Source organism: Phytoactinopolyspora limicola (assembly GCF_011320225.1).
In the GTDB taxonomy this organism is placed as follows: Bacteria; Actinomycetota; Actinomycetes; order Jiangellales; family Jiangellaceae; genus Phytoactinopolyspora; species Phytoactinopolyspora limicola.
The window spans coordinates 57,480-172,822 of sequence record NZ_JAAOEN010000010.1; the positions used below are offsets into that span (position 1 = coordinate 57,480).

Sequence of the window (115,343 nt, forward strand, 5' to 3'; positions counted from 1 at the left end):
CCCGCCGCCAGCCTCGAGGAGCTGGTCGCCGCCCTGGAGCGGCCTCGCAAGGTGATCGTCATGGTGCAGGCGGGTGGCCCAACCGACGCGGTGATCGATCAGCTGCGGCCACTACTCGACGACGGTGACGTTGTTGTCGACGCCGGGAACGCCCACTACCAAGACACCCGGCGGCGCGAGGACCAGCTGCGCGCGGACGGCATCCACTTTCTCGGCACCGGCGTGTCCGGCGGTGAAGAAGGTGCCCTGCTCGGACCGAGCATCATGCCGGGTGGCAGCGGTCATGCGTACGAGGCGTTGCGGCCGATGTTCGACAGGATTGCCGCCGAGGTGGACGGCACCCCGTGTTGTGCACACGTCGGGCCGGATGGCGCCGGGCATTTCGTCAAGATGCTGCACAACGGCATCGAGTACGCCGACATGCAGCTCATCGCGGAGTCCTACGACCTCCTGCGGCTAGGGCTTGGCATGGAGCCGGCCGCCGTCGCCGAGGTGTTCGGCCGGTGGAACAGCGGCGACCTGGAATCGTTCCTCGTGGAGATCACTGCCGAGGTGCTGGCGCACGTCGACGACACCACCGGGCGCCCATTCGTCGACATCGTCCTCGATCAGGCCGGGCAGAAAGGCACCGGGCGCTGGACCGTCATCTCCGCGCTGGAGCTCGGGGTGCCGGTCAGCGGCATGGCCGAGGCGGTCTTCGCCCGGGGGCTCTCCGGCGACGCGCGACGACGCGAGGCGGCCCGTGCGTCGTTGAGCGGGCCGTCGGCAGTACCCGACGTCGGCGACCAGGACCGGTTCGTCGACGACATCCGCGACGCCCTCTACGCCTCCAAGCTGGTCGCCTACGCTCAGGGATTCGACACCATCCGGGCCGCCAGTGAGGAGTACGGGTGGGACGTCGACCTCGGCGCTATGGCCACCATCTGGCGGGGCGGTTGTATCATCCGGGCGCGTTTCCTGGACCGGATCAGGGACGCCTACGATCGCCGCCCCGAGTTGCCGACGCTGCTGGTGGACGAGTACTTCCGCGCCGCGGTGGCCGACGCCCAGGCCGGTTGGCGGCGGGTGGTCGCCGCCGCGGCTCAGCTAGGTGTGCCGGCGCCCGGCTTCAGCAGTGCCCTGGCCTACTACGACGGATTGCGGGCCGAACGCCTACCGGCAGCGCTGATCCAAGGACAGCGTGACCTGTTCGGGGCGCACACCTACCGCCGGGTCGACCGCGAGGGCACCTTCCACGTCGACTGGTCGGGAACCCGCACCGAACAGCAACGTTAGCCCGTGATCGTTGCCGGATCACGGGGAGAAGACGTGGCGGAGCCGGGGCCAACTCGCGCTGCGGCAGTAGACGGGGACCTCGTCGATCGGAACCTCCCGCGTGACCACGCTGCCACCGGACAACTCCTGCCCGGTCCAGGCGTCGACCCACTCTCCACCCGGTAGATAGGTGTCCCAGCTGGTCACGCCCGGATCGACCACCGGAGCCACGAGGAGATCGTCACCCAACAGGTACTGACGCGGATATACCCAGGCATCGTCGTCACCCGGATAGTCGAAGAACAACCCGCGCATCAGCGGTGCACCCCCGGCCACGGTGTGGGCGGCCTGCTCGGCCAAGTACGGCACCAGCCGATCCCGCAGGTGGGCATAACGACGGAACACGGGGATGACCCGTTCGTCGCCGGTCTGCTCGGCCACGTTCCACGGTGTGCGGTCCCGCCAGGGACGCCGATGGTGGTTGAACTCCGAGTGGTACTGCATGATCGGCATGAAGCAGGACGCCGCCGTGGCGCGGAGGTACAGTTCGGCGTCCGGCACATCACCGGAGAAACCGGCCAGGTCCCAGCCCCAGTAGACGATGCCGCAGGCGCTGGCGGTGATACCGGCGGTCACCGCGGACCGGAGCCCGTCCCACGTGGAGTCCTCGTCCCCGGCCCAGAACGCACCGTGTGCCTGGGAGCCGGTGAACCCGGCCCGGCTGAACGTCACCGGTGCCTTGCCGCATGAACGCAACAGGTCGCCATAAGCGCGGGCGTAGTGCACCGGGAAGAGGTTGTTGGCGGCGGCTCCGTCCTGCGGGCCGTCGGCCGACGAGACACCATGCTGGAGATCGTGCCCCCAGGCGTGCTCGCCGCCGTCGGTCTTGAATCCGTCGATGCCTAATTCCTCGACCAGGTAACGACGTTTCTCCGTCCACCAGGTCCGGGCCTGTTGCGAGGCTAGATCTGGCATCAAAGCCAGCGGGAACCACCAGCCCCGGTTCCGGTAAGGACGGCCGTCGGCCTCGGTGACGACGAGTCCCTGCTCGACGGCGGCCCGGGCATCCGCCGCCAGCTGCCCGGTCGGGTGTGGGCGCATCTTCAGCAGCGGGATCTGCCACAACAACACCTTGATGTCGCGGTCGTGGAGCTCGTCGACCATCCCCTTCGGGTCGGGCCAGGCGCCGGCCGGCGGAAAGCGGAAGTCGCTGAGCCGATGCGGGGAGCCGTCCTCGTTGACGTCGTACTCCGCATCACGGAACGCGGTGAAGGTGGACTCGTCGCTCCAGGCCTCGATGACGAGGGCGCCGACCGGGATGTCGTGGGTGCGGTGGTGTTCCATCTCCGCCATGACGCGGGCTTGAGTGTTCCATTCGTTGCCGCTGGCCCACAGCCGGAACACCCAGTCCGGCAGCAGCTCGGGGCGGCCGGCGTCGTCGAGGAAGGTGTTGAGGATCTCGGTCGGGCTGCCGTCGTAGATCCGCACGACGAGTTCGTCGTCGCCACCCGTCTCGGCTTCGACGGTCAACGTGTCCGGGCGGCTGGCGCCGACGTCGTACCAGGTGCGACGCGACGTTCGTACATGGAAACCCCAGGTGCGTTCACCAACCACCATCGCAAACGGCATCGGCAAGTAGGTGCGGCCATGGGCGCCCTGCTGCTTGTACTGCTCGAAGACGACGGCGTCGAGCAGGCGTCCGCGCTGATCGACGTGGTCGTAGCGTTCACCGAAGCCGACGACGCGGTCGCCGGGCGCCAGCGGCAGGTCGAACCGGACCCGGCGCGGCCCATCAGACCCAACCAGCCACCGCGCCGTGCCGTCCACATCCGTCGAAGACGCGGCCGCCGTCCGGTCCACGATCAGCGTGCCACCGTCGTCGCGCCATTCGGCGGCGGTGACGTCGTACCAGCGGGTCGAGCGGGTGCGCTGGTCGTCGTAGTCGGCGATGAACCGATACCGGTAGGTGGTCCCAGCGGTCAGCGGCGGCGTGGTGACGTGCCAGTACTGCTGATCGGCCAGTGAACGTGCCTGCGCGGCAGCCAGGTGGCCACCGTCCGCGGCGGCATCCCCGACCGCGTCGCCACCTGGCGGACGCATCGGCCACTCGTGGATCGGCTGGTCTCCGGCGGCCCATTCGCAACGCATCGACCGCACGCTGGCCGACGCACGTGCTCTCAGCTCACACCTCTCGCCCGCCTCGGGTTCGGCCGGCACTCGCTGATCACCGGTGGTGGCGTACGGATGGCCGGAGCCGTGTGGCCGGTGCCGAATCACCGCACACCTCCCGTCACACCCAGCTCGTCGGCCAAGATCAGGTACATCCCGTGCGACCACAGGAGTGGGGTGGCCACCGGACCCCAGCGGTCGACCCACTCCTGCTGCCGACCCGGCGCGAGCAGGTGATGGTCCACCTGCTCGGGTAGCTCACCGTCGGGTGTGGCCTGCGCCGCGATCCAACGCAGGCCCTCCAGCGCGGCCGTACGGTCGCCGGCCACGGCTCGATTCCACGCGAGAAAAGCGGTCAGCAACGGCCACTGACCGCCGCCGTAGAAGGTGTCCGCGACGAATCGGTGCACACCACCGTCCACGCAGAGCTGCCGCTCGACCTCGTCCACGGTGGCCCGGCCCACCTCACTATCCGGGCTCACCAGGCCGAATGGCGCCACGCAGGCCAGCAAGCTGGCGTCGACGGCGGACGTGCCCAGCCACTTCGCCAGGTGACCGTCGACAACGCCGCCCTCTCGGGTCAGCACCGCGGAAATCTCCTCGACCACAGCGTTGGCGGCTGCCCGGTCCGCGAGAGTCAGGCCGGCCCCCAACCACGGGTTGGCCGTCACCGCGCGTAACCCCGCGTGGATCGCGCCCAGCGTGGAGACGTGCCGCTGGTCGTCGTGTTCTTCCCACCAGTCGAAGCAGGGCCGGTTCCAGAACGTACTGAGATACCGGACGGCGGTCACCACCGCCTTCTGCAGGTCGTCGGGGTCGACGCCGGGGTCGGCCGGGTGGCGACGCAGGTGTTCGTCGACGGTCCACAGCCAGGTGCCGTACCCGTCGAGCTGGAAGTCCCACCAGGGATCACGGCCGAGTTCGCCGTCCAGCGTGTACCGAGTGGGCAGCAGATCGGCCGACGGTATCACCACACCCCGGGCAGCCCGGGTGATCAGCTCGTCCACTTGGCCGGAGCGCTCCACCAGTACCCGGGCACACCAGGTGTGGAACGCCCCGGCGCTGGACCAGTCGCCGTACCGGCTCACCCCCTCGGCGATAAACGCGCCGTCGCGGAACCAGCAATACCCGCGGTACGCACTGAACGACGGGCTCGCCGGGTAGGCACCCGAGGGTGCCTGGTGGGTGGTGATGACGCGGTGGCTGTGCCGGGCCAGCGCTTCGAGGTCGATCAACGACGTTCTCCTTCTGGGCAAGCTCTTACGTAGAGGAGGCTGAGAACGCGCGGCCCCTTAGTTAAGCAGCGCGTTGACGCGGTCAGCGGCGTCGGCCAGTGCGTCCTCCACGTCCTTTCGTCCGGCCGCCGCCTCACCGAGCTCCTCGGTGACGGCATCCTGCATCTCCTGCTGGCTGGAGATCACCGGCGGCAGCACCGTCTCCTCCAGTGCCTCGAACACGGCATCCCGGTTGGCCGGTGGGGTCTGATCCAGGTAGGGGGCGAGCTTGTCGGTGTCGGCAATGGGTGGAAGCTCCCATCCTGCTTCCAGCCGGGTGTCCACCATCGCGTCGGACGACGTCAGGTACTCCAGCCACCGCTGCGCCTCTTCGGGGTGGTCGCTGCCGGCGCTCACCACCACGCCGTTGGTGAACATGGCGCTGGCCTGGGTGGCGTTGCCGGGTTCGACGACGATGTCCCACTCGAAGGGTGTGTCGGCCAGCGGACCGAACATCCAGATGCCGGTGTGCCACATGGCGAGGTTGCCGGACCGGAACAGCTCGGTGTCGAAATCCGGTGTCCCCGCGCCGTCGGCCTCGGTAGGCATGACGGTGCCGGGTTTCTCCACCAGCCAGCGTGCCGCCTCCAGGCCGGCCGGGCTGTCGAAGGCCACCGCCGAGCCGTCCGCGGTGAAGAACTCACCGCCGGCCTGGGCCAGGACCTTGTAGAACTCGTGGAACGTCGCCGGTTGATAGAGGCCGAAGACTCCCTCGTCGGTGTCGGTTAGTGCCTCGGCGGCGGCGAGTTGGTCTTCCCAGGTCCAGTCGGCGGAAGGTTCGTCCAGGCCGGCTTCGGCGAACAACTCCTTGTTGTAGAACAGCACGACGTCGGAGAACGACTCCGGCAGGCCCACCTGTGCGCCGTCGTACTGGAACGCCTCCAGCAGCGACGGTGTGTAGGCGCCTTCGTCGACCCCGCTCAGCTCGGCCAACGCACCGGACTCGGCGTAGGTGACGAAGTTCTCGTAGTTCAGCTCGAAGGCGTCGGCCTCCGTGTTGCCGGCGACGGCGGTTTGCAGCCGGGTGAAGTAGTCGTCGTACGGTGTGGTCTCGACGATCACCTCGATGTCCGGGTTGTCCGCCTCGAACGCCTCGACGATGCTGGCGAGGTTGTCCTCGTTGCCGTTGTTCGAGGAGAACTCCATGTAGCGGACGGTGACCCGGTCGGATTCGTCGTCGCCGGACGACGAGCGGGTGGCTGACCCTTGCGAGCAGGCGGCGAGCATCAGCGTGCTGGCCGCAACCGCGACGCCGATGGTGAGTTGACGCCTCATTGTCTCCTCCGTGTGTTGGTGGCCGACCGCTCCGGGGTTCATTTGAGCCCGGAGCGGGCGACGCCTTGGATGACGTATTTCTGCGCCGCGAGATACAGCACGGCGATCGGGATGATGCTGACGACCGAGCCGGCCATCACCACGTCCCACGCGGTGGTGAACTGGCCGTGCAAGGTGCTCAGACCCAGGGGCAGGGTCATGAACTCTGGTGATCGGATGATGACCAGTGGCCACAGGAAGCTGTTCCAGCTGGACATGAAGGCGAGTACGGCGAAGGTGGCCAGGGCCGGCCGGATTAGCGGCAGGATCACCATCGTGAACACCCGGATGTGGCCGGCACCGTCGATGATGGCGGCCTCGTCGAGCTCGCGGGGCACCTGGGCCACGGCTTGGCGCAGCAAGAACACCCCGAACGCTGAGGCGATGCTCGGTGCGATCAGCGCGGCGTAGGTGTCCACCAGGTTGAACGTGCGCATCTGGATGAACAGCGGCACGACCAGAACCTGCATGGGAACCATGAGGGTCGCGAGGTAGACGACGAACAGTGCGTTGCGCCCAGGGAACTCCAGTCGGGCGAACGCATAAGCGGCCATGGCGCTGGTGAGCAGCTGGAGCAGAGTGGCAGCGACCGCTATCACCAGGCTGTTGGCCATGATGCGCCAGAACGGGAGGGTGTCGAGCAACGTTCGGTACGCGTCGAACCCCGGTTCCTCCGGGATGAGCGTCGGGGAGCTGAGTCCCGCACCCGGTGTGATGGAGGTGATCACCGTCCAGGCGAACGGGAACAGCATGACGAACGCGCCGAGACCCAGCATCGCGAACAGCGAGATCTTGCGTATCCGCAGCGCCAGGAGGTGCCGGTCGCGGCCGGGGCGACGGCGTGGTGTGGTTTCGGTGTCAGGCATAGGTCACCCACCGGCGCTGGATTCGGACCTGGACGGCGGTGACGATGAGGACGACGGCGAACAGCAGCCAGGACAACGCCGATGCGTCCCCGGCTCGGCCGTATCGGAAGGTGAGGTCGTAGATCTGCTGGACCACCACTTCGGTCGAACCGGCCGGACCGCCGCCGGTCATCACGAAGACCTGGTCGAACACCTGGAAGCCGTTGATGAGCGAAATGACGACGACGAAGAAGCTCGACGGCGACAGCAGCGGCAGCGTGACATGGCGAAACCGCTTCCATGTGCTGGCCCCGTCGACCCGGGCGGCGTCGTAGTACTCAGCGGGGATCGACTGGAGCCCGGCCAGCAGGATGACCATGACGAACCCGACGTCCTTCCAGGCCGAGGCCAGGATCACCGAGGGCATCGCCCACACCGGATCGGTCCACCAGCCGGGTCCGTCGATGCCGATAGCTCCGAGCACCTCGTTGACCACGCCGCTGCTCGGGTTGAGCAGCCACTTCCACACCAGGGCGACGACAACCCAGCTGGTCACCACCGGCAGGAAGTACGCGGCCCGGAAGACGGACCGCCCGCGCAGGGCGGTGTTGAGGGCGAGTGCCGCCGCGAGGCCCCCGGCGAAAACAAGGGGCAGGTAGCCGGCGATGTAGTAGAGCGTGTTGCCGAACGCTCGCCAGGTGTTCGAGTCACCAATCAGGTCGCCGAAGTTGTCGAGACCCACCCATTGCATGGGACTGATGAGGTTCCAGTCATGCAGGGCCACCCACAGCGAGCCGACCATGGGCGCCAGAGTGAACATGGCCAGCGGCACGAAACTGGGGGCGAGAAAAAGCACGACGGTGCCGGCTTTGCGCAGCCGCCGCCGTGGGCGGGCCGGCGGGCCGGGCGCGATGCGGGCCGGGGCCGCCTGGGTGAGCGGCGCGGTCACGCGGTGTCCTGGGTCAGCGCCTCGCCGAGGCGGGCCCGCACGAGCTCGCCCTGGCTGCCCGTGAGGCCGGTGGCGTCGAACGGGGTGGCCAGCACCAGCGCTGCGCCGCCGAGAGCCCACGACGAGTCGTCCCAGGTTTCTACGGCCACGGAAACGGCGCGACGAGCGGGTAGCAGATGGGCCCGGAGGTGCGGCTCGAAGCCTGACCGCCAGTGAGACCAGCCCCGGGTGCCTTCACCAAGGACCACGACGACCTCTGGGTCCATGACGTTGACGAGGCCGCTGACCGCGCGCCCGAGCACTGCTCCGGCGTCGGCGAGTAAGCTCCGCGCGGTATTGTCGCCGCCGTCGGCGGCCCCTAGCAGGTGGGCGGCGGTGGCATCGGGGCCCAGCACACCCTCCTCGCGGGCTCGCCGCAGAAGTGCGTCCTGGCCGATGATCGCTTCGAGGCAACCGCGGTTGCCACACGAGCACCGTGGGCCCTCGGGGCTGACCGGAAGGTGGCCGAACTCACCCGCGCCGCCGGTGCTGCCTCGGTAGACACTGCCGTCGACGACGAGTCCGGCGCCGATGCCCCGCCCGATGGTGACGACGAGGAAGTCGCGGTGTTCCCGGCCCCGGCCGTAGAGGCGTTCGGTGACCGCCAGGGTGTTGACGTCGTTCTCCACCAGTACCGGCACCGGCAGAGCGGCCTGCAGCCGGGAGCCGAGGGGCAGGTTCTGCCAGCCGAGGGTGGGAGCGTTGACGATGCCGGTGGCTTGGTCGTCCACCGCGCCTGGCACACCGATGCCGATGCCGAGGAGTGGTGCGTGTCCTTCACCCGGTTCGGTGAGCGGGAGCAAGATGTCGATGAGCTGGTCGATGGCGTCGACCGCGGTGGCGTCGAAAGGCCACTCCCACGACCGCATGACCTGGCCATCAAGCCTGGCCTCGACCGCTGCCACGTGGTCGGCCGCGACTTTGGCGCCGAGCGCTCGGCCGGCCGAGCCGACCAACCCCAGCAGGACGGCCGGCCGGCCGCCCCGGGACGGTGCCTGGGTGACTTCGGTGATCATGCCGCGGGCGATCAGGTCTTTGGTGACCTGGGTGACCGTGGCAGGGCTGAGATCGAGAACCTGAGCGATCCGACTACGGCTCAGTGGGCCGGACGCGCCGAGCACGGCCAGCACGGCCGAGCGAGTAAGGTCGCCACGGGATAGGGGCATCCGGCTCTCCTGGACTTCATTTACGACTAAAGTTAGTCCAAAAGAAACATGCCGGACACCAAGCTGTCAAGAGCTGGAACGTGTAGACCTGACCTTCTCCGCGTCTGCGGCCCACCGGACCAATCCGGCGTTGGGAAAGTGCCTCGGCGCCTCGTCGGCCAAGGTCAAGCGGTCAGTCGTTACTCCTGAATGATGGACAACGTGTTGCCGGCCGGATCCTTGAACCATGCGATGAGTGGTCCGCCGCCGCGGAAGATGCCACGTTGGTCGGTGTGCTCCGCAGCGTCCGGGTACCGCTCGAAACGGACGCCGCGCTCGGCGAGTTCGTCGGCGGCCTGTTCGATGTCATCGACCGGGAAATTCAGGATGGTGTACGTCGCCGGGACGTGGGTGTCGCCCTTCGGGTAGACCAGCGTCGGGCGGTCGCCGGCGATGTGGAGAGTCAACAGGCCGTACTCCTCGGTGACCCGCAGGCCGAGAGTCTCGCTGTAGAACTTCTTGGCCGCTGGAATGTCGTCGACCGAGAAGCCGCTGAACGCTCGGGTGTTGGTGAACATGATCGCCTCGTTTCTCGTGGGTGTTACATCTGAGCCATCTGCGCCAGATGCTCCGGGCTGAGCTGGATGAGCTGGACGTAGTTGCCGTCGGGATCGATGGCGGTGCCGAACAGGCTGCCGTCGCGGTCCTCCATCGGCACCAACCACCCGGCCCCCAGTTCGTCGATGCGGGCCGCGGTGGTCCTGGCGTCGGTCACGTCGAAATTGAGGATCATCCTTCCGGGTTCCGGGTTCTTCTCACCGACGTCATCGCGGGTGTCGATCATCAAATAGAACTCGCCGAACTGCAGCATGTGGTAGCCGTCGATGTCGGCTTCCCGCCGTGGCCGTAGCGCATGGGTGTACCAGCTGTACAGACGTGTGGGATCGGTGCTCGACAGCAACATGCTGCCCAGGCTGGCCTCGGTCACGGTTCCTCCCTCAGGTGCGGGCGTTCTGTCTCGCCCTCTGAAGGGTTGACCGCCGGACCGGCGGGAAGTCATCGGTCAGTCGGGTGGCGGCCCTGTCCTACCGTTCGGCGACGCCGTGCAGGAAGGTGCGCACGGCCTGGTCGGCCGCGACGTGCCGGGGGACCGTGCCATCGACGACGCTCTGCGCGCCGACGTAGACCAAGGCATAACACGCGGCCTCCACCCAGTCCGGGGTGAGGTCGGCGGCGATGTCGCCGTCGGCCTGCGCCTGCCGGATCAGGTCGGTGACCGATGTGTCCTCGGCGTCCTCGTCGAGCTCGGCGTAGTAGCGCTGGGCGTCGCTGAAGAGGAACACCAGTCGGTCTCCGGCATCGAGGAGGCCCCGAAGGAGGTCCTCCAGCGCTTGGACGGCTGGTTTGGTGCCGACGCCGACCTGTTGGACGACCCGGTCCATGGACACTTGTGAGTCTTTCAACAGGGCCCGGATGAGGTCTTGGCGCTCCGGGAAATAGCGATGCAGGGTGCTGCGGCTGACCTCGGCGCGGTCGGCGATCTCGCCAAGGGCGGCGGTGGGTTCACGCGACCAGACCTGGGCGGCGGCGTCGAGGATAGCGCGTCGGGTGCGTTCGCGGACCCCGGACGCGGGCCGGACCTCGGGCACGCTCGTCATGCGACCACTGTACCAGCGATGCGTCAATATAAGACATCGAAGATTGAAAATCGGACATCGATGTGTCATTCTGGGCCGCATGAATCCCGAATCTGCCGGCTTGGTCCGGGACACGCCAGATCTTCCCGCCCGGGAGAAGCTGCGGCTGCTGTGGCGTTATGCCCGCCCGCACCGCTGGGTCTTGGTTATAGGAATGCTTCTCGGCGTCGTCGGTACCGCCGCCGAGCTGGTCACTCCGATGGTCACCAAGGTGGTCCTCGATGGCCTGGGTACGTCGGACTCTCTCCGTGGCCCCATCACCATCCTGGCGGTGCTGCTCGTGGCCGGAGCCGTCATCGGCTTGATCCAGGCCATCATGCTCGGCCAGCTCGCCGAGCGGGTGATCCTCGCTGCTCGCACCGGGCTGGTCCGGCACTTGCTGCGCGCCAAGGTGACCGAGATGGCCGGCCGTTCTAGTGGTGAGATGGTCGCGCGAGTCACCTCCGACACCACGCTGATTCGCGAAGCCGCCACCTCGAGTGCGGTGAACCTGGTCAACGGGGCGATCGGGCTGGTTGGTGCGCTGATCCTCATGGCCTATCTCGACGGCGTGCTCCTGGTGTGGACACTGGTGGTTCTGGTGGTCGTCTCCGCCATCGCCATGCTGCTGATGCCCGCTCTGTCCCGGGCCCAGCAAGACGCGCAGGAGGAGGTCGGCAAGCTGGGCGGCCGCCTCGAAGGTGTGCTGCGGGCGCTGCGCACGGTGAAGGTCAGCCGAGCCGAAGACCACGAGACCGCCATGATCTCCCGCCATGCCGAGCGTTCGGCCGCCAAAGGCATCCGAGCGGTCAAGATCGAAGCCGTTGCCTGGACGATCACCGGGGCCGGGGTGAATCTCGCTGTCATGCTCATTCTAGGCCTCGGTGCGTACCGCGTGTCGGCCGGACAGCTGTCGGTATCGGCGCTCGTCGCCTTCCTGCTGTATCTGTTCCAGCTCATGACTCCGGTCATGTTGCTCACGCAGAGCATCACCTCATTGCAGTCGGGTCTGGCCGCGGCGGCCCGGATGTCGGAGGTCGAGAAGCTCGAGCTCGAGTCCGACGGCGTCGATGGCGAGCCGGAGACGCGGCGAACTCCGATCCCGGACGCCGCCGGCGAGTCCGGGCTGTTGCTGCATGACGTCACCGCCCGTTACGCCCCCGGAACGGCCCCGGCTGTGCGCGGCCTCACCATCGCCATCCCATCGCGGGGCCATACCGCCATCATCGGACCATCCGGGGCCGGCAAAACCACCGTGTTCTCACTGCTGCTGAAATTCCTCGAGCCCGAGCGCGGCCAGCTGTGGCTGGACGGGCGCCCGTACTCGCAGTGGAGCCGATCAGACCTGCGGCGCAGAATCGCCTACGTCGAGCAGGACACCCCGCTCGTGCCGGGCACGCTGCGCGACAACCTCAGATACGGAGCCCTAGGTGCGTCCGACGCGCAGTTGTGGGATGCGTTGTCCACGGTACGTCTGGACGAGCGGGTACGAGAGTTGCCCGACGGGCTCGACACCGAACTGGCAGCCACCACCATGTCGGGTGGTGAGCGGCAACGTGTCGCCGTCGCCAGAGCGCTCGTGGCGGAGCCCGACATACTGCTGCTCGACGAGGCCACGGCACAGTTGGACGGCCTGACCGAAGCCGCTCTCAGCGCCGGGCTCGAACGGCTGGCCCGCCACGGCGCCGTAGTCACCATTGCCCATCGGCTGTCCACCGTCATCGACGCCGACCGGATCGTGGTGCTGGAAGCCGGCCAGGTGCGCAACACCGGCACCCACCGTGACCTCCTCGCCGCCGACGAGCTATACCGCGAACTGGTGGCCGCGCTGCGGATCGCCACCAACGGAGGACCCGAGGGAGAAAGCGACATTCAGGTCCCCGCAGGCGTGTCGTAACACCACAGAGGCCGCCTGCGCGGTGTGCAATACGATCATGTCCCCTTCGCGTGCCCTCAACGACGCGGCCTGCCTCTTGCTGCGCCTGGCGCTCGCGTTCGTCTTCGTCGCGCATGGCTGGCAGAAGTTCTACGACTGGAGCATCGACGGCACGATCGAACGCTTCGCCGAGATGAACATCCCCTTCCCGGACGTCAGCGCCCCCAGCGTGGCGGTGCTGGAGCTGGTGGGTGGGGGGTTGCTGGGCCTGGGGATACTCACCCGAGTGCTTGCCGCGGTGTTGGCCGGCACCATGATCGGTGCGCTGGTCCTGGTGCACGCGGAGAACGGCCCATTCGTCGTCGCCAACGGGTTCGAGCTCGTCTTGGTCCTGGCCGCCGGGTGTATCGCCGTCGTGCTGTTGGGGCCTGGGCGGGTGCGGGCCGACAAACTGCTGATCAGGTGGTTCCGGACCGAAGACGACGAGATGGTGCAGGTGACGCCCCGGGGACGCAGGTAGTAGTCGGGCACCAGGGCCGGCCCACAGCTGTCACCTGACCAGGGTGGGCCGGGAACTCAGCGCGTCCGCCTCACGTTATGGACGTGAGCCTGGCCACTAGATCCGCTTTTCGGGCAGGTGTTCGTCACAATTCCGCATACCATCGAACGAGCAATGAGCGAAGAACCCGAGCCGCCACGGGGGCCGGCCACGTCGGGCCCGAAGTATCGCGCTGCCAAGCCACGGAAGAAGGGCTGGCGGCGCCTGTTCACGTGGAAAGCGCTGCTGTTCACCTTCACCGGGTTCGTGGTGCTGGTGGCCGGCGCCGTCGCGTTCGCCTTCATCACCATCGACGTTCCCGAGGCCAACGACTTCTCGACGTCGCAGACGACGATCATCTACCACGACGACGGCCAGCGAGAGTTGGGCCGGTTCAGCGTCGAGAACCGGGAGATCGTCGACTCGGAGGACATCCCCGACACGTTGAAGGCGGCGGTCGTCGCTGCTGAAGACCGTTCGTTCTACGAGAACCCCGGCTTCTCCATCACCGGTATCGGCCGGGCCGCGTGGGACCAACTACGGGGCACCCCGTCGGCCGGTGGTGGCTCCACCATCACCCAGCAATACGTGAAGAACTACTACCTGACGCAGGATCAGACCTGGAGCCGCAAAATCCAGGAGATCGTCATCGCGGTCAAGATCGACCAAGACATCGACAAAGACCAGATTCTGACCAGCTATCTGAACACGATCTGGTTCGGCCGGGCCTCCTACGGGGTACAGACCGCGGCGCAGGCATATTTCGGTGTCAACGTTGACGAACTCGACCTGGCCCAGAGCGCCGCCCTGGCCGCCATCCTGCGCTCACCCTCGTTGTACGACCCCGCGGCTAGCGAGTCGAATGCCGCCCGGTTCGAGCAACGCTTCCAGTACGTACTCAACGGCATGGTCACGACGGGAGCCATCGACCAACAGACCGCCGCCGAGACGGAGCCGCCGGACATCGAGCCCGAACGGCGGCAGAACCGCCTGGGCGGACCCAACGGCTACCTGCTGATGATGGTCCGCGACGAACTACGCGAGCTGGGTTTCGACGACACCGAGATCGACACCGGCGGGCTCCGGGTGACCACCACGTTCAACGCGCAGGCGCAACGCGCCGCGGTACGGGCGGTCGACGAGGAACGGCCCACCGAGGACGCCGAACGTGTCCACATCGGGCTGGCTGCGGTGCGGCCCGGCGACGGCGCGGTGGTCGCCATCTACGGTGGTCCGGACGCGGTGGAGCAGAACTTCAACGACGCTGTGGATGCCCGCATCCAGCCGGGTTCGACGGTGAAGCCGTTCACCTTGATCGCCGGCCTCGAAGAGGGTTACTCACTGACCAGCCGGTTCGCTGGAAACTCGCCGTTCGAGGCGGAGGGGCTGGGGCCGCCGGTACGTAACCAGGGTGACCAATCGTGGGGATGGTCGGTCGACCTCCTACAGTCGATGGAACGCTCGATCAACACGGCGTTCGTGGATCTCGCCCGAAACATCAACTCGCAGACCGTGGTCGACGCCCTGGTGCGGGCCGGTATCCCGGAGGACACCCCAGGGCTCGAGGCCAACCCCCGGGTGACGTTGGGGATCGCATCGGTGTCCGCCCTGGAGATGGCCGAGGCGTACGCCACGCTGGCGGCCGGTGGGGTGCACGCCGACACCTACACGGTGGCGCAGGTGACCGACCCCTCCGGCGACGTCCTCTACGAACGTGAGGTCGAGCCGGAGCAGGTCTTCGACCCTGACATCACCGCCGACGTCACCTATTCGCTGACCCAGGTGATCGAGAGCTGGCGTGGTACCGGCGGGACGGTCCGCGACCTCAACCTGGGCCGCCCATTGGCCGGCAAGACCGGAACACATGAGGACCTGACGTCGTGGTTCGCGGGTTATACGCCGCAACTGGCCACGACGGTCGCGTACTTCCGCGGTGAGGGAGCCGAGGCTGGCACCGAGTCATTGCGCGGGGTGGCCGGCATGGACGTCTTCTTCGCCGGTCAGTACCCGGCCCGTACCTGGGCGGCGTTTATGCGCGCCGCCTTGGACGGCGTGCCGCCCGAAGAGTTCCCTGAGCGAGGCAACATCAACGGCTACGTGCCGGCCGCTCCGCCGTCTGGTGGAGGCGGTGGTGGCGGCGGCGGCGGTGGCGGCGGTGGTGGTGAATCCGGCCGCGGTGACGAGGGCGGCGCTGACGAGTCCGGTGATGACGGCGGCGCTGACGAGTCCGGTGATGATGGCGGAGCCGACGAGGGCGGCGGCGACGAGTCCGGCGATGACGGTGGTGCCGATGAGGGCGGCGACGACGGTGGTGCCGATGAGGGCGGCGACGACGGTGGTGCCGATGAGGGCGGCGACGAATGGGGCGGCGACGACAACGGCGCCGACGAAGGTGGCAACGACAACGGCGGCGGTGACAACGGTGGCGGGAACGACGACGGCGGCACCGACGAGGGTGGCGGTAATGACAACGGCGGCGGCGAAGGTGATGACGGAGTCGACACCACCAGAGCTACCAGCGTGGTCGCTGCCCGGGAGTGGGAGCTGGTGAACGGAGTGAAGTTGGTGCACTGACGGAGCGGTGGAGGTGTTGCTCTGGCGACACCGATGTCACTCCGATTGCGCACTAACTCCGCTCCGTTCACCAACTCCACTCCGTGGGTCGGCGTCGTTGTGTAGTGGGCACCTCGCGTAGTGCGTGAGGTCCACCTGGGGCGACAACAAGCCTCCTTATGGCGCATCCCGGTCTGCCACAAGCCTCCTTGTGGTGGCCTGGGCGACAACATGCCTCCTTGTGCCAACCCAGGACACACCATTCCAGTTGTGCCCAAAGGAGCGTGGCCAGGCGGCAAGCCGACGATTAACGATGAGGCCGACGATCTTGGACGCGAAGGCAAGGTGTGCGGTGATCGATAGAAGGACCGTGAGCGCAACCGGACATGTTGCCTCAGCGGAATCTGGTTAGCTGGGCCATGAGGCGACTTAGTCCTGAGGTGGGCGGCCGATGACGCGCAGGACGGTTTCGAGGTCGTCGACGACGATCGGGTCGCCGCCGTGCTGCTGACCCTGCTCGGTTTCGTACGCCTCGAGCCGGTGCCAGTCGTCCCAGCTCAGATGGTTGGTTTCCCGTGTGGTGAGCAGTGCTTCGACGTCTTCGGGGCTGCCGGAGGTAGGGGCGGCCGTGGGCAGGTCGGCCAGGATCGAGGCGGCCACCTCGGCCGCGTCGGGGCGGTTGGTGCCGATGACACCGCTGGGGCCACGGCGCAACCATCCAGTGACGTAGACGCCGGCCAGCACGGCTTCGCGGGTGACCACGCGTCCGTCGGCCGACGGGACGGTGCCGCTGTCGGCGTCGAACGGCAGCCCCGCGATGGCGGTGCCGTGGTAGCCGATGGCTCGGACCAGGAGCTGGGCCGGAAGGTGGGCCGGGCCGGCGGTATCGGGCCGGGTGGGGGCCAGTTCGACACCGGTGACCGAGGTGTCGCCGGTGACCCGGACCGGCCGTCGCCAGAAGTGGAAGTGGATCCGGCGGGGAGCACCGGTGCGAGCCCGCTCGGACCATTCGCCCAGCACTTTCACGGTGGTGCGGGCCTGCCGGCGTGTCTCGACCTCGGTTTCGTCCTCCGCTTCGAGGTGAAGTTCGGCCGGATCGACCACCACGTCGACGTCGTCGAGTTTGCCGATTTCGCGTAGTTCGGGTGAGGTGAACTTGGCCTGTGCGGGTCCGCGTCGGGCCACCAGGTGGACGTCGTGGAGGGGGCTGGCTTGCAGCGCCTCTACAACAGCGCGCGGCATACTCGTCGGGATCAGCGTGTCGGGCTCGCGGGCCAGGATCCGGGCGACGTCAAGGGCGACGTTCCCGGCGCCGACGACCACGGCGGTATCCAGATTCTCCGGCAGGGTGATCTTGGGGGCGTCGGGGTGACCGGTGTACCAGGCCACCAGCTCCGAGGCGCCGATAGAACCTGGCAGGTCTTCGCCTGGTACACCGAGGTCGCGATCGCCGCGCATTCCGGTGGATACCGCCACCGCGTCGTAACTCCGGCGTAGCTCCTCGAGGGAGATGTCGCGGCCGACGTAGACGTTGCCGAAGTACCGCGCCTCGGTGGACTCGAAACCGGCCGCGAGTACCCGCGCGATGCCACGTGTTTTCGGGTGGTCGGGGGCGACCCCGTAGCGGACCAGACCGAACGGCGCGGGTGTCGCCTCGTACACGTCGATGCGGCGGAACGCGCCGGTCTCCAGCAGCTCAGCGAGCAAGTACAGACCGGCCGGGCCCGCTCCGATGATGGCGGCGGTCCGTCCGTTCCCGTGCTCCATCTCATCATCCAATCAGAGACGGCGATCAGATGACAGAGCCTCGCTGGCCTACCGGGGTGTGCGCACCTGATCCACGTCCGGTGTCTCGTCGTACCACCTGCGACGGGCCCAGAGCGCGGCGTAAACCAACCCCACCAGCACGGGAACCTCGATGAGTGGTCCGACGGTGCCGGCCAGAGCCTGGCCGCTGGTGACGCCGAACACGGCGATGGACACCGCGATCGCCAGCTCGAAGTTGTTCCCGGCGGCGGTGAAGGCGAGTGTGGTGGTGCGTTCGTAGCCCAGCTTCAGGCGGTGCCCGGCGTAGAACGATCCGGCGAACATCACGACGAAGTACACCAGCAGTGGGAGGGCGATCCGGACGACGTCGCCGGGGTTGCCGGTGATGGTGTCGCCTTGCAGGGCGAACAGCACAACGATGGTGAACAGCAGCCCGTACAGCGCCCACGGTCCTACCCGCGGCAGGAACCGCGTCTCGTACCAGTGCCGCCCCTTCGCCCGCTCACCCAGCTGCCGGCTAAGGTAGCCGGCCAGCAGCGGCACCCCCAGGAACACCAGCACACTCAGCGCGATGGTCCAGACCGAGAAGCTGGCGCTGGTGGTCTCCAGCCCGAGCCAGCCCGGCAGCACCTGGAGGTAGAACCAGGCCAACGCGGAGAAGGCGACGATCTGGAACAGCGAGTTGACCGCGACGAGTACGGCGGCGGCCTCGCGGTCACCGCAGGCGAGGTCGTTCCAGATCAGAACCATGGCGATGCACCTGGCCAGGCCGATGATGATCAGCCCGGTGCGGTACTCGGGTAGATCGGCCAGGAAGATCCAGGCCAAGGCGAACATCAGGGCGGGCCCGGCTACCCAGTTGAGCACGATCGACGTGACCAGCAATCGGCGGTCTCGAGTGACCCGGCCGGTCTCGTCGTAACGGACCTTGGCCAGCACCGGATACATCATGACGAGCAGCCCGACTGCGATCGGCAGGCTGACCGAGCCGATCTTGACCGCGTCGAGCGTCTCGTCCAACCCGGGCACGACGTTGCCGAGCAGAAGGCCACCGGCCATCGCCGCGCCGATCCACAACGGCAGGAAACGATCCAGGGTGGAGAGCCGATTCAGTACGGCCTTCTCGCCGGGGTTGGTGCCCGGCTCCAGTTGGGCTCCGGTCATGGGCAGGTCCGTGGGATGTCGTGATCGCCGGACTGATCGGCGGCGTCGGCGAGGCCGGTGAGCTCGGCACCTAGGGCCCGGACGGCGTCGGTGTCGAGCCGGTAGTACGTGAACCGGCCGCGGGGTTCCGCGTGGACCAGGCCCGCGTCGCGCAGCTGCCGCAGGTGATTGGAGACGTTGGTCTGGCGGGCACCGGTGGCCTCAACGATGTGGCAGGTGCACAACGACTCGCGGGCGAGCAGATGAACGATCCGCAGGCGTAGCGGGTCGGCGAGTGCGCGGAGAGGAGGGAGAAGATGGTCGAGGTTGGCATCATTCGCCGCTGATATCAGCATCGGCTGATACGTTAACGCATCCACCAGAGACGGGCAAGGTGACCATTTCGAGACGTCATGAGCTTGCCATTGTGATCAACCCGCGACCCGTCACGCACGCCGTTCACCTGGATGTCGGCCGATAGACATCGGTGATTACGGCAAACAACGTCTCACCTTCACGCCTCGTTCATTCTCCGCGGGGAACGACGTCACTTGGGCTCCTTACCGTCAGAGCCGTCACGTACAGACTGACCACATCCGGAAGGACATCCGACGTGAAGATCAGCAATGCTCGTCGGCGGCTGGCGCCACTCGCGGTTGCCGGCGCCGCAGCGCTCGTTCTCGCTGCCTGTGGGGGCGACGACGGAAACAGCGATGACGCCAACGCCGCTAGCGACGACACGGCGAACAGCGACAACTCGTCGGACGACGACGACCAGCAGGACGACCAGGACGACGACACCCAGGACAGCGCCGGCGACCTGTCCGGATCCGTCGTGGTTGATGGCTCGAGCACGGTAGCCCCACTCGGCGAGGCCGCGGCCGAGTTGTTCATGATGGAGAACCCGGGCGTCCGGGTAACAGTGGGTACGTCGGGCACCGGCGGCGGCTTCGAGAAGTTCTGCAACGGTGAGACCGACATCTCCGAAGCGTCGCGGCACATCAAGGACGAGGAGTCCGAGATCTGCCAGACCAGCGGCATCGCCTACGAGGGGCTGACGGTCGCCAACGACGCGCTGACCGTGCTGGTCCACCCGGACAACCCGGTGCAGTGCCTCAGCGTCGAGCAGCTCAACCAGATCTGGGCCCCTGACTCGAACCTCAGCAGCTGGGACGAGATCGACGGCATCGACTACGACGCCGCCCTCGACCTCTACGGTCCCGGCACCGACTCGGGCACCTTCGACTACTTCACCGAGGCCATCAACGGCGAAGGTGGCGCTCAGCGTACCGACTACAACAACATCGGCGAGGACGACAACACCGGCATCATCGGTGTCGAGGGCTCCGCGGGTGGCATGTTCTACGTCGGCTTCTCGTACTACGTGGAGAACCAGGATCGGGTGAAGGCCCTGGAGATCGACGGTGGCGACGGGTGTGTGGCGCCGTCGTTGGAGACGGTGCAGGACGGCTCCTACTCGCCGCTCGCCCGCGGGTTGTACATCTACCCGTCGGACTCCGCGCTGGAGAAGCCCGAGGTGCTGGCCTTCGTCGAGTACTTCATCAACAACGCCGACCCGATCGCCGAAGCGGCCGGGTTCATCGGCATGACGGACGAGCAGGCCAACGAGGCTCGCGCCCAGGTCCAGACCCTGGTCGGCGGCTGACCTCCGCTCATGACCATGCGAGGCGTCGTAGCTTCCAGTGCCGGCGCGGGGGAGACCCCGCGCCGGTCGCTGGAGGCTCCCAGTCCGCGGTACGGCGAGAAGGCGATCAAGGTCTTCCTCGCCGCCTGCGGCGGTCTTTCAGTCCTGGTCACGACGGGTATCGTCCTCTCGCTGGCGTTCGGTGCCATCGACTTCTTCCGCGAAGTCCCCGTTCATGAGTTCCTGTTCGGCACCAACTGGGCGCCTTCGTTCACGCCGTCCCATTTCGGGGTATTGCCCATCGTCACCGGCACGCTGAACATCGTGTTCTGGGCGTTGGTTGTCTCGGTGCCCGTGGGATTGGCCTCAGCGATCTATCTCAGCGAATACGCGCCGAACCGGGTCCGCAAAACCATCAAACCCATGCTCGAGATCCTCGAAGGGATCCCGACCGTGGCGATCGGACTGTTCGCGCTGATGTTCCTCCGGCCGTTGGCGGCGGACGTCCTGCCGTTCCTGGACTGGGGTGGGGTCCATTCGATCGGTGTCGCCGGGGTGGCCGTGGGGCTGCTGATCATTCCGCTGGTGGCGTCGATTTCGGACGACGCGATGCGAGCCGTACCTCGCGGCCTACGCGAAGGCGCCTACGCTTTGGGCGCCAGCAAGCTGCGGGTCTCCGCCCGAGTGGTGTTCCCGGCCGCGATCTCCGGCATCGTTGCGGCCGTCGTGCTGGCCGTGTCCCGGGCGGTCGGTGAGACGATGGTGGTGCTGCTGGCCGCCGGTGCGCGAGCTCAGATCACCGCCAACCCCACCGACTCCGCGCAGACGATGACCGCTTACATCGGTCAGACCGCCACCGGTGAGATCGCCTTCGGCACCGTGGCGTATTACACGATCTTCGCCGTCGGCGCGCTGCTGTTCGTGATGACGCTGATCATGAACCTCTTCGCGATCCGCCTGGTTCGCCGCTTCCGTGAGGTGTACGAATAGATGTCCACCGACGAGAAAGACGCCCCGCCGCGTACGGCCCGCACCCGTCTCGCGGTGGCTGGTGCCCGAGCCACCACGGAGAGTGTGTTCGGAGCCCGACCCCGAGGCGACCGAGTCAGCAACCGGCTCTTCTTGGCACTGCTGCTCCTGGGCCTTGCCGTAGCGATGGCCGGACTGGCCACGATGATCATCTGGGCGATCGTCGAAGGTTCACCCCGGCTCAACATGGACCTGATCACCAACGGACCGTCGACCCTCAACATCGACCAGGCGGGTTACCGCCCCGCGATCCTGGGCTCGATCTACGTCATCGGTGGGGTCATCGCGTTGATCCTGCCGCTGGGGGTGGGCGCCGCGGTTTACCTCGAGGAGTACGCGGACAAGAGCCGTTGGTGGAACCGTCTGTTCGAGCTGAACATCCAGAACCTGGCCGGAGTGCCGTCCATCGTCTTCGGCATCCTCGGGCTGGCGTTCATCGTCCGTCAGCCCCTGGGGCTGGGTTTCGTTCCGGCCGCCGGGGCGATTACGATCGCCCTGCTCGTGCTGCCGACGGTGATTCTCGCCTCGCGAGAGGCGATCCGAGCGGTGCCGCCGTCGATCCGCGAAGGCTCGCTCGCGTTGGGCGCGACCCAGTGGCAGACCACGTGGCGGCAGGTGTTGCCCGCGGCCACGTCGGGGATCCTCACCGGGGTGATCCTCGCGGTCGCCCGGGCGATCGGGGAGGCCGCGCCGCTGCTTCTCGTCGGCGCCGTTACCTTCGTGACCTTCGACCCAAGTTTCTTCAGCCCGGGCTTCACCACGCTGCCCACCCAGATTTTCGACTGGGCCGGGCGCCCACAAGAGCAGTTCCAGGTACTCGCCGCCGCAGGCGTGTTGATCATGCTGGCGTTGGTGCTGGTGATGAACTCGTTCGCGGTTTGGCTACGTAATCGTTTCGAGCAGAAGTGGTAGGTGACCTCCGTGACTAACCACCTGACCCAGGAGATCGCCCGTCCCAGGCCGGCCACCGCCGGTGATGTCGAGGAGGCACCCGCCGTGCAGCACACCGAGATCTCGGTTCGGCCGGACGAGTTCCGGCAGCGCGGACCCGTCGAGCACAAAGAGAAGACGTTCGAGCTCAACAACGTCTCGGTGTCCTACGGCAAAGCGCGCGCCGTCAACGACGTCACCATGGATATCTTTCACCAGAACATCACCGCGCTGATCGGCCCGTCGGGCTGCGGCAAGAGCACCCTCCTGCGCTCGCTGAACCGGATGAACGACCTCATCCCCAGCGCCCGCGTCGACGGGCAGTTGCTCTATCACGGTGCCGACATCTACGGCCCCAAGGTTGACCCGGTCCAGGTACGCAAGGTGATCGGGATGGTTTTCCAGAAACCCAACCCGTTCCCCAAGTCGATCTACGACAACGTCGCCTTCGGCCCCCGTACCACCGGCATCAAGGGTGATATGGACGAGATCGTCGAGAAGGCGCTGACCCGGGCCGGGTTGTGGGACGAGGTGAAGGACCGCCTGGATGACAACGCGTACGGCATGTCCGGTGGGCAACAGCAGCGGCTGTGCATCGCCCGGTGCATCGCCGTCGAACCGGACGTGATCCTGATGGACGAGCCGTGCTCCGCGCTCGACCCGATCTCGACCGGCCGGATCGAAGACCTGATGCTCGAGCTGAAAGAGCGCTATTCGATCGTCATCGTCACCCACAACATGCAGCAGGCCGCCCGCGTATCGGACATGACCGCGTTCCTCATGGTGGAGCTGACCGCCGACGAGAAGAGTCGGTGGGGTGAGCTGATCGAATACGACGACACCACGAAGATCTTCACCAACCCCGGCGACAGCCGCACCGAGGACTACATCAGCGGCAAGGTCGGCTGATCGCGACATTGCCTCACCCGAGGTGGGCGCAGCGGTCAGGTGCGGCTGCCTTTGGCGCGTTCGCGGACCCGTCGCTGCCAGCGGTCCATACGAATGCGCAAGGGGCTGGCCAGAAACTCCCCGAGTGTCACCCCGGCGGCGAGGGCGAGGCCTACCCCGAGGGCGCCGAACAGCAGGCTGGCACCGGCGAGTAGATCGTCGGCGTCGACCATGGTGAACATCGACTGGTAGATCAGCAACCCGGGCAGCAGCGGCGTGATGCCACAGACCGCGATCGGCAGGGCCGGCGCCCCCAACCGTTCGGCGACTCCGGCGGCGAGCACACCGACCACGAGCGCCGCCACGAACGACGAACCCGCCGGACCCAGCCCTGCGTCTCCGACGAGCAGGAACACACCGGCCGACACCACACCTACCCCGCCGGCGACCGCTACCGTGCGCAGCCTGCTATACGAGGCCAGCCCCCACGCGGCGGCGATCACCCCACCCGCGAGCAGCTGCACCGCGAACGGCGTACTCAGCGTCGAGTGATCGGTGATGTGCAGCGGTACACCTATACGCTGGCCGATGTCGAGCACGAAGCCGACACCGACGACGATCCCGATGGTGTAGATGACCACCTCGAAAGAGCGAGCTGCCGCGGTGAGCGGGAAACCGGAAATAGCGTCTTCGGCGGCTCCGACGAGAGAGAGCCCGGCCAGCAGCACGACGATTCCGGCCGCCACCACCAACGACGGGGTGATGAGCTGGGGTGACCAGTCGAACGTGGTGCGGCCCCAGTTCAGAAACAGCGCTACCAGAGTGGCGAATCCGGCGCCGATGGCCTGCTGGAACATATAGGGCAGGCCGTTGTGCCGCAACACCCGCAACATGCGGTCGATGGTCATGGTGGTGGCCGCGGCGATCAGGGCAGCTAGCCACGAGCCGTTCAGCAGGATCGCGACACCAGCGGCCATGAAGCCGAGCGCCAGCGTGACCACCCACCGGCGATACGGATGTGGAGACTTGCGGATCTCGTCGAGCCGGTCATGGGCCTCATCCAGGCTGAGATCGCCCCGGTTCACCGCGTCGACCATGTCCAGCAGGTCGGCGAGCCGGCTGTAGTCGGCGGTACGCCGCTCGATGACCCGCACTTTGGTGATGGGATCGTCATCCCGGTCGATGGACGCGGTGATGGAGACGAACGTGATGTCGACCTGGCATGCGGTGACGCCGAACCCGGCGGCGAGCCGGAGGAGGGCGGCGGTGGTGTCCGCCACCGGGGCGCCGGTGATGATCAAGGCTTCCCCGGTGCGCAGCACGAGGTCGAGTACGGAACGTTCGACCTCCGCGGCCAGCCCGCTTTTCGGGCGCGGAAGCGCGATCGGCAGCGTGGGCGGCTGGGAATCGGTGAATGCTCGTTTGGCGCGGTCGCGAAGCGGCCTGTCGAGGCGATCGACAGGCCGGCGTTTCGGAGCCCGGCCCGGCGGCGGCCCGGCCGGTGGATCGGTCTTGCTCACATCCACACAGTATGTGTTTTGGGTGGCCGCCGCCCAGCACCGCCGGTAGACAAGATCGTCGATGACCTGGGGGTATGTCGACCCTCACCAACCGGATGCCGGGTCTGTGAGCAGACGTTGACACCTGCGCGTCACATTGGCGACTGCGATGTAACGCCGTGTTTCTAGTGTCGCCGAGGTAATGACGTCGAGATCGCGGAGGCGACGATGACGCAGACCCTCGTCCGTGAACACCTTCCCCCCACGCGGCACCGAGGCGCCTGGATCGATCACTGGGAGCCCGAGGATCCAGAGTTCTGGGAGCACACCGGCAAGAAGGTCGCCCGCCGCAATCTCATCTTCTCCGTCTTCGCCGAGAACATCGCGTTCTCGGTCTGGCTGCTATGGAGTATCTCGGCGGCGCTTCTCGTCGCACACTACAACTTTGGGTTCAGCGCGTCGCAGCTGTTCTTCCTCGTCGCCGTTCCTAACTTCGTCGGTTCCGTGCTTCGTGTGCCGTACACGTTCGCGGTCCCGAAATTCGGTGGGCGGAACTGGACGGTGATCAGCGGCCTACTCCTGCTGGTCCCGACGCTGCTGCTCGTCGTCGCCGTCAACAACCCGTCCACGCCGTACTGGGCGTTCCTGCTGATCGCCGCGACCGCGGGCGTCGGTGGCGGCAACTTCGCGTCGAGCATGACCAACATCAGCTTCTTCTACCCAGACCGCAAGAAGGGGTTGGTGCTCGGCCTGAACGCCGCTGGCGGAAACATCGGGGTCAGCATCATCCAGCTCGGCCTGCCCGTCATCGTTGGTGCTGGTGGTCTGTTTGGGCTGGTGGCCGCCAGTTCCGGTGGTGTGGATCTGGGCCGGGCCGGATACGTGTGGGCCGCCCTCGCTCTGGTGTCGGCCGGGTGCGCGTGGTTGTTCATGAACAACCTGACGGTCTCCCTGGCCAGGTTCAGCGACCAGATCACCGTGGTACGGCACAAGCACACGTGGGTGATGTCCTGGCTCTACATCGGGACCTTCGGTTCGTTCATCGGATACTCGGCGGCGTTTCCGTTGCTGATCGGCTTGCAGTTTCCGGAGGTGAGTATCGCCAATTTCGCCTTTCTCGGGGCATTGATCGGTTCGGTGGCCCGACCGTTCGGTGGCTGGCTCGCGGACCGCCTCGGTGGGGCCCGGGTAACGTTCTGGAACTTCCTTGGGATGGCGGCCGGAACCGTGGCAGTGATCATCGCGGTGAACCGGGAGTCCTGGCCGTTGTTCCTGGGTGCATTTCTGGGTGTCTTCGTGACCACCGGGATCGGCAACGGCTCGACCTACCGGATGATCCCGATGATCTTCCAGAAACACGCCCTGCTAGAAACACCCGGCGCAACCGGGGCCACCCGTGCCGCGGCACTGGCCCGCGGCCGCACCCGCGCGGCCGCGGTGATTGGGCTCTCCTCAGCGGTCGGCGCGTTTGGTGGATTCCTGATCGTCTCGACGTTCGGCGTTCTGGGGTTGCTGAACGACGGCGCGGTGCCGGCCAGCGCGATCGCCACGGCGTTTGTGATCTTCCTGGGTTTCTACGCGACGTGTGTCCTGCTGACCTGGTGGCACTACACCCGTCGCACCTTCATGATCGAGCGCTCGCCGAACCTCTCCACCGTCGACATTTAATTCCGCGGCCCGCGCCCCCGCCCATGATCATTGGCTTTAGTCCACCGAATCCGGTGGGAAAAAGCCAATGATCATGGGGGAATGGGGGGCTCACCAGGCAGAGGTGATCACCGTGCATGGCATTTATCGCCCCCGAAACACGACCGACGTGGTGGAGAAACCCGCAGCTCACACCATCGCAACCATGGCACCGGTTCGGACACACTGCGCATACTGCGCGCTCCAGTGTGCGATGACGCTGACGCGGGCCGCCGCCACCCCCAACGGAAGCACGTCACTCCAGGTCAGCCCACTGGACTTCCCCACCAACCGGGGCGGGTTGTGTCAGAAGGGCTGGACCGCGGCCGACCTGCTCGACTCGCCACACCGGCTCACCACGCCGCTGGTCCGGAACAGCCGGGCGGAACCGTTCGAGCCGGTCTCGTGGGATACGGCGCTCGACGTCGTCGTTCGAGGCATCCGGTCCATCCAGAGCCAGCACGGCGACGACGCTGTCGCCGTCTTCGGCGGCGGCGGCCTGACCAACGAGAAGGCCTATCAGCTCGGTAAGTTCGCCCGCACCGTGCTGCGGACCAAGAACATCGACTACAACGGCCGTTACTGCATGTCCTCGGCCGCAGCGGCCAGCAACCGGGCCTTCGGCATCGACCGCGGTCTGCCGTTCCCACTGCCCGACCTAGCGCAGACCGGCGCGGTTCTGGTTATGGGCGGGAACATGGCCGAAACGATGCCGCCGTTCATGCAACACCTGGCCGCGGTCCGGGCGCGCGGCGGTGACGTCGTCGTCGTGGACCCGCGCCGGACCAGCACCGCGGAGCAGGCAACACTTCACCTGCAACCAAGACCAGGCACTGACCTGGCGCTCGCGCTCGGCCTGTTGCACGTGGCGTTCAGCGACGGGCACCTCGACCGCCCCTACCTCGCCGAGCGGACCAGGGGTTTCGATGAGGTCTGGCGGATCGCCGCTCAGTGGTGGCCCGGCCGGGTGGAGCGGGAAACCGGGGTCCCCGTGGCCGACCTGCAGGCGGCAATACGGGCGATAGCCCGCGGCCGGTCCGGCCGGGGCGCGGTGATCCTCACTGCCCGCGGCGTGGAGCAACACAGCAAGGGCACCGACACGGTGACCGCACTAATCAACCTGAGCCTGGCCCTCGGCTTGCCCGGCCGGCGGCACAGTGGATTCGGCTGCGTCACCGGCCAAGGTAATGGGCAAGGCGGGCGCGAACACGGCCAGAAAGCCGACCAGCTCCCGGGATACCGGCGCATCGACGATCCGGCGGCACGCGAGCACGTCGCCGCCGTCTGGGGGGTCGACCCGGCGGACCTGCCCGGACCCGGCCCGTCGGCCTACGAACTGCTGGACAGTCTCGGCACGGCTGGTGGTCCACGCGCCCTGCTGGTCCACGGCTCCAATCTGGTGGTGTCTTCGCCGCGTGGCGGGCGGGTCAGCGAGCGGTTGGCGAACCTGGACTTGCTGGTGGTGTGCGACCCGTTCCTCTCCGAAACCGCCGCCCAGGCCGACGTCGTTCTCCCGGTCACCCAATGGGCGGAGGAAGACGGCACCATGACCAACCTGGAAGGCCGGGTGATCCGCCGCCGGCGGGCCACCGACCCGCCGGAGGGCGTACGCAGCGAATTGGACGTGCTCACCGACGTCGCGGAACGGCTCGGCCACCACGGCCGGTTCTCCGCCGAACCGCAGATGGTCTTCGATGAGCTGCGCCGGGCCAGTGCGGGTGGCGTCGCCGACTACGCGGGCATCACGTGGGAGCGCATCGACCGTGAAGGCGGCGTGTTCTGGCCCTGCCCGTCCGAAGACGTGCCGGGAACGGCGCGGTTGTTCGCCGACGGATTCCCGACGCCGGACGGCCGGGCCGCCATGGTAGCCGTGGACCACCGGCCCGTCGTCGAAGACGTGGACCCTGAGTACCCCGTGTATCTCACCACCGGCCGGAACCTGCAGCACTACCAGAGCGGCACCCAGACCGGCCGGGTACCAGCGTTGGCGGCCGCACTGGGTGAACCGTACGTGGAGATCCACCCGGATCTGGCCGCCCGCCACGACCTGGACGACGGCGTGCGGGTGCGGGTAGTGAGCCGGCGCGGTGCGGCGGTGGGTCGCGTCCGGCTGGTGACGTCGATCCGGTGGGACACGGTGTTCATGCCGTTCCACTGGGGCGGCGAGCAGGCGGTGAACCAGGTGACGAACCCGGCGCTTGATCCGGTGTCGCGGATGCCGGAGTTCAAAGTCTGCGCGGTACGGCTGGAGCCGGTCAGATGACGATCAAGGAGGCACCTGTGACGCGAGTGGTGATCGTGGGCAACGGCATGGCCGGTAGCCGGCTGGTGCAGGAGCTGCGGGCACGTGACCCGCAGCGGCATCTGCACATCACCGTCATTGGCGCTGAACCCGACCCGGCCTACAACCGGATTCTGTTGTCGTCGGTCCTGGCCGGGTCGCTCACCGCCGCGGACGTGGAGATGGTGTCGCCGTCCTGGTATGCCTCCGAAGGGGTCGACCTTCGCCTCGGGGTAGCCGTAGAACACGTCGACCGGGTTCGGCAGCGGGTGTTGACCACCGCAGGTGAACACATCGGCTACGACCGGCTGGTCCTGGCCACGGGAAGCCGGGCCTGGGTACCACCCATCGAGGGGCTGGTGGACGAACTCGGCGGCGGGGGACTAGGACCGGACGTCGCGGTATTCCGGACGTTGCGAGACTGCCGCGACATCCTGGGCCGGCTGTCCGGAGTGCGCCGGGCGGTGGTGTTGGGCGGCGGGCTGCTTGGTGTTGAGGCGGCGCGCGGTCTGGCCGGCCGTGGCATCGAGGTCGAGATCGTGCACCCGCTGGACCGGTTGATGGAGCGGCAACTCGACAAGGAAGCCAGCCAGGTGCTGATGAGCACCCTGCGTCCGTTGGGGGTGCGGGTCCGCCTGGGCGCTCACGCACGAGCGTACGACGAGGTCGCCGGGCAACGCGTGCTGGTGCTGGACGACGGGGTGCGGGTGGCCGCTGACGTGCTGGTGGTGGCCTGTGGTGTGCGTCCCGACGTGGGCCTGGCCCGGGAGGCGAAGCTGGCGGTGGAGCAGGCGATCGTCGTCGACGATCAGCTCGCGTCCGTCTCCGACCCGCGGATCCACGCGATCGGTGAGTGCGCCCAGCATGCCGGGAAGGTGTATGGCCTGGTCGCTCCCGCGTGGGAGCAGGCGGTGGTGCTGGCCGAGGTGATCACCGGCGGGAAGACGGCCTACCGCGGTTCACCCGTGGTGACCCGGCTGAAGGCCGCCGATGTGGACCTGGCGGCCATGGGTGAGGTGAACGCCGACGCTGATGGCGCACGCGGCGTCGAGGTGCTGCGGTTCGCGGACCCAGCACGTGGGCGGTACCAGAAGATCGTGATCCGGAACAACCGCGTAGCGGGAGCGATCATGCTGGGCGGTGCCGAGACGGTGGGGACGGTCACCGAGTTGTTCGACCGCTCGGGACCAGTGCCCGCCGACCCGCGGTCGCTGATCTTCCCGGTGGCCGGTACACCCGCGACGGCCGATCCAGCCCGGATGAGCGACGACGAATTGGTCTGCCGATGCAACACGGTCAGTGCTGGGAACATCCGGCAGGTGTGCGCCGACGGCGCTGGGACGGTGGCCGACGTGGCACTGTGCACCCGCGCGACAACTGGCTGCGGCGGTTGCCGGGACGTGGTGTCGGCTCTGGTTGACGCTGCGTCCTGCACCCCGAGCCCCCCACGCCACGGCGCGCAGGACGCAAGACGACGGGCGGCGGCGCGAGTGGAGGTTCCAGCATGAGCGTGGACATGTTCGCGGAGCCCGTTCCGGGATTGCGCGCCGAAACGGTTGCTGGGGTAGCCGCGCGGCGGCTCGTCGTCGTCGGCAACGGCATGGTGGGGCAGCGACTGGTTGACGCGGTGCGGGAGCGCGACACCGAACAGCGATGGCAGATCACGGTGGTCGGCGAAGAGCCACGTCCGGCGTACGACCGGGTGGCGCTCACGTCCTACCTGACCGGCACCAGCGCCGAGGAGCTGAGCCTGGTGTCGGAGGACTGTTACGACGGCGAACGTTGTGTCCTGCACCTTGGTGAGCCCGCCGTGGCTATCGACCGCGACACCAGGACGGTCACGACCGCCACCGGGCGGGTTGTCGAGTACGACGCGTTGGTCCTCGCCACCGGTTCCCGGCCGTTTGTCCCGCCCGTGCCGGGGGCCGACCTGGACGGCTGCTTCGTGTACCGCACCATCGACGACCTGGACGCCATCCGGGAGCGCGCCGCCAGTGCCCGGGTCGGTGCGGTTGTCGGGGGCGGGTTGCTCGGCCTGGAGGCGGCCAACGCGCTGCGATCGTTAGGGGTGGAGACCCACGTCGTTGAGTTCGCGCCCCGGCTCATGCCAGCCCAAGTGGATCAGGGTGGCGGCGAGATGCTCCGGCGGGCCGTGGAATCGCTGGGCCTCGACGTGCACGTAGACACCGCGACGGAACAGCTCACCGCGCTGGACGACGGGCGGCTGCGGATGAACTTCGCGGGCGGCGTCGTATTGGATGTTGACCTGGTGGTGTTCTCCGCCGGTATCCGGCCCAGGGATGAACTGGCCCGTACGTGTGGCCTGGACCTTGGCGAACGAGGGGGCGTCCAGGTCGACGACGCGTGCCGCACCGCGGACCCCGCCATTTGGGCTATCGGGGAATGTGCCCTGGCCGGTGGCACGATTTATGGCCTGGTGGCCCCCGGCTACGAGATGGCCGAGGTGGTCGCCGACCGGCTGGTGGGCGGTACGGCGGCGTTCACCGATTGCGACACCTCGACCAAACTGAAACTGCTCGGCGTGGACGTGGCCAGTTTCGGGGACGCCCATGGCGCCACCCCGGGGGCGTTGGACGTGGTCTACGCCGACCCGGTGGCCGGCGTCTACAAGAAGCTCGTCCTCACCGACGACGCGTCTACCGTCCTTGGCGGGGTCCTGGTCGGCGACGCGTCGTCATACGCCGCGCTGCGCACCCTCGTCGGCCAGCCACTGCCGGACACTCCAGAGCAACTGCTCATGGCCGGGCCGTCGACGTCGTCACTGGACGATGCCGCCCAGGTCTGCACCTGCCAGAACGTCAGCGCCGGTGCCATCCGTACCGCCATCGCCGACGACGGGTGCTGTGACGTCGCTTCAGTCAAGACGTGCACCAAGGCCGGCACGGTGTGCGGGAGTTGTGTGCCGCTGATCAAGACACTGCTGGCCCAGTCGGGTGTTGAGGCAAGCACCGCATTGTGTGAACACTTCGACCTGAGCCGAGCCGAACTGTTCGACGCGATCCGGGTGACCGGGCTGCGCAGCTTCAGTGACATCGTCGCCGGACACGGCCGCGGCCGTGGCTGCGACATCTGCAAACCGGTTGTGGCGTCGATCTTGGCCAGCTTGGGATCTGGGCACATCTTGGACGGTGAACAGGCCGCGCTGCAGGACACGAATGACCACTTCCTGGCCAACCTGCAGCGCAACGGCACGTATTCGGTGGTGCCGCGGATTCCAGGTGGCGAGCTGACCCCGGAGAAGCTGATCGTCATCGGTGAGGTGGCCCGCGACTTCGGCCTCTACACCAAGATCACTGGTGGGCAACGGATCGACCTGTTCGGCGCCCGGGTTGAACAGTTGCCCATCATCTGGCGGCGACTCGTGGACGCCGGATTCGAATCCGGCCACGCGTACGGCAAGGCGCTGCGCACGGTGAAATCCTGTGTGGGGTCGACGTGGTGTCGCTACGGCGTGCAGGACTCGACGTCGCTGGCGATCATGCTGGAGCTGCGTTACCGCGGATTGCGCTCACCGCACAAGATCAAGGCGGGGGTGTCGGGATGTGCGCGAGAATGCGCCGAGGCACGTGGCAAGGACTTCGGCATCATCGCCAGCGACTGCGGCTGGAATCTCTACCTGGGCGGCAACGGCGGGTTCAACCCGCGCCATGCCCAGCTGTTCGCGTCCGACCTGGACACTGATGAGCTGGTCCGGCTCATCGACCGGTTCTTGATGTTTTACGTACGCACCGCCGACCGGCTGCAGCGCACGTCGGCGTGGCTGGAAGCACTCAACGACGAACACGGCGACGGGTTGGCGTACCTGCGCCGGGTCATCGTCGACGACGAGCTCGGTATCTGCGCCGACCTCGACGCGGCCATGGACACCCATGTGGACACCTACGCCGATGAGTGGGCGGCGGTCTTGGACGACGACGAGAAACTCCGCCGGTTCGTCTCTTTCGTCAACGCTCCAGATGTCCCGGACCCGAGTATCCGATTCGTCACCGAACGCGAACAGATCCGCCCGGCGGACCCGGACCCGGACCCGGACCCGGACCCGGACCCGGCTACCGGGCCGGTGCCGATCGCGGGTGCCCAATTGGAGGTGGTGCGCCGATGATGCCGGACTCGCTAGCCCCGGTGTCGGACGTCCTGCAACGCGTGGCCCCCGACACTCGCGGCGCAGGACGCAACGGGTGGGTGGACGTCTGCGGTTACGACGCGTTGTCCCTGGAGCGCGGTGCGGCAGCCCTCGTAGGCGGAGTGCAGATAGCGTTGTTTCGCACGTACGACGGCGGCATCTACGCCATCTCCAACCGGGACCCGTTCTCCGGCGCCTACGTGTTGGCCAGGGGTATTGTCGGCAACCGGGGTGAGGCGCCGACGGTGTCGTCGCCGATGCACAAACAGGTCTTCGACCTGCGGACCGGGCGCTGCCTGGATGATCCGGACGTTGCGGTCATGGTTTACCGCGTCCGGGTGACACACGGCCGGGTCGAGGTCTACACCGGCTCGGAGGCAGCAGCGTGACCGCCGCGCCACTGGCCGGTTTCACCGTCGCGCTGACCGCGGCCCGGCGCCGCGAGGAGCTGGGCAACCTGCTGGAACGCCGCGGGGCACGAGTGATCCAGGCACCGGCGATCCGGATTGTTCCCCTGGACGACGACGCCGATCTGCTGGCCGCGACCCAGGCCTGTATCGAGACTCCCCCGGACATCGCAGTCGCGACCACCGGGATCGGGTTCCGCGGATGGATGGAAGCCGCCGACGGCTGGGGCCTGGGTGAGGTGTTGCTGGCCCGGCTCACCTCGGCGACGCTGTTGGCTCGTGGGCCCAAGGCGCGCGGCGCGATCCGGGCGGCCGGCCTGGTGGACGATTGGTCGCCAGCATCGGAGTCCTCCGCCGAAGTGCTCGAATACCTCCTAGAGCGGGACCTGACCGGCGTCCGGGTGGCCGTGCAACTACACGGAGAACCGCTGCCGGACTTCACCGATGCGCTAGTAGCGGCAGGAGCGACGGTGGTGGCGGTGCCGGTATACCAGTGGACACCACCGGACGACACCGCGCCGCTGGCCCGGGTTGTTGACGCCGTAGTGCACCGAACGGTGGACTGTGTCGTCTTCACCAGCGCCCCGGCCGTGGCGAGCTTCCTGGCTCTGGCGGGTCAGAAGGGTGTTGTGGACGACGTTCTCGCGGCTTTCCGCGATGGGGTGGTGCCAGCATGTGTTGGCCCGGTTACTGCCGGCCACCTCGAACGCCTCGGGGTGATCACCGTACAGCCACGGCGGGCCCGCCTCGGCGCCCTCGTCCGCGAGATCGTCGGGGAGCTACCGGCGAGTTGCCGCATCATTCGGGCCGCCGGTCACGAAATCCAGCTACGCGGACACGCGGTGCTGGTGGACGGAGCGGTGCGGGAGTTGCCGCCGGCCTCGATGGCGGTGTTACGGGCATTGGTGCGACGGCCGGGGGTGGTGGTTCGCCGATCGGATCTGCTCAGTGTGCTGCCCGGCGGTGGCAGTGATGAACACGCCGTGGAGATGGCGATCACCCGCCTGCGTGGTGTGCTGGGAAGCAAGATAATCCAGACCGTCGTTAAACGTGGGTATCGCCTTGCCCACGAACCCGAGTCGACCGGTGAGAAGTACGGCATAGAGGTTCCCCGGCCGGGTGCCGTGTCGGACGAGGGCAACGTCGGACGTCCTGCGACGCGTGGTCCCTGACGCTCGCGGTGCAGGACGCTACGGACGAGGGCAACGTCGGACGTCCTGCGACGCGTGGTCCCTGACGCTCGCGGTGCAGGACGCTACGGCTGGGTGGACTATGGTGGCCGGTGGCTTGGTGACGACTAGACGGGGACGGTGAGTTGCGACGTGGTGGCACAACACGCGCTCGTCGCGACGGCTCACGGGACGCGTGATCCCGACGGTCCCGTTGTGCTCGAGCACCTACTCGACGAGGTAAGACGACACCTCCCAGACGTACCTGTGCGGATCGCCTACGTCGACGTGATCGAGCCGATGCTGGACGAGGTACTCGCCGAGTTGCCCGGGACACCGGTAGTGGTACCGATGTTCTTGGCCTCGGGTTATCACGTGCGAGTGGACGTTCCTGAAGCGGTGGCCGCTACCGGACATGTGGCGGTCGTCACTCCGGCGCTCGGGCCGGACGATGCAGTGGTCGCCGCGGTGGCCGACCGGTTACGTGAGGCGGCGCGGGGCGAGCTACCCGACGCGGTTGTCCTCGCCGCCGCGGGGTCATCGGACAACGACGCGCTCGCTGAGGTGGAGGTAGCCGCCACCAAGCTGGCTGCCGTGCTGCGGCGAGACGTCGTAGCTGGTTACATCACAACCGCGGCGCCCACGGTGGCCGAGGCGGTTGCGTCCTTGCGGTCGGCGGGATTCCAGCGGGTTGGTGTGGCGTCATATCTGCTGGCACCGGGGTTGTTCCTTCGCCGTTTGGACGACGTCGGCGCCGACGTCGTCGCACCCCCGATCGGGGTCCATCCGGCCGTCGTCGACCTCATCGTCACCCGCTACCGGGAAGCCGCCGCCGGACGCTGAGAGCGGGGCGCTGAGAGCGGGGCGCTGAGAGCGGGGCGCTGAGAGCGGGGCGCTGAGAGCGGGGCGCTGACCCCGTCCGCCGGCGGGGCCGAAAACGCCTTGCGGCGACCCACTCGCCGGCCAGATGATGCCTGCAGACTGGGCGCGCCGCCCAGGCCTACACATCGGCGCGTACCTCCGAACGTGGGAAGCAGGGAGACGAATGAACCAGGTACCGACCCAGTCGACTGTGCCGCCGGCCTTACGTATCCAGTGTCTGTGTGTCGACACTCGGGACCCGAGCCGGATCGCCGACTTCTGGCAGGCAGCGCTCGGCTGGCGGCGGACGTATGACGAGCCGGACGAGGTGGTCCTCGAACCCGCTGCCGGCAGCCCCGAAGACGGCATCTCCCCAGACCTGCTGTTCTTGCGGGTTCCGGAGGAGAAGAGCACCAAGAACCGGCTCCACCTCGACCTACGCCCCACCGACCAGGATCGTGAGGTCAACCGGCTGATCGACCTCGGGGCCACCCGGGTGTCGGTCGGGCAGGCCGACGACGTGTCGTGGGTCGTGCTGGCCGACCCGGACGGGAACGAGTTCTGTGTGCTCAAGCCCCTGCCGACGGGCTGACCGCCGAGGCACGCCAGACACTGCCGGACGAGCCGTCCACGATCACGATCACCAGGGGCCGACGGTGAGGTGTAGCTGTCAGGCCGGTGTGGCGGCGCCGACCAGGTACGTTGCAGCCTCGTCGCCGGGGCCGCGATCACCGGACACCACATCGGCGAGCACGATGGTGATGTTGTCGGGACCACCGCCGGCTAATGCCAGCTGGACGAGCCGGTCGGCGACCTCATCGAGCGCACCGCCGCCCCCGAGGACATCCCTGATGTCGTCGTCGGTTGCCACGTCGGTCAGGCCATCGCTGCACACGAGGATCCGATCACCAGGCTCGACGTGGACGAACTCGAGGTCTGGTTCGGTGGGATTCTCGCCCTGCAGCACCTTGGTGACCACTGACCGGGCCGGATGTACCCGCGCTTCGGCCGGCGTGATCTGTTCGTCGTCGACAAGTGTCTGCACGAACGTATGGTCCCGAGTGAGCTGAGTGAGGGTGTCGCCGCGCAGAAGATACGCACGTGAGTCGCCGATGTGTCCGAGAGCGACCTGGCCGTTGCCGGTGACCGGCCCGAGGATCACCGTGGCGGTGGTACCCATCCCCTCCCGTTCGGGAGACTCGGCGACCAGCCGTCTGATGCGGTTGTTGGCGTGTGTGAACAGGTCCGCCAACTGCTCCAGCGCCGGTGCGGGCACTCCGGCGCCGACCGCTCTGGAGAACTCCGCCACCGCCGCTTGGCTGGCGATCTCGCCAGCTGCGTGCCCACCCATCCCATCAGCCACCGCCAGGACATCTGGCCCGGCCACCGCGGAGTCTTCGTTGCCCTCCCGACCGAGCCCCACGTCCGAGCGCGCCACATAGCGCAAGTGCATGGGAACACACTAATGCCACATGTCCCAGACGGGACACGGCACATAGTGCCCCTGCGGGGGAAGTTTCCGGCAAGAGATTTCCCACGCAGGGGCACTGGTGCGACACGCTGGTGCGACACACCAGCTCAGATCTTGCGTAGCCGGATCCTCTGGACGGCATGGCTGGAGTCTTTCGTGAGCACCAGCTTGGCTCGGCTGCGGGTGGGCTGGATGTTCCGGTCCAGGTTCGGTCCGTTGATGCTGTCCCATAGGTGCGCCGCGCGGGCGACGGCGGCGTCGTGGTCGAGATCGGCGTACCGGTGGAAATACGACTCCGGCCGGCGGAACGCGGTTTCTCGCAGCCGGAGGAACCGGTCGATGTACCAGTCGCGGATGTGCTCCTGGGCCGCATCGAGATAGATGGAGAAGTCGAAGAAATCGCTCACCGCGAGCCCGGCCACGCCGTTGCCCCGAGGGCGGGCCGGCTGCAAAACGTTGAGCCCCTCGATGAGCACGATGTCTGGCCGGCGCACGACGACTTCTTCATCGGGTACGACGTCGTAGGTCAGGTGTGAGTACGACGGTGCACGGACCTCAGCGGCCCCCGATTTTACCGACGCGACGAAGCGCAGGAGTGCTCGGCGGTCGTACGACTCCGGGAAACCTTTGCGTTGCAGCAACTGGCGGCGTTCCAGCTCGGCGTTGGGCAGCAGGAAACCGTCCGTGGTGATCAATTCCACCTGGGGGTGCTCGGGCCAGCGGGCCAGCAGCAGCCGTAGCAGCCGGGCCGTCGTGGATTTGCCGACTGCCACGGAACCGGCGATGCCGATCACGTAGGGCGTGCGCTCGGGGAACGAACCCAGGAACGTCGTCGTCGCCTCGTGCAGCCCAGCGGTGCCCCGTACGTGCAGGTTGAGCAGCCGAGAAAGGGGCAGGTAGATGTCGCTGACCTCGTCGAGGTCGACCTCGTCGCCCAGGCCGCGCAGCTCTTCCAGCTCGTCACCCGTGAGCGGCAGCGGCGTCTGGTTGCGCAGCTGAGACCATTCGGTCCTACTCAGGTCGACGAACGGCGAGGGGGCAGCCCCGGCGGCTGGTCCGGAGTTGACGTCGTGTTCGGCCATAACCCGCCTATTGTGCGCATGGTCCTGGCGCGGCGGTAGCAGAGGTCCGGGTCTGGCTGGGTTGCCGGGCCCGCGGCGGCTACGCTGGCTCGGGTGTGCGGAATCGTGGGATACACAGGCGGTCAGCAGGCCATCAGCGTTGTGCTCGAAGGGCTGCGTAGGCTCGAATACCGGGGTTATGACTCCGCTGGGGTCGCGGTCGTCGCCGACGGTGCGCTCGCATCGTTGAAGCGTGCGGGCAAGCTGGCCAACCTGGAGAAGGCGCTCGACGAGACACCGCTAGCGTCGGCCACCACCGGCCTCGGCCATACCCGGTGGGCCACCCACGGCCCGCCCACCAACCGCAACGCCCACCCTCACCTTGACCAGGCCGGCCGGGTCGCGGTGATCCACAACGGCATCATCGAGAACTTCGCTCGGCTGCGCGCGGAGTTGGAGGCCGACGGCGTCGCTTTCGTCTCCGACACCGACACCGAAGTCGTGGCACACATGCTGGCCTCCGAGGTGGCGGCCGGGTCTGGGCTGGCCGACGCGATGCGTGCCGTCTGCCGCCGGTTGGCCGGAGCCTTCACCCTGGTGGCCGTCCACGCTGACGCTCCCGACCGGGTCGTCGCCGCTCGGCGCAACTCGCCCCTCGTCGTCGGCGTTGGCGACGGTGAGAACTTTCTCGCCTCCGACGTCTCGGCCTTCATCGCACACACCCGGGAAGCGCTGGAGATCGACGACGACCACGTGGTCGAGATCACCCCGGACACCGTCGTTGTCACCGACACCGACGGAGCGCAGGTGCCCGTACGTGGGTATCACGTCGACTGGGACGCCTCGGCGGCGGAGAAAGACGGCTACGACTACTTCATGCTCAAGGAGATCGCCGAGCAGCCCAAGGCGGTCGCCAACACCCTGCTGGGCCGGATCGGGACCGGAGGAAAGCTGTCTCTCGACCAGATGCGCCTGTCCGACGAGGAGCTGCGCGAGGTCGAGAAGGTCGTCGTCATCGCCTGCGGCACCGCGTACCATGCCGGGCTGGTAGCCAAATACGCCATCGAACACTGGACCCGCATCCCCTGTGAGGTCGAGCTGGCCAGTGAGTTCCGGTACCGCGACCCCGTCGTCGGCCGGCGCACCCTCGTCATCGCGATCAGCCAGTCCGGCGAGACCATGGACACCCTGATGGCGCTGCGTTACGCCCGCCAGCAGGGGGCGCGGGTACTGGCCATCTGCAACACCAACGGCTCCACCATCCCACGCGAGTCCGACGCCGTCCTCTACACCTATGCCGGCCCCGAAGTCGCGGTGGCCTCTACCAAGGCGTTCCTCACCCAGCTCATCGCCTGCTACCTGGTGGGTTTGTACCTGGGGCAGGTCCGAGGCACCAAGTGGGGCGACGAGATCCAGGCCGTGGTCCGCGACCTGTCCGACCTCCCGTCCAAGGTCGACCAGGTGCTGGAGACGATGGAGCCGGTACGTGCCCTGGCCCGGGAGCTGTCGACCGCGACGTCGGTGTTGTTCGTCGGCCGGCATGTCGGTTTCCCGGTGGCTTTGGAAGGTGCGCTTAAGCTCAAAGAGCTCGCCTACATGCACGCCGAGGGTTTTGCCGCCGCCGAGCTCAAACACGGTCCGATCGCGTTGATCGAGGACGGGGTGCCCGTCGTTGTTGTGGTGCCATCGCCCCGCGGCCGGTCCGTCCTGCACGACAAGATCGTCAGCAACATTCAGGAGATCCGGGCTCGAGGGGCGCGGACCATCGTCATCGCCGAAGAGGGTGACGACGCCGTCGAACCGTATGCCGACCACATCGTGCGGGTGCCGGCCTGTCCGACGCTGCTCCAGCCGGTGGTGGCTACCGTGCCGCTCCAGGTGTTCGCCTGCGAGATGGCCAGCGCACGCGGATTCGACGTCGACCAGCCACGCAACTTGGCCAAGAGCGTCACCGTCGAGTGAGCCGCTGAGTGCGGTACCGCACGCGACGGTGCCCCGTGCGGTTCAGGCGGGGTTGGTAACAGCCACCACGGCGAGCACAAACGCGGTGCCGACGAGCGCCACCATGAGGAGGGCATGCCGGCGTAGCTGGGTTCGGTGCGCCGGGCGTTCGCTCGGTAGGGCGAAGACCCGGCGGGGCCAGAGCCGCCATGAGACCCGGGTGAAGACGGCCGCGGCAGCCACGACCAGCACCCCCTCGACACCCAGCAGCCAGCCCGCCGCCGTAGACAACTCGCCGGTGGCCGCCAGCGGGATGCCGGTGCCGACGACGGCGACGAGGATCGCCAGCACCGGGGTGCGGTTGCCCGCGCCGAGTACGGTGAGGAACTCCTCGTGGGTGTCGTCGTCGGTGAAGAACCGCGCCGCTCTCGGCTGCACGATCACCAGGCTGTACAGCATGGCCCCCAGCCAGACGGCGAGAAGCCCCAGGTGGATGACGGCCAGCGCGGATGTGACCACGCGCCGATGATAGCCCCGCCCGCTCCCTCACCTATCCGGCGTGACAACCGGAGTCGGCGCGGGGTGAGCCGGCGCACCATTAGTCTGGGGTGGTGATCGTTGGCGTGGGGATCGACGTCGTGGACATCGCGCGGTTCGCTGAGACGCTGGAGCGGACTCCCGCGCTGGCCGACCGGGTGTTCACCCCGGACGAGCGTCAGCGCACCGTGGCATCCCAGGCGGCCCGGTTCGCCGCCAAGGAAGCGTTGGCCAAAGCGCTCGGAGCCCCGGCCGGGCTGCACTGGCACGACGCCGAGGTGGTCCGGGACGACGCCGGCCGGCCGTGGTTCAGCGTCCGCGGCACCGTGCAGCGGCGCTGCGTCCAACTCGGGGTACAGCGAGTACACCTGTCGTTGTCCCACGACGCCGGTGTGGCATCGGCGATGGTGGTGCTGGAGGGCGACGGCTCCGGAACTCCCGCCGGCCCAGCTACCGTCGTACCGGCCACAGTCTCACCAGCCACGGTCGAGCCGTCCAGCGTCGAGCCGTCCAGCGTCGGTGACCACCTGGAAGGAGAAGCCACGACGTGATTGGAGCCCATAGCGTCGCCGACGTCCGCGCTGCCGAGGCCGCCCTCATGGCGACCCTTCCCGATGGTGCGCTGATGCAGCGGGCCGCGGCCGGCCTGGCAGCTGTGTGTGCCGGTGTCCTGGGCGGCCCGTACGGGGCCAGGGTCGCCCTGCTGGTCGGCGGTGGTGACAACGGCGGCGACGCCTTGTGGGCGGGAGCGCGGCTGGCGCGACGCGGCGCGCGGGTCGACGCGGTGCTGCTCCGGCACGACCGCGTACACACCGCGGGGATGGCTGCCTTCATACAGGCCGGCGGCCGGGTGGTCTCGGAACCGGGCCGCCCGTCGACGCCGGACGCGGACCAAGCCATCCAGCGAGCCGACCTCGTCATCGACGGCATAGTGGGTATCGGTGGTAGCGGCGGGTTGCGGCCCGAGGCCGCCCGGCTGGCCGAGATGGCCAGCGCCCAGGCCGGGCTCGTCGTCGCCGTGGACCTGCCCAGCGGCGTCGAACCCGACAGCGGAGAGGTGTCCGGCCCAGCGGTGCGTGCCGACGTCACGGTGACGTTCGGCACCCACAAGATCGCCTTGGTGGTTGATCCCGCGGCGGAGCTGGCCGGCCATGTTGAATTCGTCGACATCGGGCTGGCGCCGTACCTGCCGGAGCCGGCTGTCGAGGTTTTGGAACCCGCGGATGTGTCGGTCCTATTGCCGCGGTCCGGGCGAAACTCGGACAAGTACCGGCGTGGTGTGCTGGGGTTGCTGGCCGGCTCGACGCGCTATCGCGGTGCAGCTGTACTGGCGGCCGGGGCGGCGGTGCAGGGTGGCGCCGGGATGGTCCGACTCGCTGGGCCGAGCGACGTGACCAGTATGGTGCTGGCTCGCTGGCCGGAGATCGTGGCCAGCGCCGACGTCGAGAACACCGGTCGGGTGCAGGCATGGGCCGTGGGCTCGGGGCTCGGTGACGACCGTGGCGAAGAGATCGCGGCGACTCTGGAGTCAGGGCTGCCGGTGCTGGTCGACGCGGACGCGTTGCGTCATCTGCCGTCGCCCTTGACCTCGCCGGCGTTGCTCACCCCACACGCCGGCGAGTTGGCCCGGATGGTGGGTGCACAGCGCTCCGACGTCGAAGCGCGTCGGTTCCATCATGCGCGTGAGGCCGCCCGTCGGTGGGCCGCCACGGTGTTGCTCAAAGGGTCCACCACCCTCATCGTCGGGCCAGATGGGAGAGCCCGCGCGAACCCGACCGGTACACCGGCGCTGGCTACCGCCGGATCGGGTGACGTACTCGCTGGTCTGGCCGGCGCGTTGCTCGCCGCCGGGCTGGATCCGCTGGACGCCGGGAGTGTCGCGGCGTATATCCATGGCCAGGCGGGTCGGGCCGCGGCGGCTGCGGTCGGTGCGCCCGGTGCGAGTTCTGTGCTCGACGCGTTGCCTGGTGTGCTCGCCACGTTCGTCCCACCTCCCTCCCCATGATCATGAACACTTTGCCGTGCGATAGCACGGCAAAGTGTTCATGATCATGGGGAGGGAGGTGGGAGAATCGACATCGTGGACGAACACGCTGGGGGACCCGTGCCGCACGCGCAGGTCCGCGTCGATCTCTCTGCCATCCGGGACAACGTGCGCGAGCTGAACATCCGGACCGGCGCCGCCGAGGTGATGGCGGTGGTGAAAGCCGACGCCTACGGGCACGGCCTGGTCCCCGCGGCGCGGGCCGCACAGGCCGGCGGTGCCACCTGGCTCGGCACGGCGGTGCTGGGCGAGGCGCTGGCCCTGCGTGCCGCCGGTGTCACCGGGCGGCTGATGGCGTGGCTCTGTGCCCCTGGGGAGCGTTGGGCCGACGCGTTGGCCGCCGACGTCGACGTCTCGGCGTCGGCCCCGTGGGCAGTGGCGGAGATCGCTGCCGCCGCCCGGGAGACCGGCCGGACCGCCCGCCTGCACCTGAAGGTCGACACCGGGTTGGGTCGCGGTGGTGCGCCGCGGGCCGAGTGGACGACCCTCGTCGACACCGCCCTCAAGGCTCAGGCCGACGGTTTGGTGAACGTCGTCGGGTTGTGGTCGCACTTCGCCATCGCCGATGCCCCGGAGCATCCGGTCAACACGGCGCAGGTAGCGGCTTTCCGGGCCGCGCTGGCCGCCGCCGAGGCGAGGGGAGCCCGCCCGGAGGTACGCCACCTCGCTAACTCGGCCGCCACCCTGATGGCGCCGCAATCACATTTCGACCTGGTCCGCACCGGCCTGGCCACGTATGGGTTGTCGCCGGTGCCCGACGCCGTCCGTCCCGACGAGGTCGGCCTGCGCCCAGCCATGTCGGTCCGGGCCCGGCTGGCGCTGGTCAAGCGGGTACCAGCCGGACACGGCGTGTCCTACGGCCACTTCTACGTCACCGACCGTGAGACGACGCTGGCACTCGTACCGCTGGGGTATGCCGACGGGGTGCCGCGGCACGGTTCCGGTGGCGACGGCGGCCCCGGAGCACCGGTGCTGGTAGGCGGCCGGATTCGGCAGGTCGCCGGGCGGGTGTGTATGGACCAGTTCGTCGTCGACGTCGGGGACGACGACGTCCGCGCCGGCGACGAGGTCGTCCTGTTCGGCGACGCGGCCGGCGAACCCACCGCACAGGACTGGGCGCGGGCGTGCCGCACCATCTCGTACGAGATCGTCACCCGGTTCGCGCCCCGACTGCCGCGCACCTACGTGGGTGAGGAGCCCCAACGGTGAGCCGACTGGTGGCGGTGGGCAAGACGCTGGGGTCGGTCGGCGCCGTCGTGGGTGTAGCGGCTGCTGGCGCGGCCGTGGGCTTCGCCGCCGAGCGCTATGTCATGGGCCGGTCCTTACGTAAGGACGACCCCTACGCCGACGAGCCGTTCGGATCGTTGCGAGGCACCTCGCGGATCGTCGTCGCCGACGACGGTGCGCCGTTGTACGTCGAGGTGGACGAACCCGCCGAACCCACCGACCTCACCGTGGTGTTCAGCCACGGCTACGCCCTGACCCAGGACTCGTGGCACTTTCAACGCCGTGACCTGCGGGGGCGGGCCCGGCTCGTGTTCTGGGACCAGCGTCGTCATGGCCGGTCGGGGGGAACGGCCGGGCCCGACGGCAACGAGACCACCGTCGACGTCAACACCCGTCGGGAGCAGCCGCGCCAGCAGGTAGTCCGGGAACGGCTCGCCGCCGACCTCGCGGCGGTCATCGACGCCACCGCACCGTCCGGTCCGGTGATCCTGGTCGGGCACTCGATGGGCGGGATGACCATGCTGGCTCTGGCGTTGGAGCGGCCGGACCTGTTCGGTGAGTCGGTTCGCGGTTTCGCGCTGATCGCCACCAGCGCCGAGGGTATGAACGGCTCAACTTTCGGGTTGCCGGCTCCACTCGGGCGGCTGGCGACCCGCTCCGCACCTGGACTGGTGGCCGCCCTGGCCCGCCGCCCGGAGCTGGTGGAACGCGGCCGCCGGGCCGGCAGTGATCTCGGGTACGTCGTCACCCGCCGGTACTCGTTCAGCAAACGTGGTTCCCCGGCGTTGGTCGAGTTCACCGCGGCCATGAACGCGGCCACGCCGGTGCCGGTGCTGGCTGAGTTCTTACCCGTGGTGTGGGGTATCGACGCCCATGACGCGTTGCCGGTTTTGGCTGGTCTACCGGGTCTCGTCGTCGCGGCGGACCACGATCACCTAACTCCGCTCAAACACGGCCGCGCCATTGCCGACGCGTTGCCGCAAGCTGAGTATGTCGAGGTGGCCGATGCCGGGCACATGGTGTTGCTGGAACGGCACGACGTCGTCACCGATCACCTGGAGGTGCTGATCGAACGGGTCCGGCGGGGTGCCGGATCCACCACGAAACGGACGACGGCTACCCGTATCACCTCCATCGATCCGGCCCGGGGGAGTCGTTCATGATCGAACTCGACGTGGCCACCGCGGCCGAGATGTCTGCCCTGGGCCGACGGTTAGGGCCACTGCTACGCGCCGGTGACCTCGTCCTGCTCGGTGGTGGGCTTGGGGCCGGCAAGACGACGTTCACCCAGGGACTCGGCGAGGGCCTCGGTGTGCGCGGGCCGATCACCTCGCCGACGTTCATGATCGCCCGGGTGCACCCATCCCTACACGGCGGTGTGCCGCTGGTGCATGTCGATGCCTACCGGCTCGGCGGGTGGGACGAGTTGGAAGACCTCGATCTGGAGGCCACTCTCGACGAGGCGGTCACCGTGGTCGAATGGGGCGAAGGTCTCGCCGAAGGCCTGGCCGGGGAGCGTTTGGAGATTCACATCGAGCGGTCGATCGACGGGAGCGACCCCGGCCGCACACCGGACGTCGTCGAGCCAGGTGCCGTCGAGCCGGGTGAGGTCGTCGACCCACGTCGGGTACGTGTCGTGGCGGTAGGCGAGCGCTGGGCATCGGTGCGGCTCGACCCGATGCTGTCGCCCTGACCTGCTATCAAGGGGTGATGACTTCCCTCGACGAGCAGCTCGTCAGCGGCGCCGAGATCCTCGACGCCGACCTGAGCGGGCGTGACCTCCGAGCCCAGCTGGCAGCTGTGCTCGATCAGCCACGGACGTTCCGCCGGTGCAACTTCGCGGAGGCGGACCTGTCCAAGGCCTGGCTGGTTGGTGCCACCTTCGACAACTGCCGCGCCGACGGTGCCACGTTCACCGCCGCTCAGCTCGACGAGGCCATGTGGAGCGGGGGATCCGCGGCGAAAGCGTCGTTTACCCGAGCCGACCTCGCCGACGCGCAGTTCGTCGGGGTCGATCTCGCCAACACCCGGTGGACCGGGTCCATGGTGGCTGGGGTGCAGTTCACTGGCTGCCGCATGGTGGGGGCCCGCCTTGACGAGGTGCGGGGAATCGGCTGCCGGTTCGCCCGGTGCAACCTGATGTTGGCGTCGTTGGCTGGGCTGAGCCTGCGCGGGCAGACGTTGGATGGGCTGCGGCTCGACGACGCCGTGCTCGCCGGCGCCGACCTTCGGGACACGGTATGGGTCGACTCCCGGCTACGTGGTGCGGAGTTACGGGCGGCGGAGTTCGCCGGGGCAGACCTACGCGGCGCCGACCTCGGCGAGTTTCCGCTGCCAGATGCGTATCGGCTGGCTGGAGCCGTCATCTCGGCAGATCAGGCGGCCGCCATGCTCGCCCAGGTTGGTCTCGTCGTCGACGAATAACCGCGAGGCACGCTCCCAGTCCGCTTCGTCAGCCCGCATCATGGGCTGTGGTCATCCTTTCAGGCCGGTCAGCTTGATGCCTTCGATGAGACGTCGTTGGAGTACGAAGAAGAGGATCAAGGTGGGGAGTATCGCCACGGTCGAGGCAGCCATGATCAGCTCGAACCGCGTACCGCGTTCCCCGCTGAACTGCTGCATGCCGAGCTGGACGACGTAGAGGTCTCGGTCATGGGTGACGATCAACGGCCACAGGAATCTGTTCCAGTTGGCGAGAAAGAAGAAGATACCCAGGGCCGCGAGAATCGGCCGCGACAACGGCAGCACGATCCGCGTGTAGACCCGGATCAAGCTAGCGCCGTCGACGATGGCCGCCTCCTCCAGCTCCCTGGGCAGACCCAAGTAGAACTGACGGAGCAGGAAGATACCGAACGCGTGCGGGATCATCGGGATGATCAACGCCCAGTACGTGTCCACCCAGCCCAGCTGGTCGACCACGATGAACAGCGGGATCAGGATGACGGTGAACGGGATCATCAACGTCGCCAGAATGCTGACGAAGATGACGTTGCGGCCGGGAAAGTCGAGCCGGGCCAGCGAATAGGCGGCCATCGAGTGGAACACCAAGGACAACACGGTCACCGTCGTGGCGACGAACGCCGAGTTCACCATGTAGCGCCCGAACGGGATCTGCCGGAACACCTCGGCGAAGTTCGACCAATGCAACGTCTCCGGAATCAGCGTTGGCGGGCTGGCCAGGACCTCAGCCTGGCTCTTCAACGCACTCGACAACATCCACAGCAATGGGCCGGCGAAGAACACGAAGGCCATCAGGGCCAGGACGTAGAGCACGACGCGCTGGCCGAGCTGCCCGGCGCTGCGCCGACGGCGGCGTCGGGCCGGCGGGACGCCGCGGGCTGGCACGACGCCGGGTTGGGTGGCCGGAGCCGAGGCACGGTTAGTCATGTGACTCCTCCCGGAAGATCCGCAGCTGGATCAGAGAGAAGATGAGGATCACCACGAACAGGGCAATGGCCAGGGCCGACGCGTATCCGAGGTCGAGGAACCGGAACGCGGTCTCGTAGATGTAGTACACCGCGGTGGTGGTAGCACCCGCCGGTCCGCCCTGCGTCAGGACGAACACTTCGTCGAACATCTGCAGAGCACTGATAAACGAGATGATCAATACGAACACGCTGGTCCGCTTCAGCAGCGGCAGCGTCACGCTGAGGAACTGGCGCCACCCGCCGGCACCGTCGACCCTGGCCGCCTCGTAGTACACCCGCGGGATGTCCTGGAGCCCGGCCAGGAAGAGGATCATGCTGTAGCCGATGCCTTGCCACAACCCGACCATGATCACCGAGACCAGGGCTAGCCGGGTCGAACCGAGCCAGGGCTGCGGGTCCACCCCGAACATGCCGATGACGGCGTTGACCGCGCCGGCCGGGTTCTGCAGCATGAACCCCCAGATCACCGACGCGACGACCAACGACACCATGAACGGGGCGAAGAACGCGGTACGCCATACCCCGGTGAGCCGGATCCCCGAGTTGACCAATATCGCCAAGCCGAGTGAGAGACAGAACAGCAGCGGCACGAACGTGAACGTGTAGATCGCGGTGATCCGCAACGAGTCGAGGAACCGGGTGTCGTCGAGCAGCCGCTCGTAGTTCTGGGTGCCGATCCACTCCCGATCGCCGATCCCCGACCAGTCGTGGAACGAGATGTAGAACGCGCCGAGGATCGGCAGCACCACGAACACCGCCATGAGCAACCCGTCGGGCAGCAGGAAGCCGTACCCGACCAGGCGGTGTTGCCCTCGTCGCGTCCGCCACCACGCCGGCGGGCGCGGTTCGGTGCGGGCGGCCATCAGGTCTCGGCGTTCAGCGGGGCGCCGTCGTAGGTGTCGAGGAATGCGTCGATCTGGTCTGCTGCCAGAGCCGCGGCGTCGTCGCCGCTGGCGCCGCGGAACATCGCCGCCTCGAGGCCGTCGCCGACCGCCCGCACCACCCGGTCCGGGTAACGGGGTTCGGCCCGCGCCGTCGGCAGGATCTGCTCGGTGAACGCGCGGTGCGGGTCGGCGTCGAACACGTCGGCGCACGCCTCGTTGACCGCGTGCCGGGGTGAGTACTTGGAGCCGAGCCGGCAGGCCCAGTCCTCGCTGAAGTCGTCATTGGCCACCCAGAGCCACTCGGTGAAGGCTTTGGCCGCCTCGATGTGGGAACTGCCGGCATTGATCATCTGTGTCCAGCCGCCGTAGACCGTCACCGGCTCGCCGCCCTGCGGGGCCGGGATAGGGACGATGCCGAACGGGACGTCGTCATACAGGTTCTGCAGGATGGAGATGGCCCAGAAACCACAGACCTGCATGGCGGTTTCGCCCCGCCCCAGCGGGCCAGGGTTGTTGGTGCCCTCCTCGGTGCGCTCCGGTGCGAAGCCGCGGGTCACCAACTGGCCCCACAGATCGAACGCCGAGGCGGCCTCCGGGGTACGCAGCGCGGAGGCGGTGGATTCGGCGTTGACTACCTCCCCGCCCGCGCTCCATAGGAACGGATACCAGGTGAAGTTCTGATACGGACCGGTGCCCGTCTCGATGACGACACCGTGTCGTCCACCCCCGGTCAGCTCCTCCGCGGCGGCAACGAGGTCGTCCCATGTTCGCGGCGGATCGATGCCGGCGTCCGCCAAGTGGTCGAGCCGGTAGAACAGGCCGACCGGCTCCATCTCGAACGGCAGCGACATCATCTGGCCGTCCACCGTGACCGCCGCGATCGACGGCTCGTTGTACTCCGTGGGGTCGACGATGTCGCCGATCGGCGCCGCAACACCCTGGTTGACATAGTCGATGAACGCACCGGGGCTGATCCAGAAGATGTCCGGTCCGCGGTTCGCCGCGAACGCCGTGGTCAGCGTCGTCGTCGTGTAGTCCTCGAAAGGAAAGGTCTCGAACTGCACCTGGACGTCCGGGTTCTCGTCGTTCCAGACGTCGATGGCTTCCTCGATGCGCGGGTCGGCACCGTCGTCGGCGGCGTTGAACTTCCAGAACCGCAGCGTGACCGGTCCGCCGTCGCCGCCGTCGTCCCCGCCACAGCCGGCGAGCAGTGCCCCCAGTGCGCCCAGCGAGGCGCTACCGGCCAGGGTGTTCCGTGTGAAGTCACGGCGGGTCAGCGGTCGGCCGCCGGCGCGGCTTCGGTGAGCGCTCATGCGGAGATGCTCCCTTCGGGAAGATCGGAATGTGATGATCGAGTCCGGCCCAGGACGCATACGTGTTGCGGGGGTTGCCTATGGAGCGACACACCTGGCGCCGGCGGTACCGCGGGTCTCGTCGGGCAACTCGGTTCGCCACCAGTAGACGTCGTAGTGGTCGAAGCGCGAGAGCGTGAAGTAGACGTCCGGACCGTTGTTCCAGCGCGGGGCGATATATGGCCCATACAGCGACGGCACGTCGTGCGATGTGAGTACGGCCTGCTCGGGGCTCCACGGCCCGGTCAGGCACTCCGCGGTGCGGATCACGACGGCGCCGGTGCCCCAATCGTCGTTGCCCTCGTCGTTCAGGTACATCATGATCCACTTCTTGTAGTGGGAGTTCCAGCGCACCGAAAGTTCGCCCACCGGAGCGGGTACTACCTCAACAGCCTCGCCGGCGTCGGCCACCCAGTGTGCGCCGTCCCAGTACTGATAACGGTCGAGGTCGAGGAGGTGGGTGCGATGCACCCGGGCGAGTTGGACGCCGCCGAAGCGACCGCCGGGAATGCCAAAGGCGTAAACGTGTGGGCCACGCTCGACGTACGCCACCTGGCCGAAGTTGCTATCGCCGGGCCAGACGGCATCCGGGTCTTTGGTCCAGGTCTGACCGTCGTCGTCGGAGTAGGCGAGCCCGGAGTGGTTCAGGTCCCAATGCCCCGGTTCACCCCAGTGGGAGACCGACATGTAGTGCAGGTACATCCGGGCGCCGGTGGAGACGCCGTAGGTGGGGATGACGGTGATCTCGTCGCCGTCCTTGCGCGCCTCGAGGATCTCCGCCGCGTGGCCGTTGGCGTCCTCGACCATGCCGTCGAACGTCAAACCGTCGGTGGGGTCGCGGTCGGTTGTCCACGCCAGCACGTTGCTGCGCCAATAGCCCCCGTCCCAGGGGGTTTCGCCGGAGAAGGTGTCGCCGAACACGACGTAGGTCTTGCCGCGATGCTCGAACATGTGGCCCAGGTCGGTGCCGCCGACATCCCAGCGTTGGTCGGTCTGGTTGATCGATCCGGGTCCGGTCAGCCGGGCCAGTACCTCCGCCCCAATGGGATCGGTGGTGGCTGGATCGGTGGTGGCTGGATCGGTGGTGACGTCCGTCGTCGGCAGGTCGGCTAGGGATGGATGTGCGGCCGCCGCCAGCATGACGACGAGTGGGAGGGCGATAGCGGAGCCGACCAGGGTCGTGGAACGTCTCATGGCGCACCTTCCAGGGAGGGCAAATGAGAAATCGATTGCTCATTTGTCTACTAGTGCCCTGAAAGGCTGTCAACCCCCTCTCACCCGCTCCTCTCCCCATGATCATTGGCTTTTGACTACCGAATTCGGTAGTCAAAAGCCAATGATCATGGGGAGAGGGGGGTGGGGCGGGTGGAGCTGGCCCGGACCCGCAAAGTGGTCTTGAGGGTCTGTTGGGTCAGGGCGCGATCCGGGTTGGCGATCCGGTGCGCGAGCAACTCGGCGGCAGCGCGGCCTTCCTCGTACGTCGGCTGCTCTACCGTCGTGATGGACGGCCGGACGAGATCGGCCCACGGAATCTCGTCGAAACCGACGAGGGCGATGTCGTCCGGAATCACCCGACCGCGTTCGGCCAGGCACTCCATGGCGCCGACGGTCATGAGGTTGTTGGCGACGAACACCGCGTCCGGTGCTGGTCCGGCCGCGTCGAGTAGCGCGGCCATCGCGTCGTGGCCACCGTGTTCGCGGAAATCGGCGGCGCGGATCAGAGACTCGTCCACCGGCCGGCCGGCGGCCTTGAAGGCATTCCGGTATCCGCGTAGGCGTTGGGCGGCCGTGCTCAGCCGGCGCGGGCCGGTAATGCAGGCGATGCGCTCGTAGCCCTGCTCGATCAGGTGGGTGGTCGCCTCTTCGGCTCCGTGTTCGTTGTCGACGAGGACCGAGTCGCAGCGCACCCCTTTGACCTGACGGTCGACCATTACCACTGGGCAGCCGGAGTCGGGCAGCAGGTTGAAATCCTCTGTCCGATCCGATGACGGGGAGATGATCACACCGGCCATCTGCTCGCTGAGGGCGACGCCGATGTACTTCGATTCCTTCTCCGGGTTCTCGTCGCTGTTGCAGAGCACCACCGAGCAGCCGGCGGCGGAGGCGACGTCCTCGATGCCGCGAACCATCGAGGTGAAGAACGGGTTCTGGACGTCGGAGATGATCACCGCCCACAGGCTTGTCTGCTGTTTGCGCAGGTTGCGCGCCACGGCGTTGCGTCGGTATCCGAGTTCGGCTACCGCGGCCAGTACCCGTTCGGTCAGCGTGGGGTCGACCGAGCCGCGGCCGTTGAGCACGCGGGACACGGTGGCGGCGGAGACGTCGGCGTGTCGCGCCACGTCGTAGATGGTCGCCATGGGCCTTCCCCTCGGTGCTCGCGCCGGCGCCGGCCGGTGCGGTGGTGGCGTTGACAGGACTGCTGGTCTATCGTAGCGTGCGGGCAATCGATTTCTGACGAAGAAGGTCATCGTGGTGCGAATCGGACGTTGGGCAATCTCCGACGGGGGAGATCTCGCTCATGGCGACGCGTTGACCCAAGCACACCCGGCCGAGTGCGCCGCGGCCGATATCCTGGTGGCGGGCAACCGAGAGAGGGTGCGTGGGGTGCGGTCAACACGGCTCCTGGTTCACCCGCGGCAGGCCCGACCCGGCCACGGCGCAGCTCACCTGACTCAGATGCGACATCGATTTCCAGCTCCCGACGTCCGCGGCCTCTAGGGTGTGTTGATGCGCGATCTCTTTCTTGGTGTCGACGTCGGCACGGCCAGCACCAAAGGGGTGCTGGTGGATACCGACGGAACGGTTGTGGCCAGCGCCGTCCGAGAGCACGAGCTGTCGTTGCCGCAACCGGGGTGGGCCGAGCACGACGCGGAAGCGACCTGGTGGGAAGACTTCGTCGCGGTGTCGCGTGAGCTGACGGCCGGGGAACACGGACGGGTCACCAGTGTCGGGGTCAGCGGCATCGGGCCGTGCCTACTCGCCGCCACCGCCGCCGGCACACCGCTGCGACCAGCCATTCTCTACGGCATCGACACCCGCGCCACCGCCGAGATCGACGACCAGCAGCGACGGTACGGCGCCGACGCCATCCTGGCCCGGTGTGGCTCGCCGCTGACGTCGCAGGCGATCGGCCCGAAGATCGAATGGCTGCGCCGACACGAGCCGGAGGTGTGGACGCGCACCGACCGGATCTTCATGGCCAGCTCGTTCTTGGTGCACCGCCTGACCGGCGCCTACATCCTCGACCACCACTCGGCCAGCCAATCGGTGCCGATGTACGACCTCGACGCCGCCGACTGGGCATCTGACTGGTGTGCCGACATCGCCCCTGGTCTGCGCCTGCCGGAGCTGGCCTGGCCGGGCGACGTGGTGGGGACGGTGAGCGCCGACGCCGCCCGGCTCAGCGGAATAACCGCCGGAACACCGGTCGTCGCCGGCACCGTCGACGCGTGGGCGGAGGCGCTCAGCGTCGGAGTGCGCCGACCCGGCGACCTCATGCTCATGTACGGCAGCACCATGTTCCTCGTGCAGGTGGTGGAGCGGCCGTTGCGCAGTCCGGCCCTCTGGGGGACCGCCGGGGTATTGCCCGGCACCTATTGCCTGGCCGGAGGTATGGCTACGTCCGGGGCGTTGACCGAATGGCTACGCCGGCTCACCGGGGCCGACGGGTACGCCACCTTAACCGACGAGGCAGCAGGGGTCCCGGCGGGCTCGGACGGCCTGCTTATGCTGCCGTACTTCGCCGGTGAACGGACGCCGCTGTTCGACGTCGACGCCCGTGGTGTCGTGGCCGGCCTCACCCTCCGGCACGGGCGGGAACATCTGTACCGGGCTGCGCTGGAGGCTACCGCGTTCGGCATCCGGCACAACCTCGAGGCGATGTCCGCCGTCGGTGCCGATCCGGGGCGGCTGGTGGCCGTCGGCGGCGGCACCCGGGGCGGGCTGTGGACCCGTATCGTCTCCGACATTCTCGACCGTCAACAGCAGGTGCCCGCGCAGACCGTCGGCGCGAGCCTCGGTGACGCCATGCTGGCGGCGCGGGCCGTCGCCCCCGATCTCACCGTCGACGACTGGAACCCCGTGGTGCACGTCGTCGAGCCCACGGCCGCACATCGAGCTGTGTACGACGAGTTGTACGGCGCCTACCGGTCTCTGTATCCGGCCACCCGTGAGCAGGCCCACCTGCTGGCCAGGATCCAGCGCTCCGGCTCCGCCCACCTCACATAACCCGGAGAGCCCGCTCGCGCGCACCCGCGGCGACGGTCACGACCGCAGGAGGGCGTGGACCCGGGCGACGTATCGGCTGTGTTCGTCGTCATCGCCGGGATACTCCGCGTGCCCGGCGCTGAACACGTAGAACTCCGTCTCGGACGGCACCGCGTTGCACACCGCGAACTGTCCAGGGGGTGGCACCGCCGGGTCCCACAGCGCTGGCGCCAGCAGGGTGGGAATCCGTAGTCGGCGGGCGGCGACGGCGGCGTCGAAGAACCGCAACACGTCGACGACCTCCGGATGTGCCCGGGCGTGCCGGCGCACCGCCTCTCCGCTTCCGGTACACGGCATCGTCAGGCGTAGTGGATGGTGGCCGAAGCTTGGTACATGTAGGGCGGCGGCGGTGAACCGCTCGTCCCACGGCACCGCCAACGCGCCGATGCCGCCGCCGAAGCTACCGCCGACGTAGGCGAGCCGTGCGGGTGGCTCGGCCACGATGTCGAGCAGAGCTGTCGCGGCGCACCAGACGTCGGCCGCGCATCCACCATGGATGTAGGTATCTCTGGCCTCGATACCGTGCAGCACGTGCGACGGGGCATCCGCGGGTACTCCCGGCAGGAGACCCCGCGACGGCAGCCCCCGCGCCACGGGGAAGATGGCCGCCGTGTGATCCGGTAGCAACGTGAGGTCGGGTGCGTCGCGCCCGCCATATCCGTGACCGATGACCGCCGCCTGGTCGATCACTCCGTCGCTGGGTAATACGACCCAGCCGCCAAGCCGCACGCCGTGGAGCGAGGTGAACGACACGTCGAACAGGTCGATATCCGCACAGCCCGCCGGGGCGTGCGCGGTGAGCTGCACCGCGGGATCCACCCGCCTGGCCTGCTCGTGTAGCCCTTGCCAGAACTCGGCGAACCCGGGCGGTTCCTCGGGTGCGCCCACGGCGCGCAACATGGCCTCGTCGTACCCGAACGTGGCGTCGACGGCGTCGGGACCGAACCACCGGTCATAAGGCGCGGGCACGTCTCGGCACCCTAGTACACCGCCGCGGTGTCGCCGAACCACGGCCCGGCGCGGCCCCGACCACGTATGGTTATCACTCGTGCTGCTCTTAGCCCTGGACACAGCTACGCCGGCGGTCACTGTCGCGCTGCATGACGGCGCTCGTGTCGTCGCGGAATCCACCACGGTCGACGCACGTCGGCACACTGAGCTCCTGATCCCTGCCGTGCTAGACGCACTCGCCGAGGCGGGCGCCGATCGGCGCGACGTCACCGAGATCGCCGTGGGGGTAGGGCCCGGCCCGTTCACCGGCCTACGGGTCGGCCTGGCCGCCGCGACGACGTGGGGTGCAGCACTCGACCTGCCTGTGCGGGGTGTGTGCAGCCTGGACGTCATCGCGTACGAGGTCGTGCGGTCCGGATCCGCGGGCGCGCAGCCGTTCGCGGTCGCCACCGATGCCCGTCGACGAGAGGTCTACTGGGCGACGTACGACGCAGCCGGCCAGCGCACCGACGGTCCACACGTCGGGCCGCCGCTCACCCCCGACGAGCACGTCGGGACGATGCTGGCCGCACTGCCCGCCGCCGGCGCTGGGGCGCGGCTCTACCCGGCAGCGTTCGCGCAGGTCGTCGAGCCTGAGTATCCATCGGCAGCGGTCCTGGCCACCGCGGTGGCGGCGAGTGCGGTCGAGATCGTTGAACCGCAACCCCTTTACCTGCGTCGCCCTGACGTCACGGTCACGACGGGCCGCAAGAGCGTGCTCGGATCAGCGTCGACCGGATCAGCGTCGACCGGATCAGCGCAGTCGGGTCGGCGCCAACGGTGACCGTCACCATCCGGCCGATGCGACCGGAGGACATCGAGGCGGTGCTCCCACTGGAACGGGAGCTCTTCGCCGGAGATCCACCGTGGACGGCGGAGATCTTCCGGTCCGAACTGGCGCGGATGCCGGCCAGCCGTTGGTACGTCGTCGCCGAACGAAGCCGCGGCGAGGCGGGTCGCGCCGGAGCCGGCGAGGTCGATGCGATGATCACCGACGCGACGCACCCGGTACCGATGATCGTCGGCTACGCCGGCGTCCGGCTGCCCGCGGCCGGTGGTGACCTGGCCGATGTCCACACCATCGCGGTGGCCCCGGACCAGCAGCGTCAAGGGATCGGCAGTCGGCTGCTGACCGCCCTCGCCGACCGGGCGCAGGCTTGTGCGGCAGGTGCGCTGACCCTGGACGTGCGTGAAGACAACGCGGCCGCCCTCTCCTTCTACGGCCAGCACGGCTTCACCCGGATCGCCGTGCGCCCCGCGTACTTCCGCGGCCGGCGGGATGCGATCGTCATGCACCGCCCCCTCCCCCCTCCCTCCCCATGATCATTGGCTTTTGACTACCGGATCCGGTAGCCAAAAGCCAATGATCATGGGAAGGGAGGGATAATCGGTGTCCGTGGCGGATGACCCCCTGATTCTTGGTATCGAAACCTCCTGCGACGAGACCGGCGTTGGCCTGGTCCGCGGCACGACGCTGCTGGCCAACGCGGTCGCCAGCAGCGTCGACGAACACGCCCGGTTCGGCGGCGTCGTCCCGGAGGTGGCCAGCCGGGCACATCTGCAGGCGATCACCCCGACGTTGCGACGTGCGCTGGACGAGGCCGGAGTGCGGCTCACCGACGTCGACGCGGTAGCGGTCACCGCTGGTCCCGGACTAGCCGGTGCGCTGATGGTGGGTGTCTCGGCCGCCAAGGCCCTCGCGGTCGCCATCGACAAGCCGTTGTACGGCGTCAACCACCTGGTGGGGCACGTCGCCGCGGAGCAGTTGGAGAACGGCCGGCTGACCGAACCAGTCGTGGCGTTGCTCGTCTCCGGCGGGCACACCGAGATCCTGGAGGTGACCGACATCGCAACGGCGGCCGAACTGCTGGGGCAGACGCTGGACGACGCCGCCGGAGAGGCCTTCGACAAAGTGGCCCGACTGCTCGACCTTCCCTACCCGGGTGGTCCACATATCCAGCGGGCCGCGGCCACGGGTGACCCCACAGCCATCCGGTTCCCCCGCGGACTGACCAGTCAGCGCGACATGGAGCGGCACCGGTACAACTTCTCGTTCTCCGGACTCAAGACCGCCGTCGCTCGCTGGGTGGAATCGGCCCAGCGCGACGGCGCGCCGGTACCCGTCGACGACGTAGCCGCGGCGTTCCAGGAGTCGGTGGCCGACGTGCTCACCCGCAAAGCCGTTCTGGCCTGCCAGGAACGTGGTATCACCACCATGGTGCTGGCCGGCGGCGTCGCGGCGAACGCGCGGATCCGCGATCTCACCCGCGAGCGATGCGCGGCCGCTGGGATCGCGCTGCGCCAGCCCCGGCTGTCGCTGTGTACGGACAACGGCGCGATGATCGCCGCACTCGGTGCCGCGGTCGTTGAACGCGGCTTGCCGCCCAGTTCGATCGACTTCGGCGCCGACTCGTCGTTGCCGGTCACCGAGGTGCTCGTGCGGTGAGCCCGGCGCAGGTACCGACGGGTGGGCTGCCGATGCACGCGGCCGGACCGGCACGTGGCAGACTGCCTCGGATGAGGCGATTGTTGACCATCGCCGCCGCCATCACCCTGCTGGCGGGGTGCACGTCTGAAGACTCATCCTCGAAGGAGCGTACGTCCGTGCCCACACCCACGTCGACGTCGAACCAGCCGAGCCCTACCTCGACCCCCACACCGGAGGAGCCCGAGCCGCTTCCCTGGGGCCCCACGGCGGAAGAGTTCGCGGAAGCGGAGTCGATCGTCGCCGATATGTCGTTGGCGCAGCAGGCCGGTCAGGTCATCGTGGCCAATTACAGCGGGCTGGAGGCGCCCACCGAGCTGATCGCCGAGCTGAGTTTGGGCGGCGTGATCGTCATGGGTGACAACGTCGAGTCACCGGAGCAGCTGCGGCGGGTCGCCGCGGCGGTGCAGAGCGCCGACGAGCGGCCGTACCCGCTGATCGTCAGCATCGACCAGGAAGGTGGCCGGGTGGCCCGGGTCCGGGAACCAGCCACCGAGTTCCCCAGTTACATGAGCCTTGGCGCCACCCGCGACGCCGAGCTGGCCACCGAGGTGGCACAGGCTAGTGGACGTGAGCTGCGGGCCATGGGATTCACCATGGTCTTCGCACCCGACGCCGACGTCACGACGGGTGCCGACGACCCCACCATCGGCAGCCGGTCAGCGTCGTCGAACCCGGAGCTGGTGGCCGAGCTCACCACCGGCTCTCTTCAGGGATACGCCGACGCCGGCATCGTCGCGGTCGCCAAACACTTCCCCGGGCACGGGTCGGTGCCTGCCGACAGCCACGAGGAGCTGCCGGTGCAGGCCGCAACCGTCGAGCAGCTTCAGCAACGAGACTTCGTGCCGTTCGAGGTCACCATCGCCGCCGGTGTTCCTGCCGTCATGGTGGCCCACATCAACCTCGCCGAGGTGGACGAAGGTGTGCCGTCGTCCTTGTCCGGCCCGGTCGTCGACCTTTTGCGCACCGAACTCGGGTTCAGCGGGCTCGTCGTGACCGACGCGCAAGACATGGCCGGTACCACCGACGAGTACGGGCCGGGGGAAGCGGCCGTGCTGGCCCTGGAAGCCGGCATCGACGTCGTCCTCATGCCTGCTGACGCGCGCGCCGCACACGCGGGCATCGTCGAGGCTGTGGAAGACGGGCGGCTGTCGGCCGATCGTCTCGCCGAGGCGGCGACCCGTGGCGTAGCGCTCATGCTGCATCAGCAGAACGCCGATGCCGCGCCGGACCTCGACGTGGTCGGCTCCCATGGCGAGCTGTCGTACCAGGTGTCCCTGGCCGCGCTCACGATTGCTACCGGCCGCTGCGAAGGCCCGTACGTCGGTGATTCCATCGAGGTGGTCGGTGGCACCGAGCAGGATCGAGCCCGGCTCACCGCGGCGGCCGAGGCTGCCGGCTTGGCGGTTGGTTCAGGTGATGTGGTCCGGCTGCTGGGCGGGTCCGATCCTGGCAGCGGTGACGTGGTCGTGGCGTTGGACACACCGTACGCGCTCGGCGCTAGCCAGGCGACGACGGCCAAGATCGCGCTGTACGGTCGGACCCCGCAAGCGTTCGCCGCGTTGGTGGATGTGCTGCGCGGCGAGGAGACCGGGCACGGCCGGTTGCCGGTCGATGTCGACGGCGTCGAGCAACTCGGCTGCCCCAGATCACCCTCGTGATCACGGGCCGTCCGCGGATCCGGACGGCCTCGTCGGGTGTCATGGCCGGGTGAGCGGCGCACGTCCGCTCGGCCCACCCGCATAGGGACGACGCTAGTGTCCTCCGGCGGAGGACACTAGAGCCCCGGAGCCACTCGCGTGCCGCGCCGGATCTCCGGAGCGGCACACCAGTTGCGTTAGCTCAGTGTTTGACCGGGCGACGCGGCAGGCCGTTCGCCGTGGTCACCGGCTCGGTGCTCGGCACGGCACCCGTCCGGAGCACACTGACGTGTTCCACCAGCTTGATGAGGACGTTCTTGCCGGATTCGCGGTCACGTGCATCGCACATGACCACCGGGGTCTTCTCGTCGAGGTCGAGGGCGCGGCTGACCTTCGTCGGCTCGTATTCGCGGGAACCGTCGAAATGATTGACCCCGACCACGAACGGCAACCCTCGGTGCTCGAAGTAGTCGACCGCCGGGAAGCAGTCCTCGAGGCGGCGAGTATCGGCGAGCACCACGGCCCCGAGTGCACCTTGGGCGAGTTCGTCCCACATGAACCAGAACCGATCCTGGCCGGGTGTTCCGAACAGATAGAGGCAGAGTCCGTCCCGGATCGTGATCCGGCCGAAGTCCATAGCCACGGTGGTGGTGGTTTTGCGTTCCACGCCGTTGGTGTTGTCGACTACCTGGCCCGCTCCGGTCAGCGCTTCCTCAGTGTGCAAGGCGCGGATCTCGCTGACGGCGCCAACCAGCGTGGTCTTGCCCACGCCGAAACCTCCGGCTATGAGGATCTTCAGCGCCACGAGGGGCTGGTTGCCGTCGGGAATGGTTTTAGAGTGCACGGAGGCCATCGATGACTTCCTTGAGGATGCTGGTGTCAGGGATTTGGTGCGGAACAGGCGGGCTGATGTGAATGTGTCCGCCGCTCAGCAGATCGCCGAGGAGGACCCGCACCACACCTAGCGGCAGGTTTGATTCGGAGGCGATATCGGTGACGGTCTGCGCCCGCCGATGACACAGGCGCAGGATGGTCCGCTGTTCAGGGGACAGCGCTGGATCGTGCGGCGTTGAACCACCCACGACCTGGACGGTCGACATCAGGTCGTACGACTCGGTAGCGCTGCGTGCACGCCCGGCCGTAACGGCATATAGCCGAACGATCGGGCCGGCGTCATCGTCATACCAGTGCGGACTCGTGTCACTCATCGGCGCGCATCATTTCGGTGCGGTAGCGGGATCCAGTTGGTCAGGCCGGGACGGCACATAGAGATGTTCATGAACCTGCTTCACCAACCGGGCCATCTCGTAGGCGATGAGCCCGATATCGGCATCGGCCTCGGCGAACACTGCCAGGCAGGACCGATCGCCAGCCGCCACCACGAAGAGAAACCCGCCTTCCAGCTCCACCATGGTCTGAACGACACCACCTGCCTCGAAGTGCATGCCGGTGCCCTTCGCCAAGCTGTGGAAGCCGGAGGCGATGGCGGCGAAGCGTTCTCGGTCCTCGCGGCTGAGCTGACTCGACGCCCCGACCGGTAAGCCGTCGCCGGACAGCACCACGGCATGCCGGATCTGGGCCACCCGCCCCACTAGCTCATCGAGCAGCCAGTTGAGCTCGCCCGACGTTTGGGTCGCCTCGGTCATCAGTTTTCTCCCTTGTGCGACATGTCTTCAGGATTCTCAGACTGTCCCCGGAGCCACCCGCTCCGCAGCGCCGAGAGCGTAGCGCGCGCTTGATCGGGAGTGCGCGCCAGGTTGTCCTGTTGGGGCGCCTTGGGTGGTGGCGGCGGATCGGTGCGCAGTTCCGGACGTAGACTCGCCCTCCTGACCCGGCGCGGGAGGTCGTCCACCTCGCTGTCGCCGGGCGGCTGGCTGGCCAGCGCCTTTGCTGCCTCGCTGAGGGTTGGTCGCGGCTGTTCGGCAGCACCGACCTGCCGCGGGGTGGGCGGCTCGGGGACGGCGGACAACGATCCGACGGCGGTCAGTTGGGCCCTCTCGACGTCGGGCACCTGCTCTGGTGGGGCGATCTCCTCGGTCACGTTGCGGTCGAGGAGAGCATCCGGAATCAGCACGATGGCGGTGACCCCACCGTAGGCGGAACGTTGGAGCGTCACCTCCACACTGTGCCGACGCGAGAGCCGGTTGACCACGAACAACCCCAGTTGATCCGCCTCGAGCAGGTCCACCTGATCAGTATCGCGGATGCGGCGGTTGGCATCGGCCATCACCTGCTGGCTCATGCCGAGACCTCGGTCTTCGATCTCTAGTGCCAGACCGGTACCCACGATCTCTCCGCGGACCGTCGCCTTGGTGTGCGGCGGGGAGAAGACCACGGCGTTCTCGACCAATTCGGCGATGAGGTGCGTGAGGTCGGCGACCGCGCCCCCGGAGACCCGGATCTCCGGGATGGTGCTGACGTCTACCCGGGTGAAGTCTTCGACCTCCGCGACCGCACCCCGGACGACGTCCAGCATCGGCACCGGGTTGCGCCAGCGCCGGGCCGGCGGCACACCCGAGAGGATGATCAGGCTCTCGGCTTGCCGGCGCATGCGGGTGGTGAGGTGGTCGAGGCGGAACAGGTCTTCCAGCTGGTCCGGGTCCTCGATGCGGCGTTCCATGTTGTCGAGCAGCGCCAGCTGCCGGTGTAGCAGGACCTGGCTGCGCCGGGCGAGGTACACGTAGACGCCGGAGATGCCCTTGAGAACGTCGGAACGTTCGATGGCGGCTTCGACGGCGGACCGGTGTACCGCGTTGAGCGCTTCGGCGACCTGGCTGACCTCGTCGTCGCCGAGGGCGACCCGTGGGGCCTCCGTCTCGATGTCGACCTTGTCGCCCGAGTTGAGCTTGCGCAAGGTGGCCGGCAGCTTGCGCCGGGCGAGGTCCATCGCCGTGTTGTGCAAGCCGGCGAGTTCGACGACGAGGCCGCGGCCGATCAACACGGAGATCAGCAGCGAGAGGATGACGCCGATGAGGCCCAGGACGACGGCCACACCTGAGGTCCCGAGGACGTCGAAGCTGAAGAGGTTGGCTTCCTGCGCGGCGATGGTGGTGACGCGGGCCTCACCGGCGGCGAGTTCCTGTTGGACGGAGCTGGCCGCGTCGTTCCACTGGTCGGCTGGGACAGCAGCGACGATGCTGTAACCGGCTTGGCCCTGGGCGAGCTCACCTTCGAGGTCGCGGAGGAACTGGTATGAGCGCCCGGTCAGGATGTCGCGATACGCGGCTTCGGCGGACGGCCGGGGGTCGTTGATGTCGGTCCAGAGCATGGACTGTCCGGCGCGGCTGGCGTCCACGAACGCGTCGAACTGGGCGCCGGACATCACTTCGGCCGCGTAGGCGGCCGTCATGACCGCGTCTTCACGGGCGATCATCTCTCGCGCCATCGACAACTCGAGCACGACGCGTGGGTCGAACTCCACACCGGGAGCTTCCATCTGGGTCAACACACCGGTGACGCCGAACGCTTCGGTCACGGCCGCGGTGTAGGCGTTGAAGACGGCCAGCCAGCTAGCGCTTTGGGTGGCGACGCGGTCTCTGATGCCGGGGACGGCGTCCGCGGCTGCGACGAGCGCGTCGATGCGCCCGGGCAGCCGTGGGTCGAGCCCGGCGGCGTCGGTGCTGCTCTCGGCGATTCCGGTGCGGAGAGCCGCCACCGCGGCGTCGGTGACGGCACCTGCGGCCAGAAGCGCCTCCGGCTCCTCGGGCTCCTCACCCTGTGTAGCAAGGAACTCCGAGGCGGCGACCCGCTCGGCCTGGACCGCGGTGACGAATTCGTTGATCGGTGCGAGGAGGGTGTCGTTGACCTCTTTGAGCTGCTGCAGCTCGGACACGTTCTGGGCGGTGGTGACAGTGGCGAAACCCCAGAGGGCCATGAGCGACATGACCGGCACCATGAGCACCGTGACGATTTTGGCGCGGACCGATCGGGGTCGGCGGCCACTACTCGACCGGTTCCGGCCGGCGGCGGCCCGCCGGGACGCGTGCCGCGGGCCAGAGCGGGGGTTGCCGTCGTCCTCCCCGACCTGACTCATCGACGGCTGGGTGTCCGTAGCTGGGTCGGTGTCGGACACCTGGCCGTTGCTCATCTGCCGCTCGGACGCCTCGTCCTGGCCTTCACGCATGTCATTTGCCTCGATCAGCTAGCTAAGGGTGACTTGATGGACTTCTACGCCGCGGGTCGGCGCCCAGACGCCGGCCGGCGGCGTCCTCGTCGTCGGTTGGTGACGTCGCATAGAACTCCTCATCGGCCCGGACAGGCCGGTGCCGTAGCGCCGCCCATATCCACCGAGATCCATCAGAGACCCCCTGGTTCGGGCTCGTGGTTCGCCCCGGCGCCGACGGTGGCCATCCGGGTGGTCTTGATGGGTGAGAGCGCGACGAAGGCCGAGCTGAGGAACAAGAACGAGCCGAATACGACGATGAACGGGAAGACGAACTCCACCGCACTCGCTCCCGGAAGGACCGATGTGCCGGGGATGATCTCGATCTGCAGGGCGGCGATCCCGGTGTATTCGGTGATGCTGGCGGCCGCACCCATGAGGAGGGCCGCGACGATGGTGCCGCGGAAGCCGTCGGTAAGGAACGCGACCGCGAGGGCCACGGTGGCGGCGCCGATGGCGACGACGACGGACAGACCCACCGTGGCGATGTCGTAGCTGAGCGTGCCGTGGATCTGCATGGCCGACATACCGACGTAGTGCATGCCGACGATGGCTACACCCGTGGAAATGCCGCCGATGATGGCTCCGTGCACCCTGGATCGGGTGTAACCCACGGCGAACACGCCGATGAGGACGACGACGATGGCGACGAGCAGGCTCAGCAAGGTGAATCCGACGTCGAACCGTACGGGTGATCCATCGACGGCGAAGCCGAGGATGGCGACCAGGTGCATGGTCCAGATGCCGGAGCCGATGGCGAGCGCTCCAGTGATCAGCCAGCTTCGTTTGGTGCTGCCGGTGGTCGCGAACGCGCGCACGACACAGCGCAGGCCGAGTCCGGCGCCGACACACGCCATGATGTACGCGACGACCGCGGTTATCGGTCCGTATTGGAAGAAGTGGTGCAAGTGCTCCACATGCAGGTCCCTACTGGTAGCCCTGAAATCACGTGAGTACCTGTCAGCGGGCGCCGACAGGCCGGGCCGACCGGCCTACGTCGCCTGGCTGTGAAGACATCCTTCGCTCGACGCCGTCAGCGTCGAGCCCCCCGCCAGCTCAGCCTGGTTCGTCCACCGGCCCGTTCCCGCCCAGCGTGCTGACGGGACCTCGTTAGCCGGACACACTATGACAAATGAGCTTGGACAGGGCAAGGGTCTTGCCGGTAAAAACACTAGCGCTGGCCATCTGCCGGTATCGATCACCGGCGTTCCCACGCTTGCAGGGTACCCCAGTGATCGGCAGTCAGGATGATGTGTTGAACTGTGGGCAAAGCGGACGGGGGCGCTTGGGATTCGCGAGCCCGGAGGCGTAGTTGAAGGCTTCCGGGTGATCCCACACGAGCCCGAATACGGGTGCGTCGTCGGCCGATGTGGAGGGGGTCACGAGCTGGTCACCTGGTTGACAGCTAGGCATACCAATCCTAATGTCACCCAGTCTGGGCAAAATCTGGACATTTAGTCCTATGTCTCGACTTCTTGCTTAACATGTGCGAACAAGGGAGGCTACGTGTTCCGTTCCTCACGGCTACGGATGATTGTCGCAGGTGGTGCCGCACTCGCGTTGCTGGCTGCCTGCGGTTCTGATGATGATGACGGCGACGACGCGGCAGCGCAGGCGCCAACGGCCGAAGAGGCCGACGATGACGATGATGACGAGCCGGACCTCTCCGACCTCCCCGAGCTGGAGCAGGTGAACATCGGCTACGTCTCGGCGGTGGACCAGATGGGGGTCGCGATGGCCCTCGACATCGGCTTCTACGACGAACTCGACCTCGACGTTACCCTCGCCGACCCGTTCCCCACCGGTGTCGACGCGCTCAACGCCCTCGACTCTGGTGACGTCGACTTCGTGCAGGTCGGCGTGCCCAGCTTCGGCGCGATCCTCGGAGGGATGGACCTCGTCTACCTGGGCAACTACTCCGGTAGCGCCAGCCAGCTGACGCAGGACGAGCCGATGGCGCTGGTGGCGCGGGCCGACTCCGGGATCGACTCCGACGACCTCACCACCCTCGCCGGCAAGCGGCTGGGTGTGTCCGAAGGCACCATCAACCACCTCTACGTGCTGCGTATTCTCGAAGAGGCCGGTTTGACCTCGGACGATGTCGAGATCATCAACACGCCGCCGCCGGAGATGGGGGTGGCGCTGGAGACCGAAGGCGTCGACGCGATCGCTTCCTGGGACCCCTGGCCGATCACCATCGAAGACACGGTCAGCGGTTCCTACGAAGTGGTGCGCGGCGGAGGTTACATGGCCTTCCTCGGCTACATCGTCTCCACCCGCAGCTACGTCGAGGAGAACCCCGACATCGTCGAGCGGGTTCTCACCGCTCGTGCGGCGGCCGACCAGTGGATGCGGGACAACACCGAGGAAGCTGCCGCGGTGACGGTGCGCTGGGTGCCGGGCACCGAAGTGGACGTCGCCGAAGAAGCCATGCAGTACCAGGTCGCCTGGCTGGATGGCCGCTTCTCCGCCTGCAACTATCTCGCGCTCGACCTGATGTTGCAGGCGTACAACGACCTCGGCTTCCTGGACGGCACCTACGACCCCAACGATCACTTCTACCCGGGGCCGATCCTCAACGTCATGGAGCAGCATCCCGAGTACTTCGACGACCTCCCCGAGATCCCGGAGGCCGCCGCGATCGACGCGGGTTACACGTACGACCGCCAGGAGGCCACAGCTGCCTGCCCGCAGGGCTGAGTGGCCGGTGCGGATACCGAGAGTGGGCCGAGTGCGGGTGGCCGACGCTGGCCGCCCGCACTCGGAACGCCCTTCTCAAGCTGCAGGTGACAAGTCGTCGACGGCCGATCCGGGCGTCGTGAAAGGACGGTGATGGCGCCTCCGCCATCCGTCAGCCGGCCGGGAACTCGGCTCTCGCGCCGGCTGAAGGCTACGTTCTGGTTCTTCATTCCCTTCGTCGCGCTCGCCGTGGTCTGGATCATCACGGTCGAGATGACCGGGGTGGCGATGCGCACGTTCCCACAACTGAACGACGTGCGGGACGCCATCGGTGACCTCTGGAGCACCGGAGACCTGTTTACCCACGTCGGTTCGAGTCTGCGCCGAGTGATGATCGGCGCGATTCTCGCGGTGATCACCGCCGTGCCGTTCGGCATTCTCCTCGGATCCAACCGATGGGCGGCGGCATTCTTCTCTCCACTGCTCCGGTTCTCCGTCGCACTGGCCGGCATCGCCTGGATTCCGCTGGCGACGCTGTGGCTGGGATACGGGGAGCGGGCGGTGATCTTCATCGTGTGGAATGCGATGTTCTTCGCCATCACCTACAACGCCATGCTGGGTGTGCAGCGGATTCCCACCGAGCTGTGGCGGGCTGCTCGCAGCCTGGGCACTCCGCGGTGGCGGATGTTCGGGGAGGTGTTCCTACCGGGTGCCCTGCCCAACGTCGTCACCGGCCTTCGGGTGGGGTTGGGCTACGGCTGGCGCGGTCTAGTCGCCGCCGAGGTGGTGGCCACCAGCAGCGGCCTCGGATATTCGATCTTTCAAGCCCAACAGTTCTACCGAACCGACGTCATCGTCGCGATGATGGTGATCATCGGCGTGTTGTGGCTGATCACCGACCGGGCTCTACTGGCACCGCTCGAACGGCGCACCGTCGAGCGCTGGGGCATGAAGGCGGTGACCGCATGATGCTCGACGCCAAGGTCCGCCGCGCCCAGCGCCGTCAAGTGTGGGCCCACCGCCTCGGCCGAAACCGGCTGTTCCGCACCCTCGGCCCGTTCGTGCCGGTGGTGCTGCTGTGGTGGATCGTCGCCGAAGCCGAGGTATTCCCCAGCGCCTTCTTCGTCGGGCCCGACGTCGTACTGTCCGAGTTCGGCGAGCTGATCCGCAAGGGGATCCTGCCGTCGTACCTGTCCGACTCGCTGATCCGGCTGCGCAACGGCGTGCTATTCGGGCTGCTCATCGGCATCCCGGCGGGGTTCGTCGTCGCGATGTCGTACTGGGCGCGCAAGCTGACCTGGCCGCTGCTGATGTTCTTCCAGGCGATCGCGGATATCGCGTGGCTGCCGATCGTGATCGTGTGGTTCGGTCACAGCCTCACCGCGGTGACCTTCGTCATCGTCTACACGATCGTCTTCCCATTGATGATCAGCATCGTCTCCGGTGTCGAGCAGGTGCCGCGTGACCTCGTCCGGGCCGCCCGGAGTCTGGGCGCCAGCCGGTTCCGAGTGTTCACCGACGTGATCGCCCCTGGTGCGCTGCCAGCGGTGGCCACCGGCATCCGCACCGGGCTCGGCTACGGCTGGCGGGCGCTGATCGCGGCCGAGATCATCATCGGGGCTAGTGGGATAGGGTTCATGATGTTCGACGCCCGCCGGGCTGGTGACGTGACCCATGTGTTCGTGGGCATGATCGTGCTGGGGGTGTTGTGGTACGCGCTCGACGCCCTCATCCTCGCGCCGTTCGAGCGGAGCACCATCCAGCGATGGGGAATGGTACGTACCGCGGAGGTAGCGCGATGAGCACGCTCGAAATCACCAACCTGCACAAGGAGTTCGTCGACGTCTACACCGGCGAGACGGTCACCGCCGTCGGCGACGTCTCGTTCGGCATCGAGCAGGGTGAGTTCGTGTCCATCCTCGGGCCGAGCGGCTGCGGGAAAACCACCGTGCTGAACATCGTCGCCGGGTTCGACACCCAGACCAGCGGAACCGTCCATGTGGACGGCCGGGCAGTCGACGGTCCGTCGCCCGAGCGCGGCGTGGTCTTCCAGAGCTTCGCGTTGTTCCCGTGGAAGACCGTTCTCGGCAACGTCATCTTCGGGCTGCGGATGCGTGGTGTTCCACGGCGTGAACGCGACGTGATCGCCCAGCAGTACCTGCAGCTGGTCGGCCTCGAGGGGTTCGAGCGGAAGTTCCCGCACGAGCTGTCCGGAGGTATGCAGCAACGCCTGGGTGTGGCACGAGTGCTGGCGAACGAACCCGCGGTGATGCTCATGGACGAACCCTTCGCCAGCGTCGACGCCCAGACCCGTCGCAAGCTGCAGGAAGAACTCACCGGGATCTTCGAGACGAAACGGCCGACAGTCTTCTTCGTCACCCACGACGTCGACGAAGCCGTGTTCCTCGCCGACCGAGTAGTGGTGCTCAGTGCCCGGCCGAGCCGGGTGAGCGAGATCGTCACGGTGCCGCTGGAGCGTCCACGGCAGTGGCGAGCCGCCCTCGACAGCGCCGAATTCCGGCACACTGTCACGTATCTGACCGACCTGCTGGCGGGAGATGAGCCCGGTGTCCCGGCTGACGTGGATCGTGCGTAAGGTACTCGGCACCGTCGGCGGACGGACGCTGGCGGCGCTGATCGTGTTCGTGCTCGCGTATCAGGCGTGGATTGGTATCACCGCCATGAGCAAGGTGGCCGACGGGGTGGGGGAAGGCGCTGACCAGCGCGGCCGGTACGACGTTGACATCGTCCTAGGGTTCGAGCCCGAAGGTTTTCACATGCGTCAGCTGCAGGACTACGGCCGGGTGCGCGGAGCCACCGACACCGTGGTGCACATGCGCAACGTCACCGACGACGACGTCGACGCGATGGCCCGCAAATACTGGATCAAAGAGATCCGCCCCGGCACCGCCCTCCGCTAACCCGTTGTGCACCTGATCTCCGTTTTGTCACCTGATCTTTTTCGTGGGAGCGATCAGGTGTGCTGAACGGCGGGGATCGGCGCGGTCTGGGCATCTGATCGCGTCTCAGAGTGCGGACGCGTGGCGATCAGATGCATCGATCATGGTTTTTGGCTGGGTTGGTGCATCTGATCGTCGCCGGGAGGGTGGGCCACAGGCGGGGTGTGCCGACGGTGCCGTGGCTCGGCGGCGCGTGGCTCGTTGAGGTGTTGTGCGTGGCACGGTGAAACGTTGCTCACGTGGGCGGTATGTCCGGGTTTGTGGAGCACCTCAGCGTGCCATGCCGGATGCTCGGTCGGGCCGCAGCGTCGACCGCCTGCCTATGGGTCGCTTCGGTGTGCGACGACGATGCCCGCCTGGTCTGCCACTCGACACCCCGGAGGCGACAATGATCAGATGCGCTAATCGCGTTCATGTGTCAAGTAACGCATCTGATCGCCGCGCGTCCGCACTCTGAGACGCGATCAGATGCCCAGACCGCGCCGATCCCCGCCGTTCAGCACACCTGATCGCTCCCACGAAAAAGATCAGGTGACAAAACGGAGATCAGGTGCGCAAGCGGGGGGAGGTGAGGGTGTCGAGGGCAGTTCTGGCCAGCGCGCGGACGCCGACGCCGATGGCGCTCTCGTCGATATCGAAGCTGCCCTGGTGGATGTCGTACATGGTCTCGCCAGCGTGTACCCCCAGACGCGCCATCGCCACCGGGACGTGCTCGCCGTACCAGGCGAAGTCTTCGCCGCCCATGCTCGTGTTGGTCCGGGTTACCGCGTCCGGGCCCAACTCGGCGGTGATCGCCGAACGCAGCAGGTCGACGCAGGTGTCGTCGTTGACTACGGGTGGTACGCCGCGTTCGTAATGCACGTCGACGCTGGCCCCGCTGGCTGCGGCGATGTCGGCGACGATGGAGTGGAAGTGCTTTTCGGCTTCGGCCCAGGCGGATCGGTCGAGCACGCGCACCGTACCCCGCAGGATGCCGCTGCCGGGAATGGCGTTGGGTGCGTCGCCGGCCTGGATGGCGCCCCAGGTCAGGAGGAGCCGCGCCCGGACGTCGCAGCGACGGGCCAGCAAAGCCGGGGCGTCGACCGCGATCCGGGACAACGCGTCGACGACGTCGACGGTCAGATGCGGCCGTGCCGTGTGGCCCCCGGGGCCGGAGACTCGGACCTCCACGAGGTCGCAGGCGGCGGTGATCGGGCCGAGCTTGAGGCCGATCCGCCCGGCCCTGAGTCGCGGATCGCAGTGCAAAGCGAAGAGCCGCTCCACGCCGTCGACGGCGCCGGCGGCGATCATCTCGCGGGCGCCACCCATCTTCTCCTCGGCCGGCTGGAAGATCACTCGTACCCGGCCGGGAAGGTCGACGTGCTGGGCGCGGTCGGCGAACGCCAGGGCAACACCCAGCGCGATAGCCGTGTGGGCGTCGTGTCCGCAGGCGTGGCAGACGCCGTCGACGGTGGACCGGTACGGCACGTCTTTCGGATCGGTGAGCGGCAACGCGTCGATGTCGGCGCGGATGGCGACGGTGCGGGCGCCGCTGCCGATGTCGACGACGAGGCCGGTGCCCCGGGGTAGGACCCGTGGTTCGAGCCCGGCTTTGGTCAGCTGCTGCACGAGCAGCTCTGTGGTGGCGTACTCGGCGAAGCCGAGCTCTGGGTGGGCGTGGATCTGCCGTCGCACGGCGACCAGGTCGTCGTGGTGCGCGCCGACCCAGCTCGCGAGCCAGTCAGTGGTCACGTCATGCCTCATAATTCATCGCCGGCTCGCTGCCGCGGGCAGCACCGGCTGGCCGAAACTACTCTTTAGCGGATGAGCCTGGATCAGGCTACTGCGTCGGGCGCGAGATCGTCGCTCGTGGCCGACCTCGGCTGCGGGACGCCTGCCACCGGGTGGTTCGATGGCACTAGTAGTCCAGTTCTCATCTCGTCGAGAAGGCCGTCGACGACCTTGGTGAGGTCTCCGCCACTGGCCTCCGCGACGGCGCGTTGGCGCTGATAGCTCGCACCGATCCGCAACAGGTGCTCGACCTGTGCGAGCTCATCAGCGCAGCCGAGTCTACGCGCAATCGGCATGAGATCGTCGGCCAAATCAAGGATTGCCGGACGGAGCGGGACCGTAGTGCCGTTCTCGTCGGTGATGATCTCGGCGTCGAGCCCGAACCGGGCGGCTCGCCACTTGTTCTCCCGGACCACCCAACTGCGCGGATTGGGCAGGGTGTAGCCGCGGTCGAGTTCGTGGTCGAGTTTGTGGACCAGTGTCTGGGCGAAGGCGGCCACGATGCCGATCTCGTCGAAGGTGGGAATGCCGTCACAGACTCGCAGCTCAACTGTGCCGAAGTCGGGGTGTGGGCGGACGTCCCACCACACTTCGCGGACCGATTCGACGGTCTGCGCGGAAATCAACGTCTGCATGAAACGCTCGAACTGGTTCCAGCCAGACATCTGGTAGGGCAGGCCGGCCGTGGGCAGTGCTTCGAATACCTTGGTGCGCGCCGACGCGAGTCCGGTGTCATGCCCGACCCAATAGGGCGACGACGCCGAAAGCGCCAGAAAATGCGGGATGTAGAACGTCAGCGCGTTGACGATGGGAATGGCCTTGTGCGGCGAACGGATGCCGACGTGGACGTGTACGCCGAAGATTTGGAGCCGGCGGGCTAACCATTGCAGTTGTTCCACCAGCTGGTGGTAGCGCGCCTTGGGGCTGATCTTCTGATCGTTCCAGTCGGTGATGGGGTGGCTGCCGGCGCACATGATGCCGAGGCCACGGCGGGACGCGGCGTCGGACACGGTCTTTAGTGTCTCGGCTAGGTCGGCCCGGGCCTCTGACACCTCGGTGCAGACGCCGGTGATGATCTCAATAGTGGACTGGAACAGTTCGTGTTTGGCCTTGGGATGTTCCGGTGCGTCTTGCGGACAGATGTCGGCGAGGATTTCCACCGCGCCAGGGGATAGCTCACGGGTGTGCAGGTCGATGAGCTGGAGTTCCCATTCAATGCCGAGACTGGCACGATCTGAGGAAGTGAATGGGATCTCCATTGTTGGAGTGTGACACAGAGTGACCAAACATGGAACGGATGGTAGCAATCTGCTACTTTCTTACGGGTTTTGTCACGAATGGTCGGGTTGGTTATGACTGTTGCCGAGAGCGCCTCGGGTGTCGACCACCACCGATCCCGCCCCATCGCGTTCGCCCATCGCGGCGCCAGTGCCCATGCTCCGGAGAACACCCTCGACGCCTTCCAGATGGCGTTGCGTATGGGCGCCACGGGCCTGGAGAGTGATGCCTGGCTCACTGCCGACGGCGACGTGATCCTCGACCACGACGGTCGGTTCGGGGCCGACGGTCGACTCGCCGCGGCCGACGTCACCCGTGCGGAGTTGCCCGCGTACATCCCCACCCTCGACGAGCTCTACGCGAGCTGTGGCACCGATTACGAGCTGTCGCTCGACGTCAAAGACGTGGCCACCGCCGCGCGGATTCTGGATATCGCCCGCGCCGCCGGTTCAGGTGCGGTAGGGCGGCTGTGGTTGTGTCACCCGGACTGGACAATCGTCCGTCGATGGCGGGCGGCCAGCGCCGATGTCCGTCTCGTCGACTCCACCCGGCTCGACCGCATCGACGAGGGCCTCGCCCGCCGCGCCGCCACCCTGGCCAGCAGCGGCATCGACGTGCTCAACATGAATCAGGTCGATTGGACCGCCGACCACGTCGCGATCGCCCACGAGCACGGCGTTCTGGCATTCGGTTACGAGGCCCATACCGACGACGTGCTGCACCGTCTACTCGCGACCGGTGTCGACGCCGTCTACAGCGACTACGTCGACCGGATGGTCCGTGCGGTGACGGGTCGCCCCGTTGCTGGATGACCCGGATACCAGAGGTGACCCCGGATACCAGAGGTGGCCCCGGGGGGCGCAGGGGTGATCCCGTTGCCGGGACGGTCAGGTCATCGGCGCGGTGACGAAGACGGTCGCCGCCCCCGCCACCCTGGTGACGATCAACGTCGCGCTCTGCCGGCCACGTGGCCGGAGCTGGCGGCGTAACTGCTCCGGTACCACCCCGACGCCACGTTTCTTGATCGCCAGGGTGCCGAGTCGGTGCTCGCGAACGTACCCGCGCAGGACCTTGACGTCGTACGGCAAGACGTCGACGACGCGGTATCCACGGGCGAACGGTGTGGACGCGTAGGTATCGCTGCTGACATACGCGATCGACGGGTCGAGCAACCAGCCGTCGACGCTCGCCGCCACCCCGGTGACCAGCCCGGCTCGGATCACCGCACCGTCGGGTTCGTAGATGAATCGCCCGCCTGGGCGTACGTCGGCTACGCCGGGGTCGTCGGCGTCGGTCATCGTTGCGACCGCCGTCGACTGGCTGGCCTCATCCGCATCGGCATAGCCGGCCGATGCGTCCGCCGGCCGGAACGGTGCACCGTCGTCGTCCATCGACGCAGCGGTTCGGTCGGTACGGCGCCTGCCATCCAACAGCGCGGCGCCATCCAGGCGCCCATTCGGTTGGAGGACCGTGGCCCGTCGTCGGGCGCTGGCCAGTGTCGGCGACCACAGGGCGGCCTCCTTCACCTCGCCACGGTCCGAGACCCACTCGGCTTCCACTCCCGTCGGGATGATGTCGTGCGGGATGCCGGGCGCAACCTTCACACAGGCCGTCTCGGTGGAGAGCAACTCCAGCACAAAGCTCCACGGGGGCTGATACGCACCGGGGTCGAACACCCGGCCACGTGCGGTGCGCCGGCCCGGATCGCAGGTGACGACGTCCATGCCGGATCGGTCGGCGGCCGTAGCATCGGCGGTGAGCACCCGAGCCCGGCCCTCAAGGCCCAGGACGGCGATGTTGAGCCGGGCGACCTCCGTGGTCAGCTGATCGGCATCAACACCGGTGACGGTGAGGCCGGCTCGGGCCAGCTCGACGAGGTCGCCTCCGATACCGCAGCAGAGGTCGAGGACCCGGCCGCCCGGGCGCGCGGCGGCGATGCGCGTGGCCCGGTGCCGCGCCACCACCGCCCTGGTGGCTTGCTCGAAACCATCGGTGGTGAAGTACATGCGGGTGGCGTCGTCGGGATCGAACTTGGCGGCCGCCCGCCGCCGCAACCCTGCCTGGGTCAGCGCGGCGGCCACGAGGTCCGGCTCATGCGCCCGCCGCAACCGGGAACCGAGCGCGAACTCGTCCTCGATTCCATGCCAGCGGCTGGCCTCGGCGAGGAGTGCCGCTCCCTCGGGTGCGGCGAGGGTGTGCAGTGTGTCGACGTCCATGACCGCCCTCTCCGAGCCCACCAGGTTCGGCTCCCGCTCAGACTCTCAGCTTTTCGTTCTTAGACGTTGTACTAGGGCCGGCTGGCTCGCGTGCGCGGGCATCCCGGGGATGGAGCCGCCGTCACGTCAACCGGCGCAGCACGGCGGCCGCCCGGCTGCCACGCCGTTGCTCGATCTCACCGTCGTCGATCCAGTCCTCGAGGTCGTCGAGCAGATCATCAGCCTCCTTGGCGACGGAACGTGGATCGCCGGCCGCGAGTACGTCGTTCAGGTCGGACAGCAGGTTGTCGGCCTTCTCGCCCCACCCTCGTTTATCCAGGGCAACCTCGATGAACAGATCGTTCGGGGCCGCCAGAGCCGGATCGGCAGGTCGCCCGATGGGATTGAGGACCCGGATCGCCGCACCTCCGGCCGCAGCGGTCAACTCGCCCTTGGCCAGCCAGGAAGCCGTCTCTTCGACGAGCTTGCGGGCCCGCTCCGCGCGTTTGTCGGTGTTGTTCTCGTCCCGGACCTTCGCGAGCCCTTCCACTAGGTCCTCGCCCTGCTCGCCGGCGTCGTCCGGATCTTCGTCGAGGTCGTCGATCAGGTCGTCGAGGTCGTCCTCGGGGTCGGTTTGGTCGGGATCGTCGCCGCCGCCGTCGTCGCCATCAGCGTCGCCGTTGTCGTCGCCGCCGTCCTCGCCGTCCTCGTCACCGATGTCGCCGCCGTCACCCTCACCCTGCTCGTCGCTGCCGGTGTCGTCGCCCGTGTCGGAATCGTCCGGGTCGTCGTCCTGCGACCCTTCGTCGCCCGGTTGGCCGTCGTCCGGGACCCGAGGCTCGTCGCCCCGGCCTCCACCGGCACCGGACTCGTCGCCGCCGTCCTGGCCGGACTGCCCAGGGTCACCATCACCGGAATCCTCTCCGGAATCGCCTCCGTCGTCGGCGGGCGGCGGGTCGGAGGGAAGGTCGTCCGACCCGGACCGGTTGGCGTTCACCAACAGGATGACGATCAGAGCGACGGCGGCGACAACGGCGGCGACGATCACCCAGCGACGTTTCGATCCGCTCCCCGATGACGTGTCTGGGGTGTCGCCGTCGGGCCCGGCCGGCTCCAACAGCCGTGTCTCGCCTGGTGGCGGCGGGGGAACGACGGCTGTGGCGGCAGTCGCCGGCTGAGTGACCGCGGTCTGGCGCCGGGTGACGGCCGTGACCGGTTCCGCGACCTCCGTTGGCTGCTCGTCGGGGTCGGAACCGGCCGCGGCGGAGACGGGCGCCGCGACCTCGGTGGGCTGCTCGTCGGGGTCGGAACCGGCCGCGGCGGAGACGGGTTCGGTGATCGCCGTGACTGCCTGGGTGACGGCGGTCTCGCCCGGTCCGGGCTGGGGTGGACCGGGTATGTATTGCGTTGGGTCGGTGTCGTCGCCGGCCGAACCGGCCGCGGTCGCCAACGCCGACGCGGCGGGTGGAGGTGGCGCCGACGTGACGGCGGGATCGCGTAGCGCCCGGCGCATCGTGGCGGCGTCGACGAACCGGCCCTCCGGCTCCTTGGCCATGGCGCGTTCGATCGCTCGCGCCACGGCGACGGGAGCGTGTGGTGCATCGTCGGAGACGGACGGCACCGGCTCACGTTGGTGGGCGAGGGCTTCGGCCAGTGGGGTGTCCGCGGTGAACGGGGGTTCGCCGGTCAGGCACTGGTAGAGGACGACACCGAGTGAGTACAGGTCGCTGGCCGGACTCGCGGGGCGCCCGGCGATCTGTTCCGGGGCCAAATAGCGGGGGGTGCCAAGCAGTTGACCGGTGCTCGTCAGTCCGGCACTGGTCTCGGCGAGCGCCTTGGCGATCCCGAAGTCGGCGAGTTTGACCCCACCAGCGTCCGGCAGCAGGATGTTGGAGGGCTTGACGTCACGGTGCACAAGCCTGCGGGTATGGGCGGCGCTGAGTGCGGACAGCACCGCGTCGGCGATGGCGATGGTCTCGGCCACCGACAGCGGGCCCTCGTCGCGGAGCCGGTCGGCGAGACTACGGCCCACCACCCGTTCCATAACGATGAACGGTCGCCCGTCCGTTTCGCCGGCGTCGAACACCGCAACCGTGTTGTGGTGGTGCAGACTGGCCGCGGCCCGTGCCTCGCGCAGCATCCGTTCCCGGCTGATCGCGTCGCCGGCGAAGGCGTCGTGGATCAACTTGATCGCGACGTCTCGATGCAGCACGTGGTCGTAGGCGGCGACCACTCGGGCCATCCCGCCTGACCCGAGCGGCTCGCCGAGTTCGTAACGATCCGCCAGCACAGCCATGTCGAAAAAGCACTTCCATCCGGTGGTCGATCTGGGCGGCATGCCCATGGCCGCACTCGGCCAGGCGAGCCGAGGCGGCAACGAGTGACGAGTTTAGTCGCGAATGCGGCCTTTAACCCGGGCCGAGCCACGCGATGTGAGCTGGGCTACGCCACCAAACATGACGGGCCGCACATTGGGGCCCGTGGAGGATGCCGGCGGAGACGTTTCGATCAGTGTGCGGGGAGACATCCGCCGTCGGCGATGAACCCGCCCACCTCGAGCTCGACACCACTTTCCAGGGTGCCAGCGCCGGGGTCGGCGGCGGCTTCGGTGGACACCGTGCCGAACACACAAGCGCCGCCGGTTGCCACCGCGACGGTGACGGCGGGCAGCGGCTCGGTGTCGTCGTCGGTGAAGGGCCGGATCTGCACCCCCTGGTCGTATCCGGCGGCAGCCAGTGTGTCGCGGATGTCTTGTGGGCTCACCATGTCGCGCTCGGCCAGGGGTGCCAGCGCACCTTCGATGGCCGGCAAGGCTTCGTCGGCGCTCTGCTGCGCATCAGCGTCCGGCTCGTCGCGTTCCCGGTAGGCGCGGTTGTCGCGTAGGTAGTCCTCCACGTCGATCGGGACACAGTCGGATGATGTCTCGTGGTCATGATCCGGAGGGGCGGCGCAGGCCGCGGTGGGGGTGGCCGTCGCGGCCGGTTCGGCCGTCGTGCTGGCGGTGGGGACGTCGTCGCGCGCTCCTCCCGGTCCGTCGCCGAACGTCCAATAGACGCCGACCGCGATCACCGAGACGATGACAGCCAGTCCGACGACTAATGCGACATTCTTCTTCATAGGGTCATCATCGTCGCTGTCCCGTAGCGCCGAGCCGGTGGGTGGACGCGTTGAGTGGCCCGCATGGCGTTGTGGCTGGTGGGCATCATCCCGGTCCGTCGCTACGACGTCAGCGCCCAGTTTTCGCCCACGGCACTAGCACTCGCCTTGACCGAGTGCTAAGGCATTGGCTAAGTTCAGTATTGGCACACTCCTAGTGAGAGTGCCAATGGTCGGTACCGCTGGCACCGCGACGACGGCGGCACTTGGCCGGTCCAGACAAAAGCATCCGTGACATCCCGCGAAAGGGGAGGTCAGACACGTGTCGGTCTCCATCAAGCCACTCGATGATCGCATTGTGGTCAAGCCGCTCGAGGCGGAACAGACCACCGCATCCGGACTCGTCATTCCGGACACCGCCAAGGAGAAGCCCCAGGAGGGCGAGGTCGTAGCCGTCGGCGAAGGCCGGTGGGACGACGCCGGCTCCAAGCGCATTCCCGTCGACGTCAAGGTCGGCGACGTTGTCCTGTACTCCAAGTACGGGGGCACCGAGGTCAAGTACGGCGGCGACGAGCTGCTGATCCTGTCCAGCCGCGACGTTCTCGCCGTCGTCAACAAGTGACGGCCTAGGTCGTCACCAGTACGACACCCCGGCACGGCGTGAGCCGCCGACGGGCCGGTTTTCGGCTCGTGGCGTGCCGGCGCCGCGCCGGGGTGTCGTTCTAGATGTGGAAGGACAACAGCAGTCATGCCCAAGATTCTCGAGTTCGACGACGCTGCCCGGCGCAGCTTGGAACGCGGTGTCGACACCCTGGCGAACACCGTCAAGGTGACACTCGGCCCGAAGGGCCGCAACGTCGTCATCGACAAGAAGTACGGTTCGCCCACTATCACCAACGACGGCGTCACCATCGCCCGTGAGATCGAGCTGGACGACCCGTACGAAGACCTCGGCGCGCAGCTGGCCAAAGAGGTCGCCACCAAGACCAACGACATCGCCGGTGACGGCACCACCACCGCCACCGTGCTGGCCCAGGCCATGGTGCACCGTGGCCTGCGGGCGGTCGCGGCAGGCGCTAGCCCCATGTTGGTCAAGCGCGGTATCGACGCCGCGGTCGAGGCCATCACCAACCGGTTGCTGGAGTCCGCCAAGCCGGTTGACGAGAAGTCGTCCATCGCCTCGGTAGCCGCCGTCTCCGCCCAGGACCCCAGCATCGGCGAGATCATCGCCGATGCGTTCGACAAGGTCGGCAAAGACGGCGTCATCACCGTCGACGAGTCGCAGACCTTCGGCACCGAACTCGAGTTCACCGAGGGTATGCAGTTCGACAAGGGTTTCCTGAGCCCGCATTTCGTCACCGATCCCGACCGCCAGGAGACCATCCTGGAGGACGCTTACATCCTCATCCACCAGTCGAAGATCTCGGCGGTCGCCGACGTCGTTCCGCTGCTGGAGAAGGTCATCCAGAGCGGGAAGCCGCTGCTGATCGTGGCGGAGGATCTCGAGGGCGAGGCGCTGGCCACACTCGTGGTCAACAAGATCCGAGGCACGTTCAGCTCGGTCGCCGTCAAGGCGCCAGGTTTCGGCGACCGCCGTAAGGCCATGTTGCAGGACCTCGCGGTGCTCACCGGCGCCCAGGTTGTCGCCGAGGAGGTCGGGCTCAAGCTCGACCAGGTCGGCCTGGAAGTACTGGGTACGGCTCGGCGCATCGTCGTCACCAAGGAAGACACCACGGTCGTCGACGGCGGGGGCTCACACGCCGACGTCGAAGCGCGGGTCGCCCAGATCCGTAGCGAGATCGACAACACCGACTCCGACTGGGACCGCGAGAAGCTGCAGGAGCGGCTGGCCAAGCTGGCCGGCGGTGTTGGTGTCATCCGGGTCGGCGCGGCTACCGAGGTGGAGCTCAAGGAGCGCAAGCACCGCATCGAGGACGCGGTGTCCGCGACGCGGGCCGCTATCGAGGAAGGCATCGTCTCCGGCGGTGGCGCAGCGCTCGTGCACGCCCGGTCGGCGCTCGACGGCGACCTCGGGCTCAGCGGTGACGAGAAGGTTGGTGTCTCGATCGTTCGGGATGCCCTGAGCGAGCCGCTGCGCTGGATCGCCGAGAACGCCGGAGAGAACGGCCACGTCGTCGTGTCGAAGGTGTCCGAAGGCCCGGCTGGGCATGGCTTCAACGCCGCTACCGGCATCTACGGCGACTTGCTCGTCGACGGTGTGCTCGACCCGGTGAAGGTAACTCGTTCCGCGGTGGCCAATGCCGCGTCCATCGCGGCGATGTTGCTCACCACCGAGGTGCTCGTCGTAGACAAGCCGGAGGAAGAAGAGGAGCCCGCCGGCGGACACGGCCATGGTCACGGTCACTGACCGAGGTCATCGTCACCGGGATTGATCGAGAGCGCTCGCACCGGTTCTCCCCGCCATGATGGGGAAGAACCGGCGGGCATCGGGGGTTCACCTACGCCGCGCGGCGGGTGAACCCCCGCTCTGCGATCCGGCCGGTCACCAGCTCACCGGACGTCGAGGAGGGTCATGGCAGCCGCGAAGGCGCGGGTCGGGTACGCGGCGATGCTCGAACGGTTCGCTCCGGCGGAGGCCGTCCAGCTCGCCGTCGACGCCGAAGACGCCGGTTTCGACGGCATCATGGCCGACGACCACTTCCAGCCATGGACCCCGCACCAGGGGCAGGCCGGTTTCGTATGGAACGTCATGACGGCGATGGCCGAGCGGACCCGCGGCGGCGTCGGAGTTGGTGCCACCTGCCCCTCGTTCCGGTGGCACCCGGCCGTCGTGGCGCAGGCCGCGGCCACCTTGGAGTCGATGTATCCGGGCCGGCACTGGCTCGGCATCGGATCCGGCGAAGCCATCAGCGAACACGTCGTCGGGGGATACTGGCCCGAGGCGCCGCAGCGTATCGCGCGGATGTTCGAGGCCATCGAGATCATCCAGAAGTTGTTCAGCGGCCGCGACGTGCGGCACGACGGCCGGTTCTTCACCCTCGAACGAACCCGGTTGTGGACCCGGCCAGCAACCCCACCGCCGATCTACGTGGCGACGTCGGGCCCGGTCACGGCGCGCCGGGCGGGTGCCGCATGCGACGGGATCATCACCGTCGCCACGTCGCGGGAGAAGGTGGCGGCGCTGTTCGGCCGCTTCGACGAAGGCGCTCGTTCGGCCGGCAAGGACCCCGATACGCTGGCGAAGGTGGTACAGGTTCACCTGTCATGGGCACCGGATGAGGATGAGGCCGCGGCGCAGGCGGTACGCGAGTGGCCCAACGGCGCCATGCGTTTCTCCAAGGCCGACGTCCGGTCGCCACACGACATCGAGCAGATGGCTCGGCTGGTACGCCCAGAACACTTTCAGGGACAGCTGCTCATCTCGGCGGATCCGGACGAGCACCGCCGCGAGATCCAGCGTTACCTCGATGCCGGCGCCACTCACGTCTATCTGCACAACGTCGGAACCGATCAGCGGGCGTGGCTCAAGGTGTTCGGCCGCGAGGTCCTACCCCGCCTCTCCCCATGATCATGAACACTTTGCCGTGTTATCACCGGGGTAAGTGTTCATGATCATGGGGAGGGTGGGGGCCGTCGGGATCGGGGCGGTCCTGGTGCTGGCGGGATGCGGCGGCGACGCTCCACCGCCGACGCCGACGGGATCCCCACCGACGCGGACCCCGCCTTCGGACACCGTACCGACGGAATCCGTACCGACGGAATCCGCACCGACGGAGTCCGTACCGACGGACACCGCACCGCCGGAGGAGCAACCGGACCCGGCCGGGGTGGTCACCTTGGCCTTCGCCGGGGACATCCACTTCGAGGATCAACTACGTGCCCGCCTCGACGATCCCGACACCGCCCTGGGGCCGCTGGCCGACAAGCTGTCGGCGGCCGATCTCGCGGTGGTCAACCTGGAATCGGCGGTAGGAACTACCGGTACTCCGGAGCCCAAACGTTTCACCTTCCAGGCGCCGCCGGTGGCCTTCGACGCGTTGGCCGCCGCCGGGGTGGACGTCGTCACCATGGCCAACAATCACGCCATGGACTTCGGTCCGGACGGGTTCGCCGAGACGTTGGCGGCCGCGTCGGCGCGGCGTGACCAGCTCTCCGTCGTTGGCATCGGGGTGGACCAGGACGAGGCTTTCGCACCTGCGCTGCATGACGTCGACGGCACCCGGGTGGCCGTTCTGGGTGCGTCGACCCCCGACGACCCCACCGCCGATCCCACCGACCATTGGGCCGCAACCGCCGACGACCCCGGCATCGCGGTTGCTCTAGACCCGGCTCCGCTGCTCGACGCGGTGACCACCGCTCGCGACGACGCCGACGTGGTGGTCGTCTACATGCACTGGGGTGTCCAAGGTGAGAGTTGCCCGAGCCAGTCCCAGCAACAGCTGGCCGGTGAGCTAGCGGCCGCCGGTGCCGACGTCGTCGTTGGTAGCCACGCACACCGGCTCCAGGGCGCTGGGCTGGTCGACGACGGGTACGTGGCCTACGGGCTCGGTAACGCCGTGTGGTACCGGCAGGGCTCGGCGGAAGCCTCCGCCACGGGGGTACTCACCGTGACCGTGAACGACGGCGAGGTGGTCGACGAACAGTGGGCTCCGGCGACGATCGGTGCCGACGGCGTACCGGAATTCGCCGACGGGGATGACGCGCAGCAGATGATCGACGACTTCCATCACCTGCGGGACTGCGCCGACGTGGAACCATTGCCTGATCGGTGACCGCACCGAGCGTCGTCACAGGGTGGTCAGCCAGGCCCACACGACGGTGCCCACGCGATCGAGCTGGTCGGGGTCGACAACCGACGGAACATCGTCCGGCGAGTGATAGCCGGCGTACGGCACGCTGCCGAGCCGGGCCGCGGGTAGCTCGGCCTTCTCGAAGGACCAGTGGTCGCTGGCCCGGTTCTCGCAGGTCTCGGTGGCGACGTCGACACCCTCGGCGGCCTCCACCAGGGCATCCATGATCGACGTGGTGCCGGTACCACCGGTGCAGACGGGCACCGCCTCGGCCGGCACCCCCACCCGGTCCAGAGACACCATGGCGACCAGCGCGTCCTGCTCGGCCGCGGGCATGTCGGCTACATACTGCTGCGAGCCGAAATGGTGCAGGGCGTCACCAGGCCCGCGCGGCTCCTCGGCCCCGAACGCGATGAACCGCACCGGCACCTCCGGTGGATCGGCCGCTGACATCCGGGCCAACTCGAGCATGACGGCCACCCCGGACGCGTTGTCCTCCGCTCCCGGAGCTTGAGGGACGGTGTCGAGGTGCGCGCCGACGATCACATAGGGTGTGCCGGCGTCGAAGCCGGGCGGATCCGCGATGACGTTGGCCGACTCACCTTCGGGCACCTCGACACCCCAGGAGTCGCCCGAGGGTACTGGGACCGGCACCTGATCCACGTCGTAGCCAAGGGCGGTGAGGACCTCCTCGACATCGCCCGCGGCCTCGTGGAACGCGGCGGACGTCGCCTCGCGTGGTCCGATGCCGTCGGCGAGATGTTCGACGAACGCGAAGGCGGCGGCAGCGTCGAACTCCACCGGCTCCGGGGGAACCACCGTCGCTGTCGGACGGGCAGTGTCCGGTGGCTCCTGAGGCAGAGATGGGGTGTCCCGTGGCGGCTCCGGGCCGGCCGGCGTCGACGCGTCGTCGGCGGAACAGGCCACCAGTAGGGCAGCCGTGGCCAACGGGACCAACATGCGGGACAGGCGCATACTCATCCTGGATAACACGCCCAAGGGCGGCTGAGCGAGCGCCCGGCAGGGGAATGGCAGGGTCGGCCCGGTGGGGATGGGGCGGCCCGGTGGGGATGGGGCGGCCCGGTGGGGATGGGGCGGCCCGGTGGGGATGGGGGCCCGGCGAGGATGGGTCGGACCGGCGGGTGGGTCAGCCGGGCGAGAACACGAGTACCGGCCGTCCGGTGCGTGGATGCCGGTACACGTCGCAGTCGACACCGAACACCCGCCGGATGACGTCGGGGACCAGGACGTCGTCCGGAGGTCCCGCTGCGGCGACCCGCCCGCCGTCGAGCACCACCACCTGGTCGCAATACGCGGCCGCCAGGTTGAGGTCGTGTAAGGCCGCCAGCGTGGTGACACCCAGAGTGGAGACGTTCTCCAGCAGGGCTAGTTGGTAGTGCACGTCTAGGTGGTTGGTCGGCTCGTCGAGCAGCAGCAGTTCGGGCTCCTGCGCGAGCGCCCGGGCCAGGTGGACCCGTTGACGTTCGCCGCCGGACAACGTGTGCCAGTCTCGGTCGGCGACATGCCGGAGACCCGTGCTACCGAGCGCGTCGAGGGCGATCCGTTCGTCGTCCGCCGACGGACGGTGCGGCGTACGGCCCAGTAGGACGACGTCGAGCACTCTCAGTGGGATGTCGGTGGAGGTCTCCTGCTCCACGACGGCCACTCGTCGGGCCCGCTCGCGGCGCCGCATGGTGAGCAGGTCCTGTTCACCCAGCATCACCGCGCCATGGTCGGGCCGGCTGATCCCGGCCACGGCGCGGAGCAGGCTGCTCTTGCCCGAGCCGTTCGGGCCGAGCAGTCCGGTCAGCGTTCCGGGGGCGACGCTGATATCGACCCCGTCGACGATGAGTGTCCCGTCCACCGACCACGACACGTCGCCGACGCGCAGCGGATCGGCAAGGGTGGTGCGCCGCGCCGTGATCCCCGCCCCAGGCCCGCCCGTCGCGAACGGGTGATGGGTGGATGCCCCGTTCGTGGCCGGCAATGCGCCGTTGGTCCCGGTCACTTCCGCCTCGACGGCACCGCGAGAGGGTCCTCCGTTCCAGCTGTCCTGAGGTGGTGCACCGGGGTTCGTGCCGTTGCTGCGGCCGCGCCGGGCCGCGGGGGCCCGGCCGGCGGCGCGGCGTCGTCGTAACAGAATGGCGAAGGCGGGTGCACCGAGGAAGGCGGTCACCACGCCGACCGGTAGCTCGCGGGGGTCGAACACGGTCCGCGCGAGCGTGTCGGCCCAGATCAGGAAACTCGCCCCGACGAGAGCCGCCAGCGGCAACACCCGACGGTGCCCGGCGCCGGCGATCAGCCGGACCGCGTGCGGCACCATCAGGCCGACGAATCCGATGGCGCCACTGACCGCGACCGCGGCTCCGGTCAGCAACGCCACCAGGGTGAGCAGGGTCCACCGGGTGGCGTTGACGTTGACGCCCAGGGCGGACGCGGTGCCGTCCCCGAAGGCGAACGCGTCGAGTGTCCTGGCCCGCGAGAGCAGCACCGCCCCGATCACCACGACGGCCACCGTGACGATGGCGACGTCGCTCCAGGTCCGGCCGCCGAGTGAGCCCAGCAGCCAGCTGAGAATGCTGCGGTACGAGTCGCCGGTGGCCGACCAGAAGATGACGAACGAGGTGATGGCCGCGCATAGGTAGGACACCGCCAGCCCGGCCAGGATGGTGCGTGTGGGTGGCAGCTCGCCGCGCCGGTTGGCCAAGGTGAGTGTGGCCACCAACGCCAGGACCGCACCACCAAAGGCGGCCGCGGGCAGGGTGAACTGAGTGGCGCCCAGGACGAGCACCACGACGGCACCTACTGACGCCCCCGACGACAGGCCCAGCAGGTACGGGTCGGCCATGGGGTTGCGGGTCAGCGTCTGCATGATCGCCCCGCACAAGGCGAGCGCCGCACCTACCGCACCCGCCGTGAGCACTCGTGGCAGGCGGACGTCCCACACGATGCCGTCCATCTGCGGCGAGAGCGGCGAGGGTTGCAAGCCGACCCGGTCGAGGCCCAGGTGGGTGCCGATGGAGCGCCACACGTCGAGCATGCTGATGTCGGCCGAGCCGATGGTGACCGCGAGGGTGACGGACAGCACGAGCAGCGCCGACATTACGCCGGTCCACATGGCCGCCGGTACCGGCCGACCACTGGCGGGCGGATCGGGGTGCGGGGTGCCGGTGGACCGGCGGGTTGCGGGCGCGGTCAGCGGGGTGGCGGTCATGGCGGCCTCACCCGGTGGTGTCGGTGGTGCCGGCGGTGTCGGGGAAGTCGAGCTGGGCGAGTTGGTCGGCGAGGTCCACGACGGCTTGTGCGTTGCGGACTCCGGCTTCGGCCGCCGGGAACGGCAGGGTCAGGTACCGCTGTTCCTCGACAGCCGGGAGAACGGCGGTGGCGGGATTCGACGCCAGCAGGTTGATCTTGTTCTCCGCGGTGTTCCACGCGGCGTCCACCAGAATGATCACGTCGGGGTTGCGTTCGATGACCTGCTCCCAGCCGACGTTGGACCACGTGTCGTCGATGTCGGCGAAGATGTTCTCGAAGCCCAGCTCGCGCATCATCATGGATGGTGCGCCGATATCGCCGCCGACGTACGGTGCGTCTTCTCCGGAGCTGTACCAGAGGGCGGTCAGCCCGCTACCGGGGGCGTCGACGCCGTCGCGCAGGGCTTGCTGTTCGGCGATCAACTCCTCGGCCCGGTCGGCGACGTCGAAGATGCCGGCCAGCTCGCGGATGTGGTCGAAGAGCAGCTCGAACGTCATCGGGTCCGGCTGGTACGCCGCGTCTTTGCAGGCCGACGGGGCGACGTAGGTGGCGACGTCGAACTCGGCCAACGCGTCGCGTTCGCCGGCGGTGTCGACGGTGAAGTTGCTCTCCCAGCCGCCGAACACGAAGTCGGGTTCGGCGGCCAGCAATGCTTCGTGCCCCGGCACTTGCTCGGATAGGACGGGGACGTCCTCCGCGTCGGCGGCGTACTCGTCGAGCACCGCCCCGTCGGCGAACGCCGTGCCGATCATGCGGTCAGCGAGTCCCAGAGCGAGCATCAGCTCGGTCGACGTCGATTTGATGGTGACGACGCGCTGGGGCGGCTCGTCGATGGTGACCTCGAATCCGCAGTTGTCGAGGGTCAGCGGACCGGTCTCCGCGACGGGGGAAGCTGCTGCTTCGGTGGCCGGCTCGTCGGCGTCGGGGGTGGTGTCGTCGGAGCCGCATGCGGCGAGCAGGACGACGGCGGACAACGGGGCCAGCATCCAGGACCGGATCCGACGCCGGCCGGCGTGGGTGGCGCGCGGGTGTGTTGCGGTGCGGCGAGCCCAGGTGGGGGTGGGCGATGGCGTGTGGTGTCGAGCCGCGGGAACGGAGTGGTGAGCCACAAGGCCTCCAGCAGTGGTCTGCCGCCACGTATTCCACGGGCGTGAACGCGCAGGCAGCGGCAGGGACGGGGACGAAACGTCACACGACGGTCAGGTCGGCCGTCGGCCAACTGCCCACTCGTCGGGCAGACACATCAGAGCACAAGCCGTGCTCGAGGGCCGTTTGTCATCATATGCCCTCCCGGTGATCATTGGCTTTTGACTACCGGATCCGGTAGTCAAAAGCCAATGATCACCGGGAGGGGGGTGGGTGAGGGGCGGATACAGTGGCGGACATGACCGAGCCGCGTCAGAACTCCCCACTCGTCCCGCGGATGCGCCCGTTCACCTCGACGATCTTCGCCGAGATCTCCGCGTTGGCGGTCCGCACCGGCGCGATCAACCTCGGCCAGGGCTTCCCCGACACCGAGGGCCCGCAGCTGATCCTGGACCGGGCGGCCGAAGCCATTCACGGTGGCGCCAACCAGTACCCGCCCGGCTTGGGTGTACCAGCGCTGCGCACGGCCATCGCCGAACATCAGAAGCGCTTCTACGGCCTGGACCCCGACCCTGACGCAGAGGTGCTCGTCACCGCCGGGGCCACCGAGGCGATCGCGGCCACCATCCTGGCGTTGTGCGAACCGGGCGACGAGGTCGTGACGTTCGAGCCGTATTACGACTCCTACGCCGCTTCGATCGCGCTGGCCGGGGCGCAGCGGCGCACCGTGCGGCTACGCCGCCCGTCGTTCGCGTTCGACTCGTTCACATTTGACGATGGCGAGTTGCGGCAGGCCTTCGGTGATCGCACCCGGCTCGTGCTGCTCAACACGCCACACAACCCGACCGGCAAGGTGTTCACCCGCGCCGAGCTGGAGCTGATCGCGGAGTTGGCCACCCGACACGGTGCGTATGTGGTCACCGATGAGGTCTACGAGCATCTGATCTTCGACGGGCTGCGGCACGTGCCCATGGCGACGCTTCCCGGTATGGCCGAGCGGACCCTCACCATCTCGTCGGCGGGCAAGACGTTCTCGGTCACCGGCTGGAAGATCGGCTGGATGCATGGCCCCGCGGAGCTGGTCGCCGCGGCGCGGGCGGTCAAACAGTTCCTCACCTATGTCAACGGCGGCCCGTTCCAGCCGGCGGTCGCGGCAGCGCTGGGCCTCGACGACACGTTCTACGCCGAGCTGGCCGGTCAGCTACAGGCCAAACGCGACCTGCTGAGCCAGGGGTTGGCCGCGGCCGGCTTCGATGTGCTTCCGACCTCCGGCACGTACTTCGTCGTCACCGATGTGGCCCCGCTGGGTTTCGACGACGGACTGGACCTCTGCTGGAAGCTGCCCGAGCTGACCGGTGTGGCGGCCGTGCCCGTCTCGGTGTTCTGCGACGACAAGGAGGCGGCGCGTTCGCTGGTGCGGTTCGCGTTCTGCAAACGCGACGACGTGCTCAGCGAGGCCGCCGAGCGCCTGGCGGGGCTGCGCACGTAGCCGCCTCAACGGCGGTCATGTGGCCGTGGGCTGAGGTTTGTGGACGGCGTCGATGAGTCGCCGTGCCGCATCGGCGTCGCCGATCAGCCTCAGCGCACCACGTTCGATCAGCTCGGAGAGTGTCTCCAGCCCGGCGGTCAGCGCGTCCATCGCCATGTGATCGTCGAAGACGAGCGTGGCGTCGGCTGGGTCGTCGGTCGCGGTCCGGGTAAGTTCGGTGAGCTGTCCGTCGACGACGCGCACCCGGTAGCGCTCGTCGCCTAGGTGGACGTCATACGTTGCTGACCAGGGAGCTTCGGTTGGTACGACGAAGAAGGTGCGGAGGCCGAGCATGACCGAGTCCGGGCTGAGCCGCTGGCCCGCCGGTGGGGCCGGGGCGCGGGCGCCCCAGCGGGCGAGCGCGCGGAACACGGGTTCGAGTTCGCTGCCCCATTCGGTGAGTTCGTAGATCTTGGCCGCAGCGGGTGGCGGCAGCGTGCGCCGGGTGAGCACGCCGAAGCGCTCGAGGTCACGTAAACGCTGGGCCAGCATGTTGGGCCCGGCGGCGGGCAGGCTGGCTTGGAGGTCACTGAATCTGCGCGGTCCGAGCCTGAGCTCACGTACGACGAGCATGGCCCACCGGTCACCGATCATGTCCAAGGAATGTGCGATGGGACACGCCTCGCCATAGGTGCGGGTGGTGGGCATTGGCCGCCTCGTCTCTCCGTCGTCGGAATATTTACTTAGAAAAAGATAGCACAGACTACAATTTCTGTAGTAACGTCGCCGGCATCCTCAACGAAAGGCAGATCGATGACATCGAACGTCCCTCACACCGCGAACACCCCAGCCTCGGCGGCGCACCCGTCGGGTCCGAATCACGAGTCGGAGCGCTCTGGTGAGCGTCTCGTCCAGGTCAACGGCGTGGAGCTGTGCATCGAGACCTTTGGTGACCGGGCTGCGCCGGCGATCCTGCTGATCGCCGGCGCGGCCAGCTCGATGGACTGGTGGGAGGACGAATTCTGTCAGCGACTGGCCGGCGGCGGCCGCTTCGTCGTCCGGTATGACCTGCGCGACACCGGACGATCGGTCAGCTACGAGGCGGGTTCGCCGCCATACACCGGGCTCGACCTAGAGGCCGACGCCGTGGGGCTGCTCGACGCGTTGGACCTGGCCAGCGCCCATCTCGTGGCTATCTCGTTGGGCGCTGGCATGGCCCAACACATCGCACTCGACAATCCTGAGCGAGTCTCCTCGCTGACGCTGATGTCCTCCAGTCCAGGTGGCCCAGGCGGCCCGGACCAGCCGGACCTGCCACCCCCGGCGGATCACATCCAGGCGATATTCACCGAGACCGCGGCCGAACCCGACTGGTCGAACCGGTCCGCCGTGATCGACTCCATGGTCGACGAGCTGCGGGCGTTCAACGGAACGCTCCCGTTCGACGAACCCCGGATACGGCGGATCGTCACCCAGGTCTACGACCGAACGACGAACATCGCGGCCAGTCAGACCAACCACTGGATTCTGTCCGACGACGATGCACCGGCCCGCTCGCCGATCAGCGAGATCACCGCGCCGACGCTGGTCATGCATGGCACCGCCGACCCGCTCTTCCCGATCGCCCATGGCGAGGCGCTGGCCGGGGACATCCCGGGCGCCAGGTTCATCGGCCTGGACGGCGTGGGGCACGAGTTCCCGCCGCCCGCCGTCTGGGACATCGTCGTCTCCTCGATCCTCCAACACACGGCACTGGGCAACCGGACGGTGTGATCCGGGATATGCGAACAGCCCATATGGAGTGGGTGTCGCACGACATACCATGGGAGCCATTGGCCCACCACCACGTATGAGGTTTGCGCTTTCATGGAGTCCAGGCGGCACGAGGTCCCTGACAAGTTCGCGGCCATCGGCCTGACGTTCGACGACGTCCTGCTGCAGCCGTCCGAGTCCGATGTCATCCCGAGCGAGGTCGACACCACCTCCCGGCTCACCCGCAACATCGACGTCCACATCCCATTGCTCTCCAGCGCCATGGACACCGTCACCGAGGCGCGCATGGCGATCGCCATGGCCCGGCAGGGTGGCCTGGGCGTGCTGCACCGGAGCCTGTCCATCGACGAACAGGCCCGCCACGTCGACCAAGTCAAACGGTCCGAGTCGGGTATGGTCACCGACCCGGTCACTACCGGCCCCGACGCCACCCTCGCCGAGGTCGACGCCTTGTGCGGGCATTACCGCATCTCCGGGCTGCCGGTGGTCGACGAGGGTGGTGTGCTGCTCGGTATCGTCACCAACCGTGATCTGCGTTTCGTCCCGCAGGACGAGCACCGCCTGAGGCTGGTCCGCGAGACCATGACGCCGATGCCGTTGGTCACCGCTCCGGTCGGCACCAAACCCGACGACGCCATGGCGCTGCTGGCCAAACACAAGATCGAGAAGCTGCCGTTGGTCGACGATGCCAATCGGCTTCGCGGGCTGATCACCGTCAAAGACTTCGCGAAGTCTGAGCAGTTCCCCAACGCCACCAAGGATTCCGAGGGCCGACTGGTGGTGGGCGCCGCCGTCGGGTTCTTCGGTGACGCGTGGGAACGCGCAATGGCGCTGGTCGAGGTGGGCGTGGATGTTCTCGTCGTCGACACCGCACACGGGCACACCAGCGCGTTACTCGACATGGTCCGGCGGATCAAAGCCGAGCCGGCCGCGGCGGGCGTGGAGGTCATCGGCGGCAACGTCGCCACCCGTGAAGGAGCTCAGGCCCTCGTCGACGCCGGAGCTGACGCCATCAAGGTCGGTATCGGGCCGGGGTCCATCTGCACGACGCGGGTGGTGGCCGGTATCGGTGTGCCACAAGTCACAGCCATCTACGAAGCCTCCCTCGCGGCTGGGCCGGCCGGCATCCCGGTGATCGGCGACGGCGGTCTCCAATACTCCGGAGACATCGCCAAAGCCATCGTCGCCGGTGCCGACACGGTGATGCTTGGTTCGCTACTGGCCGGGGTCGAAGAAAGCCCGGGACAGCTGATCTTCGTCAACGGCAAGCAGTACAAGTCCTACCGGGGTATGGGTTCGCTTGGTGCGCTGCGTAAACGTGGAGCGGAGGCCACCGGCTCGCGAGACCGCTACTTCCAGGCTGACGTCGCGAACGATGAGAAGCTGGTCCCCGAAGGGGTCGAGGGCCAGGTACCGTTCCGGGGACCGCTGGCCAGCGTCACCCACCAGTTGATCGGTGGGCTACGGCAGGCGATGTTCTACACCGGGTCGCGGTCGATTCACGACCTCAAGGAGCGTGGCCGGTTCGTCCGGATCACCTCCGCGGGGCTGAAAGAGTCACATCCACACGACATCCAGATGACGGTGGAAGCCCCCAACTACTCTTCCCGATAGCCTGGTGTGGTGGCAGAGATAGAGATCGGCCGCGGCAAACGTGGCCGCCAGGCGTACGCGTTCGACGACGTCGCCGTCGTCCCGTCCCGCCGGACCCGTGATCCCGAAGAGGTCTCCACCCATTGGCAGATCGATGCCTACCGGTTCGAGATCCCGCTGATCGCGGCCCCGATGGACTCCGTGATGTCGCCGTCGACGGCCATCGCGTTGGGTCAGGCAGGCGGGCTCGGCGTGTTGGACCTCGAGGGTCTGTGGACCAGGTACGACGATCCACAGCCGCTCCTCGACGAGATCGCCGGGCTGGAGGAGGGGAAAGCACTCAACCGGCTGCAGGAGATCTATCACGAGCCAGTGCGCGCGGAACTCATCGCTCAGCGGCTCGGCGAGATCCGCGCGGCCGGAGTGACGGTGGCCGGCGCGCTGTCGCCGCAGCGTGTGAAGCAGCACTACCAGGCGGTGCTGGACGGCGGCGTGGACCTGTTCGTCATCCGCGGCACCACCGTCTCCGCCGAACACGTATCCGGCCAGGCTGAGCCGCTCAACCTCAAGCAGTTCATCTATGAGCTCGACGTCCCCGTGCTGGTCGGCGGGTGCGCCACCTATCAGGCTGCACTGCACCTGATGCGTACTGGTGCGGCCGGTGTGTTGGTCGGCTTCGGTGGTGGGGCGTCGCACACCACCCGGTCGGTGCTCGGTGTCACCGTTCCCATGGCGTCCGCCGTGGCCGACGTCGCCGCTGCTCGCCGGGATTATCTCGACGAGTCCGGTGGCCGGTACGTCCACGTCGTCGCCGATGGCTCCATAGCCCGCTCCGGCGACATCGCCAAGGCGGTCGCCTGCGGAGCCGACGCGGTGATGGTCGGATCGCCGCTGGCGCGGGCCGCCGAGGCCCCTGGGCGAGGCTGGCATTGGGGTTCGGAGGCGCACCATCCGGAGTTGCCCCGTGGGGAACGGATGTGGGTCGGCACGGTGGCACCTCTAGGCCAGATCTTGCACGGTCCGTCGTTCCTGGCGGACGGGTCGATGAACCTCGTCGGCGCGTTGCGTCGGGCTATGTCCACCACGGGCTACACCGAGGTCAAGGAGTTCCAGCGGGTCGAGGTCACCATCCTGCGGTGACCCCCGTGCCCCCCGTCCCGATGATCATTGGCTTTTGACTACCGGATCCGGTAGTCAAAAGCCAATGATCATCGGGACGGGGGAAAAGGTAGGCGGATGGACACAGTAAGGGTTCGACGCCCTGATCCAAACGGCGTGGTCGAGTTCGTGCTGGACCGTCCACAGGCGCACAACGCGATCTCCACTGAACACGCCCGCGCCATCGCCGCGGTCGGAGAATCGTTGGCCGAGGACACCACAGTGCGGGCCGTCGTCGTATCGTCCACCTCCGAGAAGGCATTCTGCGTCGGCGCCGACCTCAAGGAGCGCAACTCGTTCAGCGACGACGACCTCCGCCGGCAGCGGCCGGTGATGCGCGCCGCCTTCAACGCGCTGCTCGACCTGCCCGTGCCCACCGTCGCCGCCATCCACGGCTACGCGCTGGGCGGCGGCTTCGAGCTGGCGCTGTCCTGCGACCTGATCGTCGCCGACGACACCGCGGTAGTCGGGTTACCCGAGGTCAGCGTGGGCCTGGTGCCAGGTGGTGGCGGCACCCAACTGCTGGCCCGCCGGATCGGGTGGAGCCGCGCCAGCGACCTCGTCTTCACCGGCCGGCGGGTCGACGCCGACGAGGCCTACCGACTCGGCATCGCCGACCGACTGGTGCTGACCGGTCAGGCCCGCGACGTCGCGCTGGAACTGGCGGCGACGATCGCCGGCAACTCCCCAGTGGGTGTGCGCAGCGCGAAACGCGCCATGCGGCTCGGCCTGGACGGTTCCCTGGCAGCAGGGCTCGACGTCGAGGACGCTGCCTGGCGCACCACCGCGTTCAGCGGGGATAGAACCGAGGGCATCGCGGCGTTCAACGAGAAGAGAGAACCGAACTGGCCGGGTGTGTGAGGCACGACGAAGCGCTGTCGGCCCGACCCGGGCACACTGGTGTGGTGGCCTACGTACACGCGCTACGGGGCCGTAGCGATCGGGAGGTGCACTGGTGACGGGTGCTGAGTTGCCGGCTCGGGTCAGCCTGCGTGAGGTCGGCCCCCGCGACGGCCTACAGAATGAAGACCCGATCCCGACGGACGCCAAGGTCGAATTGATCAACGCGTTGTCCACCACCGGCCTGCGCCGGATCGAGGCGGTCTCCTTCGTGCACCCCAAGGCGATCCCGCAGATGGCCGACGCCGACGCGGTCTGGGCGGCGGTCCGGCAGGATCCCGACGTCCGCTACTCCGCGCTGGTGCCGAACCAGCGTGGCCTCCAGCGGGCGCTCGCGGCCGGCTTCACCGACCTCGAAGTGGTCGTCTCGGCGTCGGACACGCACAACCGGTCGAACATCAACCGGTCCACCGAAGAGTCTCTGGCGGCCCTGCCGGAGCTGGTCGAGCAGGCACACACCGGTGGCGCCACACTGCAGCTGATCGTCTCCACCGCATGGGGCTGCCCGTACGAGGGTGAGGTACCGGTGGAGCGGGTGGTATGGGTGGCCGGTCAGGGGAAGGCCGCCGGGATCGACTCCCTCGCCTACGGCGACACCACCGGGATGGCCACCCCCACCCGGGTCACCCGCCTGGTAGGGGAGACCCGCTCGGCTCATCCGGAATTGCCACTCGGATTGCACTTCCACAACACCCGGGGCACCGGCCTGGCCAACGTCTACGCGGCGCTACAGCTCGGGGTCGACGATTTCGACGCCGCGGTGGCCGGGCTGGGCGGCTGCCCCTACGCACCTGGAGCCTCGGGCAACATCGCCACCGAAGAGGTCGTCTCGATGCTGGAAGACATGGGCGTCGACACCGGCGTAGATCTCGACGCGTTGGTGGAGGTGGCCGAGATGGCCGAGCGCTTCGTGGGTCATACCGCGCCGTCGCAGGTACTGCGTGCCGGCCCGCGCTGGCGGACTACCCCGCTGGCCGGACCCGGCGACGACTGACACGGGGCGGGTCCGCGAGCCTGGCGTTAACCTCCGATGTGGAGCGGTGTGTCGGGGTTAGCTGATCTTGTCTGGGGCGTCACATTGCTGCGGCGTAGTCAACGGCACTGTGGAGCGCGCGGCCCCCACCCCCTGTTGTGCACCTGATCTCCGTTTTGGCGCCTGATCGTTTCTACCGGGGTGATCAGATGCACCAACTCGCCATCAACCAGCATCAACACGTCGTCACCCGCATCTGATCACCCCGGTAGAAACGATCAGGCGCCAAAACGGAGATCAGGTGCACAACAGGGGAGGGGAGGTCACCGAAGCTGGGCGGATCCGGTGGCCGGCACGGCGGGCTGGGCGGGGTGGGCGGGGAACACCCACGTGCGATACGACCAGTAACGGAACAGGGTGCCAAGCAGCAAACCGACCACGTTGGCGGAGATGTTGTCGGCCAACGGGCCGGACATACCCAACGCGTACCTGGATACCGCCAGGCAGGACAGCGCGATACCCAGCCCGATCCCATTGAACAGGAAGAACAGCGGATACCCGCGGGCGAGTTTGACCCGGGCGCGATGCCGGAACGTCCACACCCGATGCCCGGTGTAGGTGACGACGGTTGCTGCGAGCACCGAAACCGTCTTGGCGATCAGGGGTTTGTCGTGGAGTGGTCCTTCACCGCCGGCGAACAGCAGCGCGTTGAAGATGCCGATGTCGACGATGTAGCCGACACTGCCCACGGTGGCGAACTTCAGCCCTTCACGAAGCAGTCGGTGCAGCCGATACCAGCTGCGCAACATCCGCACGGGCAGGTACGCACGCCAGGATCTTGACGTGCGACGTTGCGGCGGATGGGTCTCGAGCACCCGCCAAGCGTAAAGCACAATGCGACCAAAACCACACCCGTCCGTTCTGGCGACGCGAAGAGCTGCGGGTTTGTATGAACACCCGGCGCGCGGCGACCGGTGACGGCGTTGGTTCTGCGGGACGTTCCGGCGCCGCGTACCCTTGCACCCTGTGACACGTGCGTGGTGGCCGGTGATCGGCATGGTTGGTGGGGGCCAGCTGGCTCGGATGACACAGCCGGCGGCGGTGGCGCTCGGAGTGCGGCTGTTGGTGCTGGCGAGCAGTGGTGACGAGTCGGCGGCACAAGTGGTGCGTGACCCTGTGGTCGCGGATGAGAAGGCGCTGGACGATCTCATGTCGTTCGCGAAGTCCTGCGACATCGTGACCTTCGATCACGAACATGTTCCGCCTGAGCATCTGCGTGCGTTGGAGGCGGCCGGCGTCGTTGTGCGGCCGGGGTCCGAGGCGCTACTGCACGCCCAGGACAAGGGTGTGATGCGTAGCCGGTTGTCCGCGGCCGGCGTCCCGTGCCCGCGGCACCGGCTGGTCGCCGATCCGGAGGATGCCGGGCGCTTCGCCGCCGACCACGGCGGGTGGGCGGTGCTCAAGACCACCCGGGGTGGCTACGACGGCAAGGGGGTCTGGCTGATCGACGGGGACACCCCGGCCGACACAGTAGCCGAGCCGTTCCGGGCCGGCGTGCCGGTGCTGGCCGAGGAGCGGGTGGAGTTCGCGCGGGAACTGTCCGCGGTGGTCGTGCGCTCGCCGCATGGTCAGGTCGTGGCGTACCCGGTGGTGGAGTCGGTACAGCGGGACGGTATTTGCGTGGAGGTCATCGCGCCCGCGCCGGATCTACCCCACCGCCGCGCGGTCGAGGCCCAGCGGATCGCCATCGAGGTGGCCGCCGAACTCGGCGTCGTCGGCGTTCTGGCGGTGGAGATGTTCGAGACGAAGGGTGGAGACCTCCTGGTCAACGAGCTGGCCATGCGTCCACACAACAGCGGACACTGGACCATCGACGGCGCGGTCACCAGCCAATTCGAGAACCACCTGCGGGCGGTCCTCGACCTACCTCTCGGCGCACCCGACGCACGTGCGCCCTACACGGTGATGGTCAACGTCCTGGGCGGTGACCTCCCGGACGTCTACCCCGCCTATCGGCACGTGATGGCGCGTGACCCGGGGCTGCGGGTGCACTGGTACGGCAAGGGTGTCCGGCCGGGCCGCAAGGTTGGCCATGTCACCGCGTACGGGGGCGACTTGCCGGCACTGCGGGAGCGGGCGTGGCATGCCGCGGACTACATCCAAGGAGTAATCGATGAGTGAACTGGTGACGCCGCAGGGCAGCGGCGACCCACTGGTGGGCATCGTCATGGGGTCCGATTCGGACTGGTCGGTGATGTCGGCCGTCGGGGACGTCCTCGGTGAGCTGGGTGTGCCGCATGAAGTGGGTGTGGTGTCCGCACATCGGATGCCGCAGGCCATGCTCGATTACGGTGCTGCCGCCGCCGAACGTGGCCTGCGCGTCCTCGTGGCCGGCGCCGGGGGTGCCGCGCATCTGCCCGGGATGCTCGCGTCGGTGACGTCGTTGCCTGTCATCGGAGTGCCGGTGCCGTTGAAGTACCTCGATGGCATGGATTCGTTGCTGTCGATCGTGCAGATGCCGGCCGGCGTTCCGGTGGCGACGGTGTCCGTCGGGGGCGCCCGCAACGCGGGTTTGCTCGCGGCGCGTATCCTCGGCGCCGCCGATGACGCACTGCGGGCCCGTCTGGACCAGTTTCGGGCCGATCTCGAGGCTGCTGCTCGCGCTAAGGGTGAGGCGCTGCGCGAGCGGCTGACCTGAGCGGCCAAGTTCCGCGGCGCCAACGACACGCCCCCACCTCCCGGTGATCGTTGCCGTTTTCGTGTCGTTGCTCACCGGTGATCGAAGTCAAGATCTGGTCGTAATAGCGACACGAAAACAGCGACGATCACGGGTGTTGAGGGCAGAAATTCGGCGACGATCACCGGGGTGAGGGGTGAGGGGTGAGGGGTGAGGGGTGAGGGGTGAGGGGTGAGGGGTGAGGGGGGAGGGGTGAGGGGTGAGGGGTGAGGGGTGAGGGGTGAGGGGTGAAGGGTGAAGGGGTGAAGGGTGAAGGGTGAGGCGGGCGGAATTCAACGATGAGCCGGGGCATGAGTTAGATTAGGCATGCCTTAGAGATCGAGCTCTGAGGTGGCTCGCGGACCGGAGTTCCCGCTCGGCCCAACAGAGATTGGGTCAACCCCGCGGCCGTCGCAACCGACCATCGGTGAAGGGAGCTTGCGCGTGCCTTCGACTCTCGTGGCCCACCAGGTGCGGGCCAGCTACGACGACCAACCGGTGCTGGACGGGGTCAGCGTCGACCTCCTGGCCGGCGGCGTCACAGTGCTCGTCGGGCCCAACGGTTCCGGCAAATCCACGCTGCTGCGTACCCTGGCCCGGTTGCACACGCCGGACGCCGGCACGATCACCGTCGACGGCGTCGACGCCGCCCATCTTCGGGGCCGTGACCTCGCCCGGCGGTTGGCGTTCCTCCCACAGAGCTCTCCTATCCCGGCCGGACTCACGGTGCGTGAACTGGTCGGGCACGGCCGCTACGCACATCGTGGCGCGGTCGGCCGGTTGCGCGACGCCGACCGCGACGCCGTCGACTGGGCCTTGCACGTGACCGGGACGTCGGCCTTCGCCGGCCGGCACGTCGACGGGCTCTCCGGCGGTGAGCGGCAGCGGGTCTGGATCGCCATGGTGCTGGCCCAGCAGACCGGTGTCCTCCTCCTCGACGAACCCACGACCTACCTCGACCTGCGCTACCAGGTGGAGATTCTCGGGTTGGCCCGCAGCCTCGCCGACGACCACGGCATCACCGTCGGTCTGGTCCTGCACGACCTCAACCAGGCGGCGGCCTACGCCGACCGGATCGTGGTGCTCGCCGGTGGGTCGGTGCTCGCCACCGGCGACCCCGGCACGGTGCTCACCAGCGACACCATCGAAGCCGCGTTCGGCCTACCCGTCCACGTCGTGGCCCACCCCTTAACCGGCCACCCCACCTGCCTGCCGTACGCGAGGGCGACGGCAGCCGCCTCGTGAAGGAGTTCCCGTTGACCGATCACCATCGAGCCGGCCCGGACCGTTCCCCGCAGGCACCCGCGGGAGTCGTCGGGGTAGACACCTGGCAGCCGCGCCCGGCCCGGACGGCCCGCCCGGCCCGTCCGGCCCGCCCGGCCCCGCACCGGCGGCTGGTGTCTTCTCTGGCTTTGGCGGCCGCGGCGGCCTGCGTCCTTGCCGCCTGCGGCTCCGACGACGACGGTGAACCGGCCACCAACCCGGACGTGGACACCACCGAAGAACCCGGCGGCGACCCAGCCGACGCCGGCGGTCCGGTGACCGTCGACACCACACACGGCCCCATCGAACTCGACCAACCCGCCACCCGGGTTGTAGCGCTGGAGTGGTCGTCGGCGGAAAACCTGCTGGCCCTCGGTGTGGAGCCGGTTGGGGTGGCCGACATCGAGGGGTACGAGCTCTGGGTCAGCGCCGGACCACAACTAAGCGACGACGTCGTCGACGTCGGCACCCGGCAGGAGCCGAGCCTGGAACAGATCGAGGCGCTCGAGCCGGACCTCATCGTCACCGACGACGACCGCTCGGTGGTCAATATCGATCAACTCCAGGACATCGCCCCGACGTACTCGTCGGACTTCTACGGGCATCCGGACGGCCAGTTGCAGGCCATGCGCGATACCTTCACCGACACCGCCGTGCTGACCGGCGCCGAGGACCGCGCTGCCGAGGTGCTCGCCGAACTGGACCAGAGAGCGGCGGAGTTCGGCACGGCACTGGCCGCGTCGGACATCGAGCCGACGTTCCTGCTGACCCAGGGGTACACCTACGAGGGTGCGGCCACGGTGCGGGTGTTCGGATCCCCCACCTACGCCTCGGAGCTACTCGCCGCCGGCGGCATGGAGAACGGCTGGCCAGGCGACACCGATGCCTACGGGCTCACCGACACCGACGTGGAAGGGCTCACGACGGCCGCCCCGTCGTCATCGCTTATCTACGTCGCCCAAGAAGGCGACAACATCTTCACCGGCCAACTCGCCGACAACCCGATCTATCAGAGCCTGGAGTTCGTCGAGACCGGCAGGGTGTATCCGATCGACCCCGGAACCTGGCTGTGGGGTGGCCCACTGACCGCGACAACGGTGTACGACGAGGTCCAGGCCGCGCTTGGCTTCTGACTCCCTCACCCGTGACCCCGAAGCGGCCGCGCCAGCCACCTCTGGCCGGCGCGGTTCGCTCGGCGGGGCGCTGGCGGTGCTGGCCGGTGCGGCGGTGCTGCTGGCCGTTGTCGCCGTGCTTCATGTCGGTCAGGGCAGCTCCGGCATCGGCCTCGGCGACCTCTTCGGGATCCTCACCGGCGACGCCCCCGACCAGGTACGAAACGTCTTCCACGGGGCGCGGCTGCCCCGGCTGCTCACCGGCCTCGTCGCCGGCGCCGCCCTCGCCGCGTCCGGTGCCCTCGCCCAGGCCGTCACCCGCAACCCGCTCGCGGCGCCCGAGACACTCGGCGTCAACGCCGGTGGGTACCTCGCGGTGGTGGCGGCCGCAGCCCTAGGGCTCAACCTCGGTGGATTCGCCTCGGCCGGGCTGGCCACCATCGGTGGGCTGATCGCCGCGGTTGGAGTGTGGGCGCTGGCCGGCCGGCGTGGACTCGTGGTGGGCGGGCGGGTCCTGCTGGCCGGCGCCGCGGTGACCATGGCGTTGATGTCGGTCGCCACGTTGCTGCTGGTGTGGTTCGAGCGCAGCACTCAGGGCCTGTACTTCTGGGGGAACGGCTCGATCGCGGCGATCGACTCCACTCGGGCCTGGCAGATGGGTGCCCTCGTCCTCGTGGTGGGTGTGGCCATGGTCGCCCTGATCCGGCCGTTGGACCTGCTGTCGATCGGCGACGACGGCGCCCGGGCGTTGGGGGCCAACGTCACCGGGGTCAAGTTGGCCGCCCTGGGCTTGGCGGTGCTGCTGGCCGCGGCGGCCGTGACCGTCGCCGGGCCGATCGCGTTCGTCGGGGTGGTGGCGCCGGTCACGGTGCGCATGCTCGGTGTACACCGGCACGCGTGGCTGGTGCCGTCGGCCATGCTCATCGGGGCGGCGCTCCTGCTGTCGGCCGACGTGGTGGCGCGTTCGTTCCTCCGCTCAGCCAGCACGGGTGAGCTGCCGGCGGGTGTGATCACGGCGGTTGTTGGCGCCCCGATCTTCATCATGCTGGCCCGTCGGATCCGGTTCGGATACGTCGACGACCAAGCCGCCATGGGAGCACGCCGCCGGCTGCCGATCGGTGCCGTCGCGGTGGCCGGGATCGTCTTGCTGGCCGCGACCGTCGTCGCGGGGCTGAAGATCGGCGACGTGTCGGTGAGCTGGGCCGATCTGGGGGACTGGGTACGGGGCGCGGAGTCGGCGGTTGTGGAGCGCCGGTTCGGCCGGCTGGCCGTGGCCGCGGTGGCCGGCGCCTGCCTGGCCGTCGCCGGGGTGGCGGTGCAGGCCGTCGTGCACAACCCCATCGCCGAGCCGTCGATCATCGGGGTGACCGGCGGCGCCAGCGTCGGCGCGGTGGCTTCGCTGATGCTGGCCCCGGCCGCGCCGTCGTGGGTCTTGCCGCTGGCCGCGCTGGCTGGCGGGGTAGCGGCGACGATGGTTCTGTTGCTCGCGGCCGGCCGCCGGACTGGTCGGGGTGGTGGTACCCGGCGACGCGGCGGTGGCGGCAGGGCGCGCTTGCGGCCGGGGCTGACACTCGACCCGACCCGGGTGGTGTTGGTTGGTATCGGGGTGGGCGCACTGTGCACCGCGGTGGTGGCCATTCTGGCGTTGCAGGCCCAACTGGCGGTGAACCGGGCGCTGACCTGGCTGGCCGGCAGCACCTATGGGCGGGGCTTGGACGACCTGCGCTGGTTCGTTGTGCCGGTGGCCGTCGGAGTGCTGCTGGTCGTCGTGGCCCGTTCGCTGGACCTGCTCGCGTATGGCGAAGACACCCCGCGGGCACTCGGCCTCGGTGTAGACCGAGCGCGGCTGGCGGTGCTCTTGTGTGCGGCCGTACTCGCGGCGGGAGCCGCATCTGTGGTCGGGGCGGTGGGGTTCGTCGGCCTGGTAGCACCGCACACCGCGCGGGCTTTGGTCGGCCCGTCGCATCGGCGGCTGATCCCGACGGCGGCGCTGTTCGGCGCGGTGCTGGTGGTGGCCGCGGACGTTGTAGGCCGCACGGTGATGGCGCCACGTGAGATCCCGGTGGGTCTTGTCGTGGCACTCGTGGGTGCACCGTACCTCGCGTGGCTGCTACGTCGGGCCAGCCGCCGCGGGGTGGCTTGAGCGGTCCACCGTCGTGGGCGACACGGAACCGCGGGTCACGCCGAAGGGCCGAGCCAGGTGATCGACCGGCCGTGTTGTTCGGTGAGTGCTACCGGATGCCCGTCCAGGGCCAGCAGGAACGATCCCGCAGCGTCGGCGGGGAGCCGCGCTTGGGCGGTGATGTGTGGAAATACGTTGAGACTCTCGTTCGAGATCCAATGGCCGGGTAGCTGGCGCACCGCGCTCTCGAAAGTAGCTCGCGCCGTCGGGTCGACGTAGGCGATCACGGCGCTGTGGAACACCACGAGAGTGGCGTCGGCCGGTGCCTCGGCGGCAAGCGCGGGCAGGTCGGTGAGGAGGTCACCCCGGCGGATATCCGGTGGGTCGGAGCGGATGGCTGCCGCGGCGGCGTGTAGGCGAGCGCTACGCTCATGGTGTTCCGGCCAGATGAGGGCGTCCAACCAGCGCAGCGCGTCGTCGTCGGTGAGATCGATCGGGTTGAGGTCGAGACCGGCCCGCCAGGTCACCGTCGGCACCTGTTCCGGCAACGGCACGTCGCCCTTGACCGCGCAGGCCAGCTCGACCGGACCGCTGGCCGGCCCCACCACGTGGGCGCCATATCGGTACCGATACACGTCGGGATACAGGCACAACCCCGCCGACGCACCTACTTCGAGCAGGGCCAGTGGTTGCGGAAGCTGGGCGAGCACGGGCAGCAGCACGGCGCAGCGGCCCGCCTCATTGGTTTGGGTCCGTCGATTGCGCATGACGTCGCTGACCTCGGTCCAGTGGTCCCTGACCCAGTCGCTGAAGGCGGCGGGATCACCGACCGGACCCCCCAGATAACGAGCGGCGCCGAAGAGCAGGTTGGGCTGACGTTTGAGCGGTGGGAGCTGATCGATCAGTTCGATCATCGCGGAGTCGGCGGCGACCGTGTGCGCCAGCCGTTCATAGGTCGGTGACGTCCCGCGTGCGTACTTTTCGGCAAAGTTGCGGTACTGCTCGGATGTGCTCGCCGCCATTTAGTCCTCCTCCGTGGCACGTGTGTCGCCGTCCGTCCGGGCCCGGTCAGTACCCGAGCTTGGGGCCTTCGATGGCCGGACAGGTGTCCATGACGACGTCGAGCCCGGCGTCTTTCGCGCGTTGTGCGGCTTCCTCGTCGATCACACCGAGTTGTAGCCAGACCGCGCGGATACCCAACCGGTCTTTCTCGGCGATGGCCTCGTCGACGACGGCACCTACGCGTTGGCTGTTCACGAAGCAGTCCACGACGTCCACCGGGCCGGGAACATCGGCTAGCCGGGCGTAGCCCGTAGCTCCGTGGGCGTCCTCGGCGCGTGGGTTGATTGGTACCAACCGCATGCCGAGAGCACGGTGCAGATATTGGCTCACGCTGTACGCGGTGCGTGAGGTATTCGCGGAGAGGCCGACGACGGCCCAGGTGGCGGGGGTGGTGACCAGCCGGCGGATGACACCGGCGTCGTTCTCGTGGCTCATATGGCCACTGTTCCATGCCTATGACGTTCCGCGCCGGGGCGGGGTGGAGCCGGAGGTTGAGGGCAGAAAACCGGCGACGATCACCGATCCGGCCACGATCGCGGCCATCGCGGCCAGCAGTACCGGAGCACCGTGCACCGCCGCGAACCCGGCAGCAGCCGCACCGGCCGCGCTGGCAGTCAGCTTGAGGCTGGCGCCAACCATGAACACCTGAGTACGCGCGACGGGCGGGCTGGTCGCCGTACGTACGTGCAGGGTCACCGTCAGCAGCGGGCCGTCGGCGAACCCGGCTAGTGCGAAGCACACCGCGGCCACGGCGATGGATGGGGTGAGAGCCGCCAGGCCGAGCGACCCAGCGATGACGGCAAGGCTGGTGAGGATCACCGGCATGGCCGGCAGGGTGCGGGCCCGCCGGTGGGTCATCGCCAGCGACCCCAGCGTTGCGCCAGCGGCAACAGCGGAGAGGAACAGCCCGCCGGTGCTTTCCGCGGCACCGAGGTGGACGGCCAGCAGAGGCGCGGTCACCGCCAGCCCACCGAGCCCCGCGTGCGCGAGGGTGGTGACCACGGTGGTGGCCCGGAGTATGGGAATCCGCCAGATGGTGGTGAATCCGGCCAGGAGCCCCGGTGCGACTTCGCTACCGCCAGATGGTGTTCGTGGCCTCAGATGGTGTGTTCGGCCATCTGGCGGTAGCGAAGTCGCACACAACGCGGCCAGCGCCGCCACCGCCGCGAGGGTGTACGCCGCCGCTGCCGGTGATGCGAGGGCGGCCAGCAGAGCGCCGAGGCCGGGCCCGGCGATACCGGCGACGTTGTAGGTCGCCGCGTCCACGGCGTGGGCGCCCGGCCGTTGATCCGGCGATACGAGACCGCCGATGAAACTGGACAACCCACCCAGCAGAAGGGGACCAGCGCTACCACCGGCCAGTGCTATCAGCACCGTGAATGGCCACGATAGATGGCCGACGGAGCTGGCTAGGCCGGCCAGTGCGGCCGCGACGACGAAGGCGGCGGCCACGGTGACCGCCACCGGGCGGCCGGTGCGGTCGCGCAGGTGTCCGCCGAGTGGGCCGGTGACCACGTGCGGCACCGTCATGGCCGCGACCAGCAGGCCACCGAGCCAGGCCTGACCGGTCCGGTCGAGGGCCAGCAGGACGATGACGATGGGGGCACCTTCCTCGGCGGTGCGGCCGAGCAGTGCGGTACCGATGTACGACGGAGGTAGACCAACGGAAGGGTGTAACGGCTTCATTATCGAGCACGTTACAGTACTCTGGGCGGCGTGGACACCTTCCGGCCCGTCGCCCGGCTCGTCGCCCTGCTTAATGCCGTGCCAGCTGCCGCGGAACCAGATGCTGTGGCCATTGGGCAGCTAGTTACCGTCCTCCGCGACCACGGCGAGGATCTTGAGTCTCTAGCCAGCGCCGATGCGCTCGAACTGATCCAGGCGCTGGATCGGCTGCGCGACGTGCTCGCTATCGACGACGTCGACGGAGCCGCGGTGGCGATCAACGAGATCTTCGATGAGGTCGCGGCCCGGCCCCGGCTGTCCAGGCACGGCGGCACCGCCTGGCACATCCACGTCGATCCGGACGACGCCGACTCCGGCTGGGGCACCTGGTTACTCGCCAGCAGCGCACTCGCGCTGGCCGGCATCATCCAGGAACACGCCCGCCGGACCTGGGGGCGGTGCGAGGCCGCGGGGTGCCAGCGGTATTTCGTCGGCGACGGCCGGGGAGGTGCGCGTCGGTACTGCTCGACGACGTGCTCGAGTCGGGCCCGGGTCGCCCAGCACCGTAGTCGCCTGCGCACCTCCGACGTGTCAGGCCGGACAAGTCGCTGAGCTGCGGTGCTGGGTCTGTCAGGCCTGACACGAGTGGGGGCCTGCCGAAGTTGTCAGGGTTTACGACTCACCAGCTGCTGCCCACCGACTTGTCCGGCCTGACAGGTCGCAAGGTGGAGGCGGTCGGTACGCCGGGACGGTAGGCCAGATGCCGATACGACGGTGCATCCAGCACACACAGGTCTGGCCGGGCGCCAACCCGCAGGTGCCCTACGTCGTCCCGGCGCAACGCCCGTGCACCACCGGCCGTAGCCGACCACAACGCCTCGGCCGGCGTCATCCCCATCTCCCGCACCGCCAGCGCGATACAGAACGGCATCGACGATGTAAAACAACTCCCCGGATTGCAGTCGGTAGCCAAAGCGACGGTTATCCCGGCGGCCCGCAACCGCCGGGCGTCTGGGTACGGCGAACGTGTCGAGAACTCCACCCCCGGCAGCAGCGTCGCAACCGGGCCACCTGACGACGCGGCGTCGGCCAGCAGATCGACGTCGTCGCCGGTCAGATACGTGCAGTGATCCACGCTGGCCGCGCCCAGCTCCACCCCCAACGCCACCCCCGGTCCGGCCCCGAGTTGCCCGGCATGCACGCGCAACCCCAGCCCCGCACGGGCCGCGGCCTCCAGCACGGTCCGAGACTCATCCTCGTCGAACGCGGTAGGCGCCCCGGGCTCGCAGAACACGTCGGCCCACCGGGCATGGGGCGCGCACGCCTCCAACATCGGACCGGTGACTAGGTCGACGTAGCCGGCCCGGTCCTCCCGGTACTCGGGCGGCACCACGTGGGCCCCCAGGAAGGTGGTTTCCGGCGTCAACGTGGCGGCGATCCGTAGTGCCCGGGCCTCGTCGTCGACGGTCAGCCCGTATCCGCTTTTGATCTCGACGGTGGTGGTGCCCTGCCGGCGCATCTCCGCTACCAGGGCTGCTGCGCGCGTGGTGAGTTCGTCGTCGGTCGCGGACCGGGTCGCGGCCATCGTGGTCGCGATTCCGCCGCCGTCGTAGTTTTCACCGTTCATGCGGGCCTCGAACTCGCGGGCTCGGTCGCCGGCGAAGACGACGTGGCTGTGCGAGTCGACGAAACCAGGCACCACCGCCCGCCCGTCGACGTCCACTCGGTGATCCGCCTCAGGGGCCGCCGACGCCGGCCCGGTCCACAACACGGCATCCCCGTCCACCACCACAGCGGCCCGTTCGACGATGCCCAGTCCCGGGCCGTGTGCCGGGTCGATGGTCACCAGCTCGCCGATGCCGGTGATGAGTGTGCTGCTCACAACGTCCTCCATGGGTTCGTCGGCTCCTGGACGGTCCTGGGGCAGGGGCGGACGGTCTTGGGGCAGGCCCCGGCGCTGCTGGCGTAGACCGCCGTCACGACCCAATGGGCGCTCATGGCCGGCCCGTCCAGAGCTCGTCGATGCTGGTGTCGAGGAGTGCGGCGACGTCGCCGAGCCGGTGCCGGCCACTCTCGACGACGACGTTTCCGCCTATCACCACGGTGTCGACGTCGGCGGCACCGGCGCTCAGCACTATCTGGTCTGGTGCGGAGCCCGCGGTGCGTACTGAATCTGGGCGCACCGCCACCAGGTCGGCCGCGGCCCCTGGTGCCAGCCGCCCGTGCCCTGGCCAGCCGAGCGCGTCATGTCCAGCCTGAGTGAGGGCGGCGACCAACTGGTCGGGCCGGAACCGTCCGCGCTGACCGCTGGCCAGGCGCTCATGCATCTCGAGAAGCCGCGCCTCGGCCAGCAGGTCGACGACGGCATGCTGGTCGCTGCCCAGGCACACCGGGCTGCCGGCCGCGTGCAGCGCACCCATGGGCGACAACCCGTCCGCCAGGTCCTGCTCCGTTGTTGGACAGGCACACGCGGTGGTGCCGGATCGGCCGAGCAGGGTGATGTCGGTGTTGGTGAGGTGGGTGGCGTGCACGGCCGTGGTGGCTGGGCCGAGCGCGCCGGTATCGGCCAGCAGTTGTGTGGGAGTCCGCCCGTACTCGGCTAGGCAGGCGTCGTTCTCCGCCGGCTGTTCGGACAGGTGGACGTGCAGCGGTAGCGACGACGACGCTGCCCAGCTCGCGACGGCGTTGACAGCGTCCGGTGGGACGGCCCGGACTGAATGGACCGCGGCGCCGCCGACGACGTCTGGCCGGTCGAGCGCCGTGCGCAGCTGATCCACCCGGGTGATCCACCGCTCGGCGGTACCGTCGCCGAAGCGTTGTTGTGCACCCTGGAGTGGCCGACCGATCCCGCCGTTCAGGTAGCAGGTGTCCAGGAGCGTGAGCCGCACGCCGGCGTCGGCGGCCGCCGCGACCAGGGCGTGGCCCATGGCGTTGGGGTCGGCATAGGCCACCCCGCCGGGGGCATGGTGGAGGTAATGGAACTCTCCGACGACACTCACCCCGCTCAGCGCCATCTCCGCATAGGCGGCCCTGGCCAGCTGGTAGTAGGTGTCCGGGGTGAGCCGGTCGGCGAGCAGGTACATGTCGTCGCGCCAGGTCCAGAACGATCCACCGTCGCGATGGGTCCGTCCCCGCAGTGCACGGTGGAAGGCGTGTGAATGTGTATTGGCGAATCCGGGGAAGACGACGCCGGGAAGCCGGACGTCGCCGGGTGCTGGGTCGACACCCGTGTGTACGGCCGTGATCCGGGTGTCGGCAACGTCGATCCGCACCCGCGACGCTAGGGTCGGGCCGGTTGTCAGGCCGGACACACGCTCCACCGCTGATGGCGGGGTTGTCCGGCCTGCTAGGTCGGCAGGCGTGATCCAGGCGTGCTCGGCCCAGAACGCGCGCGGGCCACTCATCGCGTCAGCTCCGCCAGGCAATCGGCGAGCGCGTGGACGCCGGCCAGGCAGTCGTCGCGGGCGGCGTGTTCTTCCGGAGAGTGGGAGATGCCGGTGGGATTGCGGACGAACAGCATCGCGGTGGGGATGCCGGCCTCGCTGAGTACCCCGGCGTCGTGTCCGGCGCCAGTTCCGAGGATGGGAACGGCCGGCCCGGACGCGCCGGGGCCGGAAACCGCGGTCGACGCCCCAGTCGTCAGCCTGGTCCGAGGTGTCGCCGCTGGTGAATGAGTTGTCCGGCCTGACACGCCGGAAAGGCGGGTGGCAAGGTCAGCGTCGAACACGGTGGCGCCGGTCCACGATTCTTCGGTGGGTCCGACGTCGGCGAGGTCGGCGAGCACGGCCCGTACCGCGTCCTCATCGGCGGCTCGGCAGTCCAGCCACGCCGTGACCCGAGACGGGATGGCGTTGACGCCGTTCGGCTCTACCTGGACCTTGCCGACCGTCGCCAGCGCGCCGCGCCGTTCCGCCGCGGCCCGGACCTCACCGATCAACCGGGCCAGGGCCAGCATCGGGTCGTCGCGGTCGGCCAGCGGCGTGGTGCCGGCGTGGTTCGCCTGCCCGTCCAGGGTGATCCGCCACCGGCCGTGCGGCCAGATCATGCTGGCCACCCCCACCGGCGCGGCCAGATCGACCAGACCGCGGCCCTGCTCGACGTGGAGTTCGACGAACGTCGCCACCCTCCGCAGTGTCTCGTCGTCGCGGCCCACCTGCTCCGGGTTGTGGCCACCGGCCCGCATCGCCTCCGCCATCGTGGCGCCGTCGTGATCGGCCAAACCGAGTGCGCGATCGGCGGGAAGCCGCCCGGTCAGAATCCTCGACCCGGCACAGGCGACCCCGAAGCGGGCACCTTCTTCGTCGGCGAACGACGCCACCGCTATCGGGCGTGCGGGGTGCCATCCCCGCGCCCGCAGTACGTCGACGGCCAGCAGTGCGGACACCACTCCCAGGGGGCCGTCGTAGGCGCCGCCGCTGGGCACCGAGTCGAGATGGCTGCCGGTCACGACCCCCGGGCCGTCGGTGTCCGGATCACCCCACCACGCCCATTGGTTGCCGGCCCGGTCGGTGGTTACGTCCAGGCCGCGGCGAGCCGCCTCCGCGGTGAACCACTCCCGCAGGGTGGCGTCCTCACGGGTCCACGCGAACCGCCGGTATCCGCCGTCCCGTCCGCGGCCCACCGGAGCCAGCTCGGCCCACATCCGGTCGAATTCGCTGGCGGTTGGTGTCATACCTCGCTCGCGGGTAGACGGAGGGCATGGTCGCGGGCGACGTTGGCGGCATCCGGGTAGCCGGCGTCGACGTGGCGGAGCACACCGGTGGCGGGATCGTTGGTGAGCACCCGTTCCAGCTTGGCCGCGGCCAGGTCGGTGCCGTCGGCCACACTGACCTGTCCGGCGTGGATCGACCGGCCCATACCGACCCCACCGCCGTGGTGAATGGACACCCACGACGCTCCGGAGGCGGTGTTGATCAGCGCGTTCAGCAGCGGCCAATCGGCGATGGCGTCCGACCCGTCGGCCATGGCTTCGGTTTCGCGGTAGGGCGAAGCCACCGACCCCGCGTCGAGATGGTCCCGGCCGATCACGATCGGTGCCGCCACCGCCCCGGAGGCGACCAACTCGTTGAACCTGAGCCCGGCCCGGTGCCGCTCGCCGTGGCCGAGCCAGCAGATCCGGGCGGGTAGCCCCTGGAATGGCACCTTCTCCTGGGCGGCCCGGATCCAGCGGTGCAGGTGGTCGTCGTCGAACAGGTCGAGGACGGCGTTGTCGGTGGCGGCGATGTCCCGCGGGTCGCCGGACAGGGCAGCCCACCGGAACGGCCCTTTACCCTCGCAGAACAGCGGGCGGATGTAGGCGGGGACGAAACCGGGGAAGTCGAAGGCACGCTCGAATCCGCCGGAGCGGGCTTCGTCGCGGATCGAGTTGCCGTAGTCGAAGACCTCCGCGCCGGCGTCCATGAACCCGACCATCGCCGCGACGTGTTTCGCCATGGAGGCACGTGCGCGGTCGGTGAACTCGGCTGGTTTCTTGGCGGCGTAGTCGGGCCAGTCGTCGACCGACACGTCCTCGGGTAGGTAACTGAGGGGGTCGTGGGCCGAGGTCTGATCGGTGACGATGTCGACCTCGACCCCGCGGCGCAGTAGTTCCGGCAGGATCGTCGCGCAGTTGCCGACCAGGCCGACCGACAACGCCCGGCGGTCCTGCTTGGCGGTGAGCACCAACCCGAGCGCTTCGTCGAGATCGTCGGTGTGAGTGTCCAGATAACCCTGCTGATCACGTCGGGCCAGCCGGGACGCGTCGACGTCGATCACCAGGCACACGCCGTCGTTCAGCGTGACCGCTAGTGGTTGAGCGCCGCCCATGCCGCCGCAGCCTCCGGTGACGGTCAACGTGCCGGCCAGGGTGCCACCGAACCGCTTGGCCGCCACTGCGGCGAACGTTTCGTAGGTGCCTTGCAGGATGCCCTGGGTGCCGATGTAGATCCACGATCCGGCGGTCATCTGCCCGTACATCGTCAACCCGAGCCGCTCTAGGCGGCGGAACTCCGGCCAGGTGGCCCAGTCGCCCACCAGGTTCGAGTTGGCGATCAGGACTCGCGGCGCCCACTCGTGGGTGCGGAGGACCCCCACGGGTTTGCCGGACTGGACCAGCAGCGTCTCGTCGTCGTCCATAGTGCGCAGCGTGTGGACGAGTGCGTGGTAGCTGGGCCAGTCGCGGGCCGCTTTGCCGGTACCGCCGTAGACCACCAGCTGCTCCGGTAGCTCGGCGACCTCGGGGTCCAGGTTGTTCATCAGCATCCGCAGCGGTGCCTCGGTCTGCCAGCTGCGGGCGGTCAGGGTGGTGCCCCGGGGTGCCCGGATGGGAGCGGCTGGAACGGCAGGTGTGGGATTGGGTGCGTTGGTCATGATGGGCTCCTTCAACGCAGGGGGTCGACGGCGGTGCTGGTGGCGGCGCCGATGAGCGCCCCGGTATGGATGAGATCGACGACGGCGTCGATGTCGGGGGTGAGGAACCGGTCCGGTCCGGGCGCGGGCACGCGGGTACGGATGGCGTCGTGTACGGCCCTGGTGGCGGGTGCCGGGGTCAGCGGCGCGCGCAGGTCCATGGCGCGGGCGGCGGTCAGGATCTCCACCGCGAGTACGCGGGTGAGCCCGTCGACGGCGCGGCGCAGCTTACGTGCGGCGGCCCACCCCATCGACACGTGATCCTCTTGCATGGCCGACGACGGGATCGAGTCCACGGATGCTGGTGCGGCGAGCCGCTTGAGTTCGGAGACGATCCCGGCCGCGGTGTACTGGGCGATCATGTGTCCGGAGTCGACACCGGGGTCGGCGGCGAGGAACGCCGGCAGGCCTTGGTTGCGGGCGACGTCGAGTATCCGATCGGTGCGGCGTTCGGAGATGCTGGCGACGTCGGCCACCGCGATGGCGGCGAAGTCCAGGACGTAGCCGACCGGGGCGCCGTGGAAGTTGCCGTTCGACTCCACCCGGCCGTCCGTGGTGACCACCGGGTTGTCGATGGCGGCGGCGAGTTCCCGGCCCGCGACCGCATGGGCGTGGGCGAAGGTGTCACGGGCGGCGCCGTGCACCTGTGGGCTGCAGCGCAGCGAATACGCGTCCTGCACCCGGGTGCAGACGTCGGGGTCGCGGTGGCTGGCCATGATGCCGGAGCCGGCCAGCAGCGTGCGCAGGTTGGCCGCGGAGTCGGCCTGTCCGGGGTGGGGGCGCAACGCGATCAGGTCGGCGGCGAACGCGGCATCGGTGCCGAGCAGGACTTCGACGCTCATCGCGGCGGCGATGTCGGCGGCGGTCATGAGCGCATCGAGGTCGTGGAGGGCCAGAAGCAGCTGACCGAGCATGCCGTCGGTGCCGTTGATCAGTGCCAGGCCCTCTTTCTCGGCCAGCGTGATCGGTTTCAGGCCGGCGGCCGCGAGTGCCTCCGCGGCGGGCCGGCGGTGGCCGTCGGCATCGTCCACCCAGCCCTCGCCGAGCAGTGCGAGTGCGCAGTGCGACAGCGGGGCGAGGTCGCCGGAGCAGCCGAGTGAGCCGTACTCGTGGACCACCGGCGTGATGCCGTGGTTGAGCAGATCCGCGTAAGCGAGGGCGGTGTCGGGGCGGATGCCAGTACGGCCGGTAGCCAGGGTGGCAAGCCGTAACAGCATGAGCGCCCGGACCACCTCGCGCTCGACGGCGGGGCCGGAGCCCGCGGCGTGGGAACGGATCAGCGACAGTTGCAGCGCCGTTCTCCGCTCCGCGGGAATGTGTTTGGTGGCCAGCGCGCCGAAGCCGGTGGAAACGCCGTAGTGTGCGGTGTCGTCGCTGGCCAGCTCGGTGATGATGGCGCGGCTGGTATTGATGGCGTCGAGTGCGTCGGCGGCTAGGACGATAGGTGTGTTGCCGCGGGCTACCGCAACGACGTCGGCGGCGCTGAGCGGGCCGACGCCGACCTCGACCGGAGCCACCGGTGGCGTGGTGTCTGTGGCCATGGTCAGCATCCCGTCGTGAGAGACGTAGCTCCCACAGTCAGATGATCATGGATGCCGGGAGGGGAAGTCCGCATAGCAGCCATTGCATCCTGCCAGGGCCCCAGGTGAAATGGGATTCGGTCAGATAGTGTCTGGTATTCAAGACATAGTCGGTGAACAGTGGGCGCCGGTGGTGGTGGATCGGACCGAACGGTGCCGGACAGGGGAAACGGTGGGAGCAAGCAGCAAGGTGCCGGCGCTGCATAGTGGTGTGCGCATCCTGCGGCACCTGGCCCGGCACGGTGGCCCGATGCCGGCTGCCGCGGTGGCGACCGAACTGGGCCTGCCCCGGTCCACCGTGTATCACCTGCTGGCCGAGTTGGAGCGGGAAGGCCTCGTGGTCCACCTGCCGGAAGAGCGCCGGTACGGGCTCGGTATCGGTGCGTTCGAGTTAGGCACCGCCTATACGCGGCAGGCGCCGTTGTCCCGGCTGACCCGTCCGTTGCTGCACCGACTCGTGGACGACGTCGGGCACGGCGCTCACCTGGCCGTCCTGCATGGGCGGGAGGTGCTCTATTTGATCGAGGAACGGGCACCGGGTAGCCCGTCGCTGGTGACCGACGTGGGTGTCCGGCTGCCGGCACACCTGACCGCCAGCGGGCGGGCCATCCTGGCCGGCTTGGAAGCCGCTCAGGTGCGCGCACTCTTCCCGGATTCGTCGGCGTTCTCCGACCGGCACGGCGCGGGGCCGCGCAGCTTGTCGGCCCTGCGTCCGATGCTCAGCGAGGTACGGCGTCATGGCTACGCCACCGAGTATGGCGAGGTCACGCCAGGGTTCGGGTCGGTGGGTGTGGCCGCCCGAGACCACACCGGATATCCAGTGGCCGCGGTGGCGGTGACGTTCGCGGTCGACAGCGTGGCGCAGGAGCAGTGGCCGACGCTGGCTGCCCGCATCGGACGGGTGAGCGACGAGTTGACCCGCCGGATCGGTGGCCGCCCTAACGATCGCGGGGGGCGCTGAAGGCCGCGAAGCCGATGCTGACCACACCGACCGCGGTCAGCACGAGGAACGCTGACGCGTAACTGCCAAGCAGATCGGCGATTGCGGCACCCGCCCACGGCGCCAGCGCCACCGTGATGGTGATCGGCGCGGACAACAGCCCGGTCAGCCGGCCGTAGTGGGCCGTGCCCCACCGGTCGGTGACCGCCATGGCCTGGATCAGGGTCAGCAGGCCACGAGCCATCCCGGCGACGATGGCCGCGCCGATCAGCACGGTCACGGAGGTGAGCACGCTGAGCAATCCGGTGGTGAGCGCAGTGGCCGCCAGGATGCTCACCGTCCGGGCCCGGACCCCGAGCAGCCGGGTGAGTGCTGGATAACCGACCCGGCCGATCACCTGGCCCAACCCGCCCAGTCCAAGCGCGAGCGCCGCCGTGCCGGTGTCGATCCCATGTTCGATCATCAGCGGCACCAGATTGATCACGACCGCGAACGCGGTGAACGACGAAAGGCCGAGTGCGACCATCAGCGCCACGAACGGCGCACTCCGGGCGATCCGCGCCGGGTCGCCCGGGTTGTGGACGGCGGCGTGCACCGGGCCGGTCGTTGCGGTGCCATTGCTGGTGGGACGTGCCGCTGGCGAGTTCGATGCCGGCTGCGCTGGGCGAGGACTCGTCGTCGGGTCGGCATGGTCGGCGGCCGGCCACGGTCCACGTAGCCCCCACCAGTGGCCGGGGACCGTGATCACGGCGAGCACGGCGGCCAACACCAGATACGTGCCCCGCCAGTCGAGGTGGTCCATGATGAACGCGGTGAGCGGCGCGAACACCGTGCTGGCCAGGCCGGCCGCCAGGGTCAGCAGGGTCAGCGCCTTGACTCGTCGCGGCCCGTACCAGCGGGTCAGCGCGGCGAACGCGGGTGGATAGAGGATCGCCGCCATCGCGACCCCGGCGACCAGCCAGCCGGCGGTGAAGACGGCAAGGTTCGGGGCAGCGGCGATGACGATGACGCTCGGCACCGCCAACGCCGAACCGGCCGTCATGAGCACCCGCGGGCCGTGCCCGTCGAGCCGGCGGCCCACCGGTATCCCCACGAGCGCCGCGACGAGTAGCCCGGCTGAGAACGCCGCCGTGATCAGCGTCCGTGACCAGCCGGTGTCGGTGCTGATCTCGGTGAGTAGCACCGGGAACGCGTAGTACAGCACACCCCAGCTGACGATCTCGGTGAGGCACAGGGTGGCCAGGACGCGGCGCAGGCCGGCGGGTGAGAGCGACCGCGGTGGGGCCGCTCCGCTCTGCGGCGACGACGAGTTCCTCACGGTCTGGACAGTGTGGCAGAGGTGTGTGGGTGGCCGGGGTGGGTGGCCCGTTGAGCCGTCGATCCGACAGTCACGCGGGCTCCGTCATGGCTGCTTTGTTCACGTACGCGGCGAGGGCGGCGACGACGTGGGTGGCGTCGCGGTGTACGCCGCGCAGAGTGTTCGACGAGAACGACCGCTGGAACTCGATACCGAGGTAGACCAGGCCAGGATGGGTGGTGGAGGTACCACCGTCGTGTCGCGGGAGTCCACGCTGGTCGAGTGCGCCGAGGCCATCGAGATAGCTGAGATTCGGCCGGTAGCCGGTGGCGAGGATGACGGTGTCGACGGGTTCGCGGCTGCCGTCGGACCAGATGACGTCCGGGCCGTCGAGGGCCTTGAACACTGGCCGTCGGTCCGGCCGGCCAGCGGCCAGTGCAGCCTGATATCGGCCAGTGTCGATGACGAGTGTGGAGCTGAACAGCCGGGTCAGCCACGCGGCCGGCAGCCGGTCGGCCCCGCTGACCTTGAGCCAGTAGTGCAGGTCGCGGCCGAGACGTCGCTGTGGAACGAACGAGACGGGCTCCCGCGTCGCCAGGGTGACCGTCGCCACCTGAGCGAGTTCGTAGCTCACTTGAATCGCTGAGTTTCCCGCGCCAACGACGACCACCCGCTGGCCGGCGTAAGGCCTTGGATCGTGGTAGTCGGCGACGTGCAGGATGGTGCCGGCGAATCCGTCGTGCCCCGGTAGCTGGGGTATGTGTGGATTGGCGAACGAGCCGCTGGCGGCGATGATGCCGGCCGCGGAGATCTCCTCACCCGTGGCCGTGTGCACGGTGAACCGTCCGCCGCTGGTGTCGATCGAGGTGACGCGGGTGCCGGTCCTGATCTCGGCGTCCAGGCCGGCGGCGTAGCTCTCGAGGTAACGGGCGACGTCGTCGCGCGCCGGGTAACCGTCGGGATCGCCGGGAAACGGAACGCCGGGAAACGAGCTGTATTTGGCCGGGGAGAAGAGGGTGAGGCTGTCGTAGTACTGGGGCCACGAGCCGGCCGACCGGTCGCTTGCTTCGAGGACGAGGGGCCGAAGTCCGGCGTCGAGGGCGGCGCTGGCCCCCGCGAGGCCGGACTGACCGCTGCCGATGACGACGACGGGATCTGTGGACGATGTCATGCGGAAAACATATCGTCATATCGCGAAATGTCAAAACGAATGCTCTGGCATAGGCTGAACGGCGGAGGTCGACGAATGGCGGAACCAGTCACCATGGCGACGGACGCGGATGCGCCCGTGGTGCTCAACCCAGCGACCCATGACTTCCTGAAGGCGCTCGCCAGTCCTACCCGGCAGCGGATCATGATGTTGTTCTTCAACGGTGCCGAGCTGTCGGTGGGTGAGGTAGCCGAGCGGGCCGGCATCGGCCAGTCCACGGCGTCCGAGCAGCTCACCTTGATGCGGCGGGGCGGTGTCGTCACCGCGCGCCGCGATGGCAAGGTGATCCGGTACCGAGGAGACCGGGAGGGTATCCGGAAGGCGCTCGCCGACCTGCAGGCGTATCTCGAGGTCTGCTGCTAAGAGCTTCCGCCAATAGATGCTGGCGGGCTGAGCCAGCGGATGAGCGTCACCTGGCTTCGTTGTCGTTGTCGATCGATGGCTCCGCATCGACCTTCTCCTCCGCCTTGCCATGCTCGCTCCTC

98 protein-coding genes and 2 pseudogenes (1 of these 100 only partly in view) are annotated in these 115,343 nt (G+C 68.2%); 52 read left to right on the top strand and 48 right to left on the bottom strand.

Features of this window, described 5'->3' with window-relative positions; translation table 11 throughout:
* On the top strand, window positions 1-1,275 hold the 3' portion of the coding sequence (gndA, locus tag G8760_RS20645; protein ID WP_166354715.1) for an NADP-dependent phosphogluconate dehydrogenase. The gene continues 171 nt to the left of window position 1, outside the view; the window shows 1,275 of its 1,446 coding nt (coding positions 172-1,446); its start codon lies beyond the left edge, outside the window; the stop codon is at window positions 1,273-1,275.
* 18 nt (window positions 1,276-1,293) lie between these two features.
* Here the strand turns inward: gndA and G8760_RS20650 are convergent, their stop codons facing one another.
* From G8760_RS20650 to G8760_RS20690, 9 genes are all read right to left on the bottom strand, one after another.
* Entirely contained in the window at window positions 1,294-3,531 is a 2,238-nt protein-coding gene (locus G8760_RS20650) for a TIM-barrel domain-containing protein (RefSeq protein ID WP_166354716.1), read from the bottom strand.
* Window positions 3,528-4,658, bottom strand: a complete 1,131-nt coding sequence (locus G8760_RS20655; RefSeq protein ID WP_207782545.1) for a glycoside hydrolase family 15 protein — start codon at window positions 4,656-4,658, stop codon at window positions 3,528-3,530. The genes G8760_RS20650 and G8760_RS20655 overlap by 4 nt, the downstream gene beginning before the upstream one ends.
* 57 nt (window positions 4,659-4,715) lie before the next feature.
* The gene (locus G8760_RS20660; RefSeq protein ID WP_166354718.1) at window positions 4,716-5,972 is read right to left on the bottom strand and encodes an ABC transporter substrate-binding protein; all 1,257 of its coding nucleotides are present in this window, start codon (window positions 5,970-5,972) and stop codon (window positions 4,716-4,718) included.
* Between the two features lie 38 nt (window positions 5,973-6,010).
* The gene (locus G8760_RS20665; protein WP_166354719.1) at window positions 6,011-6,877 is read right to left on the bottom strand and encodes a carbohydrate ABC transporter permease; all 867 of its coding nucleotides are present in this window, start codon (window positions 6,875-6,877) and stop codon (window positions 6,011-6,013) included.
* Window positions 6,870-7,733: a carbohydrate ABC transporter permease gene (locus G8760_RS20670; RefSeq protein WP_343074435.1), complete on the bottom strand. Its 864-nt coding sequence runs from the start codon at window positions 7,731-7,733 to the stop codon at window positions 6,870-6,872. Before G8760_RS20670 ends, G8760_RS20665 begins: the two co-directional genes overlap by 8 nt.
* 68 nt (window positions 7,734-7,801) lie before the next feature.
* Entirely contained in the window at window positions 7,802-9,010 is a 1,209-nt protein-coding gene (locus G8760_RS20675) for an ROK family transcriptional regulator (RefSeq protein WP_166354720.1), read from the bottom strand.
* Between the two features lie 179 nt (window positions 9,011-9,189).
* On the bottom strand, window positions 9,190-9,567 hold the full coding sequence (locus tag G8760_RS20680) for a VOC family protein (RefSeq protein WP_166354721.1): 378 nt from the start codon (window positions 9,565-9,567) through the stop codon (window positions 9,190-9,192).
* Between the two features lie 23 nt (window positions 9,568-9,590).
* Window positions 9,591-9,977, bottom strand: coding sequence for a VOC family protein (locus tag G8760_RS20685; protein ID WP_166354722.1), 387 nt, complete (start codon window positions 9,975-9,977; stop codon window positions 9,591-9,593).
* Between the two features lie 97 nt (window positions 9,978-10,074).
* On the bottom strand, window positions 10,075-10,647 hold the full coding sequence (locus tag G8760_RS20690) for a TetR/AcrR family transcriptional regulator (protein ID WP_166354723.1): 573 nt from the start codon (window positions 10,645-10,647) through the stop codon (window positions 10,075-10,077).
* Between the two features lie 79 nt (window positions 10,648-10,726).
* On the opposite strand from G8760_RS20690, the gene G8760_RS20695 reads away from it, so the two are divergent.
* From G8760_RS20695 to G8760_RS20705, 3 genes are all read left to right on the top strand, one after another.
* A complete protein-coding gene (locus G8760_RS20695) occupies window positions 10,727-12,562 on the top strand; it encodes an ABC transporter ATP-binding protein (protein ID WP_166354724.1) in 1,836 nt (611 codons plus the stop codon).
* 37 nt (window positions 12,563-12,599) lie between these two features.
* Window positions 12,600-13,061 (top strand): DoxX family protein, encoded by a 462-nt coding sequence (locus G8760_RS20700; RefSeq protein WP_166354725.1) that lies wholly within the window; start codon window positions 12,600-12,602, stop codon window positions 13,059-13,061.
* Between the two features lie 153 nt (window positions 13,062-13,214).
* On the top strand, window positions 13,215-15,653 hold the full coding sequence (locus G8760_RS20705; RefSeq protein ID WP_166354726.1) for a transglycosylase domain-containing protein: 2,439 nt from the start codon (window positions 13,215-13,217) through the stop codon (window positions 15,651-15,653).
* A 408-nt stretch (window positions 15,654-16,061) separates the two neighbouring features.
* Here the strand turns inward: G8760_RS20705 and G8760_RS20710 are convergent, their stop codons facing one another.
* Genes G8760_RS20710 through G8760_RS20720 form a run of 3 tightly spaced genes read right to left on the bottom strand, consistent with a single transcriptional unit; the run spans window position 16,062 to window position 18,898 of the window.
* Complete coding sequence (locus G8760_RS20710) at window positions 16,062-17,399, bottom strand: FAD-dependent oxidoreductase (protein WP_166354727.1); 1,338 nt, start codon at window positions 17,397-17,399, stop codon at window positions 16,062-16,064.
* Window positions 17,400-17,447: 48 nt separating this feature from the next.
* Window positions 17,448-18,563 carry an ACR3 family arsenite efflux transporter gene (gene arsB, locus G8760_RS20715; protein WP_166354728.1) on the bottom strand — a complete coding sequence of 372 codons (1,116 nt, stop codon included), beginning with the start codon at window positions 18,561-18,563 and terminating at the stop codon, window positions 17,448-17,450.
* Window positions 18,560-18,898, bottom strand: coding sequence for an ArsR/SmtB family transcription factor (locus G8760_RS20720; RefSeq protein ID WP_166354729.1), 339 nt, complete (start codon window positions 18,896-18,898; stop codon window positions 18,560-18,562). Before G8760_RS20720 ends, arsB begins: the two co-directional genes overlap by 4 nt.
* Window positions 18,899-19,155: 257 nt before the next feature.
* Here G8760_RS20720 and G8760_RS20725 point away from each other — a divergent pair, with 257 nt between their 5' ends.
* From G8760_RS20725 to pstB, 4 genes are read left to right on the top strand one after another with little or no spacing between them, the layout of a single operon-like run.
* Window positions 19,156-20,208, top strand: coding sequence for a PstS family phosphate ABC transporter substrate-binding protein (locus G8760_RS20725; RefSeq protein ID WP_207782546.1), 1,053 nt, complete (start codon window positions 19,156-19,158; stop codon window positions 20,206-20,208).
* A gap of 15 nt (window positions 20,209-20,223) precedes the next feature.
* Entirely contained in the window at window positions 20,224-21,177 is a 954-nt protein-coding gene (pstC, locus tag G8760_RS20730) for a phosphate ABC transporter permease subunit PstC (RefSeq protein ID WP_207782547.1), read from the top strand.
* On the top strand, window positions 21,178-22,128 hold the full coding sequence (gene pstA, locus G8760_RS20735) for a phosphate ABC transporter permease PstA (RefSeq protein ID WP_166354731.1): 951 nt from the start codon (window positions 21,178-21,180) through the stop codon (window positions 22,126-22,128).
* 9 nt (window positions 22,129-22,137) lie between these two features.
* Entirely contained in the window at window positions 22,138-23,055 is a 918-nt protein-coding gene (gene pstB / locus G8760_RS20740) for a phosphate ABC transporter ATP-binding protein PstB (RefSeq protein WP_425502364.1), read from the top strand.
* Window positions 23,056-23,090: 35 nt separating this feature from the next.
* Here the strand turns inward: pstB and G8760_RS20745 are convergent, their stop codons facing one another.
* Entirely contained in the window at window positions 23,091-24,554 is a 1,464-nt protein-coding gene (locus G8760_RS20745) for a threonine/serine exporter family protein (RefSeq protein WP_207782548.1), read from the bottom strand.
* A gap of 207 nt (window positions 24,555-24,761) precedes the next feature.
* On the opposite strand from G8760_RS20745, the gene G8760_RS20750 reads away from it, so the two are divergent.
* The 8 genes from G8760_RS20750 (at window position 24,762) to G8760_RS20785 (ending at window position 35,673) form a co-directional block, all read left to right on the top strand.
* Window positions 24,762-26,201, top strand: a complete 1,440-nt coding sequence (locus G8760_RS20750; RefSeq protein ID WP_166354732.1) for an MFS transporter — start codon at window positions 24,762-24,764, stop codon at window positions 26,199-26,201.
* Window positions 26,202-26,385: 184 nt separating this feature from the next.
* Complete coding sequence (locus G8760_RS20755; protein ID WP_166354733.1) at window positions 26,386-28,482, top strand: molybdopterin oxidoreductase family protein; 2,097 nt, start codon at window positions 26,386-26,388, stop codon at window positions 28,480-28,482.
* 17 nt (window positions 28,483-28,499) lie between these two features.
* Window positions 28,500-30,008 (top strand): FAD-dependent oxidoreductase, encoded by a 1,509-nt coding sequence (locus G8760_RS20760; protein WP_166354734.1) that lies wholly within the window; start codon window positions 28,500-28,502, stop codon window positions 30,006-30,008.
* Window positions 30,009-30,016: 8 nt separating this feature from the next.
* Complete coding sequence (gene nirB / locus G8760_RS20765; protein WP_166354837.1) at window positions 30,017-32,623, top strand: nitrite reductase large subunit NirB; 2,607 nt, start codon at window positions 30,017-30,019, stop codon at window positions 32,621-32,623.
* The gene (gene nirD, locus G8760_RS20770; RefSeq protein WP_166354735.1) at window positions 32,620-33,033 is read left to right on the top strand and encodes a nitrite reductase small subunit NirD; all 414 of its coding nucleotides are present in this window, start codon (window positions 32,620-32,622) and stop codon (window positions 33,031-33,033) included. The genes nirB and nirD overlap by 4 nt, the downstream gene beginning before the upstream one ends.
* Complete coding sequence (locus tag G8760_RS20775) at window positions 33,030-34,223, top strand: uroporphyrinogen-III synthase (protein ID WP_166354736.1); 1,194 nt, start codon at window positions 33,030-33,032, stop codon at window positions 34,221-34,223. Before nirD ends, G8760_RS20775 begins: the two co-directional genes overlap by 4 nt.
* Before the next feature lie 153 nt (window positions 34,224-34,376).
* Window positions 34,377-35,063 (top strand): sirohydrochlorin chelatase, encoded by a 687-nt coding sequence (locus G8760_RS20780; protein WP_166354838.1) that lies wholly within the window; start codon window positions 34,377-34,379, stop codon window positions 35,061-35,063.
* A 202-nt stretch (window positions 35,064-35,265) separates the two neighbouring features.
* Window positions 35,266-35,673 carry a VOC family protein gene (locus G8760_RS20785; RefSeq protein ID WP_166354737.1) on the top strand — a complete coding sequence of 136 codons (408 nt, stop codon included), beginning with the start codon at window positions 35,266-35,268 and terminating at the stop codon, window positions 35,671-35,673.
* A 78-nt stretch (window positions 35,674-35,751) separates the two neighbouring features.
* Here G8760_RS20785 and G8760_RS20790 read toward each other — a convergent pair whose 3' ends face one another.
* Window positions 35,752-36,534: a PP2C family protein-serine/threonine phosphatase gene (locus G8760_RS20790; RefSeq protein ID WP_166354738.1), complete on the bottom strand. Its 783-nt coding sequence runs from the start codon at window positions 36,532-36,534 to the stop codon at window positions 35,752-35,754.
* A gap of 125 nt (window positions 36,535-36,659) precedes the next feature.
* A complete protein-coding gene (coaA, locus tag G8760_RS20795) occupies window positions 36,660-37,634 on the bottom strand; it encodes a type I pantothenate kinase (protein ID WP_166354739.1) in 975 nt (324 codons plus the stop codon).
* A 93-nt stretch (window positions 37,635-37,727) separates the two neighbouring features.
* On the opposite strand from coaA, the gene glmS reads away from it, so the two are divergent.
* The gene (glmS, locus tag G8760_RS20800; protein ID WP_166354740.1) at window positions 37,728-39,575 is read left to right on the top strand and encodes a glutamine--fructose-6-phosphate transaminase (isomerizing); all 1,848 of its coding nucleotides are present in this window, start codon (window positions 37,728-37,730) and stop codon (window positions 39,573-39,575) included.
* A 42-nt stretch (window positions 39,576-39,617) separates the two neighbouring features.
* Here the strand turns inward: glmS and G8760_RS20805 are convergent, their stop codons facing one another.
* Window positions 39,618-40,073: a hypothetical protein gene (locus G8760_RS20805; RefSeq protein ID WP_166354741.1), complete on the bottom strand. Its 456-nt coding sequence runs from the start codon at window positions 40,071-40,073 to the stop codon at window positions 39,618-39,620.
* A 92-nt stretch (window positions 40,074-40,165) separates the two neighbouring features.
* Between G8760_RS20805 and G8760_RS20810 the strand changes: the two are divergent.
* The 6 genes and pseudogenes from G8760_RS20810 to G8760_RS20835 all read left to right on the top strand — a co-directional run.
* Window positions 40,166-40,513 (top strand): annotated as a pseudogene (locus tag G8760_RS20810) (holo-ACP synthase); the annotation flags it as partial.
* A gap of 125 nt (window positions 40,514-40,638) precedes the next feature.
* Window positions 40,639-42,096 (top strand): NAD(P)H-hydrate dehydratase, encoded by a 1,458-nt coding sequence (locus G8760_RS20815; RefSeq protein ID WP_246222634.1) that lies wholly within the window; start codon window positions 40,639-40,641, stop codon window positions 42,094-42,096.
* A 75-nt stretch (window positions 42,097-42,171) separates the two neighbouring features.
* Window positions 42,172-43,344, top strand: a complete 1,173-nt coding sequence (gene alr / locus G8760_RS20820) for an alanine racemase (RefSeq protein ID WP_166354743.1) — start codon at window positions 42,172-42,174, stop codon at window positions 43,342-43,344.
* Window positions 43,341-44,525 carry an alpha/beta fold hydrolase gene (locus G8760_RS20825; protein ID WP_207782552.1) on the top strand — a complete coding sequence of 395 codons (1,185 nt, stop codon included), beginning with the start codon at window positions 43,341-43,343 and terminating at the stop codon, window positions 44,523-44,525. Before alr ends, G8760_RS20825 begins: the two co-directional genes overlap by 4 nt.
* Window positions 44,522-45,055 carry a tRNA (adenosine(37)-N6)-threonylcarbamoyltransferase complex ATPase subunit type 1 TsaE gene (gene tsaE / locus G8760_RS20830; protein WP_166354744.1) on the top strand — a complete coding sequence of 178 codons (534 nt, stop codon included), beginning with the start codon at window positions 44,522-44,524 and terminating at the stop codon, window positions 45,053-45,055. The genes G8760_RS20825 and tsaE overlap by 4 nt, the downstream gene beginning before the upstream one ends.
* Before the next feature lie 17 nt (window positions 45,056-45,072).
* Window positions 45,073-45,786 (top strand): pentapeptide repeat-containing protein, encoded by a 714-nt coding sequence (locus tag G8760_RS20835; RefSeq protein WP_166354745.1) that lies wholly within the window; start codon window positions 45,073-45,075, stop codon window positions 45,784-45,786.
* Between the two features lie 51 nt (window positions 45,787-45,837).
* On the opposite strand, the gene G8760_RS20840 is transcribed toward G8760_RS20835, so the two are convergent.
* The 5 genes from G8760_RS20840 to G8760_RS20860 all read right to left on the bottom strand — a co-directional run bounded on the left by G8760_RS20840 (window position 45,838) and on the right by G8760_RS20860 (window position 51,383).
* Window positions 45,838-46,749, bottom strand: a complete 912-nt coding sequence (locus G8760_RS20840) for a carbohydrate ABC transporter permease (RefSeq protein ID WP_166354746.1) — start codon at window positions 46,747-46,749, stop codon at window positions 45,838-45,840.
* Window positions 46,742-47,653 (bottom strand): carbohydrate ABC transporter permease, encoded by a 912-nt coding sequence (locus G8760_RS20845; RefSeq protein ID WP_166354747.1) that lies wholly within the window; start codon window positions 47,651-47,653, stop codon window positions 46,742-46,744. The genes G8760_RS20840 and G8760_RS20845 overlap by 8 nt, the downstream gene beginning before the upstream one ends.
* Complete coding sequence (locus G8760_RS20850) at window positions 47,653-48,987, bottom strand: ABC transporter substrate-binding protein (RefSeq protein ID WP_166354748.1); 1,335 nt, start codon at window positions 48,985-48,987, stop codon at window positions 47,653-47,655. Before G8760_RS20850 ends, G8760_RS20845 begins: the two co-directional genes overlap by 1 nt.
* Window positions 48,988-49,065: 78 nt before the next feature.
* Window positions 49,066-50,220: a glycoside hydrolase family 183 protein gene (locus G8760_RS20855; protein WP_166354749.1), complete on the bottom strand. Its 1,155-nt coding sequence runs from the start codon at window positions 50,218-50,220 to the stop codon at window positions 49,066-49,068.
* A gap of 146 nt (window positions 50,221-50,366) precedes the next feature.
* Entirely contained in the window at window positions 50,367-51,383 is a 1,017-nt protein-coding gene (locus G8760_RS20860; protein ID WP_166354750.1) for a LacI family DNA-binding transcriptional regulator, read from the bottom strand.
* Window positions 51,384-51,753: 370 nt separating this feature from the next.
* Here G8760_RS20860 and G8760_RS20865 point away from each other — a divergent pair, with 370 nt between their 5' ends.
* Complete coding sequence (locus G8760_RS20865) at window positions 51,754-53,253, top strand: FGGY-family carbohydrate kinase (RefSeq protein ID WP_166354751.1); 1,500 nt, start codon at window positions 51,754-51,756, stop codon at window positions 53,251-53,253.
* A gap of 36 nt (window positions 53,254-53,289) precedes the next feature.
* On the opposite strand, the gene G8760_RS20870 is transcribed toward G8760_RS20865, so the two are convergent.
* Window positions 53,290-54,261, bottom strand: coding sequence for an acetylxylan esterase (locus tag G8760_RS20870; protein WP_207782553.1), 972 nt, complete (start codon window positions 54,259-54,261; stop codon window positions 53,290-53,292).
* A 79-nt stretch (window positions 54,262-54,340) separates the two neighbouring features.
* On the opposite strand from G8760_RS20870, the gene tsaB reads away from it, so the two are divergent.
* The 4 genes from tsaB (at window position 54,341) to G8760_RS20890 (ending at window position 58,428) form a co-directional block, all read left to right on the top strand.
* A complete protein-coding gene (tsaB, locus tag G8760_RS20875) occupies window positions 54,341-55,066 on the top strand; it encodes a tRNA (adenosine(37)-N6)-threonylcarbamoyltransferase complex dimerization subunit type 1 TsaB (protein WP_207782554.1) in 726 nt (241 codons plus the stop codon).
* A gap of 17 nt (window positions 55,067-55,083) precedes the next feature.
* The gene (locus G8760_RS20880) at window positions 55,084-55,605 is read left to right on the top strand and encodes a GNAT family N-acetyltransferase (RefSeq protein WP_166354752.1); all 522 of its coding nucleotides are present in this window, start codon (window positions 55,084-55,086) and stop codon (window positions 55,603-55,605) included.
* Window positions 55,606-55,678: 73 nt separating this feature from the next.
* Window positions 55,679-56,728 (top strand): tRNA (adenosine(37)-N6)-threonylcarbamoyltransferase complex transferase subunit TsaD, encoded by a 1,050-nt coding sequence (gene tsaD / locus G8760_RS20885; RefSeq protein WP_166354753.1) that lies wholly within the window; start codon window positions 55,679-55,681, stop codon window positions 56,726-56,728.
* A gap of 71 nt (window positions 56,729-56,799) precedes the next feature.
* Window positions 56,800-58,428, top strand: a complete 1,629-nt coding sequence (locus G8760_RS20890) for a glycoside hydrolase family 3 protein (protein WP_166354754.1) — start codon at window positions 56,800-56,802, stop codon at window positions 58,426-58,428.
* 181 nt (window positions 58,429-58,609) lie between these two features.
* On the opposite strand, the gene G8760_RS20895 is transcribed toward G8760_RS20890, so the two are convergent.
* The 5 genes from G8760_RS20895 to G8760_RS20915 all read right to left on the bottom strand — a co-directional run bounded on the left by G8760_RS20895 (window position 58,610) and on the right by G8760_RS20915 (window position 63,486).
* Window positions 58,610-59,260: a GTP-binding protein gene (locus G8760_RS20895; RefSeq protein ID WP_166354755.1), complete on the bottom strand. Its 651-nt coding sequence runs from the start codon at window positions 59,258-59,260 to the stop codon at window positions 58,610-58,612.
* Complete coding sequence (locus G8760_RS20900; protein WP_166354756.1) at window positions 59,241-59,615, bottom strand: DUF742 domain-containing protein; 375 nt, start codon at window positions 59,613-59,615, stop codon at window positions 59,241-59,243. The genes G8760_RS20895 and G8760_RS20900 overlap by 20 nt, the downstream gene beginning before the upstream one ends.
* A 9-nt stretch (window positions 59,616-59,624) precedes the next feature.
* Entirely contained in the window at window positions 59,625-60,053 is a 429-nt protein-coding gene (locus G8760_RS20905) for a roadblock/LC7 domain-containing protein (protein WP_166354757.1), read from the bottom strand.
* Window positions 60,053-62,530 (bottom strand): sensor histidine kinase, encoded by a 2,478-nt coding sequence (locus G8760_RS20910; protein WP_166354758.1) that lies wholly within the window; start codon window positions 62,528-62,530, stop codon window positions 60,053-60,055. Before G8760_RS20910 ends, G8760_RS20905 begins: the two co-directional genes overlap by 1 nt.
* Before the next feature lie 173 nt (window positions 62,531-62,703).
* Complete coding sequence (locus G8760_RS20915; RefSeq protein ID WP_166354759.1) at window positions 62,704-63,486, bottom strand: MHYT domain-containing protein; 783 nt, start codon at window positions 63,484-63,486, stop codon at window positions 62,704-62,706.
* Between the two features lie 589 nt (window positions 63,487-64,075).
* Here G8760_RS20915 and G8760_RS20920 point away from each other — a divergent pair.
* The 5 genes from G8760_RS20920 to G8760_RS20940 all read left to right on the top strand — a co-directional run bounded on the left by G8760_RS20920 (window position 64,076) and on the right by G8760_RS20940 (window position 68,169).
* Window positions 64,076-65,269, top strand: coding sequence for an ABC transporter substrate-binding protein (locus G8760_RS20920; protein WP_207782555.1), 1,194 nt, complete (start codon window positions 64,076-64,078; stop codon window positions 65,267-65,269).
* Between the two features lie 132 nt (window positions 65,270-65,401).
* Entirely contained in the window at window positions 65,402-66,217 is an 816-nt protein-coding gene (locus tag G8760_RS20925) for an ABC transporter permease (protein ID WP_166354760.1), read from the top strand.
* Window positions 66,214-67,050: an ABC transporter permease gene (locus G8760_RS20930; protein WP_207782556.1), complete on the top strand. Its 837-nt coding sequence runs from the start codon at window positions 66,214-66,216 to the stop codon at window positions 67,048-67,050. Before G8760_RS20925 ends, G8760_RS20930 begins: the two co-directional genes overlap by 4 nt.
* The gene (locus tag G8760_RS20935) at window positions 67,047-67,844 is read left to right on the top strand and encodes an ABC transporter ATP-binding protein (RefSeq protein WP_166354761.1); all 798 of its coding nucleotides are present in this window, start codon (window positions 67,047-67,049) and stop codon (window positions 67,842-67,844) included. Before G8760_RS20930 ends, G8760_RS20935 begins: the two co-directional genes overlap by 4 nt.
* Entirely contained in the window at window positions 67,816-68,169 is a 354-nt protein-coding gene (locus G8760_RS20940) for a hypothetical protein (protein ID WP_207782557.1), read from the top strand. The genes G8760_RS20935 and G8760_RS20940 overlap by 29 nt, the downstream gene beginning before the upstream one ends.
* A 585-nt stretch (window positions 68,170-68,754) precedes the next feature.
* On the opposite strand, the gene G8760_RS20945 is transcribed toward G8760_RS20940, so the two are convergent.
* Window positions 68,755-69,939: an amidohydrolase gene (locus G8760_RS20945; protein WP_246222635.1), complete on the bottom strand. Its 1,185-nt coding sequence runs from the start codon at window positions 69,937-69,939 to the stop codon at window positions 68,755-68,757.
* Window positions 69,940-70,022: 83 nt separating this feature from the next.
* Window positions 70,023-71,237, bottom strand: a complete 1,215-nt coding sequence (locus tag G8760_RS20950; RefSeq protein WP_166354764.1) for a glutamate--cysteine ligase — start codon at window positions 71,235-71,237, stop codon at window positions 70,023-70,025.
* A gap of 93 nt (window positions 71,238-71,330) precedes the next feature.
* On the opposite strand from G8760_RS20950, the gene G8760_RS20955 reads away from it, so the two are divergent.
* Window positions 71,331-72,068, top strand: a complete 738-nt coding sequence (locus tag G8760_RS20955; protein WP_166354765.1) for a glycerophosphodiester phosphodiesterase — start codon at window positions 71,331-71,333, stop codon at window positions 72,066-72,068.
* Between the two features lie 75 nt (window positions 72,069-72,143).
* Here the strand turns inward: G8760_RS20955 and G8760_RS29950 are convergent, their stop codons facing one another.
* The 3 genes from G8760_RS29950 to G8760_RS20975 form a co-directional block, all read right to left on the bottom strand.
* Entirely contained in the window at window positions 72,144-73,472 is a 1,329-nt protein-coding gene (locus G8760_RS29950; RefSeq protein ID WP_207782558.1) for a class I SAM-dependent methyltransferase, read from the bottom strand.
* A 121-nt stretch (window positions 73,473-73,593) separates the two neighbouring features.
* Window positions 73,594-75,747 carry a serine/threonine-protein kinase gene (locus tag G8760_RS20970; RefSeq protein ID WP_166354766.1) on the bottom strand — a complete coding sequence of 718 codons (2,154 nt, stop codon included), beginning with the start codon at window positions 75,745-75,747 and terminating at the stop codon, window positions 73,594-73,596.
* Between the two features lie 212 nt (window positions 75,748-75,959).
* Window positions 75,960-76,568, bottom strand: coding sequence for a hypothetical protein (locus tag G8760_RS20975; protein WP_166354767.1), 609 nt, complete (start codon window positions 76,566-76,568; stop codon window positions 75,960-75,962).
* Window positions 76,569-76,869: 301 nt separating this feature from the next.
* Here G8760_RS20975 and groES point away from each other — a divergent pair, with 301 nt between their 5' ends.
* The 4 genes from groES to G8760_RS20995 all read left to right on the top strand — a co-directional run bounded on the left by groES (window position 76,870) and on the right by G8760_RS20995 (window position 81,280).
* Complete coding sequence (gene groES / locus G8760_RS20980) at window positions 76,870-77,169, top strand: co-chaperone GroES (RefSeq protein WP_166354768.1); 300 nt, start codon at window positions 76,870-76,872, stop codon at window positions 77,167-77,169.
* A gap of 126 nt (window positions 77,170-77,295) precedes the next feature.
* Window positions 77,296-78,915, top strand: a complete 1,620-nt coding sequence (gene groL, locus G8760_RS20985; protein WP_166354769.1) for a chaperonin GroEL — start codon at window positions 77,296-77,298, stop codon at window positions 78,913-78,915.
* Between the two features lie 165 nt (window positions 78,916-79,080).
* A complete protein-coding gene (locus tag G8760_RS20990; RefSeq protein WP_166354770.1) occupies window positions 79,081-80,076 on the top strand; it encodes a TIGR03557 family F420-dependent LLM class oxidoreductase in 996 nt (331 codons plus the stop codon).
* A 40-nt stretch (window positions 80,077-80,116) separates the two neighbouring features.
* Window positions 80,117-81,280, top strand: coding sequence for a CapA family protein (locus tag G8760_RS20995; protein ID WP_166354771.1), 1,164 nt, complete (start codon window positions 80,117-80,119; stop codon window positions 81,278-81,280).
* A gap of 15 nt (window positions 81,281-81,295) precedes the next feature.
* Here the strand turns inward: G8760_RS20995 and G8760_RS21000 are convergent, their stop codons facing one another.
* The 4 genes and pseudogenes from G8760_RS21000 to G8760_RS21015 form a co-directional block, all read right to left on the bottom strand.
* Window positions 81,296-82,273 carry a M28 family metallopeptidase gene (locus tag G8760_RS21000; RefSeq protein WP_166354772.1) on the bottom strand — a complete coding sequence of 326 codons (978 nt, stop codon included), beginning with the start codon at window positions 82,271-82,273 and terminating at the stop codon, window positions 81,296-81,298.
* Between the two features lie 172 nt (window positions 82,274-82,445).
* Window positions 82,446-83,306: an ABC transporter ATP-binding protein gene (locus tag G8760_RS30940; RefSeq protein ID WP_343074438.1), complete on the bottom strand. Its 861-nt coding sequence runs from the start codon at window positions 83,304-83,306 to the stop codon at window positions 82,446-82,448.
* 108 nt (window positions 83,307-83,414) lie between these two features.
* Window positions 83,415-84,512, bottom strand: a pseudogene (locus tag G8760_RS30945) (putative F420-0 ABC transporter permease subunit); the annotation flags it as partial.
* Window positions 84,513-84,519: 7 nt separating this feature from the next.
* Window positions 84,520-85,662, bottom strand: coding sequence for a putative F420-0 ABC transporter substrate-binding protein (locus G8760_RS21015; RefSeq protein ID WP_207782559.1), 1,143 nt, complete (start codon window positions 85,660-85,662; stop codon window positions 84,520-84,522).
* Window positions 85,663-85,937: 275 nt separating this feature from the next.
* Here G8760_RS21015 and G8760_RS21020 point away from each other — a divergent pair, with 275 nt between their 5' ends.
* A complete protein-coding gene (locus G8760_RS21020) occupies window positions 85,938-87,128 on the top strand; it encodes a pyridoxal phosphate-dependent aminotransferase (protein ID WP_166354773.1) in 1,191 nt (396 codons plus the stop codon).
* Between the two features lie 15 nt (window positions 87,129-87,143).
* Here the strand turns inward: G8760_RS21020 and G8760_RS21025 are convergent, their stop codons facing one another.
* Window positions 87,144-87,815, bottom strand: coding sequence for a winged helix-turn-helix transcriptional regulator (locus G8760_RS21025; RefSeq protein WP_166354774.1), 672 nt, complete (start codon window positions 87,813-87,815; stop codon window positions 87,144-87,146).
* A 105-nt stretch (window positions 87,816-87,920) separates the two neighbouring features.
* Here G8760_RS21025 and G8760_RS21030 point away from each other — a divergent pair, with 105 nt between their 5' ends.
* The 5 genes from G8760_RS21030 to G8760_RS21050 all read left to right on the top strand — a co-directional run bounded on the left by G8760_RS21030 (window position 87,921) and on the right by G8760_RS21050 (window position 93,525).
* Window positions 87,921-88,880 carry an alpha/beta fold hydrolase gene (locus G8760_RS21030; protein ID WP_166354775.1) on the top strand — a complete coding sequence of 320 codons (960 nt, stop codon included), beginning with the start codon at window positions 87,921-87,923 and terminating at the stop codon, window positions 88,878-88,880.
* 93 nt (window positions 88,881-88,973) lie between these two features.
* Window positions 88,974-90,494, top strand: coding sequence for an IMP dehydrogenase (gene guaB / locus G8760_RS21035; RefSeq protein ID WP_166354776.1), 1,521 nt, complete (start codon window positions 88,974-88,976; stop codon window positions 90,492-90,494).
* A gap of 6 nt (window positions 90,495-90,500) precedes the next feature.
* Window positions 90,501-91,613 carry a GuaB3 family IMP dehydrogenase-related protein gene (locus G8760_RS21040; RefSeq protein ID WP_166354777.1) on the top strand — a complete coding sequence of 371 codons (1,113 nt, stop codon included), beginning with the start codon at window positions 90,501-90,503 and terminating at the stop codon, window positions 91,611-91,613.
* A 96-nt stretch (window positions 91,614-91,709) separates the two neighbouring features.
* Window positions 91,710-92,492 carry an enoyl-CoA hydratase/isomerase family protein gene (locus G8760_RS21045; RefSeq protein ID WP_166354778.1) on the top strand — a complete coding sequence of 261 codons (783 nt, stop codon included), beginning with the start codon at window positions 91,710-91,712 and terminating at the stop codon, window positions 92,490-92,492.
* A 109-nt stretch (window positions 92,493-92,601) separates the two neighbouring features.
* On the top strand, window positions 92,602-93,525 hold the full coding sequence (locus G8760_RS21050) for a hydroxymethylglutaryl-CoA lyase (protein WP_166354848.1): 924 nt from the start codon (window positions 92,602-92,604) through the stop codon (window positions 93,523-93,525).
* A 302-nt stretch (window positions 93,526-93,827) separates the two neighbouring features.
* Here the strand turns inward: G8760_RS21050 and G8760_RS21055 are convergent, their stop codons facing one another.
* Window positions 93,828-94,379 carry a GtrA family protein gene (locus G8760_RS21055; RefSeq protein ID WP_207782562.1) on the bottom strand — a complete coding sequence of 184 codons (552 nt, stop codon included), beginning with the start codon at window positions 94,377-94,379 and terminating at the stop codon, window positions 93,828-93,830.
* A 151-nt stretch (window positions 94,380-94,530) separates the two neighbouring features.
* On the opposite strand from G8760_RS21055, the gene G8760_RS21060 reads away from it, so the two are divergent.
* The 5 genes from G8760_RS21060 to G8760_RS21080 all read left to right on the top strand — a co-directional run bounded on the left by G8760_RS21060 (window position 94,531) and on the right by G8760_RS21080 (window position 100,738).
* On the top strand, window positions 94,531-95,685 hold the full coding sequence (locus G8760_RS21060; RefSeq protein WP_246222637.1) for a 5-(carboxyamino)imidazole ribonucleotide synthase: 1,155 nt from the start codon (window positions 94,531-94,533) through the stop codon (window positions 95,683-95,685).
* Window positions 95,678-96,202 (top strand): 5-(carboxyamino)imidazole ribonucleotide mutase, encoded by a 525-nt coding sequence (gene purE, locus G8760_RS21065; protein ID WP_166354779.1) that lies wholly within the window; start codon window positions 95,678-95,680, stop codon window positions 96,200-96,202. The genes G8760_RS21060 and purE overlap by 8 nt, the downstream gene beginning before the upstream one ends.
* A 462-nt stretch (window positions 96,203-96,664) precedes the next feature.
* The gene (locus G8760_RS21070) at window positions 96,665-97,465 is read left to right on the top strand and encodes an ABC transporter ATP-binding protein (protein WP_166354780.1); all 801 of its coding nucleotides are present in this window, start codon (window positions 96,665-96,667) and stop codon (window positions 97,463-97,465) included.
* A gap of 11 nt (window positions 97,466-97,476) precedes the next feature.
* The gene (locus tag G8760_RS21075; RefSeq protein WP_166354781.1) at window positions 97,477-98,616 is read left to right on the top strand and encodes an ABC transporter substrate-binding protein; all 1,140 of its coding nucleotides are present in this window, start codon (window positions 97,477-97,479) and stop codon (window positions 98,614-98,616) included.
* Window positions 98,606-100,738, top strand: coding sequence for an iron ABC transporter permease (locus G8760_RS21080; protein ID WP_166354782.1), 2,133 nt, complete (start codon window positions 98,606-98,608; stop codon window positions 100,736-100,738). Before G8760_RS21075 ends, G8760_RS21080 begins: the two co-directional genes overlap by 11 nt.
* Before the next feature lie 35 nt (window positions 100,739-100,773).
* On the opposite strand, the gene G8760_RS21085 is transcribed toward G8760_RS21080, so the two are convergent.
* Genes G8760_RS21085 through G8760_RS21095 form a run of 3 tightly spaced genes read right to left on the bottom strand, consistent with a single transcriptional unit; the run spans window position 100,774 to window position 103,465 of the window.
* Window positions 100,774-101,739 carry a DUF2332 domain-containing protein gene (locus G8760_RS21085; protein WP_166354783.1) on the bottom strand — a complete coding sequence of 322 codons (966 nt, stop codon included), beginning with the start codon at window positions 101,737-101,739 and terminating at the stop codon, window positions 100,774-100,776.
* 46 nt (window positions 101,740-101,785) lie between these two features.
* Complete coding sequence (locus G8760_RS21090; RefSeq protein ID WP_166354784.1) at window positions 101,786-102,214, bottom strand: CoA-binding protein; 429 nt, start codon at window positions 102,212-102,214, stop codon at window positions 101,786-101,788.
* Between the two features lie 18 nt (window positions 102,215-102,232).
* On the bottom strand, window positions 102,233-103,465 hold the full coding sequence (locus G8760_RS21095) for an MFS transporter (protein WP_166354785.1): 1,233 nt from the start codon (window positions 103,463-103,465) through the stop codon (window positions 102,233-102,235).
* A 30-nt stretch (window positions 103,466-103,495) separates the two neighbouring features.
* Between G8760_RS21095 and G8760_RS21100 the strand changes: the two genes are divergently transcribed.
* On the top strand, window positions 103,496-104,056 hold the full coding sequence (locus tag G8760_RS21100) for a CGNR zinc finger domain-containing protein (RefSeq protein ID WP_207782563.1): 561 nt from the start codon (window positions 103,496-103,498) through the stop codon (window positions 104,054-104,056).
* Window positions 104,057-104,123: 67 nt separating this feature from the next.
* Here the strand turns inward: G8760_RS21100 and hutI are convergent, their stop codons facing one another.
* From hutI to hutH, 5 genes are all read right to left on the bottom strand, one after another.
* On the bottom strand, window positions 104,124-105,338 hold the full coding sequence (gene hutI, locus G8760_RS21105) for an imidazolonepropionase (protein ID WP_166354786.1): 1,215 nt from the start codon (window positions 105,336-105,338) through the stop codon (window positions 104,124-104,126).
* Between the two features lie 100 nt (window positions 105,339-105,438).
* Window positions 105,439-106,848, bottom strand: coding sequence for a formimidoylglutamate deiminase (locus G8760_RS21110; RefSeq protein WP_166354787.1), 1,410 nt, complete (start codon window positions 106,846-106,848; stop codon window positions 105,439-105,441).
* On the bottom strand, window positions 106,845-108,116 hold the full coding sequence (locus G8760_RS21115) for an allantoate amidohydrolase (protein WP_207782564.1): 1,272 nt from the start codon (window positions 108,114-108,116) through the stop codon (window positions 106,845-106,847). Before G8760_RS21115 ends, G8760_RS21110 begins: the two co-directional genes overlap by 4 nt.
* Window positions 108,113-109,792, bottom strand: coding sequence for a urocanate hydratase (locus tag G8760_RS21120; protein WP_166354788.1), 1,680 nt, complete (start codon window positions 109,790-109,792; stop codon window positions 108,113-108,115). The genes G8760_RS21115 and G8760_RS21120 overlap by 4 nt, the downstream gene beginning before the upstream one ends.
* 11 nt (window positions 109,793-109,803) lie before the next feature.
* Complete coding sequence (gene hutH / locus G8760_RS21125) at window positions 109,804-111,372, bottom strand: histidine ammonia-lyase (RefSeq protein WP_166354789.1); 1,569 nt, start codon at window positions 111,370-111,372, stop codon at window positions 109,804-109,806.
* Window positions 111,373-111,583: 211 nt separating this feature from the next.
* Between hutH and G8760_RS21130 the strand changes: the two genes are divergently transcribed.
* Entirely contained in the window at window positions 111,584-112,372 is a 789-nt protein-coding gene (locus G8760_RS21130; RefSeq protein WP_207782565.1) for an IclR family transcriptional regulator, read from the top strand.
* Here the strand turns inward: G8760_RS21130 and G8760_RS21135 are convergent.
* Both G8760_RS21135 and G8760_RS21140 read right to left on the bottom strand, forming a co-directional pair.
* A complete protein-coding gene (locus G8760_RS21135) occupies window positions 112,350-113,669 on the bottom strand; it encodes an MFS transporter (RefSeq protein WP_166354791.1) in 1,320 nt (439 codons plus the stop codon). The genes G8760_RS21130 and G8760_RS21135 overlap by 23 nt on opposite strands.
* A gap of 70 nt (window positions 113,670-113,739) precedes the next feature.
* On the bottom strand, window positions 113,740-114,819 hold the full coding sequence (locus tag G8760_RS21140; RefSeq protein WP_166354792.1) for a flavin-containing monooxygenase: 1,080 nt from the start codon (window positions 114,817-114,819) through the stop codon (window positions 113,740-113,742).
* A 75-nt stretch (window positions 114,820-114,894) separates the two neighbouring features.
* On the opposite strand from G8760_RS21140, the gene G8760_RS21145 reads away from it, so the two are divergent.
* Window positions 114,895-115,221: an ArsR/SmtB family transcription factor gene (locus tag G8760_RS21145; protein ID WP_207782566.1), complete on the top strand. Its 327-nt coding sequence runs from the start codon at window positions 114,895-114,897 to the stop codon at window positions 115,219-115,221.
* Window positions 115,222-115,343: the final 122 nt, after the last annotated feature.

Bases quoted from the DNA above. Each gene is read 5' to 3' on its own strand.
- G8760_RS21085 (WP_166354783.1), bottom strand. From the start codon at position 101,739: ATGGCGGCGAGCACATCCGAGCAGTACCGCAACTTTGCCGAAAAGTAC.
- G8760_RS20995 (WP_166354771.1), top strand. From the start codon at position 80,117: ATGATCATGGGGAGGGTGGGGGCCGTCGGGATCGGGGCGGTCCTGGTG.
- G8760_RS21000 (WP_166354772.1), bottom strand. From the start codon at position 82,273: ATGCGCCTGTCCCGCATGTTGGTCCCGTTGGCCACGGCTGCCCTACTG.
- G8760_RS20950 (WP_166354764.1), bottom strand. From the start codon at position 71,237: ATGGAGATCCCATTCACTTCCTCAGATCGTGCCAGTCTCGGCATTGAA.
- G8760_RS20905 (WP_166354757.1), bottom strand. From the start codon at position 60,053: ATGACCGAGGCGACCCAAACGTCGGGCGAGCTCAACTGGCTGCTCGAT.
- G8760_RS21140 (WP_166354792.1), bottom strand. From the start codon at position 114,819: ATGACATCGTCCACAGATCCCGTCGTCGTCATCGGCAGCGGTCAGTCC.
- G8760_RS20695 (WP_166354724.1), top strand. From the start codon at position 10,727: ATGAATCCCGAATCTGCCGGCTTGGTCCGGGACACGCCAGATCTTCCC.
- purE (WP_166354779.1), top strand. From the start codon at position 95,678: ATGAGTGAACTGGTGACGCCGCAGGGCAGCGGCGACCCACTGGTGGGC.
- G8760_RS20895 (WP_166354755.1), bottom strand. From the start codon at position 59,260: ATGGCCTCCGTGCACTCTAAAACCATTCCCGACGGCAACCAGCCCCTC.
- hutH (WP_166354789.1), bottom strand. From the start codon at position 111,372: ATGGCCACAGACACCACGCCACCGGTGGCTCCGGTCGAGGTCGGCGTC.
- G8760_RS20910 (WP_166354758.1), bottom strand. From the start codon at position 62,530: ATGCGTGAAGGCCAGGACGAGGCGTCCGAGCGGCAGATGAGCAACGGC.
- G8760_RS20690 (WP_166354723.1), bottom strand. From the start codon at position 10,647: ATGACGAGCGTGCCCGAGGTCCGGCCCGCGTCCGGGGTCCGCGAACGC.
- G8760_RS20785 (WP_166354737.1), top strand. From the start codon at position 35,266: ATGAACCAGGTACCGACCCAGTCGACTGTGCCGCCGGCCTTACGTATC.
- coaA (WP_166354739.1), bottom strand. From the start codon at position 37,634: ATGGCCGAACACGACGTCAACTCCGGACCAGCCGCCGGGGCTGCCCCC.
- G8760_RS21025 (WP_166354774.1), bottom strand. From the start codon at position 87,815: ATGCCCACCACCCGCACCTATGGCGAGGCGTGTCCCATCGCACATTCC.
- G8760_RS21090 (WP_166354784.1), bottom strand. From the start codon at position 102,214: ATGAGCCACGAGAACGACGCCGGTGTCATCCGCCGGCTGGTCACCACC.
- G8760_RS20750 (WP_166354732.1), top strand. From the start codon at position 24,762: ATGACGCAGACCCTCGTCCGTGAACACCTTCCCCCCACGCGGCACCGA.
- G8760_RS29950 (WP_207782558.1), bottom strand. From the start codon at position 73,472: ATGGACGTCGACACACTGCACACCCTCGCCGCACCCGAGGGAGCGGCA.
- arsB (WP_166354728.1), bottom strand. From the start codon at position 18,563: ATGACCGGAGCCCAACTGGAGCCGGGCACCAACCCCGGCGAGAAGGCC.
- G8760_RS20860 (WP_166354750.1), bottom strand. From the start codon at position 51,383: ATGGCGACCATCTACGACGTGGCGCGACACGCCGACGTCTCCGCCGCC.
- G8760_RS20675 (WP_166354720.1), bottom strand. From the start codon at position 9,010: ATGCCCCTATCCCGTGGCGACCTTACTCGCTCGGCCGTGCTGGCCGTG.
- G8760_RS21045 (WP_166354778.1), top strand. From the start codon at position 91,710: ATGGACACAGTAAGGGTTCGACGCCCTGATCCAAACGGCGTGGTCGAG.
- G8760_RS20755 (WP_166354733.1), top strand. From the start codon at position 26,386: ATGGCACCGGTTCGGACACACTGCGCATACTGCGCGCTCCAGTGTGCG.
- guaB (WP_166354776.1), top strand. From the start codon at position 88,974: ATGGAGTCCAGGCGGCACGAGGTCCCTGACAAGTTCGCGGCCATCGGC.
- G8760_RS21020 (WP_166354773.1), top strand. From the start codon at position 85,938: ATGACCGAGCCGCGTCAGAACTCCCCACTCGTCCCGCGGATGCGCCCG.
- G8760_RS20665 (WP_166354719.1), bottom strand. From the start codon at position 6,877: ATGCCTGACACCGAAACCACACCACGCCGTCGCCCCGGCCGCGACCGG.
- pstA (WP_166354731.1), top strand. From the start codon at position 21,178: ATGTCCACCGACGAGAAAGACGCCCCGCCGCGTACGGCCCGCACCCGT.
- G8760_RS21145 (WP_207782566.1), top strand. From the start codon at position 114,895: ATGGCGGAACCAGTCACCATGGCGACGGACGCGGATGCGCCCGTGGTG.
- G8760_RS20710 (WP_166354727.1), bottom strand. From the start codon at position 17,399: ATGGAGCACGGGAACGGACGGACCGCCGCCATCATCGGAGCGGGCCCG.
- G8760_RS21115 (WP_207782564.1), bottom strand. From the start codon at position 108,116: ATGACACCAACCGCCAGCGAATTCGACCGGATGTGGGCCGAGCTGGCT.
- tsaE (WP_166354744.1), top strand. From the start codon at position 44,522: ATGATCGAACTCGACGTGGCCACCGCGGCCGAGATGTCTGCCCTGGGC.
- G8760_RS20900 (WP_166354756.1), bottom strand. From the start codon at position 59,615: ATGAGTGACACGAGTCCGCACTGGTATGACGATGACGCCGGCCCGATC.
- G8760_RS21030 (WP_166354775.1), top strand. From the start codon at position 87,921: ATGACATCGAACGTCCCTCACACCGCGAACACCCCAGCCTCGGCGGCG.
- G8760_RS20990 (WP_166354770.1), top strand. From the start codon at position 79,081: ATGGCAGCCGCGAAGGCGCGGGTCGGGTACGCGGCGATGCTCGAACGG.
- groL (WP_166354769.1), top strand. From the start codon at position 77,296: ATGCCCAAGATTCTCGAGTTCGACGACGCTGCCCGGCGCAGCTTGGAA.
- G8760_RS20720 (WP_166354729.1), bottom strand. From the start codon at position 18,898: ATGCTGATATCAGCGGCGAATGATGCCAACCTCGACCATCTTCTCCCT.
- G8760_RS21120 (WP_166354788.1), bottom strand. From the start codon at position 109,792: ATGACCAACGCACCCAATCCCACACCTGCCGTTCCAGCCGCTCCCATC.
- hutI (WP_166354786.1), bottom strand. From the start codon at position 105,338: ATGGAGGACGTTGTGAGCAGCACACTCATCACCGGCATCGGCGAGCTG.
- G8760_RS20850 (WP_166354748.1), bottom strand. From the start codon at position 48,987: ATGAGCGCTCACCGAAGCCGCGCCGGCGGCCGACCGCTGACCCGCCGT.
- G8760_RS20880 (WP_166354752.1), top strand. From the start codon at position 55,084: ATGCGACCGGAGGACATCGAGGCGGTGCTCCCACTGGAACGGGAGCTC.
- G8760_RS21095 (WP_166354785.1), bottom strand. From the start codon at position 103,465: ATGAAGCCGTTACACCCTTCCGTTGGTCTACCTCCGTCGTACATCGGT.
- G8760_RS20930 (WP_207782556.1), top strand. From the start codon at position 66,214: ATGATGCTCGACGCCAAGGTCCGCCGCGCCCAGCGCCGTCAAGTGTGG.
- G8760_RS20700 (WP_166354725.1), top strand. From the start codon at position 12,600: ATGTCCCCTTCGCGTGCCCTCAACGACGCGGCCTGCCTCTTGCTGCGC.
- G8760_RS20890 (WP_166354754.1), top strand. From the start codon at position 56,800: ATGAGGCGATTGTTGACCATCGCCGCCGCCATCACCCTGCTGGCGGGG.
- G8760_RS20790 (WP_166354738.1), bottom strand. From the start codon at position 36,534: ATGCACTTGCGCTATGTGGCGCGCTCGGACGTGGGGCTCGGTCGGGAG.
- G8760_RS20705 (WP_166354726.1), top strand. From the start codon at position 13,215: ATGAGCGAAGAACCCGAGCCGCCACGGGGGCCGGCCACGTCGGGCCCG.
- G8760_RS20975 (WP_166354767.1), bottom strand. From the start codon at position 76,568: ATGAAGAAGAATGTCGCATTAGTCGTCGGACTGGCTGTCATCGTCTCG.
- G8760_RS20840 (WP_166354746.1), bottom strand. From the start codon at position 46,749: ATGACTAACCGTGCCTCGGCTCCGGCCACCCAACCCGGCGTCGTGCCA.
- G8760_RS20865 (WP_166354751.1), top strand. From the start codon at position 51,754: ATGCGCGATCTCTTTCTTGGTGTCGACGTCGGCACGGCCAGCACCAAA.
- nirB (WP_166354837.1), top strand. From the start codon at position 30,017: ATGTTCGCGGAGCCCGTTCCGGGATTGCGCGCCGAAACGGTTGCTGGG.
- G8760_RS20970 (WP_166354766.1), bottom strand. From the start codon at position 75,747: ATGGCTGTGCTGGCGGATCGTTACGAACTCGGCGAGCCGCTCGGGTCA.
- pstC (WP_207782547.1), top strand. From the start codon at position 20,224: ATGCGAGGCGTCGTAGCTTCCAGTGCCGGCGCGGGGGAGACCCCGCGC.
- G8760_RS20935 (WP_166354761.1), top strand. From the start codon at position 67,047: ATGAGCACGCTCGAAATCACCAACCTGCACAAGGAGTTCGTCGACGTC.
- G8760_RS20845 (WP_166354747.1), bottom strand. From the start codon at position 47,653: ATGGCCGCCCGCACCGAACCGCGCCCGCCGGCGTGGTGGCGGACGCGA.
- G8760_RS20835 (WP_166354745.1), top strand. From the start codon at position 45,073: ATGACTTCCCTCGACGAGCAGCTCGTCAGCGGCGCCGAGATCCTCGAC.
- G8760_RS21110 (WP_166354787.1), bottom strand. From the start codon at position 106,848: ATGAGTGGCCCGCGCGCGTTCTGGGCCGAGCACGCCTGGATCACGCCT.
- G8760_RS20855 (WP_166354749.1), bottom strand. From the start codon at position 50,220: ATGAGACGTTCCACGACCCTGGTCGGCTCCGCTATCGCCCTCCCACTC.
- G8760_RS20680 (WP_166354721.1), bottom strand. From the start codon at position 9,567: ATGTTCACCAACACCCGAGCGTTCAGCGGCTTCTCGGTCGACGACATT.
- G8760_RS20925 (WP_166354760.1), top strand. From the start codon at position 65,402: ATGGCGCCTCCGCCATCCGTCAGCCGGCCGGGAACTCGGCTCTCGCGC.
- nirD (WP_166354735.1), top strand. From the start codon at position 32,620: ATGATGCCGGACTCGCTAGCCCCGGTGTCGGACGTCCTGCAACGCGTG.
- G8760_RS20660 (WP_166354718.1), bottom strand. From the start codon at position 5,972: ATGAGGCGTCAACTCACCATCGGCGTCGCGGTTGCGGCCAGCACGCTG.
- G8760_RS20955 (WP_166354765.1), top strand. From the start codon at position 71,331: ATGACTGTTGCCGAGAGCGCCTCGGGTGTCGACCACCACCGATCCCGC.